Origin of the sequence: Pseudomonas fluorescens, from assembly GCF_003732425.1 — a bacterium.
Lineage (GTDB): Bacteria > Pseudomonadota > Gammaproteobacteria > Pseudomonadales > Pseudomonadaceae > Aquipseudomonas > Aquipseudomonas fluorescens_BE.
Genome location: NZ_MOBX01000014.1, coordinates 300,816 through 416,158 on the forward strand (window position 1 = coordinate 300,816; position 115,343 = coordinate 416,158).

Consider the following 115,343-nt stretch of genomic DNA (forward strand, 5'->3'; position numbering starts at 1 on the left):
AGGAGTGAGCCTGCTCGCGATGGCGGCCTGACAGCCGACCAAGTCCGGCAGGCAGCATGCGATCCCAATGTAGGAGTGAGCCTGCTAGCGATGTCGGCCTGACAGCCGACCAATGTCTGGCAGGCTGCATGCGATCCCAATGTAGGAGTGAGCCTGCTCGCGATAGCGGCCTGACAGCCGACCAATGTCTGGCAGGCTGCACACAATCCAAACTGTGGGAGCGAGCCTGCTCGCGAAAGCGGTGTGTCAGGCGCCATCAATGCTGAATGCGCTGACGCCTTCGCGAGCAGGCTCGCTCCCACAGGGGGTTAGCTGTGTGTTGAGGGTTGAGTGATTTCTACGTTATCCAGCACCCGATTCACCGCCAGTTCAGCCAGCATGATGATCTGCTGAATCGCCAGAATCGTCCGTCGCTGCGGCAGGTCGATGTAGGCGGCGATGTCGCTGGTCATGAGGCTGGCCTGGGCCAGTGATTCGCAGGCGTGGACCAGCAGGCTTTCGCTGTCCTGTTCCGGTGCGACCTGGAACATGGTGCTGGGTTTGTGGAAGCGCAGGGTCAGTGCGTTGGGTTTGAGGTAGTGATCGAGGGCGCGTTCGGCGGCTTCGTGGAATTTCTTTGAGCCGGGGAATTCGTAGGGGGTGGTGTCTTCCGTTTCAGGCGGATTCGGTGTTGGTTTGAACATAGGAAACATACTCGTGGCAAGTTGAGTTGAAGCTGCCACTTTTCGTTTTCCAGGCGAAAGGGGTGGCAACTGTGCGCGGACTGGAAAAACCGGTCAACTTAGCCAAAACCGGCAGGCCCTAGGGCCTCCCGCGCACAGCCGCCATAACATTGCGAGCTAAAAGCGCCGCAGTATGCCATGAGCTTTGGTAGTTGAAATCGGGTTTTCCAGACCCGGTCGCTGATGCGTCAGCGACAACCAAATCCTAGCCACCGCACTTCCGACGGACAACCTGCAAAACCTGTCGGAAAGATCCGCGAAATCCCCGTTCTGTAGGAGCTGCCGTAGGCTGCGATCTTTTGATTTTTAAACATCAAGATCAAAAGATCGCAGCCTGCGGCAGCTCCTACAGGTTTCGTGGTGTGTTGAAAATCAGTTGGCGACGCGCGCGCCGGCGAGGCTGCCGCTTAATTCGTAAACGGCCAATTCGGCTTGGTGGGCGGCGAGAATCTCTGGCAACGAGCCGCGCAAATACTCAACCCACGTTTTGATCTTCGCATCCAGATATTGCCGCGACGGGTAGATCGCATACAGGTTCAGCTCTTGCGAGCGGTAGTTCGGCATGACCCGCACCAGTGTGCCGTTGCGCAGACCTTCGATCGCTGCATACACCGGCAACACGCCCACGCCCATGCCGCTGGTGATCGCGGTTTTCATCGCGTCGGCGGAGTTCACCAGAAACGGCGAGCTGTTGATGGTGACCATTTCCTGGCCTTCCGGGCCGTCGAAGGCCCATTTTTCCAGGGGGATCACCGGGCTGACCAGGCGCAGGCAGGCGTGGTTGAGCAGGTCGCTGGGCTTTTGCGCGGCGCCGTTGGCTTTCACGTAGGCCGGGGAGGCGCAGACGATGCTGTAGGTGATGCCCAGCCGTTGCGAAACAAAACCCGAATCCGGCAGTTCGCTGGCGAGCACGATGGACACGTCGTAGCCCTCGTCGAGCAGGTCCGGCACGCGGTTGGCCAGGGTCAGGTCGAAGGTGACGTCCGGGTGGGTCTTGCGGTAGCGGGCAATGGCGTCGATGACGAAGTGCTGACCGATGCCGGTCATGGTGTGCACTTTCAATTGCCCGGCCGGGCGCGCGTGGGCGTCGCTGGCTTCGGCTTCGGCCTCTTCGACGTAGGCGAGGATCTGTTCGCAGCGCAGCAGGTAGCGCTTGCCCGCTTCGGTCAGGGCGATGCGCCGCGTGGTGCGGTTGAGCAAACGGGTTTGCAGGTGGGCTTCCAGGTTGGAGACCGCGCGCGAGACGTTGGCGGTGGTGGTGTCGAGTTGCACGGCGGCGGCGGTGAAGCTGCCGGCTTCGGCGACACAACTGAAGGCGCGCATGTTTTGCAAAGTGTCCATGGGGTGCTCTCAAGGGAGATGGCAAATTGTGACACGAAGTTTCGGGGGCTGAGACCCCAGACTTAAGGATTATCTCTTTAACCGTAACAAAGATTCACAGAAATCCCAGCTTATCGCCGTACAGGGCGTTCCCTAGAATTGCGCCGATCCCTGTAGGAGCTGCCGCAGGCTGCGATCTTTTGATTTTGTTTTAAGGGAATCAAGATCAAAAGATCGCAGCCTGCGGCAGCTCCAACACGGGTTCTCGATCTACCCCTCTCTCAGGAATTCGCAGCTGTGCCGCGTCGCATCAACAGAGCGCTTTTGCCGCTCAGTGTTCTGGCTTTTACCCTGGGTCTTGGCGGCTGCATCTCAACGGACGGAATTGCCCCACAGGGCACGGCAATCGAGGCCGACACGCTGGCCACCGATGACGCCATCGCCCACGCCGCCCGTGACGCCCACTGGCCCACCGCGCAATGGTGGCAAGCCTACGGCGACCCGCAACTCAATCGCTGGATCGACCTCGCCGTGCAAGGCAGCCCGAGCATGGCCATGGCGGCTGCGCGGGTGCGTCAGGCTAAAGCCCTGGCCGGCGTTGCCGAGGCCGCCGAGTCGTTGCAGATCAATGGCGAGTCGACCCTCAAACGGCACAACTGGCCGACCGATCAGTTCTACGGCCCAGGCGATCTGGCCAACACCACCACCTGGGATAACAATGCCGCGCTGGGTTTCAGCTACGCGCTCGATCTCTGGGGCCGTGAAAGCAATGCCAGTGAACGTGCGGTGGATCTGGCGCACATGAGCGCCGCCGAGGCGCGATTGGCGCAGCTTGAATTGCAGAACAACATCGTCCGCGCCTACATCGAACTGTCGCTGCATTACGCGCAGCGCGACATCGTTGCCGCGACGCTCAAACAGCAACAGCAGATTCTCGATCTGGCGCAGAAACGTTTGAACGGCGGAATCGGCACGCACTTCGAAGTCAGTCAGGCCGAAACGCCGCTGCCGGAAACCCATCGCCAGCTCGATGCGCTGGACGAAGAAATCGCCCTGAGTCGCAACCAGATTGCCGCGCTCGCAGGTAAAGGTCCGGGGGCGGGCGCGCAGTTGCAGCGCCCGACATTGTCCCTCGGTGCGGCGCTGAAACTGCCGTCGGCACTGCCCGCCGAATTGCTCGGCCAGCGTCCCGATGTGGTCGCCAGTCGCTGGCAAGTGGCGGCGCAGGCGCGCGGTATCGATGTCGCTCACGCCGGGTTTTACCCCAACGTCGATCTGGTCGGCAGCCTCGGCTACATGGCTACCGGCGGCGGCGCGCTGGAGTTTTTGACCGGCAAGAAACTCAACTACAACGTTGGGCCGGCGATCTCGCTGCCGATCTTCGACGGTGGCCGACTGCGCGCCGAACTGGGTGAAGCCTCCGCCGGTTACGACATCGCCGTGGCGCATTACAACCAGACGCTGGTCAATGCGCTGAAGAATATTTCCGATCAGTTGATCCGCCGCGAGTCGATGGACAAGCAGCAAGGCTTCGCCGCCGAATCGGTTGCGACGGCGCAGAAGACTTACGACATCGCGATGATCGCGTATCAGCGCGGCCTCACCGACTACCTCAACGTGCTCAATGCGCAGACGTTGCTGTTCAAACAGCAGCAGGTGCAGCAGCAGGTGCAGGCGGCGCGCCTCAGTGCTCACGCGGAGTTGGTGACTGCATTGGGCGGTGGCCTCGGCGCTGGCAACGACGTACCGACGGCCGAGAAAACCCAAGCGCCGAAAACCCCGGCTCTTTTGCGTTGAACACAGACCACACAGCTTGCACCTACCTGTGGCGAGGGAGCTTGCTCCCGCTTGAGTGCGCAGCGCTCACAAGATTTTTGGGGCCGCTTCGCTGCCCAGCGGGAGCAAGCTCCCTCGCCACAGGAATTGTGTGATCCACAGATTTTTTCTTCATTCATTGAGCAAGACCAAATGACTCCCTTGCCCGCACCAATACGCTGGCTCTACGCCCTGGAATGGCGCCGCGGTTTCTTTGACTGGGCGCGCAGCGATGGCGTGACCTGGGTCTACATCTTCAAGGTACTGCTCGCCGCGTTTCTTACGCTGTGGCTGGCCATGCGCCTGGAATTGCCGCAACCGCGCACGGCGATGATCACCGTGTTCATCGTCATGCAGCCGCAGAGCGGTCAGGTGTTTGCCAAGAGTTTCTATCGCTTCCTCGGCACCTTGGCCGGGTCGGCGATGATGGTCACGCTGATCGCGTTGTTCGCGCAGAACACCGAACTGTTCCTCGGTTCGCTGGCGATCTGGGTCGGCATCTGCTCGGCCGGCGCTGCGCGTTGCCGCAACTTCCGCGCCTACGGTTTTGTCCTCGCTGGGTACACCGCAGCGATGGTCGGCTTGCCGGCCTTGGCGCATCCGGACGGCGCGTTTATGGCGGCCGTTTGGCGGGTGCTGGAGATCTCGCTGGGGATTCTCTGCTCGACCCTGATCAGCGCCGCGATCCTGCCGCAAACCGCCAGCGCAGCCATGCGTAACGCCCTGTATCAGCGCTTTGGTGTGTTCGCGCTGTTCGTCACCGACGGCCTGCGCGGGCGCAGCAAAGCTGAAGCTTTCGAGGCGAGCAACGTGCGCTTTATCGCCGAAGCCGTGGGCCTCGAAGGGCTGCGCAGCGTGACCGTGTTCGAAGACCCGCACATGCGCCGGCGCAACGGTCGACTGAGCCGTTTGAACAGTGAATTCATGGGCATCACCACGCGCTTCAACGCGCTGCATCAGTTGCTCGAACGCCTGCGCGGCAATGGCGAAGAACATGTGGTTGCGGCGATCAAACCCGGTTTGCAGGATCTCGCCGAAGTGCTCGACGGTTTCAGCGGTCGCGCCCTGACCAGCCCCGACGCCGCCCGTTTGGCGACAGCGCTGGCGAGCTACAAGGAAGGCCTGCCGGCACGTGTGCGCAGCCTGCGCGGGATCTTCCAGGAGAGCGAACCGAGCGACGCCGAGCAACTGGATTTCCACACCGCGTACGAACTGCTTTATCGCTTCGTCGATGACCTGCACAGTTATGCCCAGACCCACGCCTCATTGGCCGATCACCGCCATGAACGCGAGCGCTGGGACGAACCGTTCACCCCGCAAACCAACTGGTGGGCTGCTGCGGCTTCGGGGATTCGCGCCTCGTTCATTCTGGTCGTGCTGGGCAGTTATTGGGTCGCCACTGCTTGGCCAAGTGGCGCGACCATGACCCTGATCGCTGCCGCCACCGTGGGCCTCTCGGCGGCCACGCCGAACCCGAAACGCATGGCATTCCAAATGGCGTGCGGTACGTTTCTCGGCGCGCTGATCGGCTTCGTCGAGATGTTTTTCATCTTCCCGTGGATCGATGGTTTTCCGCTGCTGTGCGTGACGCTCGCGCCAGTCATCGTGCTCGGTTCGTTCCTCACGTCGCGGCCGCAATACGCCGGTGTCGGCCTCGGTTTGCTGATCTTCTTCAGTACGGGTTCGGTGCCGGACAACCTGACCATTTACAACCCGTACACCTTCATCAACGACTACATCGCCATGGTCATGGGCATGCTGGTCTGCGCGGCGGCGGGGGCGATTATTCTGCCGCCGAACAGTCGCTGGTTGTGGAAACGCCTGGAGCAGGATCTGCGCGGCCAAGTGGTCTACGCGATCAGTGGAAAACTCAAACGCCTGGCCTCGAGTTTCGAGAGCCGCACCCGCGATTTGCTGCATCAGGCTTACGGTCTCGCGGCCGGGCAGCCGAAGGTGCAGAAGAATCTGCTGCGCTGGATGTTCGTGGTCCTCGAAGTCGGCCACGCGATCATCGAGTTGCGCAAGGAACAGGCGATTTTGCCGGTACATCCGGCCTATGCCGAATCGCAACCGTGGCGCCAGGCGATCCGCGTCATGGGCCGCGCGCTGGTGCGTCTGTTTTTGCAGCCGAACTCCAGCAATCTCGAACGGGCGCTGGTGGCGGTCGATCATGCGATCAGTCGCGTGGCGGCCACCGACGAACCGTTCGCGCCGCACTTCGACACCTCGGCTTTACGTCGAGTGAAGAGCTATTTGCACTTTATCCGCACTTCGCTGCTCGACCCGCAATCACCACTCGCTGCCTACGCCATCGCCAAGCCCGAAGGACTTGCCCATGCCTCGTGAAATCGCCTTCCACGGCGTGTACATGCCGACCATGACCTTGATGTTTTTCATCGCTGCGGCACTGGCCTGGGCGGTGGATCGGTTCTTGTCCGGGTTCGATCTGTACCGCTTCTTCTGGCACCCGGCGCTGCTGCGTCTGAGTCTGTTTACCTGTCTGTTCGGCGCCATGGCGCTGACTGTCTACCGTTGAGAACGTCCCGATGAAAAAGTTTTTCAGCCTGCTCGCGACCCTGCTGGTGCTGGCTCTTGCACTGTGGATCGGCCGCACGTTGTGGGAGCACTACATGAACACGCCGTGGACCCGCGATGGTCGCGTGCGTGCCGACATTATCAACGTTGCCGCCGACGTCACCGGTGAAGTCATCGATGTGCCGGTGCGTGACAACCAGTTAGTGAAGAAAGGCGATTTGCTCATGCAGATCGACCCGGAGCACTACCGTATCGCGGTGAAACAGGCGCAGTCGCTGGTCGCCTCGCGCAAGTCGACGTGGGAGATGCGCAAGGTCAACGCCCACCGCCGCGCCGATCTCGACAACCTGGTGATCTCCAAGGAAAACCGCGACGACGCCAGCAACATCGCCGACGCCGCCCTCGCTGATTACCAGCACGCGCAGGCGCAACTGGAAGCCGCCGAACTCAACCTAAAACGCACCGAAGTACGCGCGGCGGTCGACGGTTACGTGACCAACCTCAACGTGCATCGCGGTGACTACGCGCGCATCGGCGAGGCGAAAATGGCCGTGGTCGACATGAATTCGTTCTGGGTTTACGGCTTCTTCGAAGAGACCAAATTGCCCCGCGTGAAAGTCGGTGATAAGGCCGACATGCAGTTGATGAGCGGCGAAGTGCTCAAGGGCCATGTGGAAAGCATTTCTCGCGGCATCTACGACCGCGACAACCCGGAAAGCCGCGAGCTGATCGCCGATGTGAACCCGACGTTCAACTGGGTGCGGTTGGCCCAGCGGGTGCCGGTGCGGATTCACATTGATGAAGTGCCGGAGGGTGTTCTGTTGGCGGCGGGGATTACGTGCACGGTGGTGGTGAAGCAGGACACGGGAGAGTAAACCTGTGGCGAGGGAGCTTGCTCCCGCTCGGCTGCGTAGCAGTCGTAAAATCTGACTGCGCGTTTGCCTGACAGGGTTGTGGGGTCAGCTATTGGGGATGCTGCGCAGCCCAGCGGGAGCGAGCTCCCTCGCCACAAAGGGATCGCATCAGCCTTGGCAGAACGTCTCTTGCAAATGCCGCCAGACCACTCGCCCGGACTCGGTTTTTTCAAACACCACCGTCGCTCGCCGATCCGAGTGCAAGCCGCTCGCATCGGTCTGCTGTTCGCGATAACTCACCGTCGCACCGCGTTCATGCAATGCAAGCCCACGCAGTTCGCTGAGCTCGATCCTGAACCCGTGTTTCCTTCCTCCAGCCATTCGAAACAACTCACCCAGCGCTTCGAAATCCAGCACCCGGCCCAGCGGCGAGACCATGGAAAACATGGGTGAAAAACGCGTCAGTAATCGCTCCAGCGCGGCGTGATCCTGCTCCACGGCAAACCATTGTTCGATGGCCTCATGGGCCTGGATCACTTCGGCAAAATAGTCTTGGTAGTCGCTCATGTGGGTTTTTCCTCAAGGGGTGACGGGCTCAGCAGGGCGAGCACCGTTGTCGAATCGAAACGCAGCACGCTGACCATCGGCAACAGCGTGAGCAGCGCGGCAGCGGTAAAACAGGCTTGGAAACCGACATCGCCCAAGGCGTCTAGCAGTGAACCGAGCAGCGCCGCCGCGAGGCAGAAGCCGAGTTGGCGATTGATGTTCCACAGGGCACTGGAGTGGCCCATTTTTTCTGGCGCAATGCCAACGAAGGCCAAGGTCTGCGCGGTGACGCTGCACAGGCTGCCGCCCAAACCCATCAGGGCATAGGCGATGATCAGCGGCGTGTTGGCGGGTTGTTCGATGCGCATCAGCAAAACGATGCCCAGGCATTGCAGGAGCATGCCGGCGCTGAGCAATGGCTTGGGGCCGATGCGGTTGAAGCTGCGCTTGCCAAGCATGATCGCCACCCCCGAGCCGACGGCCCACGGCAGCATCAGCGCGCCGGTTTGTGCCGCACCGACGCCGAGGTTGTGCAGGTACAACACGGCAATCATTTGGGTGCCGGTGAACACCCCCGGCACGCACAGGTAGATCAACATCGCCAGACGCAGCGACGGGTTCTTGATCAGTTGCAGGTCGAGGATCGCGCCGGGTTTGCGCCAGCCATCGCGCAGGTAAATGCACAGGGTCAGAAGGCTCAACAACAGGGCAAAGATGCCGAGGGTTCGGGTGTCGGCGTCGCTCAACAGACTGATGGCAATCAACAATAAACTGAGCGCCGAGGCTGCCAGCAGCAGGCCGCGCGCGTCGAGTGCCGGGCGTTCAGTCAACGGTTGATCGGCTTTCAGCCAGAGCAGGCCAAGCCCAAGTGCGAGCAGCGTTAGCGGCAGATTCAGGTAGAAAATCCAGCGCCACGACAGCGCCTGAACAATCAACCCACCGGCCGCCGGCGACAGTGCCGGCACCAGCAGCGCCACCAGCAACACCACCCCGGTGAAGTGCGCACGTTGCGTCGCCGGGAACTGTCGATACGCCAGGGCCTGGCCCACCGGAAGCAGCAGTCCGCCACCGAGGCCTTGCAGCAGTCGCCAGGCAATCAGGCTTTCAATCGATCCCGCCTGCGCCACCAGTGCCGAGCCCACACCGAACAGCAGCAGCGAGGCGAGGATCAAGCGCCGCTCGCCGATCCGGGTCGCCAGCCACACGCTCAGTGGAATGATCAGCGTGAGTCCGAGCATGTAGGCGTTGCTGATCCACGCCAGTTGCGTGACCGAGGCGTGCAATTGTTGCGCGATGTCGGGGTAGGCAATGCTGGCGACGAACATGTTCAGCAGGTCGAGCGCAAAGCCCAACAAATACACCAGCGCGACTTTCGAGCGATAAGCCATGGCAGCTTCCCTGTAATGAGACGTGCAGGGTAGGGCGCTTTTGGTCATAGGAAAACGCTGGTTTGCCTGCTAGTTTGTCAAAATTATTTTGACAAGTGGTGCCGTGGATATGGTCAGTCTGGATCGGTTTGACACCTTCAAAGCCGTGGTCGAGGCGGGATCACTCACGGCTGCTGCCGACACATTGGGGCAAACCCGCGCCGTGGTCAGTTTCAACCTCAAGCGCCTGGAGGAAGAGCTGGGCGTGACCTTGCTCACGCGCAACACCCGGCAACTGGCGCTGACCGATGCCGGTGAGCGCTTTTATCGCCGCTGTTTGCGTACGCTGGATGAGGCGCGGCTGGCGATCGAAGAGGCGCGCTCGGAGCACGCACAGCTCAAGGGCACATTGCGCATCACCACGACTGTCGAGTTCGCCCTGGCCCAAGTGGTGCCGGCGCTGGAAGTGTTTCGTCAGCAGCAACCGCAACTGAATATTCATTTGTCCACATCATCGACCCATGCCGATCTGATTTCCGAACGGTTTGACCTGGCGATTCGTCTGGGGCGCATGCACGACTCCAATCTGCGTGCGGTGCAGTTATCGACGTTCGAGGTGTTTGCGGTGGCGGCGCCGGGGTTGGTCGAGCGCTTTGCGCCGGTGGCCACGCTGGCAACGCTGGAGTCGATGCCGACGTTAGGGCATGGGCGAGTGCCGGAAATGACCGTGAGCGATCCGGCCGGTGTGGAGCATTTCTATCAGCCTAAACCGGGGAACACCGCGATTGTTGCGGATAACTCGGCGACGCTCAGGGCCTTTGCATTGACCGGGCAAGGTGTGGCGATACTGCCGCAATGGTTGATTCAGGACGATCTCGATGCCGGGCGGTTGCAGCGTTTGCTGGTGGATTACCGGTTTGCGCAGCAGGGGGTGTATGCGCTGTACCCGGACACCCGGCATTTGCCGCTGAAAGTGCGGGCGTTCATTGATTTCATGAAAGGCTGGGGATGAGTGTTGGCTGATCTGGCCTCTTCGCGAGCAGGCTCGCTCCCAAAGGGGACCTTCGGCATGACAGATATCCAATGTGGGAGCGAGCCTGCTCGCGAAAGCGTCAACCCGGTCTCAGAGCTTTGCGCGCAAGCCGAACCGCTTCATCAATGTCGACTCCAGCAACCCTTTAGGCAACAACGCCGCCAACAACGGCAACGCGCGGCTGCCATTACCAATGCGGATCAACCGTGGCGGTTTGCTCTGTTGCACAGCCTTCAACAGTTCAGCCGCAAACTCACTGGCCGGGGTCGGATTGTCCTGCGACGCCTTGGCCCGTGCGCGAATCCCCTCACGCAACGGAAACCACGGTGATTGCTCGTTGATCAACTGCTCGGCCTCATGCCCGGCGTTCTTGGCGAAACTCGACTGAATCGCCCCCGGTTGGACCTCCATGACGCGAATGCCGAACGGTGCCAGCTCCATGCGCAAGGCATCGCTCAACGCATGCACTGCCGCTTTCGAGGCGCAATACGCACCGGCAAACGGCGTGACCAAAACACCGGACACGCTGCCGATATTCACCACCAGCCCCTTGGCCCGGCGCAGCACCGGGAACAGCGCGCGAGTGACGCCGACAATCGAAAACACGTTGGTCTCGAACTGCCGTTGCATGGCCGCCACTCCGCCGTCGAGCAGCGGTCCCATGGCGCCATACCCGGCGTTGTTGATCAGCACGTCGAGGCCGCCGTGTTGCTGGTTGATCCGCTCGCCGAGTTGTTCCAGCGCCGCGTTGTCATTGACGTCGAGTTGCACGGCGGTGAACCCGGCTGTCGCCAGCAATGCGACATCTTCAGCCTTGCGCGCACTGGCCCAGACTTCGTAACCGGCGGCTTTGAACGCATCGGCGAGGGCGCGGCCGATGCCGCTGGAACAACCGGTAATCAACGCAACGGGCATGGCGCATTCCTTGTGCAGAAAAGTTAAGAGAGGAGATCAGTCGGAGAAACTGCCCTGCAAGCGCTCGGCGCGAAACTCCAGGGTTTGCGGGCGATAACCGGGGCGTAGCGGCGGCATTGGCAGGCAGTCTTCCCAGTCGCCGCCGGCCTGCAGTTCACCCGGGCCGCGATAGCGTGGCGCGGTGTATTGGTTGTCGGCCAGATTGACCGTGTCGCCCGGCGCGTAGGCGGCGATGCGCCAGCGCAGTTCGGTCAGGGGCACGTCGTTGCCGTTTTTCATTTTCAGTTGCAGCGGACGATCCGCCGGGCATTGTTCGGGAGCGTAGGCGATACGCATCTCAAGACGCGCCAGTTGCTTGATCTCGCGGTTGTCCAGCCACACCACCCACATGGCCACGAAACCCAGGCCAATCGCCGCCGCCACCGAGACCGGCAGGGCTTTGGCCGGATAGCGCAGCAGGAGGATCAGCCAGGTGATGACCAGCAGAATGCCGATGAACATGTTGGAACGCTCCAATAGGTCGTGAGCACCATCCTACCGAAGGCCCGCTGGAATGGACATTCACGCGTAATCTGAATGTACCGTTAGTCGGTACTGTAATTTCTGACAGTTGAAAGTCGTAAGCCCGGATGCTTTGATGCCTTGGATCAAGGATGACGTTAGTGCCCGGAGCACGCTGATGAATAGGTACGGCAGGACACCGACGCTTGCGGCAAGCGACCCGCGCGGATTGCGGGTTCGGACGGTGGGTTATTGGCGCGGCGACGACATTGGCCCCGCGCAAACCCGCATCGATCGCACTCTGCATGACGCTGCCGGAAGGGCGGTGGACCAGTGGGATCCGCGTTTGTGGGCACTGCAAACGACCGAGGCGCTGACGCCAGCCAACCTGAGCACCGTTTATTCGCTGGTCGGGCAAACGCTGCGCTCCGACAGTGTCGATGCCGGTACGCAGCTGGCATTGTACGGGCTCGGCGCGCAGAGGCTGTTCGATTGGGACAATCGAGAAACCCGGCGCGAGGTGCAATACGATCCGCTGCTACGGCCGATTGCCGTATTCGAAGAAGGTGCATCCGAGCCGAGGCGGTGCGTCGAGCGCTTCACTTACGGCCAGTCCGGTGCGGGTGACCCATCGCGTAATCAGATGGGGCAGTTGATTCGGCACGATGATCCGGCGGGTAGTGTGTTGTCGCAAAGCTTCGCAATCAGCGGGCAATGCATCGAAAACACCCGGCACTTTACCCCCGAACCCAACGTCGCCGATTGGCCGCCAAACGTTGATGAGCGCCAGCGCTTGCTGGAGCCCGGTGAGGGGGCAACGACCCGTTGGCGCTTCGGGCCGCTAGGCCAGGTACTCGAACAGGTCGACGCACGTGATAATCGTCATGGCAGCGAGTTGACGCTGGACGGTCGGTTGCGCGCCAGCCATCTGCAACTGAAACACCAGAGCAAAACGCAAACGCTGGTGAGCGACATTCGTTACAACGCTGATGGGCAAGTCACTCAGGAACTGGCGGGCAATGCTGTGCTGACGACCCTGACCTACCAGCCCGAGGATGGTCGACTGCAAACCCGCCATGCGAGGAAAGCCGGGGGCGAGGTGTTGCAACATCTGATCTACGACTATGACCCGATAGGCAACTTGCTGGGCATCGAGGACAAGGCACTGCCGATCCGGTATTTCGCCAACCAGCGTATCGATCCGGTCAGTCGTTTCAGCTACGACAGCCTCTACCAGTTGTGTGTGGCGACCGGTTGGGAAGCGGGCGCTGCTGCTCAAGGTCCGGCGTCCATCGGCCGTGACGATCCGGCGGCAGTGAGCAATTATCGGCAGACGTTTCACTACGATGAATCCGGCAATCTGCTGGTGCTGACGCATGTTGGCGCGCGCAATGGCCGCCAGCTCAAAGCTGCCCGATCAAGCAATCGCTGTTTGCCTTATCGTGATGGCGTTCCACCGACTGAAGAGGAGATTGCCGCCGCGTTCGATCCCCGTGGCAATTTGCGAGCGCTGGCGGCGGGGGGCTCATTGACGTGGAACCTGCGCAACCAGTTGCAATCGGTCACGCCGGTCGAACGTGCCAGCGGACACGATGACCTTGAACATTATGACTACGACGGTGCCGGTCAACGTGTGCGCAAGATGCGCTCGTTACAGACAAATGCGCGTGGTGTCGTTGCCCAGGTGCGTTATTTGCCCGGGCTGGAGCTACGCACCGATACGGCCACCGGTGAGCAACTGCAAGTGATCTCCGTCGAGGGCGTCATCAACCGTGTACGCGTGCTGCACTGGGAAAGTGCTCCGCCCACCGGTTCCAATGACCATTATCGCTACACGCTGACGGATCATTTGGGGTCGAGCTGTCTGGAGTTGGGCGAGGATGCTCGCCTCATCAGTCAAGAAACGTTTTTCCCCTTCGGTGAGACGGCGTGGAGCAAGGACACCGAGGCCAGTTACAAAACCCTGCGTTATTCGGGCAAGGAGCGCGATACCACAGGGCTCTATTATTATGGCTATCGCTATTACATGCCGTGGTTGCAGCGCTGGTTAAATCCTGACCCGAAAGGCTTTATCGACGGGCCAAACCTTTACCAGATGGTGGGTAACTCGCCCATGGGCCATGTCGACAGTGATGGTGGCGGGAGGACTGCCACCTCAGACTTGGCTGACAGTGTGCAAAAGCAGGAGTCATTGATGAAAACGATGACCTCGGCGGCGGGGGACGTCAGAAACTCACTGCTCAACCACACTCAGGCGCGAAACCGGCTTCAGGCCCTGGCCCGGCGAGTCGGGACGCAACTGGCCAGCAGCGCGTTCAGCGCAGGCGCTCAAGCCGTAGGTGGCACGATCGGCACTGCCGTGGGCGCCGCACTCGGACCGGCAGCAGGTTCAGTTGGCGGCATAGTTGGCACGAAGGCCGGCGCCAAGTTGGCGGATGCAGCCATCAACAAGGTGGTCGACATCTATCAGTTGAACCGACCTGTTGACTTCAAGGGCAGCGAATTGAATCCCAAGGCTTTGGTTGAAAGCGTTGAGCCGAAAAAGACGCTGAGTCTTGCCACAGTGAAACTGGAATTGGCAGCGCATGATCCGCGCACGGCCGACGGTCGATCACGACTGATTAAGATGGCGCGCGCCAAGGTCGAGGACAAAACGATTGAGGCTGTCTCCAAAAAACTGGGATCGGAAACTCGGGGACTGATCCAGACGGGACGGGAATTCGTCCATGCAGCCCAAGGCTTGAATGCTGAGGCGTTAAGCAACACGTACGAGCATCTTTCGGCTGGCATCGACATGGTCGAGTTCAGGACGCAGGCCATCGTTATCGAGCTGGCAACCGCCGGCAGCGCAGCCCCGGGACTTTTCGAAGCGGTCTCCAATTTGTCGATGCAAACGTCCAGTACGGTCCGGACGCTGGAGCGAACCCAGGACTTTATCGGACTTGTCGCACCTGCTCCCTACGCAGGAAGACACCAATCGTTGGGGGGGCACTCCCGGCCAACACTGACTCGGCAACATTCTTTCAGTTGAAAAAAAGCCCCCGCCCAACCCGCTGCGGATAGGGGACGCAGCGGGCTGGACGAGGGCTTCTTGTTTTATCGATCAGTTATTGCGCGATGGTTTTCACCGACACGCCACGCTCGATCGGGGTGGAACGCCCGTAGATATCTTCGAAACGCTCGATATCGTCCTCACCCAAGTACGAACCCGATTGCACTTCGATGATTTCCAACGGGATCTTGCCCGGGTTGCGCAGGCGATGCACCGAGGCGATCGGGATGTAGGTGGACTGGTTCTCGCAGAGCAGGAACACGTTTTCATCGCAGGTCACTTCGGCGGTGCCGCTGACCACGATCCAGTGTTCGGCGCGGTGGTGGTGCATCTGCAGCGACAGGCACGCACCCGGTTTCACCGAGATATGCTTGACCTGGAAGCGTCCGCCCATGTCCACCGAGTCGTAGGAACCCCACGGACGATAGACTTCGCAGTGGTTCTGGGTTTCGCTGCGGCCCTGCTCGTTGAGCGTGTTGACCATCTGCTTGACGCCCTGAACCTTGTCTTTGTGGGCGATCATCATGGCGTCTTTGGTTTCGACCACGACGATGTTTTCCAGGCCGATCACCGACACCAGTTTGCCGTTGCCGTGGATCATGCAGTTCTTGCTGTCCTGAATCACCACATCGCCCTTGGTGACGTTGCCGTTGGCGTCTTTCTCGTTGACTTCCCACAGCGACGACCAGCAACCGACGTCGCTCCAGCCAGCGGTCAGCGGCACGACGCAGGCACGCTGGGTTTTTTCCATGACGGAATAGTCGATGGAGTTGTCCGGGCAGCAGGCGAAGGTGGCTTCGTCGAAGGTAATGGTGTCGGCGTCCTGCTGGCTGCGCTCAAGGGTCAGCAGGCAGGTGTCGTAGATGTCCGGATCGTGCTTTTTCAGTTCTTCGAGGAAGCGGCTGGCGCGGAACAGGAACATGCCGCTGTTCCAGTAGTAACCGCCGGACTCGACGTACTCGGTGGCACGTTTGACGTCAGGTTTTTCAACGAAGTGCGACACGCGGCTCACGCCTTCGGGCAGCAGCGAGTCGCCGGTGGATTTGATGTAGCCATAACCGGTTTCCGGTTTGGTCGCCGGCACGCCGAACAGCACCATTTCGCCGTTTTCGGCAGCAACGGTAGCCAGGGCCAGAGCGCGTTGCAGGGCTTTCTGGTCTTCCAGCACGTGGTCGGCCGGCAGCACCAGCATCAACTCGTCACGACCTTCATTGACCAGCATCATCGCGGTCAGCGCTACGGCCGGGGCAGTGTTGCGTCCGAACGGTTCCATGAGGATGCGCTGGCATTCCAGCTTACGATTGGCCAACTGCTCGTTGACGATGAAGCGGTGATCCTTGTTGCAGACCACGATCGGGGTGTCCATGCCTTCGAACACCAGGCGCTCGAGGGTCTGCTGGAACAGGGTGTGTTCGCCGGTCAGGGCGAGGAACTGTTTAGGGAACTGCTTACGCGAAAGCGGCCAGAGACGCGAACCGCTACCACCTGACAAGATCACCGGAATCATATTGTTTACTCCATAAAATCGATTGGTTAGAGGCACGAACGCTGTGTCGTTTCACTCTTGTTTTTGTCTCGTACCGAGAGGCTGCCGCATTCCCGCGTAGGAGCTGCCGAAGGCTGCGATCTGTTGATCTTGATCTTTGAAAACAAAGTCAAAAGATCGCAGCGTGCCGCAGCTCCTACAGGGATCAGCGTCTCATCGGGATATGTGTTAGCGCGTCGAAACCGGGCGTTTCACCCAGACTGGCGACAGGCTGCTGCCGCTGCCGGTGACGTACAGCACCGCTGCTTCACCGCGCTCCAGGGCGACCGGCTTGACGTCGCCGACTTTCTTGTCGCCTTCGTACAGCGCCAGGCTGACTTTCACCGGGTTGATTTCACGTTCGCCACGGCCCTTGGCGGCCACGTTTGGCACCACGTCGGTCTTGCCGTCAGCAGTCTTCAGGGTCAGCGGTTTGTCGCTGAGGTTCTGCACGCGTACCAGGGATTTCTGCTTGTTCTTGAACGGCGGCTCTTCGATCAGTTGCGGCGCGCCGGAAGCGTTGTTGACCAGGGTGTAGTAGTGGTCGCCGGCCAGTTTCACCGGCAGGGTCTGGCTGCCGACCTTGGCGCTGTAATCGCCACCCGGCATGAAGCTGAAGTCGCTGCTGGCCAGTGGCGCAACGTCGCTCAGGTTGGTGCTGCCGACAGTCGCGCTGACTTCAGCGTTGCTGGCGTTGTAGACCCGCACAAAGCTCGAGCCTTTCGGTGCGGTCGGGCCGTACAGGGCGGCGTCGCCACCGGCAAAGGCAGGGACGGAAAGCACGCTGAGGCCAGCAACCAGTGCGAAGCTTTTAGCGAGACGACGAGGAGTAGTAGTGAAAGTCATGGTGTACCTCTCTTTCAGTTTTGCGCCCGATCGGGCGTCTCGGATTTAGTGTTGATGGCTACGTTTTGTTGGCGAGCACCGGCTTGTTTAAGCTCTGCGACCCACTGCGGGTCGGCGTCGCCGATTTCGTTGTTCACAGGCAGATAACGTTCAGGAAACTCCCAGATCAGCACCTGTGGCGGGCTGTTCTTGAAGTCATCACTTTTCAGGTAGCTGAGCATCGGCAGGATCGGGCCGTGGCCGTCTTCGGCGTAGCTCACCACGTCGCTGTGCAGCGCTTGTTTCAGCGCACCGACGAAGTTCCAGTTAGGGTTGGCGCTGTAGCTGGTACCGACCAATGCCACCGGCACTTCATTGCTGGCGAACAGCGCGTCGTCACCGGCAGGCTGCTCGCCGGCCGCGACGGTGTTGCGCTTCTGCAGCGGCTCTTGCGCCGGCATCAGGTTTTCGAACAGCGGATCGAGCGGCAGGAACAGACGCAGATCGCCCTTGTGCGTGACCTTCTCGGCTGGCGTGGTGACGAAGCGCTGCGGCTCGCCGCTGAGCGGGAACTTGTCAGCAATGGTTTTCGCCAGGGTGTTGGCGGCGATTTCGGCGCCTTCCGGGGTCCAGTGGGTGTCGGTGCGCAGGAACACTTGCTGACCGTTCTGCTTGGCCTGTTGCAATGGCTTGAGCAGGTCAGGGGCGAGGATCTTGTCGGCCGCCACACGGTGGTGGAAATCCTCATAGAGGTTTTCGTGGATGCTCGCCGGTTTCACTTCACCCAGATGTTCCGGGTACAGACGAACCTTGGCCGGCACGATCGCCATCACCAGTTTCACGCCTTTCTCTTTCAGGGTCTGGCGCACGCCTTCGACCAGCGCGTAGTTGCCTTGCAGGTTCAGCTCTTCGTTGACGATCGGGTTGAATTCTTCATCGCTGTACAACCACTGATCGCGACCGAGTACGACGCCCGGACGACCTTCGTTGAACAGTTTGAAATCCAGCGCGGCCCAGAGGTTGGTGCCTAGACGCTTGATCGGGAATTCATCGTCGTAGTGGGTTTCCACCGCTTTGGTCCAGCGGCCGTTGAGCACCGTCGCGTCGGCGTTAGTGCTGAAGCCGAAGAAGCTGCGGACCGACCACAGACCGAGGACCAACAGGGTCACCAGGAACAGGGCGATGTAGAAGATGCGTAATGAGCGGGTCATGTCAGATCCCTCAGAACTGGAAGTAAAGGAACGGCGAGAAGCTTTGCGCCGAGAGTTTGAGAATCGAGGCGATGAACAGCAGCAGGATCAGGCCGCGCATCACGTAGCGTGACCAGTCCGCCGTCCAGTAAGCCGGTTGCACCTGGGCTTCGACGCCGACGGTGTAGCCCGGCTCGTGGATGCTTGCCGGGTTTTCGCCAGGAGCGGCTTTGATCATCCCCGGGGTCGCGGTGGCAGGGCCGTTGGCCTCGACGTTGACTTCAGGTTTGCTCTTGGCTGGCGGCTGGTTGGTGTACAGATCGCGCAGACCGAAGAACGCCAATGTCACGTACGCCACAACAAGGGTCGCCACTTGCAGACCGGTGAGGCTGGCCTGATTGAGTTCCGACAGCGACCAGTCGCCGAAGCTGAACATCGCGCCGTACATGCGTCCGGCAACGTGCAGGTTCTCGGCACGGAAGATCACCCAGCCCATGACCACGAGCAGGAAGGTCAGCGCCCAGCGAATCGGGTTGAGGCTGCGCGGCGAGGTGTTCAGGCCCAGCGCTTTTTCGATCGCCAGCCACATGCCGTGCCAGGCGCCCCAGACGATGTAAGTGATGTTCGCGCCGTGCCACAGACCACCGAGCAGCATGGTCAGGAACAGGTTGCGATAGGTCATCAGCGTGCCTTTACGGTTACCGCCGAGGGTGATGTAGAGGTAGTCACGCAGCCAGGTCGACAGGCTGATGTGCCAGCGGCGCCAGAACTCGGTGATCGACTGGCTGATGTACGGCTGCTTGAAGTTTTCCATGAAACGGAAACCCATCATCAGGCCCAGACCAATCGCCATGTCGCTGTAACCGGAGAAGTCGAAATACAGCTGCGCGGTGTAAGCCAGTGCGCCGAGCCAGGCATCGCCGGTGGTCGGGTTTTGCAGGGCGAAGCAATGGTCGGCGACCACCGCGAGGGTGTCGGCAATGAAGACCTTTTTGATGAAACCCTGCATGAACCGCGTGCAGCCTTCGGAGAATTTGTCGAGGGTGTGCGTGCGGTTGTTGAACTGGTCGGCGAGGTCACGGAAACGCAAAACCGGGCCGGCAATCAAGTGCGGGAAGATCGCCACGAATGCCGCAAAGTCGATCAGGTTGCGTGTGGCCGGGGTATCGCCGCGATACACGTCGATGATGTAGCTGATCGACTCGAAGATGTAGAACGAGATACCGATCGGCAACAGCACGTGGGTCAGGATGAACGGCTCAAGACCGACCGATGTCATCATCGCGTTGATGCTGTCGACGCCGAAGTTGGCGTACTTGAAGTAGCCGAGGATGCACAGGTCCACCGCGACGCCAAGCAACAGCCAGCGCTGCGCCGGTTTGGTCCGCACACCGGCGGCACCGACTTTGAGGCCGATCCAGTAGTTCCACAGCGTGACGGCCGCGAACAGCGCGAGGAAGTCCACACGCCACCAGGCGTAGAACACGTAGCTGGCGATCAGCAGCAGCAGGTTGCGATAGCGTTGCCCGCTCAAGTAGTACAAGCCGAGAAAGATCGGCAAGAACAGAAACAGGAACACGTTGGATGAAAATACCATCCCGATCTCTCCATGTTTGAACCAACAGTCAAGGGCCAAAGCCCCCCCAAACCCCCCACGTAAAACCGGAGGGCTAACTCACAAAACTCAAACCTGACACCGAACCCTGTAGGAGCTGCCGAAGGCTGCGATCTGTTGATCTTGATCTTCAAAAGCCAGATCAAAAGATCGCAGCCTTCGGCAGCTCCTACATTGGGGGGTGTGCGATCTATGAACCCTTGTTGCCCTTTTCATGGGACGGGTCGTAGACCTTGGTCAGGTCGCCACCCAGGCGGAAGGTCTTGAACGGCTGCATGCCGTGCTTCTTCTCGATCACATCCGGCGGGCAGGTGTAGAGGGTGCAGAACGGTTCGAGCCAGGCGAATTTCATGTCCTCTTTGAGATCGGTCATGTCCTGCTCTTTACCGTTCTTCTTCTCGAATGCATCCGGGTCTTTCACCCCGGCCAGCACCCGATCACCCAGACGCTTCAGCGCGCCGTTGTTTTCCTGACGCAGATCGACACCGTTGACCTGGGCGAAACTGGCGATCATCGCCAGCGGCGGCAGGGCGTAGTTGTGATAGGCGAGGGCGCGTTGCTGGCGCTTGAGTTCGTTCGGCAGGAAGCCGTCGGCATCGACTTGATTGACGCCAACCTTGTATTCCTTCACCGCCCAGTCAAACAGGTCGCGGCGGTTTGTTGCGATCGAGGTCGCCATCACCGACCAGGCGGCCCAGTACGAGTGGTTGTTGGTTTTTTCCAGCGGCAGGTTGTCCCAGTCGCTGACGACCTGATCGGCCATTTTGCTGAACCACGCCTCGATCAACTGCGCTTCCTGCTGATGCTGAGCCAGTGGATGCGAGTCGGAGAATTTTAGGCGAATGTACGAAGAGGCCATGCTGCCCAGCGCCCATTTGCGCATCGACTTGCCGGTGTGGTTGAAGTCTTTCGACATCAACGCATCGGCCTTGGCCCACGCGGTCAGCCAGTTCAACGTGCAATCGAGCTGTTCCGGACGACCGTCGCGCATGAACTGCATCACCCGTTTGGCGGTGCCGCGTTCCAGGGTGGTGATGTCTTTGGTGGTGTCGCGAAAGGCTTTTTCCGACTGCACGTTCAGTGTCGCGCGGGCCTTGTCCGAACCTTCGTATTTGCTGCGAAATTGCAGCGGCCCGGTGTACGGCGTTGGCATTGCATCGCAGCCTTCGCTCTTGTCACCGGTCTTGAATTTATCCACCGGCGCAAAATAGCCCTGTGGCGGACGCAGTGGTGCGGCGGCCTGCGCGGTGCCGGCGAAGATCGCCAGCCCGAGCAGCGTCGGCGCTAAAAGGGTTTTCAGTTTCGAGTTTCGCATAGCAGACCTCATTGCCCGACCTGAGCGGTTTGTTGCCCAGCGCCCGGGAATACGTTGCGTTTGCAGATTTTCGCTTCGACTTTCTGCGGCGCGGTGCCCGCTTCCGGGCCCTGGACTTCGACTGCCAGCAGGTTTTGCGAGGCCCAGTCTTCGTCCGTGCGCAGCTCAAAGGCGAAACGACCGTCGGTGTCGGAGGTTTCCGGTTTCTCGATCTTGATGTCCTCGTGGCGACCGTTCATGTACCAGAGGGTGGCTTGCAGGGTTTTCACCGAAGGGTCGGCGAAGCGGATGTCGACCTGATGGCTGCTGTTCTGCAGGTTCAGGTTTTTGCTGTTGACCAGCAGTTCTTGTTTGCTGCCCGGCTTGAGCGTGGTGCTCGCGGACATTTGCGCGTCTTTGCCCTCGCAGCCGTTGTCGAGAAGAGACATCATCTGGCGATAGATGGTTTCCTGGTCGAGGCGGTACAGCGGCGAGAATTCCCAGATAAGAATCTTCGGCGGGGTCTTCTGGAATTCGTCGCTACCGAGGTACTGCAACATCGAACCTTCCAGGCCACCGCCGGGGAAGGCGACGTTGAGAATGTCGGCGCCGATGGCTTCTTCGAGGAAGCCGGCGAAGTTGTAGTTTTTGCCGCTGTGCGAGGTACCGACCAGGGTGATTTGCGGGTTGCCGGAATCACCGAACAGGTCGCCATCACCGGCTTCGCCTTTCGGCTCGGTGGTGAACTGGTCCATGTACTGGATCGCGTAACTGGTGCCGCACAGTTGCCCGGCCATGTTGTGCAGGGTGCCGGTCTTGCCCATGCGCCCGGAGCGTTTGGTCTCGAATTCACGCTTGGGAATGTCGGCGAAGGCCGGGATTTGCTTGACCTTCTCGGCGACGATTTTCGCCGTGCGCTGCGCGCCGTACGGGGTCCAGTGCTGGTCGCCGCGGAAGTAGAAGTCATGGGCGGGCAGGGTGTCCGGCAGCGATTCGTTGGTCAGCGGCGACAGGTCTGGCACCACGTAACCCATCTGCGCGAAACGGCCGAGCATGGTCTTGTAGTTGCCCAGCGCTTTCTCGTAATCGAACGCGGCTTTTTCCTGCGGGTTGAGCTTGTTGCGGTTCACCAGACCACGGGTCGGCTGGTAAACGATCACCAGCTCAACGCCCTTGGCCTTGAACGCATCGTGCAGTTGTTGCAGGCGTTTGTAGCCGGCCGGGGTGGTGTTGAATTCGGTGCGCAGGTCTTCCTGCGTCCGGAACAACCAGTCGCCTTGCGCCTGCACCAGGGTGGTGAAGTTCTGCTGATAACGCGTGGTGTAGTTCTTCGCGTCATGGGCTGCCGGGCACAAGTTGCAGCACGGTTCGGCGCTGAATTTTGGCGGCGTGGCAGCGGCGCCTTCATCAGCGCGGGCGCCTTGGCTGGCCGCGAGAATGCCCACGGTCAGGGCCGACAGGCTGAGTAATTTGATCAAGTGTGGGTGCATAAAATTATCCTCAGTCCTGCATTTCGGTCTGGCGTTCGACAGGGTCGATCAGCACGGCTTTCTGCTGGCGCACCAGCAGGTCGAGAATTTCATCCTGGCGCTCGCCGAGGATGCCGTTGAAGCTGATGCCGCTGGATTTGGTCGGCGCCAGCATCGACACGCGATACAACTCGACACTCAATGGTGAATCGATCGACAGCGGGCCGCTGCCGTTGGCCGCCAGTTCACCGCCAACGACGATCAGCGACACCTGGGCATCGAACGGGTCGAGCTTGATGTCCCGGTCGGTGTCGGTGAGGTCCTTGATGTGGCCGTAGACGCCGGTCAGACCGTTGGCCATGGCGACGTTTTCGTAGAGGCGGATGTTCACGCTGTTACGAATGCGGATGCCGTGGCGCTTGTTGCTGATGACCTTGTTGCCCCACAGCAGGTTGTCGGCGGACTCGTAGAGCGTGATGCCGTCAGTGTGGTTCTTGTAGATCTCGTTGTAGGCAATGATGTTGTTGACGCTGTTCCGGTCGATCACCAGACCCGAGAGGTGGTTGTCGAAGCTCTTGTTGTTGAAGATGAAGCTGTCGTTGACCTCACGGGAAATAATGATCCCGTGCTTCTTCTTCGTGCCGTACACGGTGTTCTCCGCGATGATCAGGCCGTGTGAGCGGTCGTGCGGGTCGATGCCGTAGACGATGTTGTCTTTGTAGGTGTTGCCCTTGACCACGAAGTCGCGGGTCTCGTAGCAGTAGAAGCCGTACCACATGTCGGAGAACTCGGAACCGACGATCCAGCCGGTCGGCTCAGGACGCTTGAGGACCTTGGCCATGTTCGGCGTGTACTGGGAAATACTCACCCCGTACGACTTACTGTTGGCGTAGCCGAAACTGGCCATCTTGCTGTTGACGATGTAGGTCTCGGTGCCACCCCAGGCGAGCAGGAACGGACGGAATTCCTTCGGCGAACGGAACGTCGCCGGGCCGTTGTCCTTCTCGCGCCAGCCAGTGATTTTGGTATCGCGCACGAACAGTTGGCCGTCGTTGACCATGAACGCACCGGCTTCTTGCGACAGGCGCAATTCCTGGGTCTGGCCGTCGATTTCGAGGATGCCTTTACGGCCAACCACGATCGGCAGCTTCGACAGGTACACACCCGGCGAGGTCTCGCTGAAATACTGCTTGGGCAGTTTCTGCGCCAGATCCTTGAGGTTCATGTAGCCGTCGTCGACGAAGATCGCCTGCGGGATGCCGTGCTGACGCACCACCCATTCGGCCATCTTGTTGTCGCCGCCGATGAAGTCTTTCAGGGCGTCTTCCTGCATCATCCGGCGCACGCTGATCTTGCCCGGTTTGCTGCGCACGATCTTCGCGGCAGCGGCTTCGGCGGTGTAGCCGGAAATGTCCGGCAGTTTTGGCGCGGCCAGATTCAGCGCCTCGGTCGGCGCGCTGCTGACGGTGTAGGTCTTGGCTTGTTGCAGCTCTTTGGCGGTGGTCACCGGCTTGCCCTGTTGGGGCACAGCCGGTTCCACGCTGGCGAAGGCGCCAGCGGAGGCCAGCAGCATGGCGCCGGCCAACAGGCTGAGCGAGCCTTTCCTTGCATGGTGCATGTCGGGCACTCCCTTGGCGGTTTGCATCAGAAGCGCCAGATCACGTCGATGAACGCGCGGTGCATGTACGAATCAACCTGGCTGCCGTAGGCATCGCCCGGTTTGAACACACCGCCACGGAAGCGCACGAGGGCCGACGGCTCGTCGATCGACTGGCTCAACGCCGCCGGCAACAGGCCTTGCTTGAAGTACTTGGTGACGACCAGGTCCATCTCCTGACCCAGGTCCTTGTTGCCGTCTTCAAGCGGCAGCGAAGTGCTGGAAAGAATCGCGCCGGTGGCGTCGTCGGTGTTGTTTTCCACGGCGTTGATGCCGTTGCTGCCCACCGGCTTGTTGCCGTCGACACGCCAGAACTTGTGGTAGATCAGGCTGGCGTCGTACTCGTCGTTGACCATCCACGAACCGAACAGGGTCGCGGTCTGCATGTTGTTCATTTCGCCACGGAAGGCTTCGCCGAAACGGTGCACCCGCGAGCGCGTACCGGTGTAGTTGGAGCGGTTGCTCTCCAGACCGTTCTGTTCGTAATCGGCGCTGGCGCGGGCATACGCGGCACCGACCTGCCACTGCGGATCGAGGCGCAGACGCACACCGATGTCGGTGGCCCAGCCATTCACATCATCGCTGCGCTTGGCTTGTGCCGGACGCGAACCATCGGCGTTCAGCGCGTTGACCGAGTCGCGGTCGCCGCTCATGCCGGTGATGCTGCCCCAGTAGTTGACGGTGTTGGTGTTGCGCCAGTTGTAGGCATCGCTGTCGGCGGTCAGGCCGAGCCAGCTGATGTCGCCGTTCTGGGTTTTATCCAGTGAGTCGCGCGGCACGCCCGGTTCGGCGTAATCGAGTTTGCCGTCATCGTGGGTGTGATGACCGCGAATGCCGACCCAGTTGCCCGGCGTCCACTGGTAAGCGGCGTCGGCGTAGGCGTGCAGGCGGTCCTTGTCTTTCGGCGCCAGCTCTTTCAGGTCGGTGCGGTATTCGCTGAAGCGTTCGGCAACACCGGCGTTGGCGCGCAACAGGGTGGTGTCGAAGGTCCAGTTCAATGCTTCGATGTTGGTGTCGCGCCACTGCCCGTCGTCATTGCGCAGGCGCTGGCGACCGAACTTGAGCATCTCGCCCGGGTACGGCGTAAGGCCGCTGTAGCCGACCCAGAACTCGCGCATCGCCAGGTAGTTCTTCTTGGTTTTGCGATCACTGTTGTCGGTGGCTTGTTCACCGTCGGATTGTTGCAGGGTGTCGGTCTCGATGATGTCGGTCGAGGTCACGGCCTGACCCATGGCGTAGGCGCTCCACGCGCCGCTTTCGCCGTAGATCCACGGACGCAGGTCGAGCCCGACGCCGTTGACGTCGCCGCCACTGGCGGTGCCGAGGTCACGGTCGTCTTCGGACTGGCCGGTGACTTTCACTTCGAGGCCAAAGTTCTTGGTTTCAGTCATCGCGGCCAGTGTCGGGCAAGACCAGATCAGCGCGAACGAAAGGCCAATGCCGGCCTTCACGAATGGATTCAACTTCATAATTTTTCCTCGCCGTCTTCTTCTTGCAGGGCGTGCAGTTGCAGCGTGTTCGGGTTCAGAGCGCCACGGCTGGCTTGCTCTTGTTGCAGCAGACGTTGCGCTTCGGCCAGACGCTCGGGCGGCAGTTGCGCGGCGAGGGTGGTCGCCAGCTCATCGGCTTGCGGGGTGTTTTGCGCCTTGGCCAATTGGCTGAACACATAGGCGTTGAGCGGGTCGGGCCTGGTGCCCTTGCCTTGGGAGAACAGTTGGGCGATAGCGAAGTCGGCGCTGTTCTGGCCATTGCGCGCAGCGGTCAACAAGTGGTCGAGAGCCTTCTGCGGATAGACCTTGCCCAGGTAGCCACGGCGATAGATCTGGCCGAGGTAGTAGTCAGCGGCGACTTCGCGGCCAACGGCTTTCTGGAAATGTTCTTCGGCGACTTTGGCGTCGGCCGGGACCAGTTTGCCTTCGTAGTAGAGCTTGCCCAGCAACAGCTCGGCGCGTGGCTGGTCGGCGGCACGGCCGTTGTCGAGGTACTTCATCATCTGATCGACGTCGCCCAGTTCCGGGTAGTCGTAGAGCAGTTGTGCGAGGGTCACCCACGACGCCGGATAGCCCGGAGCAATCGGCTCGAGCAGCGACTGCGCGGTTTTCTCGTCGGTCTTGCCGAGGGTCGAATCGGCCAGCACGCGGGCCACGGAATCGACGCGTTGTGCTGTGACGGTGCCACGGCTGTAACCGGCCTGCATTTGCTTGATCAGCTCGGCTTGTTGCTCAGGCTGGGCACGTTTCTGATAGACCGTGGCCAGTTCGACGTAGCAGATGTCGGTGGTGTTGAGCGCGGCTTTGCAGATTTTTTCCACGTCATCCAGATGCTGGTCGTAGGTGCCTTGGGTGCGATACAGCAGCACCTGCGCCAGACCCGCTTCCGGGTAACCGGACTTGCGCCACTGATCGATCTGCTGCTGCGCGTTGATGTTGGGGAAGCTGTGCGGGTATTGCAGGTACAGCATCGCCAGCGGGATCAACGTATTGCCTTCGCCATTGGCGGCGGCTTTTTTCAGCAGGCTTTCGGCTTCGTGGTGCTCGGCTTCGGTAGAACCCGGTTTGGCCACCAGCAAGCGACCGAGACGGGCCTGCGCACGCGGCGAAACACTGGCGGCGGCGCGGTAAGTCGCTTCGGCCTGTTTCATTTGCTCAGGGTCACGGCTGTCGACCTGGATATCGGCGAGGCCGACTTGCGCTTCGCTGTAACCCAGGTCCGCCAGTTGCTGATAGTTCTGCGCGGCGGTGGCAGTGTCGCCACGCTTGAGCGCTTCGTTGGCCAGGCGCTGATCGGGCAGGCCGGCGCAACCGGCCAGACTGACTGCCAATGCCAAGGCACACACCGTCCCCATGTAGGAGTGAGCCTGCTTGCGATTCAGGCAACTCGGTACATCAGACAAACCGCGGCGCTCCCATCGCGAGCAGGCTCGCTCCCACAGGGTCGGCGGTGTGTTGAAGATATGAGTAGTCACAGGCATGTCCTCGACTTAAAGACCGGCAGCCATGGCTTTGTCGATCAGCCAGTTCAGGTTCGGGCCACGGTCGCTGTTCACTTCCACCGGGCGGCCGGCGAGGCTGCTGTCGAGCGGCTCGTCAGGCTGGATCTGTACGCGGATATCGGAGGACAGGTCGGCGCTTTTCAGGCTGGTGCTGCTGACGATCTTGCCGGTGCGGGTCTTGTCTTCGCCGGCGATCTGGAAACTCACCGGGGTGCCTGGACGCACGTCGCCGAACTGGCGATAGGAGAAGCGCGCATCGACGGTGGCCTGGGTGTTGCGCGGCACCAGTTGGAAGATCACGTCGCCCTTGCTCGCGTACTGACCGTCGGCCACCAGTTGCTGGGCCACGGTGCAATCGCACGGCGAGGTCAGGGTACCGGTCATTTGCTTGCCGAACAGTTCTTCAACCTTGGCCGGGGACAATTGATCTTCTTCCAAATGGCCCTTGAGCACGTCGAGCATGCTGGTGCTGAAGGTCGCCAGTGGCGCGCCTTTGGCCGCCACGCCGTCGGACTTGATCAGGCTTTGCACGGTGCCGTCGCGCGGCATGGTGATGTTCATCCCCGGCACGCTGACCAGACCGGCCTGCGCGTGGCTGACGAAGTACATGCCGTATACCGATTTGAAAATGAAACCCGCTGCGACCAGACCAACCGCGAAGATACCGGCGCTGAACGTCACCGCCTTCAAACGACCGAACGGGGTCATGCCGCTGCCGCCGTCCTTGACCTTGCGCGCCTTGGTGAAGTTGTCACGCTGCAGGGTTGCCAGCACTTCACCCATGCTGACGATGTCGCCGGCCAGGTGCGAAGTGATCAAGTGGCGCAGGGTGGAAATATCCTGCGGCTCGAGGTTCTGGAACTGGCAGCCGGCACGGCCGGTCTGGCGGTCGAAGGAACGCACTTGCAGTTCAACGTCCATGGCCAGGCCGAGGTTGTCGATGACAAATTGCAGGCGGGCCTTGTACACCTCACCGATAGTCAGCGGCATTTGCCCGGCGTTGAACGCCAGACCACCGGCGGACAGGTCGAGGACCCGCGCTTCCATTGGCGTCCGGTCGGGGCCGAAGAAGCGCAGTTTGGCCGGGATTTTCACTCGGGCGTGTTGGCGCTGGGCTTCGGATTCATGCACTACGTTGGCGTTGACGGCGGTATTCATGGGGGCGATTTCCTTGTTAATTCAATAGGGGCAGGTCAGACCATCATCAGCAGCACGGCGACGAAAATGCTGCCGGCGGAGAAGGTCATGGTCCGAGACGACCAGGTGTTGAACCAACGTTGAAAGCTGGCGAGATCACGGGTCAGGGAAGTGGGTTGGCGAGTCCAGGATTGCTGGTCGAGGCGGAAGAACACGTAGATCTTCACCAGCGCGCCGACGATCTGGTTGTAATAGAGGATCGCGGGGTAAGCCGGGCCGATCCGGTGACCGGAACACGACAACAGCAACGTCAGGATCAAGCGGGTGATGCCGATCCACAGCAGGTAAACCAGGATGAACGCGGTGCCGTACTTGAAGCTGGCGATCATCGCCACGGTCAGGCCGAGCAGCGAGGTCCACATCGATACGCGTTGGTCGAACAGCACCACCGAGGTGAAGGCGCCGAGACGTTTCACACCCAGGCCCAGCGCTCGTGAGTTCTGTCGCAGGTTGTTGCCGTACCAGCGGAACATCAGTTTGCGGCTGGCCTTGATGAAGCTCTTTTCCGGCGGGTGCTCAACGGTGTTGATCGCCGCGTCAGGCACGTAGAAGGTGTCGTAACCGAGGCGCATCAGGCTGAACCAGCTCGACTTGTCGTCGCCGGTCAAAAACTTGAAGCGGCCCAGACGCCAGTGTTGCAGCGAGTCGCTTTCAACGTCGGCGATGAACTCCGGGTTGGTGACCACCGTGGCGCGAAACACCGACATGCGCCCGGTCATGGTCAGCACGCGTTTCGACAGGGCCATCGAGCACATGTTGATGTGGCGCTGGGCGAAACGCAGCTTGTGCCATTCGCTCATGATGTAGCCGCCGCGCACTTCGCAGAACTCGTTGGTGGTCAGGCCGCCGACGTTGCCGAACAGCTGGAACCACGGCACGGTCTTGCGTACGGTGCCTTCGCCGAGCACGGTGTCACCGTCGATCACGGCCACCACAGCACGGTCGTCCGGCAAGTGACGGGAGATTGCGCGGAAACCATAAGCCAGGCCATCACGTTTACCGGTGCCGGGAATGCGCACGAAGTCGAGCTTCACGCGGTCGGGCGGATTCATCCGCGCCCACAGTGCCTTGACCAGCAGCTCATCGGACATTTCCACGATCGAGCAGACCACGGTGGTCGGCAGTTCGCAGTCGATGGCTTCGCGGATCACCGAGCTGTAGACCTGCGCAGTAGTCAGCGCGTCGATACGGAAACTGGTGACCATCAGGAACACATGCGACGGGTCCGCCGCCTTACCCAGCTTGCGCACTTTGCGGCGCAGGTGCGGGTAAACGATGTAGAGAAAAATCATGCCGCGCACAAAGTGCGTTGCACCCATCGAGTAGCGCCAGATACCCACGGCGCCAATCAGGAAAATGAAGTCCTTCGACTCGGAGTCGAATGTGGACGTGGGCAGCATCAAGGCCAGGCCCATCAACAAACTGAGGTAAAACAGCCAACCGGCGGCCTGAAGTAGGCCGTGCTTTAGCCTGTGCATAATCTGCATCCGTCTCTATCTCGGGCGAGCCCGATGGGGTTAAGGCAGGCTTACAAAGAACTGCGATGTCACGCGCAATTCGGGCGAACCCTGTAGGAGCTGCCGAAGGCTGCGATCTGTTGATCTTTGCCGGTTCACTCGGGACTTAAGCGTTTGGGGCAAAGATCGCAGCCTTCGGCAGCTCCTACATTCGGGTTCACACATTGGTTGCGCGCCGCCTATGGGTTACGCGGCGGCGCGCAACGTCTGCTTTACCAGCAGATACCTTCGGTGCGAGTACCGGCGTCGGTGGCTTTGGCCATGAAGCCCACCAGGTCGATGACCTGTTTGCCGTGCGGCGCTTGCTGTGCCAGCGGGCGGAACTTCTCGTCGCGGTTGCCGAGGATGATCACGTCGGAGTTATCGATCACCGAATCGAAGTCCGCGTTGAGCAGGGACGATACGTGCGGGATCTTCGACTCGATGTAGTCCTTGTTCGCGCCGTGAACACGGGCGTACTCGACGTTGCTGTCGTAGATGCTCAGGTCGTAACCCTTGCCGATCAGCATCTCGGCCAGTTCCACCAGCGGGCTTTCGCGCAGGTCGTCGGTGCCGGCCTTGAAGCTCAGGCCGAGCAGGGCGACTTTGCGTTTGTCGTGGCTTTCAACGATGTCGAAAGCGTTCTGCACTTGCGATTCGTTGCTGCGCATCAGCGAGTTGAGCAGCGGCGCTTCGACGTCCAGGGAACCGGCGCGGTAGGTCAGGGCGCGCACGTCTTTTGGCAGGCACGAACCGCCGAAGGCGAAGCCCGGGCGCATGTAGTACTGGGACAGGTTCAGGGTCTTGTCCTGGCAGACCACTTCCATCACTTCACGGCCATCGACGCCGACCGCTTTGGCGATGTTGCCGATCTCGTTAGCGAAGGTCACTTTGGTGGCGTGCCAGACGTTGCAGGTGTACTTGATCATCTCGGCAACGGCGATGTCCTTGCGGATGATCGGTGCGTCGAGTTCTTCGTACAGCGATTGCAGAACGTCGCCGGAGGCCTTGTCGAACTCGCCGATGACAGTCATCGGTGGCAGGTCGTAGTCGGCGATGGCGGTGGATTCGCGCAGGAACTCAGGGTTGACCGCAACGCCGAAGTCGACGCCGGCCTTCTTGCCCGAGCAGTCTTCGAGAATCGGGATTACCACGTTGGCCACAGTGCCCGGCAGTACGGTGCTGCGCACGACGATGGTGTGGCGGGTGGTTTTTTCACGCAGGACAAAACCGATCTCGCGGCACACCGCTTCGATGTAGTTCAGTTCGAGGTCGCCGTTCTTTTTGCTCGGCGTACCGACGCAAATCATCGACAGGTCGGTGTCGCGAATCGCCTCGGCGAAGTTGGTCGTGCCACGCAGACGACCGGTCTGGATACCCTGTTGCAGAAGTTCGCCCAGGCCCGGTTCAACAATCGGCGACTTGCCGGCGTTGATCATGTCGATCTTGTCTTTGGCAACATCGACGCCAACTACGTCATGGCCCCGTGCAGACAGGCAACCGGCACATACTGCGCCAACGTAACCCAAACCAAATATGCTGATGCGCATCGCAATTACCTCTGTATATATCAGGCCTTAGAGGGCCGGAGTTAATGGTGTTCAGCGTTCATTAGTGCACTCGAAAGTGCGGCATACAGGCGCCACAATGCCGTGTGCAGGCATACTAAGTTTCGAGTGTCTAAATAAGTGCACTCAAGATGTGCGCAACCAGGCCTTGTTGTTATGACTTGCCCTGTTATGCAGCCGATCTTCTTTGGAGAAGACTCTTGTGCAATCGTCTTACGCGCTCGATGTCAGGAGGAAAGTCCAGTAAATCAAGCGGTTGGGTGCTCAGGTGAGCACGTTTATAAGGGCGCGGTCATGGCCTTGTAGGGGATATAAATGCTGCGTATCTCCTGTCCATCGTCTGTTTTGAGACTAGTTAGTCATCTAGGCAAGTTGCTGTGACAACTTGGTTACATGGCTATCTGCTCCGCGTAAGTTATCTCGTACAAACTCGGCGAGAATCGTTACCGGTGGTATGAGCTATGCATTCGGACGAAGTTCCTGTCCGCTCATCGCGAAAGCTGAAATTTTTTGAAATATTGTCAAAGATGGCACTAGTCTCAATTTGATAGCACTTTCGTTTTCGACCTTTATTAACAGGCGAAAAATCACGTTAGATAGTTTTGTGCCACTACGGTGAAAAAAATCAGGTGCCACTACTGAAAAAAGTGATCAGTGTCGAGTGAAACTAATATTAGAAAAGGTAGGGGTATTATTCTGGCGCCATAAAAATGGCGAAAACAGGCGGGGGATTTTTGACATCGTGCGAGCTGCACGACTCTTTATAGAAAGAGTCGTGCATTAGGCATGCTTTATTCGGGGGCGTGGTCGCGCAAAAACACCAGATTGTCCGGTTTCGACTGCTCAGCGCTGTAGCGATAACCCTGCACATCGAACTGTTTGAGCTGGGCCGGATCGTTGATCTTTTCCTGGATCACGAAACGGCTCATCAGGCCTCGGGCCTTTTTCGCGTAGAAGCTGATGATCTTGTATTGGCCGTTCTTCTGATCCTTGAACTCGGTGTTGATGATCCGCGCGTTCAGGGCTGTGCGTTTGACCGCCGAGAAGTATTCGTTTGAGGCGAGGTTGAGCAGCACGTCATCGCCCTGATCGGCCAGCGCCTCATTCAGCCACTCGCTGATGCGCGTGCCCCAGAAGGCGTACAGGTCTTTGCCACGGGCGTTGGCCAGTTTGGTGCCCATTTCCAGACGGTACGGTTGCATCAGGTCGAGCGGGCGCAGCAAGCCGTAGAGGCCAGAGAGCATGCGCAGGTGTTTTTGCGCGTAATCGAAATCGGCTTCGCTGAAGGACTGCGCGTCCAGACCGGTGTAGACGTCACCCTTGAACGCGAGCAGTGCCTGTTTAGCGTTCTCTGGCGTGAACGCGGGTGTCCAGCTGCCGAACCGCGCGGCGTTGAGCCCGCCGATTTTGTCGGACACGTGCATCAGTTCGCTGATCTGCGCCGGGGTCAGGTCGCGCAATTGCTGGATCAGCTCCTGGGAATGGTCGAGGTATTGCGGCTGGGTGAAGCGCTGGGTCGCCGGCGGTGTTTCGTAATCGAGGGTCTTGGCGGGGGAAATCACCATCAGCATGAAGTCGTCTCCTTTAATCGTGGGGGCGATTCTAGGGGGTTGTCCGAGTTGACTCCAGCTATCAAGCCCATAGGTGATCGACGGCAAAAGCATCTTGCCCATACCCCTGTGGCGAGGGAGCTTGCTCCCGCTCGAGTGCGCAGCACTCGCAAACCCGGCAAACGCATTTTTCCTGGACGACTGCGATTGCTGCATTTGAGGCTGCTGCGCAACCCAGCGGGAGCAAGCTCCCTCGCCACAGAATGCGCCATCCTTCAGGAGGTTTGGGTGGCTTATCAGCTATAGTGCCGCGCGGGTTTTGTTATGGAGACATCCCTTTTGCGCATTGTTCTTTTATTCACCGCGTGGCTGTTGAGCTTCGGTGCCGTGGCGGCGCCGGGCGATGTGGCGACGCTGGATCGCAGCACCTGGCCGGAGCAGCTCAGCAACCCGACCCTGTTTGACGTGGCGTCGCGGGCGGAAATCCTGATGTTTGCCCGTGGCCTGCTGGGCACCGAGTCGATGGACGAGGCTGCTCTGGGTCAGCGTCTGGGTCTGCGCACGGTCAACATCGATGCGGTCAACATTCTGCGTCAACACCTCTGGCAGCGCCTGTTGGCCAATTACAACTACGCCCAGCAAAGCTGCGATCAGGACGCCTCGTTCTGCTTCCTTGTCGAAGACTTGCCGACGCTGCGCGAGCAAGCCGCCAAGTTCGTGGTCAGCGACGACAGCTATTACACCAAGTGGGCCGAGCCGAGCCGGATCTTCCATCTGCAGTATCTCGACGAGTTGCTGCGCAAGGCCGCTCTGTCGCCACAGACCAGCAACGAATTCGATCGTTTCGGTGACTACGAGCGTAATGGCGACGAGATGCACGATCGCCTGTTTCTGCTGACCTTCGACAGCGCCGCCAACCTGCAACCGGACAACACCGATTGGCTCACCGAGTACCTGCGCAAATCTAATCTGAGCGGCACGTTCTTCGTGTTGGGCAAGGATATTCAGGCGCGGCTGGCCGATCGTTCGGTGAGCAGCCTGCAAGCGGGATTCTCCAGACAGTGCGTGGGCGTTCAAGGTTGGGAGTTCCGCTCCCACAGTCACTGGCAGGACTGGCAGGATTCGGTGCGGCGCAGCGCTGATCTGGTGAAGAACAAGTTGCCGGAAAACTACGTGCCGCTGTTCCGTCCGCCGGAAGGCCAGCGGCGTAGCGATGCGCAAGGTTTCTTCAACAACCAGGGCCTGCAAGTGGCGCTGTGGGACATCGACGCCCAGGACGGCGCTGGCAAACTCAAGGGCGCGCCGAGTGCGCAGCGGGTGCTGACCCTGATGCTGTTGTGGCGCCACGGGGTGATCAATTTCAACATGAAACAGGACGCGGTGAAGACCGCGTTGCCGTGGTTGATCACGCAAACCGCGCAGAGCGGCATCGGTTGGGAAGACTGTCAGGACGCGTTTCGTTGAGAAACGGCAAAAGCCCGGAAACATTGGGCTTGGGGCGATTTTCTTGAGGAATTCGATGCAGGCGGACTTCCGACTTTAGCGGGGTCTGGGCAGTCCGCCAAGGGCTTTTCGTCACTCTGCAAAATAAACTTAAAAAAACCGTCAAAGTGCTTTTTTATGTCATCGGTTTTGGAGTATTACGAAGACAGACCGCCGAAACCTGCAACACAGGTGGCGTCTTCCAAGACCCGTTTGTTTGCAGTCACTTGACTCTCCGCAGGTGAGATTCGGCAGTCACTTCGAGGCGCAGCACCGCCCAGGTATTGCGTCCAATGGCTCTGACAAAGGTGACCGAGTATGGATGATCACGGACGTAGCCCTTCCTCCAACCAGCCAATCCTTTATGTACTCGATACCAACGTATTGATTCACGATCCAAACGCCCTGCTGAATTTCGAAGAACACCACGTCGCGATCCCGATGACCGTGCTGGAAGAGCTGGACAAGCTCAAGAGCGGGCATCACAGCGTTGCCGCCGAATGCCGTCAGGCCATCCGGCTGATCGACAAGACCTTGGGCGACGCTTCCCCGGAAGACGTTGAACTGGGTGTGCCGATCCAGCGCGGCAAGGGCGGGCCAAAGGGCTTGCTGTCAATTCTGATGAGCAAACAGGCCGAATCGAACCTGATTCTGCCCGAGCATCTGAACGACAACAAAATCATCAACCAACTGATTGACCTGCACACCCGCGACCCGAAAAAGCCTGTGGTGCTGGTCACCAAAGACATCAACATGCGCCTCAAGGCGCGCGCCTGCGGCATCGATGCCGAGGACTACAGCACCGACCAACTGGTCGATGACGTGTCCCTGCTGCCCAACGGCTATCACAACATGACCGGCTCATTCTGGGACCGCGTGAGCAAGGTCGACACCCGTCAGGATCACGGCCGCACCTGGCATCAAGTGCAACTGATCGACAACCTGCCGGCAGTACACATCAACGAGTTCATCATTGACGAACAGGGCTTTGTCGGCTGGATCAAGGAGATCGACGAGGCCAAGCTGCTGATCCTCGACCTGCATCAGGAACCGCTGCTGCACCAAGAGGCCTGGGGGCTCAAACCACGCGACATCTATCAGAGTCTGGCGCTGTACGCGTTGCTGGATCCGGACATTCATCTGGTCAACCTGTCCGGTGCGGCAGGCTCCGGTAAAACCATTCTGGCACTGGCTGCTGCGATTGAGCAGACCATGGTCAGCAAGCGTTATCGCCGCATCATTGCCACTCGCAGCGTGCAGGGTCTGGATCAGGAAATCGGTTTCCTGCCCGGCACCGAAGCGGAAAAAATGGAGCCTTGGCTGGGCGCCATCACCGACAACCTCGAAGCCTTGCACATGGATGACGAAAACACCCATGGCAGCGTCGACTACATCCTCAGCAAAGTGCCGTTGCAGTTCAAATCGCTCAACTACATTCGCGGTCGCAGCTTCCAGCAGAGCCTGATCCTGATCGACGAATGCCAGAACCTTACGCCGCACCAGATGAAAACCATCATCACCCGTGCCGGCGCCGGTTCCAAAGTGGTGTGCCTGGGCAACCTCGCACAGATCGACACCCCTTACCTGTCCGCGACCAGCTCCGGGCTGACGTACCTGACCGAACGCTTCAAGGATTTCCCCAACGGTGTACACATCACCCTGCAAGGGGTGCCACGCTCGATCCTGGCCGAATACGCCGAATCGCATTTGTAACCCTTCACCCAAAACCGGGCGGCCCAAAAGCCGCCCGGTTTTTATGTCCTGCACAAATCTAAATGTGGGAGCGAGCCTGCTCGCGAAGGCGGTATGTCAGTCGACATCTATAGTGAATCTGAATCCGCTTTCGCGAGCAGGCTCGCTCCCACAGGGGGCAACGGTGATTTCATAATCAGTGATGCGGATATCTGACCCGCAGGTTTACAATCCACGCTCCTGATCAGGAGTAATCCCGTGCTGACTCATCTCGATTCCCAAGGTCGCGCCAACATGGTCGACGTCACCGAAAAAGCCGTGACGTTCCGTGAAGCGACGGCCCAAGCGCTGGTGCGCATGCTCCCCGAAACGCTGCAGATGATCGTCAGCGGCGGCCATCCCAAGGGCGACGTGTTCGCCGTGGCGCGCATCGCCGGTATTCAAGCGGCGAAGAAAACCAGCGATCTGATTCCCCTGTGCCATCCGCTGATGCTCACCGGCGTCAAAGTCGAACTCAGTGCCGACGGTGAAGACACTGTACGCATCGTCGCCCGTTGCAAACTGTCCGGGCAGACCGGCGTCGAGATGGAAGCGCTGACCGCCGCCAGCGTCGCCGCCCTGACCATCTACGACATGTGCAAAGCCGTGGATCGCGGCATGACCATCGAAAGCGTTCGGCTGCTGGAGAAGGTCGGCGGCAAGAGCGGGCACTTCCAGGCGGAGCAGCCATGAACCTGACCGTGAAGTTTTTTGCCCGTTACCGTGAAGCGCTGGGCGTGGATTCGGTAAAGGTTGAAGGTGATTTCGCCACCGTCGATGACGTGCGCGCACTGCTCGCGCAGCGTGACGGCGCCGAGGTGCTGAGCGAGCAGAACCTGATGTGCGCACGCAACGAAGATCTCTGCCAGCTCGACGAGCCGGTGACCGATGGCGACGAAGTGGCGTTTTTCCCTACCGTGACCGGAGGCTGAGTCATGGCGATTCGCGTGCAGGCCACGCCGTTCGATCCGGGCGCTGAAGTCAACGCGATGCACGCGGCCAATGTCGGCGTCGGCGCGGTGGTGAGTTTTGTCGGTTACGTGCGTGATTTCAACGACGGGCTGGATGTGGCGGGGATGTTCCTTGAGCACTATCCGGGCATGACCGAAAAAGCCCTCGGCAAGATCGCCAGCGAAGCCGAACAGCGCTGGCCGTTGCTGAAGCTGGAAGTGTTGCACCGCATCGGCGCGCTGGAACCGGGCGAGCCGATCGTGTTTGTCGGTGCCGCCAGCGCCCATCGCCAGGCTGCATTCGATGCCTGCGCCTTCGTCATGGATTACCTGAAAACCCGCGCACCGTTCTGGAAGAAAGAAAACACCAGTGACGGCCCGCGTTGGGTTGAAGGGCGTGACAGCGATCATGCGGCTGCCGATCGCTGGAAAAAGTAAGTCTTGTAGCGCCCTTCAGTAAGCCTTCGCGAGCAGGCTCGCTCCCACATTGGATCTTCATGAGCGCAGATATTGTGTTCGCTACAGATCCCCTGTGGGAGCGAGCCTGCTCGCGAAGGCGTCATCTGCATCACCAAAATCCTCTCTCTTTGCCCGATTGACGAAATGTACATATAAGTCCAACATGGATTTATAAGTACAAAAAAGCTTCAGTCTTGCCGCTCGTAGCTTCCCGCTCCCAGCTGCTCTTCTTCATCTTGCCAAACCAACAACAACCCGCGAGAGAATGAACATGAAGAAACTCCCCCTCATCACCGGTCTTGCCCTCAGCCTGTTGGCCTCTGCCAGCGTGTTCGCCGCCGAGCAAACCCTGCGCATCGGCATTGAAGCCGCTTACCCGCCATTCGCTTCGAAAACCGACAAGGGCGAAATCGTCGGTTTCGACTACGACATCGGCAATGCCCTGTGTGCGCAGATGAAGGTCAAGTGCGTGTGGGTCGAGGGTGAGTTCGACGGTCTGATTCCTTCGCTCAAGGTGAAGAAAATCGACATGGCCCTGTCGTCCATGACCATCAACGAAGACCGCAAGAAATCGGTGGATTTCACCCACAAGTACTACTTCACTTCGTCGCGACTGGTGATGAAAGAAGGCGCCACGGTCGACGATCAATACGCCAGCCTCAAGGGCAAGAATGTCGGCGTGCAGCGTGCGACCACGACCGATCGTTATGCCACCGAGGTGTTTGAACCGAAGGGCATCAACGTCAAGCGCTACAGCAACAACGAAGAAATCTACATGGACCTGGCGGCCGGTCGCCTCGATGCGATTTTTGCCGACACCATTCCGCTGAATGATTTTCTGTCGATGCCGCGTGGCAAGGGTTATGCGTTTGTCGGGCCTGAGTTGAAGGATCCGAAGTACGTTGGCGAAGGTGCAGGGATTGCGGTGCGCAAGGGCAATACTGAACTGGTCAGCCAGTTGAATGGCGCCATCGATGGGATTCGCGCGAGTGGCGAGTACCAGAAGATTTCCGAGAAGTACTTCAAGTCCGACATTTACGGCGATTGATAAAAAAGATCGCAGCCTTCGGCAGCTCCTACATGGAAATGCGTGCTCCTGTAGGAGCTGCCGCAGGCTGCGATCTTTTGCTCCTCAGCCCTTCATTTCCTTCAGATGTTTGTACACCGTCGCCCGCCCCATGTTCAGCACATTGGCCACATAGTTCGAGGCGCTCTTGCCCTTGAACGCGCCTTCGGCGTGCAGCGCCAGCACCAGTTCGCGCTTGTGATCGCGGGTCAGCAGATTCAGGCTCAGTTGCCGCTCGCGCAGCCAGGCGTGGAGGAAGGTGTTGATGCGCTCCTGCCAGTCATCGCGAAACAGTGAATCCGGTTGCGGGATCAGTTTGCTCGGCGAGAGGAACAGGTCCAGCGCGGCCTTGGCATTCTCGAACAGCGAAATATTCAGGTTGATGCACAACACTGCCAGCGGCCGGCCTTCGCTGTCGCGCAGCACGGTGCTCAGGCTGCGAATCTTCTGGCCATCCCAGTTGAGCTTTTCGTACGGGCCGATATTGCGGTCGCTGACATCCTCGCTGAGCATGTCTTCCAGTGACGAGTCGTCGCCGATCTCGCGTTTGGACAGGTTGTTGGCGATGTAGTCGACCTTTTGCGTGCGCAGGTCGTGCAGCACCACTTCGGCGTGGGGAAAGAACAGCGTGGCGATGGCGTCGGCGACGGCGCGGAAGTTATCCAGCGCCGGGTCGAATTCAGGGGCAGTCATGACAGTGGAGCTCCAGGCAGCGTCAACGCCCCCGTGATCAGGAGGCGTTGCGAGTGTGCCGCAATCCGTTGGGCGCGTCATCCGCAGGGACGCTCAGGCGAGGCGGGCAGGGGCGAGCATGGCGCTGTCCAGCCCGAACCGCTGCAAGTGCTCGGGCAATGGCTCACCGCGTACCAACGCCGCGCTGGCCTGGCCCATCGCCGGCGAGGTCTGAATGCCGTAGCCACCCTGCGCCGCCACCCAGAACAGCCCCGGCACCTGTTGATCGAAACCGCTGAGCAAATCACCGTCGGCGACGAAACTGCGCAGCCCGGCCCAAGTGCGCGTCGGCCGGCGGATGGTCAGCGTCGTCGCCTCTTCGATCTGGTAGATGCCCATGGCGATGTCCAGCTCTTCGGGCTGCACATCGTGAGGCTCGACCGGGTCGGCATTGGCCGGCGAGCCGAGGAACATGCCAGCGTCGGGTTTCATGTAGAAGGATTCGTCGAGGCTGACCAGCATCGGCCAGTGATGAATATCCACGCCTTCCGGCCCTGCGAAAATGAACGCGGCGCGGCGTTTCGGTTGCAGGCCCAGCGGTTGGGCGCCGGCCAGTGCGCCGATCTTGTCGGCCCAGGCGCCGGCGGCGTTGATGATCACCGGTGCGCTGAACGTCTGGCCGTTGGTCTGAACGCTCCAGAGGCCTTCGGCATCGTGACTGAGGCCAAGCACTTCGCAATCAGTATGCACTTCGCCGTGGTTCCGGCGGATCCCGCGCAGGTAGCCCTGGTGCAAGGCGTCGGTGTCGATGTCGCTGGCGCTCGGGTCGTAGATCGCGCCATGGACTTTTTCCCGGCGCAGGATCGGCAGTCGCGCACAGGCCTCGTCGGCGCTGAGCAGTTGCATCTCCGGCACGGTGGCTTTGGCGCTGAGGTATTGGTTGTTCAGTTCGGCGGTATCACCGGTGAAGTCCACGGTCATTTCGCCACGCGGGGTGAGCAGTGGGTGTTCACAGAAACCGGCCGGCGGGTTGTCGAAAAATGCCCGGCTGGCCTGGGTCAGCGCGCGTACTTGCGGTGTGCCATACGCAGCGGTGAACAGCGCGGCAGAGCGCCCGGTGGAGTGATAAGCCGGGTGGGATTCACGTTCCAGCACGATCACTTTACCGTGCGGCGACAGCCAGAAACCGGTGGAAGCGCCGGCAATCCCGCCGCCGATGATGATGAAATCTGCCTGGCTCATGAGGTTCTCCAGTGATGACGCAATATCAAGGCGTTCGCTATCCCCTGTAGGAGTGAGCCTGCTCGCGATAGCGGTATATCAGTCGACATCTTCGGTGTATGTCAGACCGTATTCGCGAGCAGGCTCGCTCCCACAGGGGATTTTTGGTGTTAGTGGGTTAGGTGGTAAACCGCATTGGCCAGGGCAATGTCTTCCAGGCCCAAGCCGATTGAACGGAAGAACACGTGACGGTCGTAACCCGGGCGCTGCACTTTCTCACTGAGCAAATCCGCCAGATCACCCACAATCGAGTCCTGGCTCCAGCCATGCTGCTCGGCCGCAATCAGCATCTCCCCCGCCGAACCCGGCGTGGTCAGACGATAGTCGCAGAACACCTGCATGTCGTTGAGGCTCGACGGCGGCACTTCGTGGGCGCGTGGGGCGTTGGTGCTGATCGAGGTGATCAGGGCTGGTTTGCTCAATGCGGCGGGATCGATGACCGGGCCGGCGGACGAGGTGCACAGCATGATCACGTCGGCCTCAGCGATGGCGGCTTCGCGGGTTTCGGCAATGTTCAGATCGGCTGCGATGGCTTTCAATGCTGCCTGTGTTTCAGCATCTTCGAGCAGGGACGGCGAATACAGGCTGATGCTCTGCCAGTCACGCAGCGATTGCACGTAGTGCAGATGCGCCTGCGCAACCTTGCCGCTGCCGATGATTGCCAGTCGCTTGGCATTCACCGGCGCGAGGGCGTCGACCGCCACGGCCGTGGTCGCGGCGGTGCGTGCGGTGGTCAGCTCACCGGCATCGCAGAGCAGCAGCGGCTGGCCGGTTTTCATCGACATCAACAATGTCCAGGCCGTCACCAATGCACCTTGCTCACGGACGATGTACGGCGAAGTCTTCACGCCGTACACGCCATCCTCGGCCAACACGCCCAGATAATTGATGAAGTCGCCGGCACCCTGAGGGAACTCCACCAGTTGCTGCGCCGGTTGTACGGCGTTACCCGCCGCAAGGTCGCGAAACAGCTTGCGCAGGATTTGCGGTACGTCAATGCGCGCCAGCAGCTCACGGGCCTGGGTTTGGTCGATCACGTAGGGCGTACTGGACATGTCAGGCTCCGCAGTCTAGATATAAACTAATTTGTCTATTATGGACTTTTAGTGTTCTATCGCAAGCACCTGATGAAATCCAGGCGAAAAAAAAGCGCAGTCCGTTGCCGGCTGCGCTTTTTTTTCAGGCGTCGCTTACTGCGGACGCTTGCGCTCAACCGCGCGCAACAGATGCGTCGGTGGCGTTTCACAGCTGATCTTGCGACCGAGCTTTTCTTCGATGGACGGCAACTGGTAGGAGTCGTCCTCACCGGCGAAGCTGATCGACACACCGTCAGCGCCGGCACGACCGGTACGGCCGATGCGGTGCACGTAATCGTCAGGGACTTCCGGCAGGGTGAAGTTGATCACATGGCTGATGCCGTCGATGTGGATGCCGCGACCGGCCACATCAGTGGCGACCAGCACGCGAATCTTGCCTTCGCGGAAACCTTCCAGGGTCTTGATGCGTTTGTGCTGCGGCACATCGCCGGACAGTTGCGCGGCGTTGATGCCGTCGCGCACCAGGCGTTCTTCGATGCGGCGCACTTCGTCCTTGCGGTTGGCAAACACGATCACGCGTTCCCAGCCGTTATCGTTGACCAGGTTGTAGAGCAGTTTGTACTTATCGGCACCGGCCACCGCATAGATGTGCTGCTCGACGTTTTCGTTGGCCACGTTGGTGATTTCGATTTCGACGATCGCAGGGTCGGTGGTCCACTGCTTGGCGAGGTTCATCACGTCTTCAGTGAAGGTCGCGGAGAACAGCAGAGTCTGGCGCTCGGACTTCGGTGGCGTCTGGCGAATGATCTGGCGCACTTGCGGGATGAAGCCCATGTCGAGCATGCGGTCGGCTTCGTCCAGCACCATCACTTCGACCATGTCCAGGTGCACGTCGCCGCGCTGGTTGAAGTCGAGCAAGCGGCCCGGGGTGGCGACGAGAATGTCGCAGTGGCGCGCTTCGAGGTGCTTGAGTTGCTTGTCGAAGTCCATGCCACCGACGAACGTCATGACGTTGAGGCCGGTGTACTTGGTCAGGTCGGCGGCGTCTTTGGCGATCTGCACCACCAGCTCACGGGTCGGCGCGATGATCAGCGCACGGGGTTCGCCCATGTAGCGTTCTTTCGGCGGCGGCGTTTGCAGCAGCTGGGTGATGATCGAGATCAGGAACGCGGCGGTCTTGCCGGTGCCGGTCTGCGCACGACCGATGGCGTCTTTGCCGGCGAGGGTGTAGCCCAGCACCTGCGCCTGGATCGGCGTGCAATAAGGAAAGCCCAGATCCTGAATGGCGTGCATCAGTTCGGGAGACAGCTTGAAATCATGGAAGCGGGTTTTGCCTTCCTGTGGCTCGACGGCGAAATCTTCGAGTTTCCACGGAATGACCGGTGCCTTGGGCTTCGGTTCGCGGCGCGGTCTGGCCGGTTTCGGCGCTTCGCTGCGGGCAGGCTCGGCAGCGATGGGCGCGGCCGTTGCAGGTTGCGGTGCTTGCTTCGGTGCCGCTATGGGAGCGGGGCGGTCGGCCTGTGGCGCATCGTTGCGATGACCGCGGGCGTGCGACGGCGCACTGGGAACTGGCGCGAGCTGCTCAGCCTCGCTTTTACCGAACATTTTCTTGAGTGCTTTGAGCACGGTCATCTCATCAATTGATTAAGGAATGTACGCCGGCCAGTGTAATGCAAGAAACGGGCGCGGCGTAGTAGGAGGGATCAAAGGGCGTTTTTAAACTTGATGTTTAGCGCAGGCGTTCGCTCAACCAGACGCCGATGTCGCGAATTTCTTCGGGTAACACTTCGTGCTCCATTGGGTATTCCTGCCATGTCACGGTGACACCATGGTGCTTCAGATACTCATAAGCGCTGCGGCCCATGGAGTTTTGCACCACGTTGTCGAACTGCCCGTGCAGGCACATCACCGGAATTCGCTGCTGACTGGCGGACAATTGCAGTTCATCACTGAACGTCGGCGCATACGTCGACAACGCCAACACGCCACCCAACGGCCCCTGCCATTTCAAAAATGCAGTGTGCAAGACCACCGCGCCACCCTGGGAAAACCCGGCGAGGAAAATCCGCGAGGCGTCTATTCCGCTGGCCCGCTCGTTTTCGATCAATTCAATGATGCGATCCGCCGACGCTTCCAACTGGTCACGGTCAATCGCCCGCGCCGGACTCATGGCTTTAATGTCGTACCAGCTCGGCATGGCATATCCGCCATTTATCGTCACCGGACGCGTCGGCGCCTGCGGCAGCACGAAGCGCGTGCTCAGCAGGCTTTCCTGCAATGCCTCGGCCACCGGCAGGAAGTCGTAACGGTCGGCGCCGAGGCCGTGCAGCCAGATCACGCAGGCGTCTGCGTGCTTAACAGGCTGAAGAATCAAGGGCTCGGTCATGTTTGCTCCAAATATGTGCGGACGCTCTCATTAAGTGCGTGATTCGAGTGCGCGTCCGGTTGATCCGTTAAGAAGATGTCGCAAGGTTACAAGTTTTGCTATTGACCTGTCGCCGAATCGATTCGGCGAGCAGTGTGGTACGGGCTTTGCTATGGCTTGATCCGTGCAACCGATCTTGCGTGGGCGGTAACACTATCAGTGTACGACCCGCGACGGGATTGCAAAGAATCCGGTGATGGATGTTCGCCAATGGCCGCTACGGGCTTAGCGAACGTGAAAGGGCTACAGCCCGTTCGGCCGATTGGTGAGAAGTGAGTTGTCCATGATGTGGATTTTCTCCTACTAGACTCATAGCGAAGGTCTTACGTCGGTTGACCCCAAAAAAAGCCAACACGGGTCAACAACGCCTCAAAAGGGTGCGACTGGACTCAAGCTCCGACACAACAAGAGCAAAACTGGAGGTTTGAATGAAGATGTTGAAATCCACTCTGGCGATCGTGACTGCAGCAACAGTTCTCGGCGTCAGCGGGTTCGCTCAGGCGGGTGCAACCCTGGATGCCGTGCAGAAGAAAGGTTTCGTGCAGTGTGGCGTGAGCGACGGTCTGCCGGGCTTCTCGGTACCGGACGCAACCGGCAAGATCCTCGGGATCGACGCTGACGTCTGCCGCGCAGTGGCCGCTGCCGTATTCGGCGACGCGACCAAAGTCAAATTCAGTCAGTTGAACGCCAAGGAGCGCTTCACCGCGCTGCAATCGGGCGAGATCGACATCCTGTCGCGTAACACCACCATGACCAGTTCGCGTGACGCGGGCATGGGCCTGAAATTCCCGGGCTTCATTACCTACTACGACGGCATCGGCTTCCTGGTGAACAACAAGCTGGGCGTGAAGAGTGCCAAAGAGCTGGACGGTGCAACCATCTGCATCCAGGCCGGTACCACCACCGAGCTGAACGTTTCCGACTACTTCCGTGGCAACGGTCTGAAATACACCCCGATCACCTTCGACACCTCCGATGAAAGCGCCAAGTCGCTGGAATCCGGTCGTTGCGACGTGCTGACCTCCGACAAGTCCCAACTGTTTGCCCAGCGCTCCAAGCTGGCGTCGCCGAAGGACTACGTGGTTCTACCGGAAACCATTTCCAAAGAACCGCTGGGCCCGGTCGTGCGTAACGGCGACGACGAGTGGCTGGCAATCGTACGCTGGGTTGGCTACGCGCTGCTCAACGCTGAAGAGGCCGGTATCACTTCGAAGAACGTCGAAGCGGAAGCCAAGTCGACCAAGAACCCGGACGTTGCCCGTATGCTCGGCGCTGACGGCGAATACGGCAAAGATCTGAAACTGCCGAAAGACTGGGTTGTGCAGATCGTCAAACAAGTCGGCAACTACGGCGAAATCTTCGAGAAAAACCTCGGCAAGAGCACTCCGCTGGAAATCGACCGCGGCTTGAACGCCCTGTGGAACAACGGCGGCATTCAGTACGCACCACCAGTGCGCTAATGGTTCTATCACCCGGCGGGCCAACCGCCGGGTGATGTTCTTGTTCCATTTTTTCCGGGGCACTTCATGCAAAATTCAATCGGCGCACCAAAGCAGAGGCTCAGCCTCAGCGATCCACGAGTGCGTGCGTGGCTATTCCAGATCATCACCGTTGTGGCGGTGGTCTCGCTGGGCTGGTACTTGTTCGACAACACGCAAACCAACCTTCAGCACCGGGGCATTACCTCCGGTTTCGGCTTTCTGGAGCGCAGTGCCGGGTTCGGCATCGCTCAACACCTGATCGACTACACCGAAGCGGACAGCTATGCCCGCGTCTTTGTCATCGGTCTGCTCAACACCCTGTTGGTAACCGTCATCGGCGTGATTCTGGCGACGATCCTCGGTTTCATCATCGGTGTGGCACGGCTGTCGCAGAACTGGATCATCAGCAAACTGGCGACCGTGTATGTGGAAGTGTTCCGCAACATTCCGCCGCTGCTGCAAATCCTGTTCTGGTACTTCGCGGTGTTCCTGACCATGCCGGGACCGCGCAACAGCCATAACTTCGGCGACACCTTCTTCGTCAGCAGCCGTGGCCTGAACATGCCGGCCGCGCTGGCGGCTGACGGTTTCTGGGCATTCGTGATCAGCATCGTGGTGGCCATTGTCGGCATCGTGCTGATGTGCCGCTGGGCCAACAAGCGCTTTGAAGAAACCGGCGTGCCGTTCCACAAGTTCTGGGTCGGCCTGGCGATTCTGCTGGTGATCCCGACCTTGTGCGCCCTGATCTTCGGCGCACCGCTGCACTGGGAAATGCCTGAACTCAAAGGCTTCAACTTCGTCGGCGGCTGGGTGTTGATCCCGGAACTGCTCGCCTTGACCCTGGCTCTGACCGTATACACCGCGGCGTTCATCGCCGAGATCGTGCGTTCCGGGATCAAGTCGGTCAGCCATGGCCAGACCGAAGCGGCGCGTTCGCTCGGCCTGCGCAACGGCCCGACCCTGCGCAAGGTGATCATTCCGCAAGCCCTGCGCGTGATCATTCCGCCGCTGACCAGCCAATACCTCAACCTGGCGAAGAACTCGTCGCTGGCGGCCGGTATCGGTTACCCGGAAATGGTGTCGCTGTTTGCCGGCACGGTGCTCAACCAGACCGGTCAGGCGATCGAGGTGATTGCCATCACCATGAGCGTGTACCTGGCGATCAGTATCAGCATTTCCCTGCTGATGAACTGGTACAACAAGCGCATTGCGCTGATCGAGCGGTAAGGAAAAGCGCATGAGTACTCATACTTTCAAACCTGACATGCCCCCACCGAACAGCAGCATCGGCGTGGTGGCGTGGATGCGCGCGAACATGTTCTCCAGCTGGCTCAACACCCTGCTGACCCTGTTTGCGTTCTACCTGATCTACCTCGTCGTGCCACCGATCCTCAGTTGGGCCATCCTCGATGCCAACTGGGTCGGCACCACCCGCGCCGACTGCACCAAGGACGGCGCCTGCTGGGTGTTCATTCAGCAGCGTTTCGGCCAGTTCATGTACGGCTACTACCCGCCGGAACTGCGCTGGCGCGTGGACCTGACCGTGTGGCTGGCGGTGATCGGCGTGGCACCCCTGTTCATCTCGCGCTTCCCGCGTAAAGCGGTGTACGGGCTGAGCTTCCTGGTGCTGTACCCGATCATTGCCTACATCCTGCTGCATGGCGGTTTTGGTCTGAGCAATGTGGCGACCAGCCAGTGGGGCGGCCTGATGCTGACCTTGGTCATCGCTACCGTCGGTATCGCCGGGGCCTTGCCACTGGGGATTGTGCTGGCGCTGGGTCGTCGTTCGAACATGCCGGCAATTCGTGTGGTCTGCGTGACCTTCATCGAATTCTGGCGTGGCGTGCCGTTGATCACCGTGCTGTTCATGTCCTCGGTGATGCTGCCGCTGTTCCTGCCCGAAGGCATGAACTTCGACAAACTGCTGCGGGCATTGATCGGCGTGATCCTGTTCCAGTCGGCCTATGTGGCTGAGGTGGTGCGCGGCGGTTTGCAAGCGATCCCTAAAGGTCAGTATGAAGCGGCTGCAGCGATGGGCCTCGGTTACTGGCGTTCGATGGGCCTGGTGATCCTGCCGCAAGCCCTGAAGCTGGTGATCCCCGGCATCGTCAACACCTTCATTGCGCTGTTCAAGGACACCAGTCTGGTGATCATCATCGGCCTCTTTGACCTGCTCAACAGCGTCAAACAAGCCGCTGCCGATCCGAAATGGCTGGGCATGGCCACCGAAGGCTACGTGTTCGCCGCCCTGGTGTTCTGGATTTTCTGTTTTGGTATGTCGCGCTATTCCATGCATCTGGAACGCAAGCTCGACACTGGCCACAAGCGTTAGGAGTTCTGTAAATGAGTGAAGCAATCAAAAAGCCTGTAGGTCCTGAAGGCATTATTCAAATGCAGGGCGTCAACAAGTGGTACGGCCAGTTCCACGTGCTCAAAGACATCAACCTCAACGTCAAGCAGGGCGAGCGTATCGTCCTGTGCGGCCCGTCGGGTTCCGGCAAATCGACGACGATTCGTTGCCTCAATCGTCTGGAAGAGCACCAGCAGGGCCGCATCGTCGTCGACGGCGTGGAACTGACCAACGACCTCAAGCAGATCGAAGCGATCCGCCGCGAAGTCGGCATGGTGTTCCAGCACTTCAACCTGTTCCCGCACCTGACCATTTTGCAGAACTGCACCCTGGCGCCGATGTGGGTACGCAAGATGCCCAAGCGCAAGGCCGAGGAAATCGCCATGCATTACCTGGAACGCGTACGCATTCCGGAGCAGGCGCATAAATTCCCGGGGCAACTGTCCGGTGGTCAGCAACAGCGCGTGGCGATCGCTCGTGCTCTGTGCATGAAACCGAAAATCATGCTGTTCGATGAGCCGACTTCAGCACTCGATCCGGAAATGGTGAAGGAAGTACTCGACACCATGATTGGTCTGGCTGAAGACGGCATGACCATGCTTTGCGTGACCCACGAAATGGGCTTTGCCCGCACCGTGGCCAACCGCGTGATCTTCATGGACAAAGGTGAAATCGTTGAGCAGGCGGCGCCGAATGACTTCTTCGATAATCCGCAGAATGACCGGACGAAGTTGTTCTTGAGTCAGATTTTGCATTGATGGTTTGTGGGTAAAAACGAACCCGGCCTTGTGCCGGGTTTGTTTTTTGTGGGTCAGGATGCGCTAAGGGGCTCTTTTTCTTTGTGCTCGGTGAAAGTGAATGCTCCCCTTAAATCAGCACCTTCGGCCAGGACTCTCGCATCAGCGAGCAAATGCGGGTAGCGATCCAGAAGACGCATAAGCAGCACTAACGCTTTTGGCGCAGGTGATTCACCGCGTTCGTACCGGGAGAATGCATTATGGCCACCGCCTGAAAGCAAGAGGACCGCGTCTTTTTGCGTCAAGTGAAGTTTGCGCCGGATCTTTTTCATCTCGTTTCCGATCATTTTTCTTCCGGCAATAACGAGTTCGTCGCATGCGTGCGAATAACGCAGCCCGCACTCGTCATCCAATTCGACTTCACCGCATTTCTGGCACTCCCAGCCTGACAGATCATCGACCCGACGCTCCATTCCCTCGACGCTCACGGTCTCGGCCCGGCCCCGGAAATGCAACATGCCTTCCGGGGCACCGCAACTGAAGCACTGTTGGGTATTCATGAATTGCTCTCCTTGAAGGAGATCACTGGTGGGCGCCTGTCGTAGTGATATGACACCTTTATGTAAATCTCCAAATCATGTGATTTGATGTGATAGACGTCTTGCCAGATTCGGTGATCGCCATATGTCGTCATCGACTTGTACAACATGTTGCGTTGCAGTTTGAAAATGACTTCCTGCATCTCTTTGAGTGTCAATTCGAGTGCAGTGCCAGTCCTTCGCGCTGTGTGCGTGAATGCTCTCCAGCCAAGCCGCCTGACATCCGCCTTTACCACCGCCAAGTCGTAATGGGGTGTGTTCTTCTCCATAAGAAATCAAAACCCTGTCCCTGAAATTACCCTTAAAGGGTAATTTTGACCAATCGAAAATCCCGCTCCATGCGTCTCCGATTGACCCTAGGTGGTTGCCGTCCTATACGGGTCTGACTAACATGTCAGAAAATTCATCCTATGATTGGATGAAAGGGCGAATTCCATGTCAGACATTTCTCCACTCATTAAGCGATCCCTGGTCGATCAGGCCCTGGATCAACTCCGCCAGCGCATCAACAGCGGTGCTTGGCAGGTCGGCGAGCGTTTGCCGACCGAACCGGAGCTGTGCGCGGAGCTGGGCATCAGCCGCAATACCGTGCGCGAAGCCATGCGCGTGCTGGCGTTTTCCGGATTGATCGAGATTCGCCAGGGCGATGGCAGTTACTTGCGCGCGGTGGTTGATCCGCTCGATACGCTGAAGGCGTTATCGCGCTGCTCGCTCGATCAGGCACGGGAAACCCGGCACATCCTCGAAGTCGAGGCCATCGGCCTGGCAGCGTTGCGCCGCACCGACGAAGACCTCGTCGCATTGCGTGAAGCGCTTGGCACCAGCGGCAGTCACTACCACGGTGATCTGGACACCTACATCGCCTGCGATCTGGTGTTCCACCGTCGTCTGGTCGATGCCGCGCACAACCCGACCCTCAGCGAGCTGTATCGCTATTTCTCCAGCATCGTCGGCGCGCAATTGCGCCAGACCCTGAACATCGTCCCGCGCCGCCAGGAAGTGTTCGACCTGCACATCGAGCTGCTCGATGCGGTCGAGAAACGCGACCCGGAACGGGCCAAAGCTTTATCGAGACAGTTGATCAATGAACCTTGAAACCGAGAAATCCATGTCACGCAGTGAGATATCCACAACCCCGAAGCGCACGGCAGAACTCGAAGAACTGCTGATCGACGCCGAGGCCGATGATGAGCAAGTGCAGCAGAGCCATCCGCTGGTGCGCCGGCCATGGCTGTTGCTGCTGGGCTTGATTCTGGTGGCGCTGAACCTGCGTCCGGCGCTGTCGAGCATGGCGCCGCTGCTCAGCGACGTTTCGAAAAGCCTCGGACTGTCGGCAGCTCAGGCCGGTTTGCTGACCACGTTGCCGGTACTTTGCTTGGGCTTGTTCGCCCCATTGGCACCGATTCTGGCGCGGCGTTTCGGTGCCGAGCGGGTGGTGTTGGGGATTCTACTGACGCTGGCCGGCGGGATCATTTTGCGCAGCAACTTCGGTGAGATCGGCCTGTTTGCTGGCAGCGTATTGGGCGGTGCGAGCATTGGTATTATCGGGGTACTGCTGCCGGGCATCGTCAAGCGCGACTTCGCCAAACACGCCGGCACCATGACCGGCGTCTACACCATGGCGCTGTGTCTGGGTGCGGCGATGGCGGCGGGCTCCAGCGTGCCATTGAGTGAACATTTCGGTAACAGTTGGGCGATGGGCCTGGGTTTCTGGGTAATTCCGGCGCTGGTTGCGGCGGTGTTTTGGCTGCCGCAAGTCGGGCAGAAGCAGGGTGCACACAACGTTGCTTATCGTGTGCGCGGGCTGCTGCGTGATCCGCTGGCCTGGCAGGTGACCTTGTACATGGGCCTGCAATCGTCGCTGGCCTACATCGTGTTCGGCTGGTTGCCGTCGATCCTGATTGGTCGTGGTCTGACGCCGACCCAGGCCGGTCTGGTGTTGTCCGGTTCGGTGATCATCCAGCTCGCCAGTTCGTTGGCCGCACCGTGGCTGGCGACTCGCGGCAAGGATCAGCGTCTGGCCATCGTCGTGGTCATGGCGCTGACCCTTGGCGGTCTGTTTGGCTGCCTGTATGCGCCGATCGAAGGCCTGTGGGGCTGGGCGATTCTGCTGGGACTGGGGCAGGGCGGTACGTTCAGTCTGGCGTTGACGTTGATCGTGCTGCGCTCGCGGGATTCGCACGTCGCGGCGAACCTGTCGAGTATGTCTCAGGGATTCGGTTACACCCTCGCGTCGATGGGGCCGTTCGCGGTTGGCGTGGTGCATGACTGGACCGGCGGCTGGAATGCGGTGGGCTGGATCTTCGGCATTATTGGCACAGGCGCGATCATTGCCGGGCTCGGCGCCGGGCGTGCGCTGTACGTGCAAGTGCAAAGCGAAAAAATCTGACGCGGTTCAAACTGTAGGAGTGAGCCTGCTCGCGATAGCTTTATACCAGTCAACGTTGCGCTGACTGACACACCGCTATCGCGAGCATGCTCACTCCTACATGGGTTTTGTGTACAGCGGGTATTCGGTTTACGAATGCCGATAGTGTTTCTGCGCATTGCAGATTATCGTGCTGGCACTCTGTACCTATTTTGGAGTTTGCCCATGAGCGAAGCCCACGCCGCGTTGATCACCCGCTTCTACCAAGCCTTCCAGCGCCTCGATGCCGAATCCATGGCCGCCTGTTACACCGACGACGTCGTGTTCAGCGATCCGGCTTTCGGTGAACTGCGCGGGCGTGATGCCGGCGACATGTGGCGCATGCTCACCACCCGCGCCAAAGACTTCTCGCTGACCTTCGACAACGTCCGCGCCGACGAGCGCAGCGGCGGCGCGCATTGGGTTGCGACCTACCTGTTCAGCCAGACCGGCAACATCGTCATCAACGATATCCAGGCCCGCTTCGTGTTCCGTGACGGCAAGATCTGCGAGCACCACGACCACTTCGATCTGTGGCGCTGGTCGCGTCAGGCACTGGGTTTCAAAGGCCTGCTATTGGGCTGGACACCGCTGGTGCGCAACGCCGTACGCGCCCAGGCGCTGAAGGGACTGAAGGCATTTCAGGCCGGTCGCTGATAAGATCGCAGCCTGTTTCCTACACGTCTTGATCCCGAAGTGACCAGCCTTAGCGAAAAATCTGTCGATGTTGCCGAACCGGTGAGCAAGTCCTGGTTCGTCTACCTCGTTCGCGCGGCCAATGGCTCGTTGTACTGCGGAATCAGCGACGACCCGGTGCGCCGCTTCGCCAAGCATCAAAGCGGCAAAGGCGCGCGGTTCTTCCTCTCCAGCCCGGCGATGGCGCTGGTTTATACCGAGCTGTGCCGCGACAAGAGCGATGCGTTGCGGCAGGAACGGCTGATCAAAAAGCTCAGGAAGAGCGCCAAGGAATGCCTGGTCGCGTCTTATCAATCTGACTGATCAGTTCCCATCAGGCAGATCTGTAGGCTGCTAAGCAAATGCACGCTAAGCTGCGGGCTCACTATCTGAGCGGCGGAGCCGAGCATGTCCGAGTTGATTCTGCATCATTACCCGACCTCCCCATTTGCCGAAAAGGCCCGCCTGCTGCTGGGGTTCAAAGGCTTGTCGTGGCGCTCGGTGCATATCTCGCCGGTGATGCCGAAACCGGATCTGACCGCCCTGACCGGTGGCTATCGCAAGACCCCGGTGCTGCAGATTGGTGCTGACATCTATTGCGACACATCGTTAATCGCACGCCGCCTGGAGCAGGAAAAGGCGTTGCCGGCGTTCTTTCCCGAGGGCCAGGAATTCACTGCCGCCAGTTTTGCCACATGGGCTGACTCGGTGGTGTTTCAACATGCGGTGAGCCTGGTGTTTCAGCCGGAATCGGTGGCGGTTCGTTTCGCCAAGTTGCCGCCGGAAGCGATCAAAGCTTTTATTGCCGACCGCGCCGGTCTTTTCAGTGGTGGCAGCGCCACGCGTTTGTCTGCCGAACAAGCCAAGCATCAGTGGCCGACGATCATGGCGCGTCTGGAGCAGCAGTTGCAGCGCGAGCAAGGCGACTTCTTGTTCGGCGAACCGTCGATTGCCGACTTCGCATTGGCGCATCCCATGTGGTTCCTCAAGGCCACGCATGTCACGGCTCCATTGGTGGATGAGTATCCGGCTGTTGCGGCCTGGTTGGGCCGAGTGCTGGGCTTTGGCCATGGCGCAGCCAGTGCGATGACGTCGGAAGAGGCGCTTGAGGTTGCACGCAACGCGACACCGGCTGCATTGCCGGATGAGCAGTTTGTTGATCCGAATGGCTTCAAGGCCGGGCAGCAGGTGGCGATCGCTGCGACCGATTACGGGGTTGATCCGGTGGTGGGTGAGTTGCTGTTTGCCGGTAGTGAAGAACTGATCATTCGTCGCGAAGATGAGCGTGGCGGCGTGGTGCATGTGCACTTCCCGCGCTTCGGCTTCCGCATCGAAGCCCGCTAACGGATTGCACACAACACCCTGTGGCGAGGGAGCTTGCTCCCGCTGGGATGCGAAGCGGCCCCCGTTTTTCCAAGGCGAGAGCATGTTCGCAGGTTTGCGACTGCTGCGCAGTCGAGCGGGAGCAAGCTCCCTCGCCACAGGTGTGTGCGTTACTTCAGGGCGGCGAGGATTTCGTCCGGGTCAAACCCGCGAATCAACGTGCCATTCACGTCGATCATCGGAATCCCGCGCCCGCCCAATGCTTCGTACGCCTTGCGCGCCTCGGCATCCTTCTCGATATCGAACTCCTTGAATGGAATCCCCTTGCTGTCGAGAAAACGCTTGGTCTGCTTGCAGTAGCCGCACCAGTCGGTGGCGTAGAGCACGACATTGGCCTGCGCCCGCGTCTGCTCCGAAACCATCTGCGACGGGTTGAACACCCGCTCGATCTTGCCCCAGTTCTGATAGACCACGACCACCAGCAGAACCAGCGCGACCTTCTTCAGCACATTGCCGAACATCAGTTACGGCGCTTCAACTGATCGGTGAGTGATGTCGGCAGGCCTTTGATTACCAAGGTGCCAGCCTCTTCGTCGTATTCGATCTTCGAGCCCAGCAGGTGTGCTTCAAAGCTGATCGACAGGCCTTCGGCGCGGCCGGTGAAGCGGCGGAACTGGTTGAGGGTGCGTTTGTCCGCCGGAATCTCTGGGGACAGACCGTAATCCTTGTTGCGGATGTGATCGTAGAAGGCTTTCGGGCGCTCTTCGTCGATCAGCTCCGAGAGCTCTTCCAGGCCCATCGGTTCGCCGAGTTTGGCCTGGCTGCTGGCGTAATCGACCAGGGTCTTGGTCTTTTCGCGGGCGGAGTCTTCCGGCAGGTCTTCGCTCTCGACGAAGTCGCTGAAGGCCTTGAGCAGCGTACGGGTCTCGCCCGGGCCGTCGACGCCTTCCTGGCAGCCGATAAAGTCGCGGAAGTATTCCGAGACCTTTTTGCCATTCTTGCCCTTGATGAACGAGATGTACTGCTTGGACTGCTTGTTGTTCTGCCACTCGGAGACGTTGATCCGCGCCGCCAGGTGCAATTGCCCAAGGTCGAGGTGGCGCGACGGGGTCACGTCCAGCTCGTCGGTCACCGCCACGCCTTCGCTGTGGTGCAGCAGGGCGATGGCCAGGTAATCGGTCATGCCTTGTTGATAGTGGGCGAACAGCACGTGGCCGCCGACCGACAGGTTCGATTCTTCCATCAGCTTCTGCAGGTGCTCGACCGCGACTTTGCTGAACGCGGTGAAGTCCTTGCCGCCTTCCATGTATTCCTTCAGCCAGCCGCTGAACGGGAACGCGCCGGACTCCGGATGGAACAGGCCCCAGGCTTTGCCCTGTTTGGCGTTATAGCTCTCGTTGAGGTCGGCGAGCATGTTTTCGATGGCTGCAGACTCGGCCAGTTCAGTGTCACGGGCGTGCAGAACTGCGGGCGTGCCGTCGGGTTTTTTGTCGATCAGGTGGACGATGCAATGACGGATCGGCATGGGCTTCTCGGCTGTTGGAAGGGAGGAGGGCAGGCTCCCCCGAAAAAGCGCTAAGTGTACCCGAATCTCCGGTCGAGACTCTCCGTAGGAGCTGCCGAAGGCTGCGATCTTTTGATCTTGTTTTCTTGAAAAGCCAGATCAATAGATCGCAGCCTTCGGCAGCTCCTACAGGGGGTTGAAGGGCAAAACCGGGGCGTGCGCTGACGCTTATGCAGTTTTTTCGCGGTTTAGAGCAATAAAGCTGACCAAATGGGTAGCTAGAGGCGGATATTTCCCCGTCTCTGTGCTAGTTTTGCCCGGTCTTACGCGAAGTCACTGCGTTAAGCGTGCATTCAGCATTTGTCAGGTCGAACCAAACCCTGATTTCGGTATCTATAACCCGACTCGTCGTGGTTATCGCCGAGGGTGCCAGATCCAGAAGATCGGGCTCGATGGCTGACACTGCACTCTGCAATCCATATGAATTTGATAGGGAAGGAACACTACATGGCTCTTACTAAAGACCAACTGATCGCCGACATCGCTGAAGCTATCGACGCGCCGAAAACCACCGCGCGTAACGCTCTGGACCAACTGGGCCAAATCGTTGCCGATCAGCTGGAAAACGGCGGCGAAATCACCTTGCCAGGTATCGGCAAGCTGAAAGTGACCGAGCGTCCTGCCCGCACTGGCCGTAACCCTTCGACTGGCGCTGCCATCGAAATCCCTGCAAAGAAAGTGATCAAGCTGGTTGTGGCCAAAGGCCTGACCGACGCTGTGAACAAGTAAGACGCAGCGATAAAAAACCGTGCACCGGAGTGATCCGGGCACGGTTTTTTTGTGCCTGTGATTTGGCGAGGAATTGACCCCGCCTTGTAGGCGCTGTCGAGTGAAACGAGGCTGCGATCTTTTGATCTTGTTCTTCAGGATCAAGATCAAAAGATCGCAGCGTGCCGCAGCTCCTACAGCGGGGCAGTGATCAGTGTTAGCGAACCCAGCGCTCGCGGCGCCAGATCTGCTGCTCGGACTTGGTCTGGAACGTCCACGCCACAAAGCGGCTCTGCTTCTGCCCCTGCGACATCTCCACCACTTGGCTTTCCAGCACTCCGGCCTTTTTCAGCGCCGTTTCGATGGCCGGCAGGTTCGACGCTTTCGACACCAACGTGCTGAACCACAGCACTTTATGCTGGAAGTTCGCGCTCTCGGCGATCAGTTGCGTCACAAAGCGCGCTTCGCCACCTTCACACCACAGCTCCGCCGACTGGCCACCGAAGTTCAGCACCGGCAGTTTGCGTTTCGGATCAGCCTTGCCCAGTGCGCGCCATTTGCGCTCGCTGCCCTTGGTCGCTTCTTCCATCGAAGCGTGGAACGGCGGGTTGCACATGGTCAGGTCAAAGCGCTCACCCGGCTCCAGCAAGCCGATCAGGATGTGCTTGCGGTTTTCCTGTTGGCGCAGCTGGATGACCTTGCTCAGATCGTTGGACTGAACGATGGCTCTGGCGGCCGCCACGGCGGTCGGGTCGATTTCCGAGCCGAGGAAGTGCCAGCGATATTCGCTGTTGCCGATCAGCGGGTACACGCAGTTGGCGCCCATGCCGATGTCCAGTACGTTGACGATCGCGCCGCGCGGGACTTTACCGTCGTTCATGCTCGCCAGCAGATCCGCGAGGAAGTGCACGTAATCGGCACGGCCCGGCACCGGTGGGCAGAGGTAGTCCGCCGGGATGTCCCAATGCTGGATGCCATAAAATGCCTTGAGCAGCGCCCGGTTGAACACGCGTACCGCATCGGGGCTGGCGAAGTCGATGCTTTCCTTGCCGTACGGGTTGGTGATCACGAACTTCGCCAGTTCCGGCGTGGTCTTGATCAACGCCGGGAAGTCGTAGCGACCCTGATGGCGATTGCGCGGGTGCAGGCTGGCCTTTTCACGCGGCTCAACGGCTTTGGCCGGGGGCGCGGTGTCAGGCTTCTTGCGCGCAGGTTTGGGTGTGCGGGGGGCGTTCATGGGCGTGGTCGATTCGGGTATGGCTGAAAGTGGCGGGTATTGTCCCACATTGATGAGCCATGCGCCGAACCCATGTAGGAGCTGCCGAAGGCTACGATCTTTTGATGTTGATTTTTAGAAGCGAGATCAAAAGATCGTCCGATCGCGGCCCGAGCCTTCGGCAGCTCCTACAGGGGAAATGTGGTGTGGTCATAAAAAAGGGAGGCCACCTGGGCCTCCCTTTTTCATTGCGATTTGCCGTTACAGGCTGGCAATCCGCGCGTGCTGCTCGGCCAGTTTGCCCAAGGCTTGTTCAGCCTCGGCCAGTTTGGCGCGTTCCTTCTCGATGACTTCGGCCGGGGCCTTGTCAACGAAACCGGCGTTGGACAGTTTGCCGCCAACCCGCTGGACTTCGCCCTGCAGACGCAGGATTTCCTTGTCCAGACGCGCCAGTTCAGCGCCCTTGTCGATCAGACCGGCCATTGGCACCAGCACTTCCATCTCGCCAACCAGTGCGGTAGCGGACAGCGGGGCTTCTTCGCCAGCCTTCAGAACGGTGATCGATTCCAGACGCGCCAGCTTCTTCAGCAGCGCTTCGTTCTCGGTCAGACGGCGCTGGTCTTCAGCGCTGACGTTCTTCAGGTAGATCGGCAGTGGCTTGCCCGGGCCGATGTTCATTTCGCCACGGATGTTACGCGTGCCGAGCATCAGTTCCTTGAGCCATTCGATGTCGTCTTCGGCTGCCGGATCGATGCGCTCTTCGTTGGCCACTGGCCACGCTTGCAGCATGATCGTCTTGCCCTGAATGCCGGCCAGCGGCGCGATGCGCTGCCAGATTTCTTCAGTGATGAACGGCATGAACGGATGCGCCAGACGCAACGCCACTTCCAGTACACGCACCAGCGTACGGCGAGTGCCGCGCTGACGTTCAACCGGCGCGTTCTCGTCCCACAGCACCGGCTTGGACAGTTCCAGGTACCAGTCGCAGTACTGGTTCCAGATGAACTCGTACAGCGCTTGCGCGGCGAGGTCGAAACGGAACTGATCCAGCTGACGGGTCACTTCGGCTTCAGTGCGTTGCAGCTGCGAGATGATCCAGCGATCCGCCAGCGACAGCTCGTAGGCTTCGCCGTTCTGGCCGCAGTCTTCGCCCTTGTCCAGCACATAACGCGCGGCGTTCCAGATCTTGTTGCAGAAGTTGCGATAGCCTTCGACGCGGCCCATGTCGAACTTGATGTCGCGACCGGTCGAGGCCAGCGAGCAGAAGGTGAAGCGCAGGGCGTCGGTGCCGTAGCTGGCGATACCGTCGGCGAACTCGTCGCGGGTCTGCTTCTCGATCTTCTTCGCCAGTTTCGGCTGCATCATGCCGGAGGTGCGTTTCTGCACCAGTTCTTCCAGCTCGATACCGTCGATGATGTCCAGCGGGTCAAGGACGTTGCCCTTGGACTTGGACATCTTCTGGCCCTGGCCATCACGCACCAGACCGTGCACATAAACGGTCTTGAACGGAACCTGCGGCGTGCCGTCCTCGTTCTTGATCAGGTGCATCGTCAGCATGATCATCCGGGCGACCCAGAAGAAGATGATGTCGAAGCCGGTGACCAGCACGTCGGTGGAGTGGAATTTCTTCAGGAATTCGGTCTGTTCAGGCCAGCCCAGGGTGGAGAAGGTCCACAGGCCGGAACTGAACCAGGTGTCGAGTACGTCGTTGTCCTGTTGCAGCGCAATGTCCGGGCCGAGGTTGTGCTTGGCACGCACTTCGGCTTCGTCGCGGCCTACATAGACCTTGCCCGACTCGTCGTACCAGGCCGGAATCCGGTGGCCCCACCACAGCTGGCGGCTGATGCACCAGTCCTGGATGTCGCGCATCCACGAGAAGTACATGTTTTCGTACTGCTTCGGCACGAACTGGATACGGCCGTCTTCAACGGCGGCAATCGCAGGCTCGGCCAAGGGCTTGGTCGATACGTACCACTGGTCGGTCAGCCACGGCTCGATGATGGTGCCGGAGCGGTCGCCTTTCGGCACTTTCAGCGCGTGATCGTTGACGCTGACCAGGAGGCCGGCGGCGTCGAACGCAGCCACGATCTGCTTGCGCGCTTCGAAACGCTCGAGACCGGCGTATTCGGCCGGAATCTTGCCGTCGATGCTGTCATTCAGCGTGCCGTCGAGGTTGAACACCTGGGCCGCTGGCAGCACGTTGGCGTTCTTGTCGAAGATGTTCAGCAGCGGCAGGTTGTGGCGCTTGCCGACTTCGTAGTCGTTGAAATCGTGGGCCGGGGTGATTTTCACGCAACCGGTGCCGAATTCAGGATCGCAGTAATCGTCGGCGATGATCGGGATGCGGCGGCCAACCAGTGGCAGCTCGACGAATTTGCCGATCAGGGCTTTGTAGCGCTCGTCGTTCGGGTTAACCGCGACGGCGGAGTCGCCGAGCATGGTTTCCGGACGGGTGGTCGCGACGATCAGGAAATCGTTACCTTCAGCGGTTTTCACGCCATCGGCCAGCGGATACTTGAGGTTCCACAGGAAACCTTTCTCGTCGTGGTTTTCCACTTCGAGGTCGGAAATCGCCGTGTGCAGCTTGGTGTCCCAGTTGACCAGGCGCTTGCCGCGGTAGATCAGACCGTCTTCGTGCAGGCGCACGAACGCTTCTTTAACCGCTTCCGAGAGGCCGTCGTCCATGGTGAAGCGCTCGCGGCTCCAGTCGACGGACGAACCGAGGCGACGGATCTGACGGCTGATGTTGCCGCCGGACTGATCCTTCCATTCCCAGACTTTCTCGAGGAATTTTTCGCGGCCCAGATCGTGGCGATTCTGGCCGGTGGCTTCCAGTTGACGCTCCACCAGCATCTGCGTGGCGATACCGGCGTGGTCGGTGCCCGGCTGCCACAGGGTATTGCGACCCTGCATGCGGCGGAAACGGATCAGGGCGTCCATGATCGCGTTGTTGAAACCGTGACCCATGTGCAGGCTGCCGGTGACGTTCGGCGGCGGGATCATGATGGTGTAGGAGTCGCCCGCGCCTTGCGGGGCGAAGTAGTTCTCGGACTCCCAGGTGTTGTACCAGGAAGTTTCAATGGCGTGCGGCTGGTAGGTCTTATCCATGCGCGGCGGGACCCTATTGGCATTTATTCAGGAAAAGCCGGGAAGTATAGCGGGGCATGGGGCCGAGGGCGAGCGGGGCGGGCCGGATGGAGACCTAAATGTGATCGCGAACTCTGTGGTGAGGGAGCTTGCTCCCGCTCGGCTGCGCAGCAGTCGTAAACCCTGCCACCCAGGCTTCGCGGACAAAACACTGTTGAATGGTTTTGGGGGCGCTTCGCACCCCAGCGGGAGCAAGCTCCCTCGCCACAAAAAATACCGAAGGCCGGGTTATTCGTACTGGCTCAGCAACCGTTCCATGCGCGCGTCGAGGCGGCGTTTGATTTCGGTTTCGATGTGCGGCGCGAAGTCGTCGATCACATCTTGCATGATCAATTGCGCGGCGGCGCGCAGTTCGCTGTCCAGGTGGAGCAGGGCGTCCGGGCCTTTGGCAGCGGGCGCAGCAGGTTGTGCGGCGGGTGCAACGGGGGCGGGAGGCGGTTCGACGGCAGGCGGTTCGTTGCCGACCGCTTCGAACAACATAGGAATCTGTTCCTGTTCACCTTCGTCGACCGTGTCGGTCAACAGTGGTGGTTGCAGGTTGTCATCGCCGAGCAACTGGCGGATCGATTCAAGATCATCCAACAGGTGTGCGGACTTTTGTTGCGGTTTCGGAGTGTCCATTGGAATGCTCAGAGTCGCTGTAAACGGTGATCTTGCAGAGGATAGCCCTGTTCGCGGTAGAAACGGAAACTCTCCCGCGCGGCTGCTCGAATCGTCGGATCTTCAACCACCACTTCCGCCACTCGGGCGAATTTGTTGGCGAAGGCGGGGACTTTCAGGTCGAGGTTGACCAGCAAATCCTGATGCTGACCGCAGTCATCACCCACGCCCAAAACGATCAAGCCGTCCGGTTCGCTGTCGGCCGGGCCATGCGGCACGAAACTTTCGCCTTTAAATGCCCACAGCCGCGCATCGAGCGCGTCACGCTGAGCCGCGTCGCTGCAATGCAGATAGATGCGGTGCCCCATGCGCCAGGCTTTCTCGGTGAGCTTGCAGGCAAAGTCCAGGCGAGCCGAAGGATCGGCGCTGGGCAGGATATAGAAGTCGACTTTGGTCATTGCGGTTCCAGAGCAGCAAGCGGCGTCACCCGAAAGTGACGCCGCCCGTCAGCGGGTTCAGGCTTTGGCGCGATCCAGCAGGTACTGGGTCAGCAGAGGTACCGGACGGCCAGTGGCGCCCTTGTCCTTGCCGCCGCTGGTCCATGCGGTGCCCGCGATGTCCAGGTGCGCCCAGTTGAGGTTCTTGGTGAAGCGCGACAGGAAGCACGCAGCGGTGATGGTGCCGGCTTTTGGCCCGCCAATGTTGGCGATGTCGGCGAACGGGCTGTCCAGTTGCTCCTGGTACTCGTCGAACAGCGGCAGTTGCCAGGCGCGGTCGTCAGCGGCTTTGCCAGCAGTGAGCAGTTGGCCGATCAGCTCGTCGTTGTTGCCCAGCAGGCCCGAAGTGTGCGCACCCAAGGCAACGACGCACGCGCCGGTCAGGGTAGCGATGTCGATCACTGCTTGTGGCTTGAAGCGCTCGGAGTAGGTCAGTGCATCGCACAGCACCAGACGGCCTTCGGCGTCGGTGTTGAGGATTTCTACAGTCTGACCGCTCATGGTGGTGACGATGTCGCCCGGACGCGTGGCATTGCCGCTCGGCATGTTTTCCGCGCAAGCAAGGATGCACACCAGGTTGATCGGCAGTTTCAGCTCAAGCACGGCACGCAGGGTACCGAACACGGAGGCAGCGCCGCCCATGTCGTACTTCATTTCGTCCATGCCGGCGCCCGGTTTCAGGCTGATGCCGCCGGTGTCGAAGGTGATGCCTTTACCGACCAGGGCATACGGCTTCTCGGATTTCTTGCCGCCGTTGTATTGCATGACGATCAGGCGTGGCGGCTGGGCGCTGCCCTGGCCAACGGCGTAGAACGAGCCCATGCCCAGCGACTTGATCTTCTTCTCGTCGAGCACTTCGACTTTCAGGTCCTTGAACTCTTTGCCCAGGTTCTTCGCTTGTTCGCCAAGGAAGGTCGGGTGGCAGATGTTCGGCGGCAGGTTGCCCAGATCGCGGGTGAAGGCCATGCCGTTGGCGATTGCAGTGGCGTGATTCACGGCGCGCTGTACTTCAGCTTGCGCAGCCTTGATGGTCAGCAGGGTGACTTTCTTCAGGGCGCGCGGTTCGGCTTTCTGGCTCTTGAACTGGTCGAACGTGTATTCGCCGTCCACCAGGGTTTCTGCCAGTAAACGGGTCTTGCCGTAGCTGTCGCGGCCTTTGACGATGACTTCATCCAGCGCCAGCACGGCGTCGCTGCCGCCCAGGCCTTTGAGTGTGTTGAGGATGCCGGCAACGATTTTGCGGAACGGACGGTCGCCCAGTTCTTCATCCTTGCCCACGCCGACCAGCAGCACGCGTTCGGCTTTGAGGTTTGGCAGGCTGTGCAGCAACAGACTCTGGCCAACCTTGCCGGCCAGATCGCCACGCTTGAGCACGGCGCTGATCGCGCCACCGCTCAGTTCGTCGACCTGTCTGGCGGCGGCGCCGAGTTTGCGGCCTTCGCCGACGGCAACCACCAGGGTGGCGGTTTTCAACGTTTCTGGGCTAACGCTTTTTACAACCAGTTCCATGTCCGGATCCCTGAATGAATGGTCAACACGCAGGCGTTCGACGGTGTCCGCTGTCGCCTGCTTATAGATAGAAGAGGCGCAGGCCAAAGCCTGCGACAAGGGCCGCAGTTTGAACCTCGCTCCCCGCGCCTGACAACCCTAGGGGGCGTTCTCAATTAGTTTCCACGCCGCGTTGTCGCCTTAAAGCCAGCCAGGCAAGGCGCAGGCCGCTGGGAATGGTTGTTCCCTTTCCAAGGCCTGCAACGCAGACTGGCCGGCTTTAAGGCACAACCCGAAGGGCCGGGCCTGCTGTTGTGCAGGGCTGCGTTGCTCGAAGCTTATTTGGAATGACCAAACCACGCTTCTCGCGCCTTGCCCTGCACAACAGCAGACCCGGCGCGGTGTGAAAACTAATTGAGAACGCCCCCTAGGTTGTACGATCTGCAAAGGATTACAGACATGGATGAGTGTGCGCAGTGACAGGCGCCCTCAATCACAGGATAATGCCGCATCTTTTTTCGACGGCTCTGCGTTGCGGGCCGGTCGATGTGTTTGCTTGTTTGGCCGCCTTAGCCTGACAACCCTGGAGTGTCTGGTTTGATCGTCTTCCGTTATCTGTCCCGCGAAGTCCTGTTGACCCTCAGTGCCGTGAGTGCCGTGCTGTTGGTCATCATCATGAGCGGTCGCTTCATCAAATACCTCGCTCAGGCCGCTGCCGGCCAGCTCGATCCGGGTTCGCTGTTCCTGATCATGGGCTATCGCCTGCCGGGTTTCCTGCAGCTGATTCTGCCGCTGGGCCTGTTCCTCGGGATCCTGCTGGCGTACGGTCGCCTGTACCTGGAAAGCGAGATGACTGTGCTTTCGGCCACCGGCATGAGCCAGCAGAAGCTGTTTCGCATGACCTTGTTTCCAGCGACCCTGGTTGCGCTGGTCGTAGCGTGGCTGAGCCTGGGCCTGGCCCCGCAAGGCGCCAACCAGTTCCAGTTGCTGCTGAACAAGCAGGACGCCCTGACTGAATTCGACACCCTCGAGCCAGGTCGCTTCCAGGCCCTGCGTGACGGCACTCGGGTCACCTACACCGAAACCTTGAGCGACGATCGCGTCAATCTCGGCAGCGTGTTCATTTCGCAGAAAAACCTCGGTGCCGATCAAAAGGATCGCGGGATTTCCGTGCTGGTGGCTGAAAAGGGCCGTCAGGAAGTACGCCCCGACGGCAATCGTTACCTGATTCTCGACAACGGTTACCGCTACGACGGCAGCCCGGGTCAGGCCGATTACCGCGCCATTCACTACGAAACCTACGGTGTGCTGTTGCCCAAACCGGACGTCAGCGAAGAAGTCACCGACCGTGACGCCATGCCGACTTCGTCCCTGCTGGGCAGCGATGACATCCGCTCCAAAACCGAGCTGCAATGGCGTATGTCCCTGCCGCTGCTGGTGTTTATCGTGACCCTGATGGCGGTGCCGCTGTCGCGAGTCAATCCGCGCCAAGGGCGTTTCCTCAAGCTGCTGCCGGCGATTCTTCTTTATATGGCTTACCTGACCATCCTGATTGCCGCCCGCGGCGCCCTTGAAAAAGGCAAGATCCCGCCGGCCCTCGGCCTGTGGTGGGTACACGCGATCTTCCTGTTCATCGGTCTCGGCCTGCTCTATTGGGAGCCGCTGCGCCTGAAGCTGGCCAGCCGTCGCGCTGCAGCGCTGGAGGTGGCCCGTGGTTAAACTCGACCGCTACATCGGCAGCAGCGTGTTCATGGCGATCATCGCCGTGCTGGCAATCATTCTCGGCCTGGCAACCTTGTTTGCCTTCATCGATGAGATGGGTGATGTCAGCGACACCTACACCCTCGTTGATGTGTTGAGCTTCGTGTTGCTGACCGCGCCACGCCGTCTCTACGAAATGCTGCCGATGGCCGCATTGATCGGCTGTCTGATCGGTCTCGGCAGTCTGGCCAGCAGCAGTGAGCTGACGGTCATGCGTGCCGCTGGCGTGTCCATCGGCCGGATCGTCTGGGCCGTGATGAAGCCGATGCTGGTGCTGATGCTAGCCGGCGTGTTGATCGGCGAATACGTCGCTCCGGCAACTGAAAGTATGGCGCAGGCCAATCGCTCGCTGGCGCAAGGCAGCGGCGACGCACAAAGCGCCAAGCACGGTATGTGGCACCGCCAGGGTGAAGAGTTCATTCACATCAACGCCGTGCAACCGAACGGCCTGTTGTATGGCGTGACGCGCTATCACTTCGATAAAGAGCGCCACCTGCTGAGTTCGAGCTTCGCCAAGAAAGCCGAGTTTGACGGCAATCACTGGCAGCTCACCGATGTCGCGACCACCGTGTTCCATGAGCGCAGCACGGAAGTGGTGAACACCCCGACCGAGCGTTGGGACGTGTCCCTGAGCCCGCAATTGCTGAGCACCGTGGTCATGGCTCCGGAATCGCTGTCGATCAGCGGTCTGTGGGGTTACATCCACTATCTGGCCGAGCAGGGCCTGAGCAATGGCCGTTACTGGCTGGCATTTTGGGTCAAGGTGTTGCAGCCACTGGTGACCGCAGCGCTGGTGCTGATGGCGATCTCTTTCATCTTCGGGCCGTTGCGCTCGGTGACCCTCGGTCAGCGGGTGTTTACCGGCGTACTGGTGGGCTTCACCTTCCGTATCGTCCAGGATTTGCTTGGCCCTTCGAGCCTGGTGTTCGGCTTCTCACCGTTGTTTGCGGTGCTGGTGCCGGCCGGGGTCTGTGCGTTGGCGGGTGTCTGGCTGCTTAGACGAGCCGGTTGATGAACAAGCTTTCATCGACTGTTTAACCTTGAAAACGCCTCGGTCGACAGATCGGGGCGTTTTTGCATGCAATCCGGGTGACAGGCGAACGTGACGCTTGCGCCGTGTATCAGGTACAATTCCCGGCTATTTTTCGGCGGGCTATGCCTGCAGCCTTTTTGAGTGTTGATCCGTGAGTGATTTGAGTCATATCCGCAATTTCTCCATCATCGCCCACATTGACCATGGCAAGTCGACGCTGGCCGATCGCTTCATCCAGATGTGCGGCGGCCTGGCCGAGCGTGAAATGGAAGCCCAGGTACTGGATTCCATGGATCTGGAGCGTGAACGCGGGATCACCATCAAGGCCCACAGCGTCACCCTCTATTACAAAGCCAAAGATGGCGTTACCTACCAGCTGAACTTCATTGACACCCCGGGCCACGTTGACTTCACCTACGAAGTCAGCCGTTCCCTGGCCGCGTGTGAAGGCGCCTTGCTGGTGGTCGACGCGGGTCAGGGCGTTGAAGCCCAGTCCGTGGCCAACTGCTACACCGCGATCGAGCAGGGCCTTGAGGTCATGCCGGTGCTGAACAAGATCGACCTGCCGCAGGCCGAGCCAGACCGCGTCAAGGACGAGATCGAGAAGATCATCGGCATCGACGCCACCGACGCCGTCACCTGCAGCGCCAAGACCGGCCTGGGCGTCGACGAAGTGCTCGAGCGTCTGGTCGCGACCATTCCTGCGCCAACCGGCAACATCGAAGATCCGCTGCAAGCGTTGATCATCGACTCCTGGTTCGACAACTACCTGGGCGTTGTTTCCCTGGTGCGCGTGCGCCATGGCCGCGTGAAGAAGGGCGACAAGATCCTCGTCAAGTCCACCGGCAAGGTGCACCTGGTCGACAGCGTCGGCGTGTTCAATCCGAAGCACACGGCCACCGTTGACCTCAAGGCCGGCGAAGTGGGCTTCATCATCGCCAGCATCAAGGACATCCACGGTGCACCGGTCGGTGACACCCTGACCCTGAGCTCGACCCCGGATGTCCCGGTACTGCCCGGCTTCAAACGCATCCAGCCACAGGTTTACGCCGGTCTGTTCCCGGTCAGCTCCGACGACTTCGAAGATTTCCGCGAAGCGCTGCAGAAACTGACCCTGAACGACTCGTCGCTGCAATACACCCCGGAAAGCTCTGACGCACTGGGCTTCGGCTTCCGTTGCGGCTTCCTCGGCATGCTGCACATGGAAATCATCCAGGAGCGCCTTGAGCGCGAATACGACCTGGACCTGATCACCACGGCGCCGACGGTAATTTTCGAGCTGGTGCTGAAAACCGGTGAAACGATTTACGTCGACAACCCATCGAAGCTTCCAGATGTCTCGGCCATCGAGGACATGCGCGAGCCGATCGTGCGCGCCAATATCCTCGTGCCGCAGGAGCATCTGGGCAACGTCATCACCCTGTGCATCGAGAAGCGCGGCGTTCAAGTCGACATGCTGTTCCTCGGTAATCAGGTGCAAGTCACCTACGACCTGCCGATGAACGAAGTGGTGCTGGACTTCTTCGACCGTCTCAAATCCACCAGCCGCGGCTATGCTTCGCTGGATTACCATTTCGATCGTTACCAATCGGCTAATCTGGTGAAACTGGACGTGCTGATCAACGGCGACAAGGTCGATGCCCTCGCATTGATCGTGCACCGCGACAATTCGCACTTCAAAGGTCGCCAGTTGACCGAGAAGATGAAAGAGCTGATTCCTCGTCAGATGTTCGACGTGGCGATTCAGGCCGCCATCGGTGGTCAGATCGTTGCCCGGACAACCGTCAAGGCACTCAGAAAGAACGTATTGGCCAAATGCTACGGCGGTGACGTAAGCCGTAAGAAGAAACTGCTTGAGAAGCAAAAGGCCGGTAAGAAACGCATGAAGCAGGTCGGCAACGTGGAAATTCCACAAGAAGCCTTCCTTGCCGTGCTCAGGTTGGAATAGTCAGGTCCTATGTCACTAAATTTCCCGCTGTTGCTGGTCATCGCCGTGTTCGTCTGCGGCCTGTTGGCGTTGCTTGATCTGTTGATCCTGGCGCCGCGTCGCCGGGCGGCCATTGCCTCTTATCAAGGCAGTGTCAGCCAGCCCGATGTCGTGGTGGTCGAGAAACTGAACAAAGAGCCGCTGCTGGTTGAATACGGAAAATCGTTCTTCCCGGTGTTGTTCATTGTGCTGGTGCTGCGTTCATTCCTCGTGGAACCGTTCCAGATCCCGTCGGGTTCGATGAAACCAACCCTGGACGTCGGCGACTTCATTCTGGTGAGCAAGTTTTCTTACGGGATCCGCCTGCCGGTGATCGACAAGAAAATCATCGAAGTCGGTGACCCGCAGCGTGGCGATGTGATGGTGTTCCGCTACCCAAGCGATCCGAACGTCAACTACATCAAGCGTGTAGTGGGTCTGCCGGGCGACACGGTGCGTTACACCGCTGACAAGCGTCTGTTTGTGAATGGCGAATCGATTGCCGAGCAGATGGTCGGCGCCGAGCCGGGCACGCTGGGCAGCGCCGAGTTGTACAAAGAGAAACTGGGCGCCGCCGAGCATCTGATCCGCAAGGAAATGAGCCGCTACCGCGCCACGCCGGACCGCTCATGGACAGTGCCCGCCGGGCACTACTTCATGATGGGCGACAACCGCGACAACTCGAATGACAGTCGCTACTGGGATGATCCGAACATTCCCAAGGATCTGCTGGGCATGGTTCCCGACCAGAATATCGTCGGCAAGGCCTTCGCGGTCTGGATGAGCTGGCCGGAGCCGAAACTCAGTCACCTGCCGAATTTCTCGCGGGTTGGCCTGATCAAGTAATCACACACGGCGCTGTTGACCACAGCGCCGAATGCATTTCTGGAGCCGGCACAATCGGCTTCGCAATCGCCAGGATTTAATTTTTGAACACAGCGTTAATTGTCCCAGGCCTGCGCCGCATCCCGGCGATGGCAGTGGAATCCAGCCACGAACTCAGCGTGGGTAAACCGTGAGCGTTTCTCTAAGCCGTCTCGAGCGCCAGCTCGGTTACACCTTCAAGGATCAGGAGCTGATGCTGCTGGCCCTTACGCACCGCAGTTTTGCCGGGCGCAACAACGAACGCCTGGAATTTCTCGGTGATGCCATCCTCAACTTCGTCGCCGGCGAGGCGCTCTTTGATCGCTTCCCGCTGGCCCGCGAAGGCCAGTTGTCGCGTCTGCGCGCACGCCTGGTAAAAGGTGAGACGCTGGCCGTACTGGCTCGCGGCTTTGACCTTGGCGATTACCTGCGACTGGGTTCCGGTGAGTTGAAAAGTGGCGGTTTCCGTCGCGAATCGATTCTGGCCGATGCCCTCGAAGCCTTGATCGGTGCGATCTATCTCGACGCCGGCATGGACATGGCGCGCGAGCGTGTGCTGGCCTGGCTGGCCGGTGAGTTCGAAGGCCTGACGCTGGTCGACACCAACAAGGATCCGAAGACCCGCCTGCAGGAACACCTGCAATCGCGTGGTTGCGAACTGCCACGCTACGAAGTGGTGGATATCCAGGGCGAGCCGCACTGCCGAACCTTCTTCGTCGAGTGCGAAGTTGTCTTACTGAATGAAAAAAGCCGAGGTCAGGGTGTGAGCCGTCGTATTGCCGAACAGGTAGCGGCCGCCGCAGCACTGATTGCCCTGGGCGTGGAGAATGGCAATGACTGATACAAACGCAACTCGCTGTGGCTATGTTGCCATCGTCGGCCGTCCCAACGTCGGCAAGTCGACGCTGCTGAACCACATCCTTGGCCAGAAGCTTGCGATCACCTCGCGCAAGCCGCAAACCACTCGCCACAACATGCTCGGCATCAAAACCGAAGGTGACGTGCAGGCGATCTACGTCGATACCCCCGGGATGCACAAGGGTGGCGAAAAGGCTCTCAACCGTTACATGAACAAAACCGCTTCGGCGGCGTTGAAAGACGTTGATGTGGTGATCTTCGTGGTCGACCGCACCAAGTGGACCGACGAAGACCAGATGGTTCTCGAGCGCGTTCAGTACGTCACCGGCCCGTTGATCGTCGCGCTGAACAAGACCGATCGCATCGAAGACAAAGCCGAGCTGATGCCGCACCTGAGCTGGTTGCAGGAGCAGTTGCCGAACGCGCAGATCATCCCGATCTCCGCACAGCACGGGCACAACCTCGAAGCGCTGGAAAAGGTCATTGCCGAACACCTGCCGGAGAACGATCACTTCTTCCCGGAAGACCAGATCACCGACCGCAGCAGCCGTTTCCTTGCCGCCGAACTGGTACGCGAGAAAATCATGCGCCAGATGGGCGCCGAGCTGCCGTACCAGATCACCGTGGAAATCGAAGAGTTCAAGCAGCAGGGCAAGACCTTGCACATTCATGCTTTGATTCTCGTTGAGCGCGACGGCCAGAAGAAGATCATCATTGGCGACAAGGGCGAGCGCATCAAACGCATCGGCACCGAAGCGCGCAAGGACATGGAGCTGCTGTTCGACTCCAAGATCATGCTCAACCTGTGGGTCAAGGTGAAGGGCGGCTGGTCCGACGACGAGCGTGCGCTGCGTTCGCTGGGTTACGGCGACCTGTAACCACCAGTTTCACTGTGCGAGCGGGCTTCTGTGGCGAGGGAGCTTGCTCCCGCTCGGCTGCGAAGCCGTCGTAAAATCGGCCGCCTCGGTGTGCCTGACACACCAAATCGCTGATCTTGGGGCTGCTTCGCAACCCAGCGGGAGCAAGCTCCCTCGCCACAATTGATGATCTTCAGAGATCTTTCGGCTTATGTCGCAAACCCCACCTCCCGCCCAACCCGCCTACGTCCTGCACAGTCGCGCCTACCGCGAAACCAGCGCCTTGGTGGATTTCCTCACGCCGCAAGGGCGGTTGCGGGCGGTGTTGCGCAGTGCGCGGGGCAAGGCCGGGACATTGGCGCGGCCGTTCGTGTCGCTGGAAGTCGAATTCCGTGGCAAGGGTGAGCTGAAGAACGTCGGGCGCATGGAGAGTTCTGGTACTTCGGCGTGGCTTAATGGTGAGGCGCTGTTCAGCGGTCTCTATCTCAATGAGTTGCTGATTCGCCTGTTGCCCGCCGAAGACCCGCATCCGGATGTATTCGATCATTACGCCGCGACCTTGCTGGCATTGGCGGAAGGGCGGCCATTGGAGCCGTTGCTGCGCTCCTTCGAGTGGCGGCTTTTGGACGATCTCGGTTACGGTTTTTCCCTGAACACCGATATCCACGGCGAGCGCATTGCGCCGGATGGCCTCTATCGTCTGCAAGTGGATGCGGGGCTTGAGCGGGTCTTCCTGCTGCAACCCGGCCTGTTCAACGGCGTCGAATTACTGGCCATGGCCGAAGCCGACTGGACCGCCCCCGGTGCTTTGTCCGCCGCCAAGCGTCTGATGCGTCAGGCTCTGGCCGTTCACTTGGGTGGTCGCCCCCTCGTCAGCCGCGAGCTATTTCGTAAGCCCTGATATGCTGTGCGCCGAATCTCTCAATTCAGGAGCGCGCATCCGTGACCACCAGCAATCGCATTCTTCTTGGCGTGAATATCGACCACGTCGCCACCCTGCGTCAGGCCCGTGGCACGCGCTACCCGGATCCGGTCAAGGCGGCGCTGGACGCGGAAGAGGCGGGTGCCGATGGCATTACTGTGCACCTGCGTGAAGACCGCCGGCACATTCAGGAGCGCGACGTACTGCTGCTCAAGGACGTGCTGCAAACCCGCATGAACTTCGAAATGGGCGTCACCGAGGAAATGATGGCGTTTGCCGAACGCATCCGCCCGGCGCACATCTGCCTGGTCCCGGAAACCCGTCAGGAACTGACTACCGAGGGCGGTCTGGACGTAGCGGGGCAGGAGGAGCGGATCAAGGCTGCTGTTGAGCGTCTGTCGAAGATCGGCAGTGAAGTGTCGCTGTTTATCGATGCCGATGAACGTCAGATCGCTGCGTCGAAGCGCGTCGGTGCGCCGGCCATCGAGCTGCACACCGGGCGTTATGCCGATGCAGAAACCCCGACCGAAGTGGCAGAAGAATTGAAGCGTGTGGCGGACGGCGTGGCCTTTGGTCTGGCCCAAGGCTTGATCGTCAACGCGGGTCACGGCTTGCATTACCACAACGTTGAAGCCGTAGCGGCGATCAAAGGCATCAACGAACTGAACATCGGCCATGCGCTGGTGGCGCATGCGTTGTTCGTCGGCTTCAAGTCCGCTGTTTCCGAAATGAAAGCGTTGATTCTGGCTGCTGCTCTCAAGGGCTAAGATCAAAAGATCGCCGCCTTCGGCAGCTCCTACAGGGTTATGTGTACACCTGTAGGAGCTGCCGAAGGCGGCGATCTTTTGCTTTAAAGAGGGGCAGGCTCTTGCGCCGGTTTTGACTTGTCGATGCCGGGCACATGCAGATTGCCCTCTGCCACTTGATCGCCTTCAAGCTGCGGCTGGGTCACCCAGGTCAGAATGTCGTAGTAGCGACGGATGTTCGCCACGAAATGCACCGGCTCACCGCCACGGGCGTAGCCATAGCGGGTCTTGCTGTACCACTGCTTCTGCGACAAGCGCGGCAGGATCTTTTTCACGTCCAGCCATTTGTCCGGGTTCAACCCTTCCTTGGCCGTGAGCTTGCGCGCGTCATCGAGATGACCGCTGCCCACGTTATAGGCTGCCAAAGCAAACCAGGTGCGGTCTGGCTCCTTGATCGAATCGTCGAGCTGGTCCTTCATGTAAGCCAGGTACTTGGCGCCGCCCATGATGCTCTGCTTCGGATCGAGGCGGTTGGACACGCCCATCGCCTGTGCTGTGTTCTGGGTCAGCATCATCAGCCCGCGCACGCCGGTTTTCGAGGTGACCGTCGGTTGCCACAGCGATTCCTGATAACCAATGGCCGCCAACAGGCGCCAGTCGACTTTCTCTTTCTTCGCGTAATTCTTGAAGTGCTGTTCGTATTTCGGCAGACGCTGCTGCAAGTGCTGGGCGAAGGTCGTGGCGCCCATGTAGCCGAGGACGTCGACGTGGCCGTAGTAACGATCCTTCAAGCGTTGCAGGGTGCCGTTCTTCTGCACCTTGTCCAGATACGCGTTGATCTCGTTGAGCAGGCTGTTGTCTTCGCCCGGGCCGACCGCCCAGCTCTGACTGCGCGCATCGCCGAGGTCAAAAGCCACGCGGATGTTGGTGAAGTACACCTGGTTCATCGCCACTTCGTTGGAGTCGACCAGGGTCAGGTCGATCTGGCCTTCATCGACCATGCGCAGCAGGTCGACCACTTCAACCGCGTCGGACTCTTCGTATTCGATGCCGGGGAATTTCTTTTTCAGCTCCGCCAGTTGTTCGGCGTGGGTGCTGCCTTTAAGCACCATGATCTTCTTGCCGACCAGATCACCGGGATCGGTCGGCCGCGACTGGCCGTTGCGATAAATGATCTGCGGGGTGACTTCGAGGTAGGAGTGCGAGAAACGCACCTGCTTTTTGCGCTGCTCGCTGCTGACCAGACCGGCGGCAGCCAGCACCGGGCCATTCGGTTTGCCAATCTGGTCGAACAAGTCGTCGAGGTTGTCGGCGGTCTCGATCTTCAGTTCAACACCCAAATCGTCGGCGAAACGCTTCACCAGCTCGTATTCGAAGCCGGTTTCACCGCTGCGATCCTGAAAGTAGGTGGCGGGGCTGTTACGGGTAATCACCCGCAGCACACCATCCTCCTTTACGCGCTCGAGTGTGTTGGGTTTATCAACACAGCCACCGAGCATCAGGAAGAGTCCGGTTGCGATCAGCCATTTGGCGTACCGCGGACGCAAAGCCGTTGGGAAAAACATCTGCGCAGTATACGCAAACGGCCGCGGGCGCCATATCTCGACAGTGAGGGGGTTGTCTGCTAGAGATCACAAAACTGCACGAAACCCCGCAGGATCAAGGCTTGACGGCATTTTGTTACAGTAAAAATAAGCCTGCATCAGACCCCCGTTAAATCTGACTTCAAAGGCAGAAACACAGATTGATATTCGAGTGCAACCGTGCGTAGCGTTTCGGGTGATGTTGAGGGCGGTTTAGGCTAGAATGCACGGCCTCAAAGCACACCCCTTCCCGAGGCTGTCCCGAAGATGTTGATCCTGCGCGGCGCTCCTGCCCTTTCTGCCTTTCGCCACAGCAAACTCCTTGAGCAACTGAGCCAGAAGGTTCCAGCTGTCAGTGGCCTGTATGCTGAATTCGCTCACTTCGCCGAAGTCACCGGCGTCCTGACCGGCGACGAACAGCAGGTGCTTGCGCGCCTTCTGAAGTACGGCCCAAGCGTTCCGGTACAAGAGCCGACCGGTCGTCTGTTTCTGGTGTTGCCGCGTTTCGGCACCATCTCGCCATGGTCGAGCAAGGCCAGCGACATCGCCCGCAACTGCGGTCTGAGCAAGATTCAGCGCCTGGAGCGCGGTATCGCGTTCTACGTCGCCGGTCAGTTCAGCGACACCGAAGCCCAGCAGATTGCCGACGTACTGCATGACCGCATGACGCAAATCGTTCTGGCCAATCAGGAACAGGCTGCCGGCCTGTTCAGCCACGCCGAGCCGAAGCCGCTGACCGCGATCGACATCCTCGGTGGCGGTCGCGCCGCGCTGGAAAAGGCCAACACCGAGCTGGGCCTGGCCCTGGCCGAAGACGAGATAGACTACCTGGTCAACGCCTTTAACGGTCTCAAGCGCAACCCGCATGACATCGAACTGATGATGTTCGCCCAGGCCAACTCCGAGCATTGCCGCCACAAGATCTTCAACGCCAGTTGGGATATTGATGGTGAGAACCAGGAAAAAAGCCTGTTCGGCATGATCAAGAACACCTACGTGATGCACAGCGAAGGCGTTCTGTCGGCTTATAAGGACAACGCCTCGGTGATCGTCGGCAACGTTGCCGGCCGTTTCTTCCCGAACCCTGAAACCCGCCAGTACGGCGCGGTGCAGGAGCCGGTGCACATCCTGATGAAGGTAGAAACCCACAACCACCCGACGGCGATTGCCCCGTTCCCGGGCGCATCGACCGGTTCCGGTGGCGAGATCCGTGACGAAGGTGCAACCGGCCGTGGCGCCAAGCCAAAGGCTGGTCTGACCGGTTTCACCGTATCGAACCTACAGATCCCGGGCTTCGAACAACCGTGGGAAGTGCCGTACGGCAAGCCTGAGCGCATCGTTACCGCGCTGGACATCATGATCGAAGGCCCGCTCGGCGGCGCTGCGTTCAACAACGAATTCGGTCGTCCGGCCCTGACCGGCTACTTCCGTACCTTCGAACAATCGATCACCACTCCGCACGGTGACGAAGTTCGCGGTTACCACAAGCCGATCATGCTGGCCGGCGGCATGGGCAACATCCGCGAAGAACACGTCAAGAAAGGCGAAATCGTCGTTGGCTCCAAACTGATCGTGCTCGGCGGCCCGGCGATGCTGATCGGTCTGGGCGGCGGCGCCGCTTCCTCGATGGCCACCGGCACCAGCTCGGCGGATCTCGACTTCGCTTCCGTGCAGCGTGAAAACCCTGAAATGGAGCGTCGCTGCCAGGAAGTCATCGACCGTTGCTGGCAGCTGGGCGACAAGAACCCGATCAGCTTCATCCACGACGTCGGCGCGGGCGGTCTGTCCAACGCCTTCCCGGAACTGGTCAACGACGGCGACCGCGGTGGCCGTTTCGAACTGCGCAACATTCCCAACGACGAGCCGGGCATGGCCCCGCACGAAATCTGGTCCAACGAATCCCAGGAGCGTTACGTTCTGGCGGTCGGCCCGGAAGACTTCGAGCGCTTCCAGGCGATCTGCGAACGCGAGCGCTGCCCGTTTGCCGTAGTGGGTGAAGCCACTGCCGAGCCGCAACTGACCGTGACCGACAGCCATTTCGGCAACAACCCGGTGGACATGCCACTGGAAGTGTTGCTGGGCAAAGCGCCGCGCATGCACCGTTCGGTGGTTCGCGAAGCCGAGCTGGGCGATGACTTCGATCCGTCTAACCTCGACATCACCGAGTCCATCGAGCGCGTTCTGCATCACCCGGCCGTGGCGAGCAAGAGCTTCCTGATCACCATCGGCGACCGCACCATCACCGGCCTCGTGGCCCGTGACCAAATGGTCGGCCCATGGCAGGTTCCGGTGGCCGACGTTGCTGTCACCGCCACCAGTTTCGACGTCTACACCGGTGAAGCGATGGCGATGGGCGAGCGCACTCCGCTGGCACTGCTGGACGCTCCGGCGTCGGGCCGCATGGCCATCGGCGAAACCCTGACCAACATTGCCGCTTCGCGCATCAACAAGCTCTCCGACATCAAACTGTCGGCGAACTGGATGTCCGCTGCCGGCCACCCGGGCGAAGACGCGCGTCTGTACGACACCGTGAAAGCGGTCGGCATGGAACTGTGCCCTGAGCTGGGCATCACCATTCCGGTGGGCAAGGACTCGATGTCCATGGCCACTCGCTGGAACGACAACGGCGAAGAAAAAACCGTGACCTCGCCGATGTCGCTGATCGTGACCGGTTTCGCGCCAGTGGCTGACATCCGTCAGACCCTGACCCCGGAACTGCGCATGGACAAGGGCACCACCGACCTGATCCTGATCGACCTCGGTCGCGGTCAGAACCGTATGGGCGCCTCGATCCTCGCTCAGGTGCACGGCAAACTCGGCAAACACGCACCGGACGTCGATGACGCCGAAGACCTGAAAGCCTTCTTCGCGGTGATCCAGGGCCTCAACGCCGACGGTCACCTGCTGGCTTACCACGACCGTTCCGACGGTGGTCTGCTGACCTCCGTGGTGGAAATGGCCTTCGCCGGCCACTGCGGCCTGAGCCTGAACCTCGACAGCGTTGCCGAGTCCTCGGCAGAAATCGCTGCGATCCTGTTCAACGAAGAGCTGGGAGCGGTGATCCAGGTTCGTCAGGACGCCACGCCAGACATCCTCGCGCAGTTCAGCGCAGCCGGTCTGGGCGACTGCGTGTCGGTGATCGGTCAGCCGATCAACAACGGCCAGATCAACATCACCTTCAACGGTGACACCGTGTTCGAAGGCCAGCGTCGTCTGCTCCAACGTCAGTGGGCCGAGACCAGCTATCAGATCCAGCGTCTGCGTGACAACGCTGACTGCGCCGAACAAGAGTTCGATGTGCTGCTGGAAGAAGACAACCCGGGCCTGAGCGTCAAGCTCAGCTACGACGTCAACCAGGACATCGCCGCGCCTTACATCAAGAAAGGTATTCGCCCACAGGTTGCCGTGCTGCGTGAGCAGGGCGTCAACGGTCAGGTGGAAATGGCCGCTGCGTTCGACCGCGCCGGTTTCAACGCGATCGACGTGCACATGAGCGACATTCTCGCCGGCCGTGTCGACCTGAACGAGTTCAAAGGTCTGGTGGCGTGCGGTGGTTTCTCCTACGGCGACGTACTTGGCGCCGGTGAAGGCTGGGCCAAATCGGCACTGTTCAACAGCCGCGCCCGTGATGCGTTCCAGGGTTTCTTCGAACGTAACGACAGCTTCACCCTCGGCGTGTGCAACGGTTGCCAGATGATGTCCAACCTGCACGAGCTGATCCCGGGCAGCGAGTTCTGGCCGCACTTCGTGCGCAACCGCTCCGAGCAGTTCGAAGCGCGTGTGGCGATGGTTCAGGTTCAGGAGTCGAACTCGATCTTCCTGCAGGGCATGGCCGGTTCGCGTATGCCGATCGCCATTGCTCACGGTGAAGGTCATGCCGAGTTCTCCAGCGAAGAAGCACTGCTGGAAGCCGATCTGTCCGGTTGTGTGGCGATGCGTTTCGTCGACAACCATGGCAAGGTCACCGAGCGTTACCCGGCCAACCCGAACGGTTCGCCGCGCGGGATTACCGGTCTCACCAGCCGTGATGGCCGTGTGACGATCATGATGCCGCACCCGGAGCGTGTGTTCCGCGCGGTGCAGAACTCGTGGCGTTCGGAAGACTGGAACGAGGACGCTCCTTGGATGCGCATGTTCCGTAATGCTCGCGTCTGGGTGAACTAAGGCCTGTGTACAAGCTGGCGTTTTTTGTTCCTGACAGTCATGTCGAGGTGGTCAAGGGGGCTGTGTTCGCTGCCGGTGGTGGGCGGATCGGTGACTATGACCACTGTGCGTGGCAGGTGCTTGGGTCTGGCCAGTTTCGACCTTTGGACGGGAGTCAGCCGTTCATTGGTGAAGCGGGGCAGGTTGAGCGGGTTGAGGAATGGAAAGTTGAGCTTGTGGTGGCGGATGAGTTGATCGTTGCTGTAGTGGCGGCGCTTAAGTTGAGCCATCCCTACGAGACACCGGCTTATGAGGTGTGGCGGCTGGAAGATTTCTGATCTTTCTTGCTGCTTAAACAGGAAACCTGCAGATGAGTGATTGTCTGCGGGTTTTTTGTTGCCTGCGATTTTCCGGGTAATAGGGTTCCAATGTGGGAGCGCGCCTGCTCGCGAAGGCGTCGGATCAGGCAATGATGTTCTGACTGATCGGGTACATATCCGTTGCTGCGGTAACGGCTGCTTAGGGTTCCGCCCTTACGGCGGGTCACCTTTTCCAAACGCCGAAAAGGTAACCCAAAAGGCTTGCCCCAACGTTCGGCCCACTCGCTAAAGCTCGGGGTTCCTTCGCTCCGGGACTCATCCGGGCGCATCGCCTACGGTTTGCTTCGCTGCACCTCCTCTCGATGCATTTGGCTGCGCCAAACGGTCGCTGCGCTCCCACCCCCGGATGAATCCCTCCACTCAGCCTGCCGACGGGGCCGGTGGATCAAGATCAAGAGCTGCAGCCGAGCTAACGCTCATCCTGTTGAGTGGGGCGGCTTTGCCGCTTGGGTTGGACTTACATTCACGCTCTGGGGGGGGGCGCCTGACAGTCGACCAATCTCCGAGGGTGTATTCGTTCCCCTGTAGGAGCTGCCGAAGGCTGCGATCTTTTGATTTTGATGTTGATGTTGAAACGTCAAAGTCAAAAGATCGCAGCCTTCGGCAGCTCCTACAGGGGGATGTTTTGTGTTTAAGAGTGTGTGGAATTACCAGAACCTTCCCACAAGGTTTTCAGGTTGTCCGTCGGACGTGTGGTCTCTAGGCTTTGGTTGTCACTGAATGTTCAGTGATCGGGTGTGAGAACCCGCAGAGCTTGAAACTAGCACCAGTACGACCATAATTGCCGCCGGCTCATTTGCCGTCGCAATGCTCTATGGCGGCTGTGTGCGGGCGGACTTCGGTCCGGCCGGTTTTCTGCTCACCGGTTTCTCACTCCGCACATAGCTGCCACCCTTTGCCACGTGAGAAATGGCTAAGGGTGGCTCCAAATATGAGTAGAGCTTTTATGAAAGACAAAATTGTCCCCGACCCACCTGAAACCCAAACCCCACTCGAAGAAGCCCTCCGCGCCGAAGACCAGGCCCGAAACCGCGAAGCCATCAAGCGCGCCCTCGACTTCTACCTGTGCCCCGAGCCTGCAAAGCCCCGCCGACCAAGCACCATGTTTATGGTCTGCCCCCAGGTCGATACCGAAAGCCTGCTCGCCCACGCTTGCGAATCGTTAGCCTCGGCAAGTATCGCCGCCAGCAACTTCGCCAATGAGCTAAGCGGTTCGCAGCGCAGTACGGCGTTAGGTATCCAGCAAATCGTCATGTTCGCCGAACTGGCGGTAAACCGGGCGCTGGACCGCGTCGATCCACAATCCTGACGACCGCGTTATCGTTGATCGCCAGCAGGCTGGCTCCCACAGTTTGAAAAACATTCCCCTGTGGGAGCTGGCTTGCCAGTGATGAGCTCGATCCAGACAACCCATGTCTGGCAGAACGCACACAGTCCACACTGTGGGAGCTAGCCTGCTAGCGATGAGGCCAGTCCAAACACCAGACTTCTAAACCTTGGCACTGACCTCACTGCGATTGACCAGCGCCTCAAGTGCGCCCCTCAAACTCGCAGCCTTGTCACCCACCAGCAAATGCCAAACGCCACCGTCCAACTGGCTGACACCCTGGCAGCCCAATTCCTTCAACTGCGCCTCGGACAGTGCTTTGCCATCCGCCAGCAGCAAGCGAATCCGGCTCATGGCAATGCAATCCAGTTGCAGCACATTGTCGCCACCGCCTAGTGCATTCAGCCATTTCTGTGCCTCGGCGCCTGCGACCATCACTGCTTTTGGCTCTTCGACAACTGCAACAGATTCGGCAATAACAGCACGTCCCAACGCCGGCATCGCCAAGCGAATTTCATCCGCAATGCTGTCAGCCAGCGGCCCGACCACCACCTGCAAACTCCCACCTTTACCCGGACGCACAACCGCCATCGCACCCAGCGCTTTCAGATCGGCATCCGAGGCCTTGTTGCGATCAACCATTTCCAGGCGCAATCGCGTGGTGCAAGCGCCAACAGTCAGCAGATTTTCAGCACCGCCCAGTGCCTTGATGTAGGCACTGGCGCGCTCGTTCTCAGTCAACACGGCTTTTTCACTGACAGCGACGTCCTCACGCCCCGGCGTCTTCAGATTGAAACGACGAATGCAGAAATCAAACACTGCGTAATACACCACGGCATAGGCCAGCCCGACCGGAACCACCAGCCAGCCATTGGTCGAGCGGCCCCAACCCAGCACCATGTCGATGAAGCCGCCAGAGAAGGTGAACCCCAAGTGAATGTTCAACGCATTGGTAATCGCCATCGACAACCCGGTCAGTAGCGCATGCAGCAGATACAGCAACGGCGCCAAAAACATAAAGGCGAACTCAATCGGCTCGGTCACCCCAGTCAAAAACGAAGTCAAAGCCATCGACAGAAAAATCCCGCCCATGACCTTGCGCCGCTCTGGCAGGGCGTTGCGGTACATCGCCAGGCACGCTGCCGGCAGGCCGAAGATCATCATCGGGAACATGCCGGTCATGAACTGGCCGCCCTTCGGATCGCCGGCGAAGTAACGCGACAGGTCGCCCGTCACCAAGGCCCCGGTAGTCGGATCGGTGAAGTTGCCGAACACAAACCACGCCATGTTGTTGAGGATGTGGTGCAGGCCGGTGACGATCAGCAGGCGGTTGAACACGCCAAACACGAACGCGCCGATACTGCCGCTTTCCATCATCAGCGCGCCGAAGGCGTTGATGCCATGCTGGATCGGCGGCCAGATATAGCCGAACACCACGCCCAGACCAACCGCCGCGAACCCGGTGACAATCGGCACAAACCGTCGGCCACCAAAGAACGCCAGGTACTCCGGCAGCTTGATGTCCTTGAAGCGGTTGTACAGCGCGCCAGCCATCAGGCCGCTGACGATCCCGGCGAGCATGCCCATGTTGATGCTCGCATCGAGCACTTTGAGGGTGGAGATCATCACCAGATAACCGATCACCCCGGCCAGACCCGCAGTGCCGTTGTTGTCCTTGGCGAAGCCAACGGCGATGCCGATGGCGAAGATCATCGCCAGGTTGGCGAAGATCACCTGACCGGCGTCGTGGATGATCGCGATGTTCAGCAGGTCGGTGTCACCCAGACGCAGCAGCAAACCGGCAATCGGCAGGATCGCGATCGGCAGCATCAGCGCACGGCCGAGGCGTTGCAGGCCTTCGATGAAGAGTTGGTACATGGTGGTTCTCCCTGCTCTTTTTATAGAGAGCTTTTTTGTTAGCGCAGAGGCCAATGTTGATGACAGGCGTGACGCACCGCGGCGGCGCTGCTCAGCTTGAGCAAGTCACGAGCGAGGCGTTGGCATTCGGCTTCGTGCAACTGGCGCACGCGGTCCTTGATTTCACCGATCTGCACCGGGCTGACCGACAGTTCGCTCACCCCCAGGCCGATCAACACGGGCGTGGCCAGCGGATCGGAGGCGAGGGCGCCGCAGACACCGACCCAACGTTTGTGCACCGCCGCGCCTTCGCAGGTCATGGCGATCAGCCGTAGCAGCGCGGGGTGCAAGGCATCGACGCGGGCGGCAAGACCTGCGTGATCGCGGTCCATGGCCAGGGTGTACTGCGATAGATCGTTAGTGCCGATCGAGAGGAAGTCGGCATGTTCGGCGAGTTGTTCGGCTTGCAGCGCGGCGGCGGGGACTTCGATCATCACGCCGATTTCCGGGCGTTGGGTGATGTTCAGCTCCAGGCACAACGCATCGACGCGTTGGCGGATGTGCAGCAACTCATCCACTTCGGTGACCATCGGCAACAGGATCCGGCAGCGGCGCAGCGGGCTGACTTGCAGCAGCGCGCGCAGTTGCTGGTCGAGGATTTCCGGGCGGGCCTGAGCCAGACGAATGCCACGCAGACCGAGCACCGGATTGGCTTCGACCGGCAGCGGCAGGTAGTCGAGTTGCTTGTCGCCGCCGACGTCAATGGTGCGGATGATCACCGAGTGCTCGCCCATCGCATCCAGCACGCCTTGATAGGCTGCACGCTGTTCTTCGACATCCGGCGCGGTCTGGCGATCGACGAATAAAAACTCAGTGCGCAGCAGGCCGACGCCGTCGGCGCCATTGGCAAAGGCATCTGCCGCTTCACCGCTGGAGGCGACATTGGCGACGACTTCGATGGTCACGCCGTTGCGGGTTTCTGCTGGCAAGTGAGCCTTGGCTTGTTGGGCGTCGCGGCGTTGTCGGCGGTCGATCTGCGCTTGCTGAACCTCAGCCAGACGTTCGGCATTTGGCGCCAGTTCGAGGCGTCCACCGTCGGCATCGAGCACCACTGATTGGCCTGGCGGTTGATCAAGCAATGCCGAGCCCAAAGCCACCAGACACGGCAGACCTTTGCCGCGCGCGAGAATCGCCACGTGGGAAGTCGCGCCACCCTCGGCCATGCATAACCCGGCAACACCTTGGGCGCTAAGTTGCAGCAGATCCGAAGGTGTCAGTTCGTGAGCTGCGACGATGGCACCGGCCGGCACGTCGTAATGCCAGGCTTCGCCTAGCAATGCCCGCAACACCCGTTGTTTGAGGTCGCGCAGATCGTTGGCGCGTTCGGCCAGCAGTGCGCTGCCGGTGTGTTGCAGTACTTCGCACTGCACGTCGATCGACTGACTCCAGGCGTGAGTGGCTGCAGTGCCTTGTTCGATGGACTGTTGTGCGGCATCAAGCAGCGCCGGGTCTTCGAGCAGAGCCAGATGTGCGGCGAAGATCGCTTCTTCGTCGACATTCTTGTGTTTTTTCGCTTGCGCGAGGGTGCCGTTGATTTCGCTGCGCACCTGATTCAGCGCCGCGTCGAGCACCTGCTGTTGCTGCAGCGGATCATGATTGCCCGCATCCGCCGGCAAACTGATCGCGTTCAGGCGAAACAACGGCCCGCCAACCAGTCCCGGCGCAGCACATACACCGTGCAACACGCCAGCCTCGGGCGGACGCTTAAGAGTGGCAACACTGACCGGCGCCGCCGCGTGATGATCATCCGGCAGCGCCGTGGCCAACGCGCTGAGCAACGCTTGCAACGCCGCTTCGGCATCCGGTCCCTGACAACTGACCTGCACTTCGTCCTGTTCGCCAACCGCCAGGCCCATCAAACCGATCAGGCTGTTGCACGGCGCCGATTTACCGGCGAAGTGCAGTTGTGAGTGGCTTTTGAAACCTTGCGCAGTCTGCCGAATCAGCGCGGCAGGGCGTGCATGCAAACCGCCGCGATGGGCCACCAGGACATGGCCATGAACCTCAGGCCCGTCTACGACTGCTGCGCTCGCCGCCGCACCGTTGCGCGCAACAATATGCAGCAGCGGTTCGCCGACTTTCACGGCTTTCAACGTGATCGGCCGCACCTGAAAATCCTGGCTGTTAGTCAGGATCAACAGGCTGACAAGGCTTTTGCATTGCTGGCCGACCTTGTCCAGGTCGTAGCGCAACAACGGCTGGCCCTTGGTCACGCGGCCACCTTCTTTGACCAGCATCGAGAAGCCTTCGCCGTTCAACTCAACGGTGTCGAGGCCCAGGTGCAAAAGGATTTCTGCGCCGTTTTCAGCGCGTACGGTGAGCGCGTGGCCGGTGCGGGCGACGTGAATGATCACCCCGGCGCACGGCGAATACAGTGTGTCGTTGATTGGGTCGATGGCAATACCGTCGCCCATCGCGCCGCTGGCGAACACCGCGTCCGGGACTTTGGCGAGCGTGAGCACCGGGCCGCTGAGCGGGGCGCTGAGGGTCAGCTCTTTATTGTTGTTGTGCATGGCTCGGTCTCATCGGTTAGATCTCGGTTCGATGTCCCCTGTAGGAGCTGCCGCAGGCTGCGATCTTTTGATCTTGTTTTTCTGTGAATCAAAATCAAAAGATCGCAGCCTTCGGCAGCTCCTACAGGTTTTCTTCAATTAATGCGTGCGGGTCACTTTGCTCAGATGGCGTGGCTGATCCGGGTCCATGCCACGGGCCACGGCCAGACCTGCGGCCATCACGTAGAAGCTCTGGATCGCCAGAATCGGATCAAGGGCCGGGTGCTCGGCGCGGGTCAGGGTCAGGTCGCGCTCGCTGACATCGTCCGGCGCAGCGAGCAATACGCGAGCACCGCGTTGGCGCATTTCCGCCGCGAGACTCAACAGGCCGGCCTGCTCGGCGCCGCGTGGTGCGAAGACCAGCAACGGATAATGTTCATCGATCAGTGCCATCGGGCCGTGACGGACTTCGGCGCTGCTGAACGCTTCGGCCTGAATCGCCGAGGTTTCCTTGAATTTCAGCGCCGCCTCTTGAGCAATGGCAAAACCGGCACCACGGCCGATGACCATCAAACGCTCGCAATCGCGCAGCGCTTCGATGGCCACGCTCCAGTCCTGTTTCGCTGCTTCGCGCAGGCCTTCGGGCAGGGCGTTGCCGGCTTCGAGCAGTTCGCTGTCCTCTTTCCAGTGCGCAATCAACCGGGCGCTGGCGCTGAGGGTGGCGATAAAACTCTTGGTCGCGGCGACGCTGCTTTCCGTCCCGGCGAGCAGTGGCACGCTGAACTCACACGCGGCTTCCAATGGCGAATCGGCGGCGTTGACCATCGTCACACTGAGCGCGCCTCGCTTGCGCAACAGGCGCAGGCTGTTGACCAGGTCCGGGCTCTGCCCCGATTGCGAAAACGCGAACGCGACCTGACCGCTGACCTTCAACGGCGCTTGCTGCATGGTCACCACCGACATCGGCAACGACGCCACGGGTACGCCCAGTTGCTGCATGGTCAGGTAGGCGAAGTAGCTCGCCGCGTGGTCGGAACTGCCGCGGGCAACGGTCATCGCCACTTGCGGTGGCTGACGGCGCAGGCGCCCGGCGATCTCGATCATTGCCGGGTCGAGTTGTTGCAGTTGGGCTTGCACGGCCTCGAACGAGGACAGCGCCTCCTCAAGCATTTTTGAAGTCAATGTCTTCTCCTTCGACCATGACGGCGGTCAGTGTGAGTGAGCGATCCAGCCGCACGCAGTCGGCCCAGGCCCCGGGTGCAAGGCGCCCGCGTTCAGTAATGCCGAGATAGTCGGCGGGGAATTGCGAAAGACGTTGCGAGGCCTCGCTGATCGGCAAGCCGATCTTCACCAGGTTGCGCAGGGCCTGATCCATGGTCAGCGTGCTGCCGGCCAACGTGCCGTCGGGCAGGCGCACGCCGCCCAGGCATTTGGTCACGGTGTGGCTGCCGAGCTTGTATTCACCGTCGGGCATGCCGGCGGCGGCGGTGGAGTCGGTGACGCAATACAGGCACGGGATCGAACGCAGGGCCACGCGGATCGCGCCGGGATGCACGTGCAGCAAATCCGGGATCAGCTCGGCAAATTTGGCGTGGGCCAGTGCGGCGCCGACGATGCCCGGCTCGCGGTGATGCAGCGGGCTCATGGCGTTATAGAGATGGGTGAAACTGGTCGCGCCGGCATCGAGGGCGGCAACGCCTTCCTCGTAACTGCCGAGGGTGTGGCCGATCTGCATGCGGATGCCACGGCTGCTCAGCTCACGGATCAAACCGTTGTGGCCGGCGATTTCCGGGGCAATGGTGATCACCCGGATCGGCGCCAGTGCCAGATATTCTTCGACTTCGGCCATCAATGCGGTGTGGGCGAAGTTCGGTTGCGCGCCGAGTTTTCCCGGATTGATGTACGGGCCTTCGAGGTGTACGCCGAGGACCCGCGCGGCACCTTTCGGACGCTGTTCGCAGAACTCTCCGACTTCCTTCAGCACGCTGGAGATCTCGGCGCTCGGCGCGGTCATGGTGGTGGCCAGCAGCGAGGTGGTGCCGAAACGCACGTGGGTTTTGGTGATGGTCTCGAAGGCACTGGCGCCTTCCATGATGTCTTTGCCACCGCCGCCGTGGACGTGCAGATCGATGAAGCCCGGCAGCAGATACGGCAGGTCATTGTCGGCCGGATCGCAGGGTACGCCTTCGATCGACACGACTTTGCCGTGTTCGTGGATCAGCCGGCCGCGAATCCAGCCGCTGGCGGTAAGGATGTTGTCTTCGGACATTTTGGTTCTCGCTTGTGACTGCGCTTATCGACGCAGCTCTTTATCTACGAAGCTCTGCAACAAAGTCGTAGTAGTCGTTGCGGCAATAGGTGTCGGTGACTTCGATCGGCGTGTTGTCTTCGAGGTAGCCGACCCGGGTCATCAGCAGCATCGCGGTGCCGGGGGCGATGCCGACCAGCGCGGCGAATTCGTCTGAGGCGTTGATCGCCTGGATGTGCTGCAGGGCGCGGACAATCGGTTTGCCGATGCCGTCGAGGTATTCGTAGAGCGAATCGCCGACCAGTTGCGGCTTGGGCATGATCGAGGCGGGCAGGGTGCTCATTTCGATGGCCATGACCGTGTCATCGGCTTTGCGCAGACGCTTCATGCGCGCGACCTTGTCGTTCGGCGACAGGCTCAGGCGGATCAGTTCTTCGTGGGTCGGCAGGGTTATTTCGCGCTCCAGCCATTGCGAGCTGGGCACGAAGCCCTTGAGGCGCAGCATCTCGCTGAAACCCGAAAGGCGTGACAGCGGTTGTTCGAGGCGTGGGGTGATGAAAGTGCCGGAACCTTGCAAGCGACGGATCAGGCCTTGATCGAGCAGGACTTCCAGTGCCTTGCGCGCAGTCACCCGGGAGATGCCCAGTTGCTCGCTGAGGTTGCGTTCCGAGGGCATTGCCTGCTCGGACTTCCACTGCCCGGCATGAATCGCGGCTTCCAGATTGCGCGCCAGCTGCAAGTACAGCGGCGTCGGCTGGGAGTCGTCCGGGCGTAGGGTATGGAGGTCGTTCATGTAGGGCATTTCCGTCGCGAGTATAGGATTGTTGTGGCTCGCTTGTGGGGCGGAAATTAATACCACTTGAATACCATGTCAACGCAGTGAAATGGCTGTAAGTCCAGTGAAATGGCGGGTTATGACGGGGTGGGTTTCAAGTGGTATTAGTGTTGGCCTGTAAAAAGCAAAAGATCGCAGCCTGCGGCAGCGCCTACAGTTGAGAGTGGTATCACCTCTGTAGGCGCTGCCGCAGGCTGCGATCTTTTGATTTATTTTTTTGCAGGTGACCAGTGGTCAGGGACTAAGGGCGGATCTCGACCATCGTGCCGTCCGGCACCAGGTTCCACACTTCGCGCATGTCGACGTTACGCATGGCGACGCAGCCGTCAGTCCAGTCCAGGGTATGGAACAGGTCTTCCGGGGTTTCTTCCGAATCCGGCGTGCCGTGGATCATGATCATCCCGCCGGGCTCGACGCCTTCACGGCGGGCGCGGGCCGAATCGCTGATATTCGGGTAGGAAATGTGCATCGACAGATTGAATTTGTCGCTGGTCTTGCGCCAGTCGATCCAATAGAAGCCTTCCGGCGTGCGCTTGTCGCCCTCTATCAGTTTCGGGCCTTTCTTCGCGCCTTTGCCCAAGGAAATGCGATAGGTCTTAAACGGCTTGCCGTCGGCGATCAACTGTAGTTGATGAGCCGCTTTGAGCACCAGGACTTTCTCGATGAGCGGGGTATTCGACGGCGTCACGGTGGTCACGAATGACGCTTGGGAGACGGTAACGAACGACAGGCAAAACAGGGCAAGCAACCAGCGCATTGAAACGATTCCCCAGGAAGTGACGCAAATAACCAACATTTTATATGTATGTGTACATGTAGGAGCTGCCGAAGGCTGCGATCTTTTTGTCGGCCATCACGCCAATGTCTTGATTAAATAATGACCGGCTGCGCCAACGGCGGAATCGATTCCGACCGAACCGGATACGCCTCGATACGTCGATCAGCGAAGAAGCATTCTAAGGTACGCCCCACCGTGCGGAAAGCCAGCTCGTCCCAGGGAATGTCGGCTTCGTCGAATAGTTGCACTTCAAGACTTTCGGGGCCGGCGGCAAAGTCCAGGTCGACCAGTTCGGCGCGGAAGAACACGTGCACCTGACTGATGTGTGGCACGTCGATCAGCGTATAGATGCTCAGGTTGCGCACCCGGGCGCAGGCTTCTTCGGCGGTTTCGCGGATGGCGGCTTGCTCGATGGTCTCGCCGTTCTCCATGAAGCCGGCGGGCAAGGTCCAGTAGCCGAGGCGTGGCTCAATGGCGCGGCGGCAGAGCAACACTTTGGTGCCCCAGGTCGGCACGCAGCCGGCGACAATATTGGGGTTCTGATAGTGAATGGTCTGACAGCTTTCACAGACAAATCGCAGCCGCGAATCGCCTTCGGGAATGCGCTGGGTGACCGGGTTACCGCAGTGGCTGCAAAATTTCATGCTGGGCTTCCTGAATGCTGCGCCTATCTTGGCGTGCAGCGGTGTCGGTCGGCAAGTTGTCGTTTCGCGACACGACGGGTTTCGGGGGCTTGGGCGCTCGCAACGATTGGTGCATGATGCAGAGTAAGGCACAGATCGAGAACACTCATGCTGGACGAGCTACTGCATAGGGTTAGCAACCACACACCGCGCACGCTGGAGACCGATACACGTTTCCCCGAGGCCGCCGTTCTGGTGCCGATCACCCGCAGTGACGAACCGGAACTGGTACTGACTCTGCGCGCCAGCGGGCTCTCGACCCACGGCGGCGAAGTCGCTTTCCCCGGTGGCCGTCGCGACCCGGAAGACCCGGACCTGATCTTCACCGCGCTGCGCGAAGCCGAAGAAGAGATCGGCCTGCCGCCGGGACTGGTCGAAATCATCGGCCCGCTCAGTCCGCTGATCTCCCTGCACGGCATTAAGGTCACGCCATATGTCGGCGTCATCCCCGACTTTGTCGAGTATCTGGCCAACGATGCCGAGATTGCCGCGGTGTTCACTGTACCGCTGGAGTTCTTCCGCAAAGACCCTCGTGAACACACGCACCGCATCGACTATCAGGGCCGCAGTTGGTACGTGCCGAGTTATCGATTTGGCGAGTTCAAGATCTGGGGGCTGACAGCAATCATGATCGTCGAGTTGATCAATCTGCTCTATGACGCCAAGATCAGCCTGCACCAACCGCCGAAAACCTTTCTCAATACTTGAAAGCATCAATACCTGAGCCAGCGGCAGAATGGCCATTCACCGTGAGCCCTGAGGAAAACAAGATGAAATACCGCCTGGGCGACGCCCGTGTCGAAACCCACCCGCAGAGCTGGGTCGCGCCCAATGCCGTGCTGGTGGGCAAGGTCAAACTGGAAGAGGGCGCCAACGTCTGGTTCAACGCCGTGCTGCGTGGCGACAACGAACTGATCCTGATCGGCAAGAACAGCAACGTCCAGGACGGCACGGTGATGCACACCGACATGGGTTTTCCGCTGACCATCGGTACCGGCGTGACCATCGGCCACAACGCCATGCTCCACGGCTGCACGGTCGGCGACTACAGCCTGATCGGCATCAACGCGGTGATTCTCAACGGCGCGAAGATCGGCAAGAACTGCATCATTGGCGCCAACTCGCTGATTGGCGAAGGCAAGGAAATTCCCGACGGTTCGCTGGTGATGGGCTCGCCTGGCAAAGTCGTGCGCGAGTTGACCGAGGCGCAGAAGAAGATGCTTGAAGCCAGTGCCGCCCACTATGTGCATAACGCCCAGCGTTATGCCCGCGATCTGGTTGAGCAGGAAGAATGAACACACCCGAAAGACCCGTTGCCTCGCCGTGCGTGAATATTTGTGCGCTGGATGAGGATGACATTTGTACGGGCTGCCAGCGTACGGTCGCGGAGATCACCCGCTGGGGCCGGATGACCAATGACGAGCGCCGCGTGGTGCTGGGTTTGTGTCATGAGCGGGCGAAGGCGAGTGGCTTGGTATGGATGATCCCCGGGAAATCAGGCGCCTGAAGCGCCGCTTTCGCGAGCAGGCTCGCTCCCACCTTTGAAATGCATTCCTCTGTGGGCGCGAGCCTGCTCGCGAAGGGGCCGGCAAAGACGCCCACTCTATTGGCGCAACACCAGCCCTGAAGTAATCTGTGCGCCAAATTGACAGGTCCCCCCCCATGATTTTCCTCATCGCCTACATCAGCAGCGTCGTGCTGATCAACTTCGCCTTTTCCACCGCGCCACACCTGGACATCATCTGGTCGGCCTGGGGCGGCTTGGTGTTCGTGTTGCGCGACATGGTGCAAACCCGCTTCGGCCACGGCGCGCTCGTGGCGATGCTGGCGGCGCTGGTGCTGTCTTATGTCACCTCCGATCCGTCGATCGCGTTGGCCAGTGCCACGGCGTTCGCGGTGTCCGAGATCATCGACTGGCTGGTGTTCAGCATCACCAAACGACCGTTGCGCGACCGCTTGTGGATCAGTTCGGCGCTGAGCATTCCCCTCGATACCTTCATCTTCTTCGGCATGATCGACCTGTTGACGCCGCCGGTGATCATCACCGCGCTGGCCTCGAAGTTTGCCGGCGTCACTGCCGTCTGGCTGATCATGGCCTGGCGTGAGCGCAAACAGGCCGTCGCCAGCTGAAGCCAAAGCCTCAGGTTCATGTAAAATGCCGCGCTTTCTCCCCATGGAAAGCGCGTCTGGCGTTGCTTTCCTCGATGATCCGCTTCTTTGAGGACCTGAGATGACCCGTATCGGAACTCCATTGTCGCCGACCGCGACCCGCGTATTGCTGTGTGGCTGTGGTGAGTTGGGCAAGGAAGTGGTGATCGAGCTGCAACGCCTGGGCGTTGAAGTGATTGCCGTCGACCGTTACGCCAACGCGCCGGCCATGCAGGTTGCCCATCGCAGCCACGTGATCAACATGCTCGATGGCGCCGCCCTGCGCGCGGTGATCGAAGCCGAGAAGCCGCACTTCATCGTGCCGGAAATCGAAGCCATCGCCACCGCTACCCTGGTCGAATTGGAAGCCGAAGGCTTCACTGTGATCCCGACCGCGCGCGCTGCGCAACTGACCATGAACCGCGAAGGCATCCGTCGTCTGGCCGCTGAAGAACTGGACCTGCCGACCTCGCCGTACCACTTTGCCGACACCTTCGAGGACTACAGCAAAGCTGTTCAGGACCTCGGCTTCCCATGCGTCGTTAAACCCGTCATGAGTTCGTCGGGCAAAGGCCAGAGCCTGCTGCGCAGCGCCGATGACGTGCAGAAAGCCTGGGATTACGCGCAAGAGGGCGGTCGTGCCGGTAAAGGCCGGGTGATCATCGAAGGCTTCATCGATTTCGACTACGAAATCACCCTGCTGACCGTGCGCCACATCGGCGGCACCACGTTCTGCGCGCCGGTCGGACACCGTCAGGAAAAGGGCGACTACCAGGAATCCTGGCAGCCGCAGGCGATGAGCCCGATTGCCCTGGCTGAATCCGAGCGTGTTGCCAAAGCAGTAACCGAAGCGCTGGGTGGCCGTGGTCTGTTCGGCGTTGAGCTGTTCATCAAGGGCGATCAGGTGTGGTTCAGCGAAGTCTCGCCGCGTCCGCATGACACCGGTCTGGTGACGCTGATTTCCCAGGATCTGTCGCAGTTCGCCTTGCACGCTCGGGCGATTCTGGGTCTGCCAGTGCCGCTGATTCGCCAGTTCGGGCCTTCGGCTTCGGCAGTGATTCTGGTGGAAGGGCAGTCGACTCAGACCGCATTCGCCAATCTCGGCGCTGCGTTGAGCGAGCCGGATACCGCTTTGCGTCTGTTCGGTAAGCCAGAAGTGAATGGCCAGCGCCGCATGGGCGTGGCGCTGGCGCGGGATGAGTCGATCGAGGCTGCTCGTGCCAAGGCGACCCGTTCGGCTCAGGCTGTTGTGGTCGAGCTCTAAACCGAGTCGCGTCCATCGCGAGCAGGCTCACTCCTACAATTGGAATGCGTTCCCCTGTAGGAGTGAGCCTGCTCACGATAGCGATCTATCAGGCAACCCGATTCAGATCGTTATCCCGCGTTTCCTTCAGGCACAGCACTGCAATCAAACTCAGCACCGCTGCCGCCGACACATACCCGCCGACATAACCCAAACCACCCATCGCCACCAGTTTCTGTGCAAAGAACGGCGCCGCCGAGGCTCCGACGATCCCGCCCAGGTTATACGCCGCCGAAGCGCCGGTATAACGCACGTGGGTCGGAAACAGCTCAGGCAACAGCGCGCCCATCGGTGCAAACGTCACGCCCATCAAGAACAGCTCAATGCATAGAAACAGCGCTACGCCCCAGGTCGAGCCTTGAGTCAGCAACGGCTCCATCAGAAATCCAGACAAAATTGCCAGCACGCCACCCATGATCAGCACCGGTTTGCGCCCGTAACGGTCACTGGCCCAGGCTGACAAAGGCGTCGCAGCGGCCATGAACAGCACGGCAAAGCACAGCAGCCCTAGAAACGTTTCGCGGCTATAGCCAAGTGTGGAAACCCCGTAACTCAGGGAAAACACCGTCGAGATATAGAACAGCGCATAACAGACCACCATCGCCGCCGCGCCCAACAGCGTCGGCGCCCAGTACTGACTGAACAGCTCGACCAGCGGCACTTTCACCCGTTCCTGACGGGCGATGGCGTTGGCGAATACCGGGGTTTCATGGAGTTTCAGGCGCACATACAGGCCGACCATCACCAGCGCCGCGCTGAGCAGAAACGGAATCCGCCAGCCCCAGCTGCGGAACTGCTCGTCGGTGAGCGTCATGGCCAGGGTCAGGAACAAACCGTTCGCTGCCAGAAAACCAATCGAAGGGCCGAGCTGCGGGAACATGCCGAACCACGCACGTTTGCCTTTCGGCGCGTTTTCCGTGGCGAGCAACGCCGCACCGCCCCATTCGCCGCCCAGTCCCAGGCCCTGACCGAAACGCAGCACACACAGCAGAATCGGCGCCCAGGCGCCGATACTGTCGTAGCCCGGCAGCACGCCGATCAGCGTCGTGCACACACCCATCAACAGCAAGGAGGCGACCAGCGTCGATTTGCGCCCGATGCGGTCGCCGAAGTGGCCGAACAACGCCGAACCCAGCGGCCGGGCCAGAAAGGCGATACCAAAAGTAAGAAACGCCGAAAGCATCTGCGCGGTGCCGGAGGTCTGCGGAAAGAACACCGGCCCGATCACCAGTGCAGCGGCCGTGGCGTAGACATAGAAATCGTAGAACTCGATCGCGGTGCCGATAAAACTCGCCGTGGCCACGCGGGTGGCGGAGTTGGTCGGCTGGGCAGGCGCGGTGGCGCTGTAAGCGGTACTGGTCGTCATGCGGTGATCCCTGACAGTCATGAGCTCCATTGGAGCGAATTATTATGGTCGAGCACCCAGGGATGTGGGATGAGGCGCGGTCGCTGTTTCAGGTAGGAACAGTCGCCGGAGTACAGCGAAAATGGCCGAAACCGGTCTAGTGCGGGGTAAGCACGCGGTTTGGCGGGAGCTTGGGTAAGCGGCTTGATTATAGGAAGCGGGCTAACGATCAAACAAGAGGGATAAAAAATCAGCTTAATCTGAAGTCTGGTGATTCTGTGGCGAGGGAGCTTGCTCCCGCTCGGGCGCGAAGCGGCCGCATAAGTGGGCAGGTCAATCAATAGCGAGGGCTGCTGCGCAACCCAGCGGGAGCAGGCTCCCTCGCCACAAAAGCTTTAAACCTTGGCCGGCACCAGGCTCGTATGCCAGATCAACACCTTGCTCACCCGGTTCTCCTCGGTCTCGAGAATTTCCAGGCGATAGCGGCCAATCTTCAAGCAAACCGCACTCTCGGGAATCGTCTCCAGCGCCTCAGTCACCAGACCATTCAGCGTTTTCGGCCCATCGCTCGGCAAATGCCAGCCCAGGCATTTGTTCAGCTCACGGATCGACGCCGTGCCATCGATCACCATCCGCCCATCCGCTTGCGGATGAATATGCGGATTATCCAGGCTGTGCTCGCTCTCAAACTCGCCGACGATTTCTTCGAGAATGTCTTCCAGCGTCACGATGCCGAGCACTTCGCCGTACTCATCCACGACCATGCCCAGGCGCCGCTGCTGCTTGTGGAAATTCAGCAGTTGCAGTTGCAGCGGTGTGCTTTCCGGGACGAAGTACGGCTCGTAACTGGCCGCCAGTAACGCTTCGCGGGTCAGATCACCGTTGTTCAGCAGGTGACGGATCTGCCGGGTGTTGAGCACCGCTTCAACCTGATTGATGTCGCTATGGAACACCGGCAGGCGTGTGCGCTTGTTATGCCGCAGTTGTTCGATGATTTCTTCGATCGAGTCGTCGAGGTTGATGCCGTCGACGTCACTGCGCGGCACCAGAATGTCGTTGACCGTGATGTTGTCCAGCGCATGAATACCCGAAACAGGGTGCGCCCGGACCGGATGCTCTTGATCGTCATACCGGTCGGCAGGCGAGTCATCTTCGCTTTGCTGCACGACCTGAACCTTGCGCGCAAACGGGCTCATCAGCAAACCGCTGATGCGGCTGAACAGCCAGGCCAGCGGATAAACAATCTTCAGCGGCACCGCCAGCAGGGTATTGCCGAACGCCAGCACCGCATCGGGGTAACGCTGAGCGACGGTGCGCGGGAAGTAATCGGCAAATACCAGCAGGATCGCGCCGGCACCGAGGCACGCGGCCCAAGGGCCGTTTTCTTCGCAGAGGAAAATCGCCAGCAACGTCGCGATGACGACCGCGAGCGCGCGGCACAGGGTGTTGCAAAGGATCAGGCTGTCGAGCGGGAAGCTCAGCTTCGCCAGCGGCTTATCGCTGGCGCGCGAGGCGGTGCGTTGCGCGAGCAAGTGCTGCTGCGCTATTTCGACGGCGGTAAACAGTCCTGACCACAAAATCAGCAGGACAAATACCGCGAGCATCGGCCCCAGGGGCAAACCGTCCATTTATGCCGCCCGTCAGATGTGCAGGATGTATTCACGAACCAGTTTGCTGCCGAAGTACGCCAACATCAGCAGGCAGAAACCGGCGAGGGTCCAGCGAATCGCCTTGTGACCGCGCCAGCCGAGGCGATTGCGGCCCCACAACAGCACGCTGAAGACGATCCAGGCCAGGCACGCCAGCAGAGTCTTGTGCACCAGATGCTGGGCGAACAGGTTCTCGACGAACAGCCAGCCGGAAATCAGCGACAGCGACAACAGCGTCCAGCCGGCCCAGAGGAAGCCGAACAACAGGCTTTCCATGGTTTGCAGCGGCGGGAAGTTTTTGATCAGCCCGGACGGGTGCTTGTGCTTGAGCTGGTGGTCTTGCACCAGCAGCAGCAAGGCCTGGAACACGGCGATGGTGAACATGCCGTAGGCGAGGATCGACAACAGAATGTGCGCGAGGATGCCCGGCTCTTCGTCGATGATCTGCACCGTGCCGGTCGGCGCGAACTGCGCCAGCAGCACCGTGATGGCGCCCAGCGGGAATAGCAGCACCAGCAGGTTTTCCACCGGGATTCGCGAGCAGGCAATCAGGGTCAGCGCGATCACTGCCGCCGCGATCAGGCTGGAGGCGCTGAAGAAATCCAGGCCCAGGCCGATCGGGGTCAGCAGATGCGTGAGCAGGCTGGCGGCGTGAGCTACCACTGCGAAAACGCCGAGGCCAACCAGCAGGCGCTTGTTTGCCTTGGCGCCGGTAGCCAAGCGGGTGCTCTGATAAAGGGTCGCAGCGGCATACAGAAGGGCGGCGGCGAGGGTGGTCAATAAACTGGGTGACAAGGGGAGCATAAATCCTGTTAGGCAGGCCCGAAAGGGGCTGAGTTTGGCATAGAACCGCCATGGCACGAAAGACTCAGGAAGCTGACAGCGAGGTGTCCGCCGGCCGCAGTCTTCGCTATAATCCGCGACCTGCCCACGCCGCAGGCTCGCCGAGCACATGTTGATTCCGGTCTGGGCCGCCATTATCCCGGTCTACACAGGGCCTGAAAGGATCGCGCAATGTTTGAAAACTTAACCGACCGTCTCTCGCAGACGCTGCGCCATGTCACCGGCAAGGCGAAGCTGACCGAGGACAATATCAAAGACACCCTGCGTGAAGTGCGCATGGCGTTGCTCGAAGCCGACGTCGCCCTGCCGGTGGTCAAGGACTTCGTCAATTCGGTCAAGGAGCGCGCTGTCGGCACCGAGGTGTCGCGCAGCCTGACGCCAGGCCAGGCGTTCGTGAAGATTGTCCAGGCCGAGCTCGAAAGCCTGATGGGCGCGGCCAACGAAGATTTGAACCTGAGCGCTGTGCCGCCAGCCGTCATTCTGATGGCCGGTTTGCAAGGTGCGGGTAAAACCACCACCGCTGGCAAACTGGCGCGCTTCCTTAAAGAGCGCAAGAAGAAGTCGGTCATGGTCGTGTCGGCGGACGTTTACCGTCCTGCGGCGATCAAGCAGCTGGAAACCCTGGCCAACGACATCGGCGTGACGTTCTTCCCGTCCGACCTGAGCCAGAAGCCGGTCGACATCGCCACCGCAGCTATTAAAGAAGCAAAACTGAAATTCATCGACGTGGTCATCGTCGACACCGCCGGTCGTCTGCACATCGACGAAGAGATGATGGGCGAGATCAAGGCATTGCACGCTGCGATCAACCCGGTCGAAACCCTGTTCGTGGTCGACGCCATGACCGGTCAGGATGCGGCCAACACGGCCAAGGCCTTCGGTGATGCCCTGCCACTGACCGGTGTGATCCTGACCAAGGTCGACGGCGACGCCCGTGGCGGTGCTGCACTGTCGGTACGCGCCATCACCGGCAAGCCGATCAAGTTCATCGGTATGGGCGAGAAGAGCGAAGCGCTCGACCCGTTCCACCCTGAGCGTATCGCTTCGCGCATCCTTGGCATGGGCGATGTGCTCAGTCTGATCGAACAGGCTGAAGCGACCCTCGACAAGGACAAGGCCGACAAACTGGCCAAGAAGCTGAAAAAGGGCAAGGGCTTCGATCTCGAAGACTTCCGTGATCAGCTGCAACAGATGAAGAACATGGGCGGCCTCGGCGGGCTCATGGACAAACTGCCGAGCATCGGCGGCGTCAACCTGTCGCAAATGGGGAATGCCCAGAACGCTGCAGAGAAGCAGTTCAAGCAAATGGAAGCCATCATCAACTCCATGACCCCGGCCGAGCGCCGCGACCCTGAGCTGATCAGCGGTTCGCGCAAACGTCGCATCGCCATGGGTTCCGGCACTCAGGTGCAGGACATCGGCCGCTTGATCAAGCAGCACAAGCAGATGCAGAAGATGATGAAGAAATTCACCGCCAAAGGCGGAATGGCGAAAATGATGCGCGGCATGGGCGGTATGTTGCCCGGCGGCGGCATGCCGAAAATGTAAAGTATCCGCGCCGGTCGTCGCACCGGCGCAGACCCTGCAAGGACGCAGGATCAACAGCAAACCCGCACTCGGCGGGAGCTGACTGGCCGTTTTCATCGACGGCTCTATATGCAAATCCGCACGGCATGCCATAGGCGCCGGAAAAAGTCATTTGCAAAAGTCCGGATATTCCTTAGAATATGCGGCCTTTCGGGCACCCATGCCCGCTGTGCATTTAGATTTGCAGCACCGACTACAGGAACGATGTTCACATGCTAACAATCCGTCTTGCCCTTGGCGGCTCCAAAAAGCGCCCGTTTTACCACCTGACCGTAACCGACTCGCGTAACCCGCGTGACGGCTCCCACAAAGAACAGGTTGGTTTCTTCAACCCTGTTGCCCGTGGTCAGGAAACCCGTCTGTCCGTGAACCAAGAGCGCGTAGCCTACTGGCTGAGCGTTGGTGCACAACCTTCTGAGCGCGTTGCTCAGTTGTTGAAGGAATCTGCCAAGGCTGCGGCCTGAGCAATATGAACGCGACGCCTGCTGTTGCTGATGATTTGATCGTTATTGGCAAAATTTATTCTGTTCATGGCGTTCGCGGCGAAGTGAAGGTTTATTCCTTTACTGATCCGACTGAAAACCTGTTGCAGTACAAAACCTGGACGCTCAAGCGCGAAGGCAATGTGAAACAGGTCGAGCTGGTCAGTGGACGCGGGAGCGACAAGTTCCTGGTCGCAAAGCTCAAGGGTCTCGATGATCGTGAAGAAGCTCGTCTTCTGGCCGGTTATGAGATCTGTGTGCCGCGCAATCTGTTCGCTGAATTGACCGAAGGCGAGTACTACTGGTACCAGCTGGAAGGTCTGAAGGTTATTGATCAACTCGGGCAATTGCTCGGGAAAATCGATCATCTTCTGGAAACCGGCGCCAATGATGTAATGGTCGTCAAGCCTTGCGCTGGCAGCCTGGATGATCGCGAACGCCTGTTGCCCTATACGGAGCAATGCGTGTTGGCCGTCGACCTGGCCGCGGGCGAGATGAAGGTGGATTGGGACGCGGACTTCTAAACGTGGCTAATTTGCGTGTAGAAGTGATCAGTTTGTTTCCCGAGATGTTTTCCGCCATCGGCGACTACGGCATCACCAGTCGTGCGGTCAAACAGGGGCTCTTGCAGCTGACCTGTTGGAATCCGCGAGATTACACGACGGATCGGCATCACACTGTAGACGATCGCCCGTTTGGCGGTGGTCCGGGCATGGTGATGAAGATCAAGCCCCTGGAAGATGCTCTGGTTCAGGCCAAGGCAGCAGCCGGGGAGGCGGCGAAGGTGATTTACCTGTCCCCCCAAGGCCGTCAACTGACTCAGTCGGCGGTACGCGAGCTGGCACAATCGGATGCATTGATCCTGATTGCCGGCCGCTATGAAGGCATTGACGAGCGCTTTATTGAGGCTCATGTCGATGAAGAGTGGTCGATTGGCGACTATGTACTGTCTGGCGGCGAGCTGCCGGCCATGGTCCTGATCGATGCGGTTACACGACTGCTGCCTGGAGCTTTAGGGCATGCGGATTCCGCTGAGGAAGATTCCTTTACGGATGGTCTGCTGGATTGCCCGCACTACACCCGACCTGAGGTGTATGCGGATCAGCGTGTTCCCGACGTGTTGCTGAGTGGCAATCACGCGCATATCCGGCGTTGGCGTTTACAGCAGTCCCTTGGTAGGACCTTTGAACGACGCGCCGATCTTCTGGAAAGCCGCTCGCTTTCTGGAGAAGAGAAGAAGCTGCTCGAGGAATACATCCGCGAGCGGGACGATAGTTAACAACGTATCGATGGTAGATCGAACGATTTACCTTAGGAGCACAGCATGACCAACAAAATCATCCTTGCACTCGAAGCAGAGCAGATGACCAAAGAAATCCCTACCTTCGCCCCAGGCGACACTATTGTCGTTCAGGTGAAAGTGAAGGAAGGCGATCGTTCCCGTCTGCAAGCGTTCGAAGGCGTTGTAATCGCCAAGCGTAACCGCGGCGTGAACAGTGCGTTCACCGTTCGTAAAATCTCCAACGGTGTTGGTGTAGAACGTACTTTCCAGACCTACTCCCCGCAGATCGACAGCATGGCTGTTAAACGTCGCGGTGACGTACGTAAAGCCAAGCTGTACTACCTGCGCGACCTGTCGGGTAAAGCAGCTCGCATCAAGGAAAAACTGGCTTAAGTCCAGCTTCCGATGCAGAAAAAAGCAGCCTACGGGCTGCTTTTTTGTTGCCCAGAATTCCTGTAGGAGCTGCCGAAGGCTCGAGCTTCGATCAGACGATCTCTTGATCTTGCTATACCCGGTACCCGCACACACGAGCAGTAATAACCATGACCACCCGCGACCAGGAAATCCAGCGCCGTACCGAACTCTCGGTAACCCGCGTGACCAAGGCTGTCTTCCCGCCAACCACCAACCACCACAACACCCTGTTCGGCGGCACCGCGCTGGCATGGATGGACGAAGTGTCGTTCATCACCGCCACACGCTTCTGCCGCTTGCCATTGGTGACCGTGTCTACCGATCGCATCGACTTCAATCACGCGATCCCGGCCGGCTCCATCGTTGAACTGGTCGGGAAGGTGATCAAGGTCGGCAACACCAGCCTCAAGGTCGAGGTTGAAGTGTTTGTCGAGAGCATGAGTTGTGATGGCCGCGAGAAGGCGATCCACGGGCAATTCAGTTTTGTGGCGATCGATGATGACAAGCGGCCGGTGCCGGTGCTGCCCGGGTTTGCAGCCTGATCTGATCCCGCATCGCGCCCTTCGCGAGCAGGCTCGCTCCCACAGGTTTTGTGCCGGACACAGATTTTGTGTTCACCCCGATCACTGTGGGAGCGAGCCTGCTCGCCAAGGCGTCAGCTCAGGCGGCTAAGGCCTCAGGCTGAATCAACGCCAACAACGTCCACCCCGCCCCAGGCTTCACCGTAGTCTCAGGCGTCACCACATGCACCCACCCGCTGTCATCACGCATGAACAGCAAGGTCGCACGCTGACCATGCAGCGCGCGGTAATCCTCCCAGCCAAAACCAGCCGTCAGCGTCGTGCTGTACAGCTCGGCACCCTGGCCCATCTGGCTGGCCAGTTTCGCGTAGGTAAACGCCTCGCTGCCCAACTGATTGCCACGATGCTCCAGGCTCGCGCGGTGCTTGTCGCTGCGCCGGCTTTCATGACCGCTGGCCAAACCAAACAGGCGCTGATGGCCGAAATCATGGCGAAAGCGCATCGCCGCCAAGGTATTGAGTTCGCCCGACGGCGACAGCGCGAGCAAATGCCCCAACCCGACCAGATCCAGATGTGCGTCAGCATGCTGCGAGGCCGGATTACCGAAATAGGTCGGCAAACCTTCCATGCGTGCGGCGCGAATGTTTTCCCAACTCGAATCAGTCAGCAGCACCCGGCTACCCAGTTGCTGCAGCGATTTGCCCAGTTCCCGCGCCGGGCCGTTGGCGCCGACGATCAGGAATCCACTCGGCGCCGGCTCCGCGACTTTAAGCAGTCGTGCCAGCGGTCGTGCAGTGGCACTTTGCAGGACAACGGTGCCGATAATCACCGCAAACGTCAGCGGCACCAGCAGTAATGCCCCTTCATGCCCGGCCTCGTGCAGGCGAATCGCGAAAATCGCCGACACCGCCGCCGCGACAATCCCGCGCGGTGCAATCCAGCACAGCAACGCGCGCTCACGCCAACTCAGGCTGGAACCGGCCGTGCTGAGCAGCACGTTCAGCGGTCGAGCGATGAGTTGAATCACCAACAGCAGAATCAACACCAGCGGCCCCAGTCCGATCAACGCGTACAAATCCAGGCGCGCCGCCAACAGAATGAACAGTCCGGAAATCAGCAGCACGCTAAGATTTTCCTTGAAGTGCAGGATGTGCCGCACATCCACGCCTTTCATGTTCGCCAGCCACATGCCCATCAGCGTCACTGCCAGCAGGCCGGATTCATGCATCACTGCGTTGGCGGCAATGAAAATTCCCAGTACCGCCGCCAGCGAGGCGAGGTTATGCAGGTACTCCGGCAGCCATTGCCGGCGGATCACCGTGCCGAGCAGCCAGCCACCGACAATGCCGAACACCGCGCCGCAGAGAATCACGCCGCCAAAGGTGAACAAACTCTGCTTGAGACCATGCCCTTCGCCGCTGGCAATGATGAAGCTGTAGACCACCACAGCGAGCAGGGCGCCGATCGGGTCGATGACGATGCCTTCCCAGCGCAAAATGTTGGCGATCGAGGCTTTCGGTCGCACCACGCGCAGCATCGGTACGATCACGGTGGGGCCGGTGACCAGCGTCAGGCTGCCGAACAGGATGGCCAGCATCCAGTCGAAGCCGAGCAGGAAGTGCGTGGCGACCGCAATGACGATCCAGGTCGAGATCGCGCCAATGGTCACCAGACGATGGACGACGCTGCCGATCTCCTTCCACTCCGACAGGTGCAGGGTCAGGCTGCCCTCGAACAGAATCAGCGCTACCGCCAACGACACCAGCGGCATCAACAGCGGCCCGAACATCTCCTGTGGATCGAGCCAGCCCAGCACCGGGCCGACCAGAATCCCGGTCAGCAGCAGAAACAGAATCGCCGGCAGCTTCAGGCGCCAGGCCAGCCATTGGCAACCCAGCGCCGCGGCGCCAATCCCGCCAAATGCCAAGAGAATTTGCTGCTCGTTCATTGAAGCTCCCTGTTCCTTGAATTAGCGGGCTATGAAAGACTAGCGCCCATTCCTACAGTTCACTCTACATTTGCGCACAGTCCTTGAGGCTGTGTGACTTGAGCGCCCATGCCTGCCATCGACCATCCGCTGATTGATCAATTCCTCGACGCTTTATGGCTGGAAAAGGGCCTGTCCGATAACACCCGCGGCGCCTATCGCAGCGATCTGGCGCTGTTCAATGGCTGGTTGCAGGAGAAAAACCTCGAGCTGATCAATGCCGGTCGTGAACTGATCCTCGATCATTTGGCCTGGCGTCTGGAGCAGAACTATAAACCGCGCTCCACCGCCAGATTCCTCTCTGGAGTGCGTGGCTTTTATCGCTATCTGCTGCGGGAAAAACTGATCAGCGTCGACCCGACATTGCGCGTCGACATGCCGCAACTGGGTAGACCGTTGCCTAAATCCCTGTCGGAAGCCGACGTCGAGGCGCTGCTCAAGGCACCGGATCTGAGCGAAGCCATCGGCCAGCGTGACCGCGCCATGCTTGAGGTGCTGTACGCCTGCGGACTGCGGGTGACCGAGCTGGTGAGCCTGACGCTGGAACAGGTCAACCTGCGCCAGGGTGTGTTGCGGGTGATGGGCAAGGGCAGCAAGGAGCGGCTGGTGCCGATGGGCGAAGAGGCGATCGTCTGGGTCGAGCGTTATATGCGTGACGGTCGTAGCGAATTGCTCGGTGGCCGGCCTAGCGATGTGCTGTTCCCCAGTCAGCGCGGCGAGCAGATGACCCGCCAGACGTTTTGGCACCGGATCAAGCATCAGGCCAAGGTTGCCGGAATCGGCAAGTCGCTGTCGCCGCACACCTTGCGTCATGCGTTTGCTACGCACTTGCTTAACCATGGCGCGGATTTGCGCGTGGTGCAGATGTTGCTCGGGCACAGTGATTTGTCGACCACGCAGATCTACACCCATGTGGCGCGGGCGCGACTGCAGGACTTGCACGCCAAACATCACCCAAGAGGCTGATACAAACCCCGCTTTTTGTGGCGAGGGAGCTTGCTCCCGCTGGGGCGCGAAGCGGCCCCCGAAATCTGTCAGTCACATCGGTTGTGCGATATTTACGACTGCTGCGCAGCCGAGCGGTAGCAAGCTCCCTCGCCACAAGGTAATTCGAGTCACCCTGCGGTGAAAGTGTGGCGACAGGCGCATTCGGCCACCGTGGCCTTATGTGTTAGGCTTTGCCGGTTTGCACGATGGACGGTTATGACCCGGTGTTCCGGCACGGGCGTTCTGATCGTTCCATTTGTCCGCCTTCAGGAGTTCTCATGCGTCTGATCCAGATTTTCGCCGCCGCAGCCATTGCGTTGGCCAGCACCTTTGCCGTCGCCGATGACGCGGCCGACAAAGCCATTCGTCAAAGCCTGGAAAAACTCGAACTCGAGGTTCCGGTAGAAAGCATCAGCGCCAGCCCGTTGCCGGGTATGTACGAAGTCAAGCTCAAGGGCAGCCGCGTGCTTTACGCCAGCGCCGACGGCCAGTACATCGTTCAGGGTTACCTGTTCCAGCTCAAGGACGGCAAACCGGTCAACCTGACCGAGAAGACCGAACGCCTGGGCATCTCCAAACTGATCAATGCCATTCCGGTTGCCGAAACCGTGGTCTACCCGGCCGTGGGCGAGACCAAATCGCACATCACCGTGTTCACCGACACCACTTGCCCGTATTGCCACAAGCTGCACGCCGAAGTGCCTGAGCTGAACAAGCGCGGCATCGAAGTGCGCTACGTCGCGTTCCCGCGCCAGGGGCTGAACTCGCCGGGTGACGAGCAACTGCAAGCCGTGTGGTGCTCGAAAGACAAGAAAGCCGCCATGGACAAAATGGTCGACGGCAAGGAAATCAAGGCCGCCAAGTGCGATAACCCGGTTTCCAAACAGTTTGCCCTCGGTCAGTCGATTGGCGTGAACGGTACACCGGCCATCGTTTTGGCCGACGGACAAGTGATTCCGGGCTACCAGCCTGCGCCACAAGTCGCCAAACTGGCGCTGGGCGCGAAGTAATTCGCATCGTCACGGTCAGCCGTGACGATCATGGTCCGGCAGCCACATCGCCGGGCCATCAATAGAGAGCCGCGAGCACGCGGTTGTTTTCCGGCCGACCCCGCGTCGGCCGTTTTATGGGGAGTTCACAGTGAATCCGGTCAAAGTAGGCATCTGTGGGTTAGGGACCGTCGGTGGCGGTACCTTCAACGTACTTCAGCGCAACGCCGAGGAAATTGCTCGTCGTGCCGGGCGTGGAATCGAAGTGGCACAAATTGCCATGCGCACGCCAAAGCCTCAGTTCCAGACGACCGGTATTGCGATTACCAACGATGTCTTCGAAGTGGCCACGAACCCTGAGATCGACATCGTCATAGAGCTGATGGGCGGCTACACCGTTGCCCGCGAGCTGGTACTCAAGGCCATCGAGAATGGCAAGCATGTGGTCACCGCGAACAAGGCACTTATCGCCGTTCACGGTAATGAGATTTTCGCCAAGGCGCGCGAGAAAGGCGTGATCGTGGCGTTCGAAGCGGCCGTGGCCGGTGGCATTCCGGTGATCAAGGCGATCCGTGAAGGCCTGTCCGCCAACCGCATCAACTGGGTCGCCGGCATCATCAACGGCACCGGCAACTTCATCCTCACCGAAATGCGCGAGAAGGGCCGTACCTTCGAAGACGTGCTGGCCGAAGCCCAGGCACTGGGTTACGCCGAAGCCGATCCGACCTTCGACGTTGAAGGCATCGACGCCGCGCACAAGCTGACGATTCTGGCCTCCATCGCGTTCGGCATTCCGCTGCAATTCGACAAGGCTTACACCGAAGGCATCACCAAGCTGACCACCGCTGACGTGAACTACGCCGAAGCGCTGGGCTACCGCATCAAGCACCTCGGTGTAGCCCGCAGCACCGCTGCCGGCATCGAGTTGCGCGTACACCCGACGCTGATCCCGGCCGATCGTCTGATCGCCAACGTCAACGGCGTGATGAACGCGGTGATGGTCAACGGTGACGCCGCCGGTTCGACGCTGTTCTACGGCGCTGGCGCAGGCATGGAGCCGACCGCTTCGTCGGTGATCGCCGACCTGGTCGACGTGGTTCGCGCCATGACTTCCGACCCGGAAAACCGCGTGCCGCACCTGGCCTTCCAGCCGGATTCGCTGTCGGCCCATCCGATCCTGCCGATCGAAGCCTGCGAAAGCGCGTACTACCTGCGCATTCAGGCCAAGGACCATCCGGGCGTACTCGCTCAGGTGGCGAGCATCCTCTCGGAGCGCGGCATCAACATCGAGTCGATCATGCAGAAGGAAGTCGAGGAACACGACGGTCTGGTGCCGATGATCCTGCTGACCCACCGCGTGGTCGAGCAGCGTATCAACGATGCGATCGCCGCCCTTGAAGCGCTGGCCGGCGTGAATGGTCCGGTTGTACGGATCCGCGTCGAACACTTGAATTAACAGCAGCGGCAAGTTTCCAGCTTCAAGCTGCAAGTAAAAGCAGAGCCGCTTTTCACTTGTAGCTTGCAGCTCACAGCTTGTAGCTCAAACCGAAGGTTTGCCCTCATGCGTTATATCAGTACCCGCGGCCAGGCACCGGCCCTGAATTTCGAAGACGTCCTGCTGGCTGGTCTCGCCACCGACGGCGGTCTGTACGTCCCGGAAAACCTGCCACGTTTCACCCAGGAAGAGATCGCTTCGTGGGCCGGCCTGCCTTATCACGAGCTGGCTTTCCGCGTCATGCGCCCGTTCGTCACCGGCAGCATCCCGGACGCCGATTTCAAAAAGATCCTTGAAGAAACCTACGGCGTGTTCGCCCACAGCGCCGTTGCGCCGCTGCGTCAGTTGAACGGCAATGAATGGGTGCTGGAGCTGTTCCACGGCCCGACCCTGGCGTTCAAGGACTTCGCCCTGCAACTGCTCGGTCGTCTGCTCGACTACGTGCTGGAAAAGCGCGGCGAACGCGTAGTGATCGTCGGTGCCACCTCCGGTGATACCGGTTCGGCCGCCATCGAAGGCTGCAAGCACTGCGAAAACGTCGACATCTTCATTCTGCACCCGCACAACCGTGTGTCCGAAGTGCAACGCCGCCAGATGACCACGATTTTCGGCGAGAACATCCACAATATCGCCATCGAAGGCAACTTCGATGACTGCCAGGAAATGGTCAAGAACAGCTTCGCCGACCAGAGCTTCCTCAAAGGCACGCGCCTGGTCGCGGTTAACTCGATCAACTGGGCGCGGATCATGGCCCAGATCGTCTACTACTTCCACGCAGCCCTGCAGTTGGGTGGCCCGGCGCGCTCGGTGTCGTTCTCGGTGCCGACCGGTAACTTCGGCGACATCTTTGCCGGTTACCTGGCACGTAACATGGGCCTGCCGATCAACCAGTTGATCGTCGCCACCAACCGCAACGACATCCTGCACCGCTTCATGAGCGGCAATCAGTACGTCAAGGAAACCCTGCACGCCACGCTGTCGCCGTCGATGGACATCATGGTCTCGTCGAACTTCGAACGTCTGCTGTTCGACCTGCACGGTCGCAATGGCGCGGCCATCGCCGGTCTGATGGACACGTTCAAGCAAGGAGGCGGTTTCAGCGTCGAACAAGAGCGCTGGACCGAAGCCCGCAAACTGTTCGACTCGCTGGCTGTGGACGATGCGCAAACCTGCGAAACCATCGCCGAAGTCTACGAGCAAACCGGTGAAGTGCTGGATCCGCACACTGCCATCGGCGTCAAGGCCGCGCGCGAATGCCGTCGTAGCCTCGATATCCCGATGGTGATTCTCGGCACCGCACATCCGGTGAAATTCCCGGATGCGGTAGAGAAAGCCGGTGTAGGAAAAGCGCTCGAGCTACCTGCACATCTTTCTGATTTGTTTGAGCGAAACGAGCGTTGCACCGTTCTGCCAAACGAGCTGAAAGCCGTGCAAGCCTTTGTCAGCCAGCATGGCAACCGCGGCAAGCCGCTTTAAGCCAGTAAAAGCTGTCACATTTTGAAGCCCGTCTCCTGACGGGCTTTTTTGTTTCTGCTGCCACACTGCTCGGGTTTTCACCCACGAAGGACGGGTGAGTCGATCACGAAGGAAGTGGCAATGCTGTTTTATAGAGGTTTGAAACCGGCACTGGGTTGGTTGTTCTTGTTCGGGCTGCTCGGGTTAATGCGCTGCAGTGTGGCGGCGCAACTGGCGCTTAATGACGACATTGTGGCACTCAGCGTCGAGCCTGTTGAACTGGACGCACACGAACGCCAATGGATTCGCGATAACCCGCAGGTAACGGTCGCGTCGGTGCAATACCCGTTGTATTTGTTCCAGGATGAACATGGACAGTGGAGCGGATTGAACAATGATGTGCTCAAGCGAGTCAGTGCGATGACCGGGCTGAAGTTCATGCATCAGGAGTCGTTTTCCACCGATCACATGCTGGAGCGCCTTGAAAGTGGCCAGGCGGACATCAGTACGACCCTGGCGATGAGCGATGAGCGCAAGGCGTTTCTGGATTTCAGTCACGCCTTCGGCGGGGCAGGCTGGGTGTTTGTCGGGCGCGCCGGTGCGCCGTCGGTGGAGTCACTGGAACAACTGACCAGGCGGGTGTTGGTATTGCCAGACCGGCACGCACTGGAGGATGTCATTCGCCGCGATTACCCGTCGATCGAGATCCGTTCGGTCAAGACCTATGCCGAGGCGCGGGCATTGGTCGAGAGCGGCGAGGCCTACGCGACGATTGAAAATGAAATCGGTGCGCAACTCTACCCGCTGGGTCTGCTCAAGGTCGGTGGCCTGGTGGAAGGCAAATGGGAGGCTGATCATCTGGCCGTGCGCAAGGGCATGCCAGAGTTATTAAGTATTCTCAACAAGGCACTGGAAGCGTTTCCCGCAACCGAGTTACGCGCCATTCGCCTGAAATGGCTGGAAGGAATCTCGCTGAAGCCCGTCCCCACGCTCTGGCAACGGATGATTGAATGGGGCTGTTGGGCAACGGTGTTCCTGGGGGTGTTCGGCTTGTTGTCGCTGGTTTGGAACCGCCGCCTGACGGTGGTGATCAAGCAACGCCGTGCTGCCGAGAAAAGCCTCGGTGATCAATTGACGTTCCAGCACGCATTGATCGATTCCATGCCGGATCCGATGTTTGTCCGTGATCTTCAGGGTCGCTTGATCATGTGTAACCGTAGCTATGAAGAGGCGCTTTCGGTTCGCCAGGATCAGGTGCAGGGGCGGTTGTTGATGGAGGTCGATGCGCTGCCAGAAGCGACCGCGCAGATGCTTCACGACGAATTCATGGTGCAGTTGCGTACGCGTAAGTCACGATTCAGCAAGCGGCAATTGCTGTTCAAGAACGGGACGCGGGAAATTTATCAGTGGACGGTGCCGTTTTACAGCGCCGACGGCAAATTGCGCGGACTGCTGGGCGGCTGGACGGACATTACCCAGCGCCGCGCGGAAAGCGGGTGCCGATGTCTGCATTGAAGATGGGAAATGTCCTATAAGACGCGGCTACTTTTCTGATGGGAGCCTTCAGAGGGCTGCCCTACAGTGAGTGGCAACTGCGGTGAAAGTCCGCGATTGTCGCTCCAGAGGCCGCCTATGCGCTCGCTTAAAGTCCTGATTCTTGAACCCAATCCGTTCCAGCTGATGGCGTTGCACCAGATGCTCAATGCTATCGGTATTTATGATGTCCTGACCGCGCCATCGCTGGCATCGGCCTTGCGTTCCCTGGGGCATCGCGGCGCGGTCGATATCGCCATTTGCGATCCGCAGCTCAAGGGCGGTGATGGCCTGGCTCTGATTCGGCACCTGGCGGTGCAGCGCCACGCGCGTGCGCTGATCCTCCTGGGCGCGGTGGCGCCGAGCCTGTTGAACGACCTCCGGCCGGTGCTGTGCGAGCATCGGTTGCGACTGCTGGGTTGTCTGCAAACGCCGGTTTCGGCGGTGCTGATGCGAAGTTTGGTGGACAGCTACCTGATTGCTCCTTCGCTGCCTGCCGAGGCCTGATGCGGCCGGTTATTGTTCTGTCATCTTCGCCGTGCATGCTCTGACAGGCCGGTGACACGCCGATGCTGACGACCGGAATGCAGAACTTTCTTCTCGGGCCGGTGGTCATTTACAGTGGACACGCCCCAGACACAATGTTTTCGGACTATTGAGTGGAGATCGAGATGGAAAGTATCAGTCTATTGCTCGGTGAGGCTCTGAGCCCGTATCAGGTTTCGTTGTCTCCAAGCGGTGCCCACGGTGAATGCCTGGTGACCTTGAAAAACAGCAACGGCGCGATCGTGGTGGAGCGCCAATTCAATCAGGCGCAATTGACCGACAAGCGTCAGTTGACCGATGTCGTTGACGGCTTGCACCGCGATGTCCTTATTGCGGAAGGAAGGCTGGAACCCTGTGTGATCGCGGCATTGCGCAACGCTGCGCTGGACAAACGTGCGGCGCTGTAAAGATGAAATATTTTTTGTGGGAACCTTCCTGCGTCCTTGTCAGTCAGACCCCGTAACAGCAGGATCAAGCATTGTGCTCCGGTGCTTGTCGCTTGCTGCTACGGGTCTTTATGTAGGCCACGTTTAACCCCGAGTCGTCTCCCCACTTCTCGGGGTTTCTTTTGCCTGCGATTTGCCTACTGCGCGGCTTGATGGTCGAAGAACGTGCGGGCCTTTTCCAGATAATCCTCACGTCGGTCGGGATCCAGCCAGTCGGCGTAGAGCTGATTCAGGTGTTCATGGGGCAGGGTGCGTAGCAGATGGTTGATCTCGGTTATCGCCTGACGTCCCAGGGTGGTGTCGGAACATGCAACATAGCCTGACAGATATTTCCCGTTGCCCTGAATCGGATAGAACTCCAGCTCATCCTCATTGATCTGCGCCTGTTTCGCCTGATAGCGAATCTCCGGCCAGTAGCCCAGCACCACCTGCAAGCGACCCAGTCGCTGCATCGAGAGTAGATTGGTCAGCGCGTCGTTGCCGTAATGGGACGTCAATGCACCACTGGGCGCCTGATGCAGAATGTTGTCGATAAATTCACCATAACTGCGCTCAGCGACCACGCCGACTTTTCTGTCGGTGGCGGCCAGCAAGGCCGACAGATCGACTTCGCCCTTCACCAGATAGGGCTCAAGCACCGCGCGATCCTGCTGGCGAACCACCAGGCCATTGCTCACCGCGCGGATCGCCGGAATCGAATACGCCACCCACTGTGCGCGCTCCTTGTTCCACAGCAGCGCGGGATCACAGGCAAACGGGTGCTCGTGGAGCATCTGCAGACCGCGGGCGCGATTGACCCGCATCAGTGTGTGCTCATATTGCGGCATGCCGGCAATCAGCAGCGGCATCAGTTGATCGATCACGCCCTGGCCCTTTTTTGGGCCTTCGAAAATGGTCAGTGGCGGCAGGTCGCGCAGTAACCAGATCAGCATCGGTTTCGCCTGCGCGCTGTTCGACAGCATGAGCAAAAACAACAAGCCGAACAGCCGCCACGTCCACCAGTGGTGGGCGCGGTTGGCGTGCGATGTTTGTCGGCGTTTCAGCTCAAATGGCTCCGTCTTCGCGCAACTTGGCGATCTGTCGCTCGTCGTAGCCAAGATCGTGAAGTACCTGCGCATTGTGTTCACCCAGTTGCGGTCCGACCCATTCTGAACTGCCGGGTGTCTCAGAGAGTTTCGGCACGATGCCCGGCATCTTGAAATCTTTGCCGCCGGGCAGCTTGGCCTGCAGGAACATCTCTCGGGCCAGGTACTGCGGATCGCTGAACATGTCCTCGGCGCTGAAGATCCGACTGGCCGGCACTTCGGCCTGATTGAGCAGCTCGAGCACGGTTTGCAGCGGCAACGAATTGACCCAGCGATCGATCACCCCGTACAACTCGTCGCGGCGATTGTCGCGCCCGTCATTGCTGGCCAGCGTAGGGTCATTGGCCAGGTCATCACGGCCGATGATCAGCATGAAGCGTTTGAAGATCGCATCACCATTGGCGCCGATCTGCACGTGCTTGCCGTCGGCACTGGTGTGGATAGAGGAGGGCGTGATGCCGGGCATGATGTTGCCGCTGCGCTCGCGGATGAAACCGAACACGTCGAACTCCGGCACCATGCTTTCCATCATCGCGAAAATCGCTTCATACAGCGCTACATCGACAACTTGTCCGGTGCCGCCGTTGACTTCGCGATGACGCAGGGCCATCAGTGCGCCGATCACACCCCACAATGCGGCAATCGAATCGCCGATGGAAATCCCGGTGCGCACCGGTGGCCGATCCTCGAAACCGGTGATGTAACGCAGTCCGCCCATGGACTCGCCGACCGCGCCGAAACCAGGCTGATCCTTCATCGGCCCGGTCTGGCCGAAACCGGACAGGCGCACCATCACCAGTTTCGGGTTCAAGGCGTGCAGGGTTTCCCAGCTCAGGCCCAGTTTTTCCAGGACGCCGGGGCGGAAGTTCTCGATGAGGATGTCGGCTTCACTGAGCAGTTTTTTCAGGATCGCCAAGCCGTCAGGGTGTTTGAGGTTCAGCGTCAGCGACTTCTTGTTGCGTGCCTGAACGAACCACCACAACGACGTGCCTTCGTACAGTTTTCGCCATTTGCGCAGCGGATCGCCGCCGTCCGGTGACTCGATCTTGATCACTTCGGCGCCGAACTCGCCGCAAATGCGCGAGGCAAACGGCCCGGCAATCAATGTACCCAATTCAATGACTTTCACACCCGAGAGCGGTTTGTTGGCGAACGGCATACTGAATCCTGTAGGACAAGGCTGTGCGGATACAGCGTTTTAACATAGCCGGCTGTCAGACGGCGCAGCTTGATCGCCATCAATTCGATGATTGCCTACCGCATCGGTTAGACTTGCCGACTTTCCTCGTATCAAGAAGCCCGTTCATGGCCCAGCCGTCCACTACCTACAAATTTGAACTGAACCTCACCGACCTCGACCGCAGTGTCTACGAGAGCGTCAAGCAGACCATCGCCCGTCATCCTTCGGAAACCGAAGAGCGCATGACCGTGCGACTGCTGGCCTACGCGCTCTGGTACAACGAGCAGTTGTCGTTTGGTCGCGGTCTGTCAGACGTGGATGAACCTGCGCTGTGGGAAAAGAGCCTGGATGACCGTGTCCTGCACTGGATTGAAGTCGGCCAGCCAGACGCCGATCGTCTGACCTGGTGCTCGCGCCGCACCGAGCGCACCAGCCTGCTGGCCTACGGCAGCCTGCGTGTCTGGGAAACCAAGGTGATTCCGGCGATCAAGAACCTGAAAAACGTCAACATCGCTGCGGTCCCGCAAGAAGTACTGGAAACCCTGGCCAAGGACATGCCCCGCGTTATCAAGTGGGACGTGATGATCAGCGAAGGGACGATCTTCGTCACCGACGACCGTGGTCAGCACGAAGTCCAGTTGCAATGGCTGCAAGGTGAGCGCGGCTGATCCTGCGTCACCACCGCAATAATCCCACGTAATCAAGAGAAGTCTCCGTCACCCCATGCGTATCGAACCTCGTCAACTGCCTGCCACTCTGCCGTTTCTCGGTGACCTGCCACCTTTGCTGACCCGTTTGTACGCGGCGCGGGGCGTGCAGTCCGAGGCGGAACTGGACAAGAGCCTGGCGCGGTTGATCCCGTTCCAGCAGCTCAAGGGCATCGACGCAGCGGTAGACCTGCTGGTGACGGCGCTGGAGCAACGCCAGCGCATCCTCATCGTCGGCGACTTCGACGCGGACGGGGCGACGGCCAGTACCGTCGGCATGCTCGGTTTGCGTTTGTTGGGCGCGGCGCACGTCGATTATCTGGTGCCGAACCGCTTCGAATATGGCTACGGCCTGACCCCGGAAATCGTCGAAGTCGCGATGACCCGCGAACCGCATTTGCTGGTTACGGTCGACAACGGCATCTCCAGCGTCGAAGGCGTGGCGGCCGCCAAACGTCATGGGCTCAAAGTACTGATCACCGACCACCACTTGCCCGGCGATGAGCTGCCGTTGGCCGATGCGCTGGTCAACCCGAACCAGCCCGGTTGCGAATTCCCGAGCAAGGCACTGGCCGGCGTCGGCGTTATTTTTTATGTATTGATGGCATTGCGCGCGCGTTTGCGCAGTCTTGGCTGGTACGAGAACAAGCCGCAGCCGAACATTGGCGAACTGCTTGATCTGGTGGCGCTGGGCAGCGTCGCCGACGTGGTGCCGCTGGACGCCAACAACCGGATTCTGGTGCATCAGGGCCTCGAGCGGATTCGCGCCGGTCGCGCCCGGCCGGGGATCAAAGCGATCCTTGAAGTGGCCAAGCGCGACGCTGCACGCATTACCTCCACGGATCTGGGGTTTATCGTCGGCCCGCGCCTGAACGCCGCCGGGCGTCTAGATGACATGAGCCTGGGCATCGAATGCCTGCTCACCGCCGACGCCAACCTGGCCCGGGAAATGGCCGCGCAACTGGACGGCATGAACCAGGATCGAAAATCCATCGAGCAGGGCATGCAGCGTGAAGCGCTGGCGCAGCTCAAGGACTTGCCGGTGGAGTCGATGCCGTTTGGGCTGTGCCTGTTCGATCCGGAGTGGCATCAGGGCGTGATCGGCATTCTCGCGTCGCGGATGAAAGAGCGTTATTTCCGTCCGACCATTGCCTTTGCCGATGCGGGTGATGGTTTGCTCAAGGGCTCCGGGCGCTCGGTGCAAGGCTTCCACATTCGTGATGCCTTGAGCGTGGTGGCGGCGCAGCATCCAAACCTGATTGCCAAGTACGGTGGCCACGCGATGGCGGCGGGCCTGACCTTGCCGCAGGAGAACTTTGCGCTGTTCGCCGAAGCATTTGACGCTGAAGTGCGTAGGCAGCTTCGCGAGGAAGACCTGACCGGGCGCATGCTCTCGGACGGCACGCTGGCGGTTGAAGAATTCCACCTCGAACTGGCGCGCGCCCTGCGCCATGCCGGGCCCTGGGGGCAGCATTTCCCGGAACCGCTGTTTCATGGGGTGTTTCAGTTGGTCGAACAGCGGGTGGTCGGCGAGCGGCATCTGAAGGTGGTGCTGAAGAGCGAGTGTGGCTCGGTGAAGCTGGACGGTATCGCCTTTGGCATTGACCGTGATATCTGGCCGAATCCGACGATTCAGTGGGTTGAACTGGCTTACAAGCTCGACGTTAACGAGTTTCGCGGTAATGAGACCGTTCAGTTGATGATTGCCCACATCGAACCGCGCTAAGCCCTTCGCGAGCCTGCTCGCTCCCACAGGTACGGTGTTGTCCTTGTGGGAGCGAGCCTGCTCGCGAAGGCGGACTTTCACACACAGAATTACTCTGAACCCTCCCTCATCCCCGGTTGTCGACTAGGCTCTAAGCACTGCTTGATTGGCCTTGTGACGTCTTGTCGAATTTTTTGCCCGCGGGGGCGGGTGCTGCACCTTTTTCTGTCACTCGTCGACTATTCAAACAGAACCCTGGAGCCTGCCCACTGATTTGAGAGGTGCCCCATGAGTCTGCTGCTTGAACCCTTCACCCTGCGCCAACTGACGCTGCCCAACCGCATCGCCGTGTCACCGATGTGCCAATACTCCAGCGTCGACGGCCTCGCTAACGACTGGCATCTGGTACACCTCGGCAGCCGCGCGGTAGGTGGCGCGGGTCTGGTATTTACCGAAGCCACGGCGGTCACCGCCGATGGGCGGATCACCGCCGAAGACCTTGGCTTGTGGAACGACGAACAAATCGAACCGCTGCAACGCATCACTCGCTTCATCACCGCCCAGGGCGCCGTCGCCGGCATTCAACTGGCCCATGCCGGGCGCAAGGCCAGCACCCATCGGCCGTGGATCGGCAAGCACGGCAGCGTCAAACCCGATGATGGCGGCTGGACCCCGGTCGGGCCGTCGCCGATTGCTTTCGATCCGCAACACATGCAACCGAAACAGCTGGATGAAGGGCAGATCGCCGAGGTCATTCAGGCCTTCGTCGACGCCGCCAAACGCGCGCTGAAGTCGGGTTTCAGCGTGGTTGAAGTGCACGCGGCGCATGGTTATCTGCTGCATCAGTTTCTTTCGCCGTTGAGCAACCAGCGTCGTGATCAATACGGCGGTTCGTTTGAAAACCGCATTCGTCTGGTGCTGCAAGTCACCGAAGCGGTGAGGGCGGTCTGGCCTGAGGAATTGCCGGTGTTTGTCCGTGTGTCGGCAACTGACTGGGTGGAGGACGGCTGGAACCCGGATGAAACCGTGGAGCTGGCGCGACGCCTGCACACCCTTGGCGCGGATCTGATCGATGTGTCGTCGGGCGGGACGGCGGCCAACGCAGAAATCCCGGTCGGGCCGGGCTATCAAACCCGCTTCGCCGAACGCGTACGCAAAGAGTCAGGCATTGCCACCGGCACCGTGGGAATGATTACCGAGCCGGCGCAGGCCGAGCACATTCTGCGCACCTGTCAGGCTGACATCATCTTCCTCGCTCGGGAGCTACTGCGTGATCCGTACTGGCCGCTGCATGCCGACGATGATCTGGGGGGGCGCAAAGCGGTGTG

At 59.9% G+C, this 115,343-nt stretch carries 101 protein-coding genes (1 of these 101 only partly in view); 54 read left to right on the forward strand and 47 right to left on the reverse strand.

Going from position 1 to position 115,343, the window contains the following annotated elements; genetic code table 11:
• Positions 1-308: 308 nt before the first annotated feature.
• Positions 309-683: a DUF6124 family protein gene (locus tag BK670_RS18440; protein ID WP_123451819.1), complete on the reverse strand. Its 375-nt coding sequence runs from the start codon at positions 681-683 to the stop codon at positions 309-311.
• 411 nt (positions 684-1,094) lie between these two features.
• Positions 1,095-2,063, reverse strand: coding sequence for a LysR family transcriptional regulator (locus tag BK670_RS18445; RefSeq protein ID WP_123451821.1), 969 nt, complete (start codon positions 2,061-2,063; stop codon positions 1,095-1,097).
• A 276-nt stretch (positions 2,064-2,339) separates the two neighbouring features.
• Here BK670_RS18445 and BK670_RS18450 point away from each other — a divergent pair, with 276 nt between their 5' ends.
• The 4 genes from BK670_RS18450 (at position 2,340) to BK670_RS18465 (ending at position 7,267) form a co-directional block, all read left to right on the forward strand.
• A complete protein-coding gene (locus BK670_RS18450; RefSeq protein WP_123451823.1) occupies positions 2,340-3,839 on the forward strand; it encodes an efflux transporter outer membrane subunit in 1,500 nt (499 codons plus the stop codon).
• Between the two features lie 171 nt (positions 3,840-4,010).
• The gene (locus tag BK670_RS18455) at positions 4,011-6,203 is read left to right on the forward strand and encodes an FUSC family protein (RefSeq protein ID WP_123451826.1); all 2,193 of its coding nucleotides are present in this window, start codon (positions 4,011-4,013) and stop codon (positions 6,201-6,203) included.
• Complete coding sequence (locus BK670_RS18460) at positions 6,193-6,393, forward strand: DUF1656 domain-containing protein (RefSeq protein ID WP_007914106.1); 201 nt, start codon at positions 6,193-6,195, stop codon at positions 6,391-6,393. The genes BK670_RS18455 and BK670_RS18460 overlap by 11 nt, the downstream gene beginning before the upstream one ends.
• 10 nt (positions 6,394-6,403) lie before the next feature.
• Positions 6,404-7,267 (forward strand): efflux RND transporter periplasmic adaptor subunit, encoded by an 864-nt coding sequence (locus tag BK670_RS18465; protein ID WP_123451828.1) that lies wholly within the window; start codon positions 6,404-6,406, stop codon positions 7,265-7,267.
• Between the two features lie 147 nt (positions 7,268-7,414).
• Here the strand turns inward: BK670_RS18465 and BK670_RS18470 are convergent, their stop codons facing one another.
• A complete protein-coding gene (locus tag BK670_RS18470) occupies positions 7,415-7,813 on the reverse strand; it encodes a DUF4440 domain-containing protein (protein WP_123451830.1) in 399 nt (132 codons plus the stop codon).
• A complete protein-coding gene (locus tag BK670_RS18475; RefSeq protein WP_123451832.1) occupies positions 7,810-9,180 on the reverse strand; it encodes an MFS transporter in 1,371 nt (456 codons plus the stop codon). The genes BK670_RS18470 and BK670_RS18475 overlap by 4 nt, the downstream gene beginning before the upstream one ends.
• Positions 9,181-9,289: 109 nt before the next feature.
• Here BK670_RS18475 and BK670_RS18480 point away from each other — a divergent pair, with 109 nt between their 5' ends.
• Positions 9,290-10,171: a LysR family transcriptional regulator gene (locus BK670_RS18480; protein ID WP_095049817.1), complete on the forward strand. Its 882-nt coding sequence runs from the start codon at positions 9,290-9,292 to the stop codon at positions 10,169-10,171.
• Between the two features lie 111 nt (positions 10,172-10,282).
• On the opposite strand, the gene BK670_RS18485 is transcribed toward BK670_RS18480, so the two are convergent.
• Positions 10,283-11,107 (reverse strand): SDR family oxidoreductase, encoded by an 825-nt coding sequence (locus BK670_RS18485; RefSeq protein ID WP_123451834.1) that lies wholly within the window; start codon positions 11,105-11,107, stop codon positions 10,283-10,285.
• 36 nt (positions 11,108-11,143) lie between these two features.
• Complete coding sequence (locus tag BK670_RS18490) at positions 11,144-11,608, reverse strand: multidrug transporter (RefSeq protein ID WP_123451836.1); 465 nt, start codon at positions 11,606-11,608, stop codon at positions 11,144-11,146.
• A gap of 178 nt (positions 11,609-11,786) precedes the next feature.
• Between BK670_RS18490 and BK670_RS18495 the strand changes: the two genes are divergently transcribed.
• Positions 11,787-14,639, forward strand: a complete 2,853-nt coding sequence (locus tag BK670_RS18495; RefSeq protein ID WP_123451838.1) for an RHS repeat domain-containing protein — start codon at positions 11,787-11,789, stop codon at positions 14,637-14,639.
• A 76-nt stretch (positions 14,640-14,715) separates the two neighbouring features.
• On the opposite strand, the gene BK670_RS18500 is transcribed toward BK670_RS18495, so the two are convergent.
• From BK670_RS18500 to yaaA, 13 genes are all read right to left on the reverse strand, one after another.
• Positions 14,716-16,167 carry a mannose-1-phosphate guanylyltransferase/mannose-6-phosphate isomerase gene (locus BK670_RS18500; RefSeq protein ID WP_007914094.1) on the reverse strand — a complete coding sequence of 484 codons (1,452 nt, stop codon included), beginning with the start codon at positions 16,165-16,167 and terminating at the stop codon, positions 14,716-14,718.
• A 207-nt stretch (positions 16,168-16,374) separates the two neighbouring features.
• Positions 16,375-17,031: an alginate O-acetyltransferase AlgF gene (locus BK670_RS18505; protein WP_064393312.1), complete on the reverse strand. Its 657-nt coding sequence runs from the start codon at positions 17,029-17,031 to the stop codon at positions 16,375-16,377.
• 14 nt (positions 17,032-17,045) lie between these two features.
• Positions 17,046-18,221 (reverse strand): alginate O-acetyltransferase, encoded by a 1,176-nt coding sequence (locus BK670_RS18510; protein WP_123451840.1) that lies wholly within the window; start codon positions 18,219-18,221, stop codon positions 17,046-17,048.
• Positions 18,222-18,231: 10 nt separating this feature from the next.
• Positions 18,232-19,797 (reverse strand): MBOAT family O-acyltransferase, encoded by a 1,566-nt coding sequence (locus BK670_RS18515; RefSeq protein ID WP_095050984.1) that lies wholly within the window; start codon positions 19,795-19,797, stop codon positions 18,232-18,234.
• A 208-nt stretch (positions 19,798-20,005) separates the two neighbouring features.
• Entirely contained in the window at positions 20,006-21,130 is a 1,125-nt protein-coding gene (locus tag BK670_RS18520; protein WP_123451842.1) for a mannuronate-specific alginate lyase, read from the reverse strand.
• Positions 21,131-21,138: 8 nt separating this feature from the next.
• Positions 21,139-22,599, reverse strand: a complete 1,461-nt coding sequence (locus tag BK670_RS18525; protein WP_123451844.1) for an alginate O-acetyltransferase — start codon at positions 22,597-22,599, stop codon at positions 21,139-21,141.
• A 10-nt stretch (positions 22,600-22,609) separates the two neighbouring features.
• On the reverse strand, positions 22,610-24,196 hold the full coding sequence (gene algG / locus BK670_RS18530; protein WP_123452833.1) for a mannuronan 5-epimerase AlgG: 1,587 nt from the start codon (positions 24,194-24,196) through the stop codon (positions 22,610-22,612).
• Between the two features lie 26 nt (positions 24,197-24,222).
• Positions 24,223-25,704, reverse strand: a complete 1,482-nt coding sequence (locus BK670_RS18535; RefSeq protein ID WP_123451846.1) for an alginate export family protein — start codon at positions 25,702-25,704, stop codon at positions 24,223-24,225.
• Positions 25,701-27,200 (reverse strand): alginate biosynthesis TPR repeat lipoprotein AlgK, encoded by a 1,500-nt coding sequence (algK, locus tag BK670_RS18540; protein ID WP_404942483.1) that lies wholly within the window; start codon positions 27,198-27,200, stop codon positions 25,701-25,703. Before algK ends, BK670_RS18535 begins: the two co-directional genes overlap by 4 nt.
• A gap of 15 nt (positions 27,201-27,215) precedes the next feature.
• A complete protein-coding gene (locus BK670_RS18545) occupies positions 27,216-28,385 on the reverse strand; it encodes an alginate biosynthesis protein Alg44 (RefSeq protein WP_123451850.1) in 1,170 nt (389 codons plus the stop codon).
• Between the two features lie 35 nt (positions 28,386-28,420).
• Complete coding sequence (alg8, locus tag BK670_RS18550) at positions 28,421-29,902, reverse strand: mannuronan synthase (RefSeq protein ID WP_371857746.1); 1,482 nt, start codon at positions 29,900-29,902, stop codon at positions 28,421-28,423.
• Between the two features lie 251 nt (positions 29,903-30,153).
• Positions 30,154-31,470 (reverse strand): nucleotide sugar dehydrogenase, encoded by a 1,317-nt coding sequence (locus BK670_RS18555; protein ID WP_007914305.1) that lies wholly within the window; start codon positions 31,468-31,470, stop codon positions 30,154-30,156.
• An 809-nt stretch (positions 31,471-32,279) separates the two neighbouring features.
• Entirely contained in the window at positions 32,280-33,059 is a 780-nt protein-coding gene (gene yaaA, locus BK670_RS18560; RefSeq protein ID WP_034154566.1) for a peroxide stress protein YaaA, read from the reverse strand.
• A gap of 318 nt (positions 33,060-33,377) precedes the next feature.
• On the opposite strand from yaaA, the gene BK670_RS18565 reads away from it, so the two are divergent.
• The 6 genes from BK670_RS18565 to BK670_RS18590 all read left to right on the forward strand — a co-directional run bounded on the left by BK670_RS18565 (position 33,378) and on the right by BK670_RS18590 (position 38,708).
• Positions 33,378-34,502 (forward strand): polysaccharide deacetylase family protein, encoded by a 1,125-nt coding sequence (locus tag BK670_RS18565; protein WP_123451853.1) that lies wholly within the window; start codon positions 33,378-33,380, stop codon positions 34,500-34,502.
• Between the two features lie 336 nt (positions 34,503-34,838).
• Entirely contained in the window at positions 34,839-36,233 is a 1,395-nt protein-coding gene (locus BK670_RS18570) for a PhoH family protein (RefSeq protein WP_007914309.1), read from the forward strand.
• A gap of 237 nt (positions 36,234-36,470) precedes the next feature.
• The gene (gene moaC, locus BK670_RS18575) at positions 36,471-36,944 is read left to right on the forward strand and encodes a cyclic pyranopterin monophosphate synthase MoaC (RefSeq protein WP_016985015.1); all 474 of its coding nucleotides are present in this window, start codon (positions 36,471-36,473) and stop codon (positions 36,942-36,944) included.
• Positions 36,941-37,183 (forward strand): molybdopterin converting factor subunit 1, encoded by a 243-nt coding sequence (moaD, locus tag BK670_RS18580; protein ID WP_123451855.1) that lies wholly within the window; start codon positions 36,941-36,943, stop codon positions 37,181-37,183. Before moaC ends, moaD begins: the two co-directional genes overlap by 4 nt.
• A 3-nt stretch (positions 37,184-37,186) precedes the next feature.
• The gene (moaE, locus tag BK670_RS18585; RefSeq protein WP_007914312.1) at positions 37,187-37,639 is read left to right on the forward strand and encodes a molybdopterin synthase catalytic subunit MoaE; all 453 of its coding nucleotides are present in this window, start codon (positions 37,187-37,189) and stop codon (positions 37,637-37,639) included.
• Between the two features lie 292 nt (positions 37,640-37,931).
• Entirely contained in the window at positions 37,932-38,708 is a 777-nt protein-coding gene (locus BK670_RS18590) for an ABC transporter substrate-binding protein (RefSeq protein ID WP_093437010.1), read from the forward strand.
• Between the two features lie 84 nt (positions 38,709-38,792).
• Here the strand turns inward: BK670_RS18590 and BK670_RS18595 are convergent, their stop codons facing one another.
• The 5 genes from BK670_RS18595 to BK670_RS18615 all read right to left on the reverse strand — a co-directional run bounded on the left by BK670_RS18595 (position 38,793) and on the right by BK670_RS18615 (position 44,102).
• Entirely contained in the window at positions 38,793-39,419 is a 627-nt protein-coding gene (locus tag BK670_RS18595) for a helix-turn-helix transcriptional regulator (protein WP_123451857.1), read from the reverse strand.
• A 93-nt stretch (positions 39,420-39,512) separates the two neighbouring features.
• Positions 39,513-40,640, reverse strand: a complete 1,128-nt coding sequence (locus BK670_RS18600) for an NAD(P)/FAD-dependent oxidoreductase (protein ID WP_123451859.1) — start codon at positions 40,638-40,640, stop codon at positions 39,513-39,515.
• 149 nt (positions 40,641-40,789) lie between these two features.
• The gene (locus BK670_RS18605; protein WP_123451862.1) at positions 40,790-41,734 is read right to left on the reverse strand and encodes an ornithine cyclodeaminase family protein; all 945 of its coding nucleotides are present in this window, start codon (positions 41,732-41,734) and stop codon (positions 40,790-40,792) included.
• 135 nt (positions 41,735-41,869) lie between these two features.
• Positions 41,870-43,348, reverse strand: coding sequence for an ATP-dependent RNA helicase RhlB (gene rhlB, locus BK670_RS18610; RefSeq protein ID WP_123451864.1), 1,479 nt, complete (start codon positions 43,346-43,348; stop codon positions 41,870-41,872).
• Between the two features lie 97 nt (positions 43,349-43,445).
• Complete coding sequence (locus tag BK670_RS18615) at positions 43,446-44,102, reverse strand: alpha/beta hydrolase (RefSeq protein ID WP_123451866.1); 657 nt, start codon at positions 44,100-44,102, stop codon at positions 43,446-43,448.
• Between the two features lie 467 nt (positions 44,103-44,569).
• Here BK670_RS18615 and BK670_RS18620 point away from each other — a divergent pair, with 467 nt between their 5' ends.
• From BK670_RS18620 to BK670_RS18635, 4 genes are all read left to right on the forward strand, one after another.
• A complete protein-coding gene (locus BK670_RS18620) occupies positions 44,570-45,601 on the forward strand; it encodes an amino acid ABC transporter substrate-binding protein (RefSeq protein ID WP_095050968.1) in 1,032 nt (343 codons plus the stop codon).
• Between the two features lie 66 nt (positions 45,602-45,667).
• Positions 45,668-46,849, forward strand: coding sequence for an amino acid ABC transporter permease (locus BK670_RS18625; protein ID WP_095050967.1), 1,182 nt, complete (start codon positions 45,668-45,670; stop codon positions 46,847-46,849).
• A 10-nt stretch (positions 46,850-46,859) separates the two neighbouring features.
• On the forward strand, positions 46,860-47,954 hold the full coding sequence (locus tag BK670_RS18630) for an amino acid ABC transporter permease (protein WP_123451868.1): 1,095 nt from the start codon (positions 46,860-46,862) through the stop codon (positions 47,952-47,954).
• Positions 47,955-47,965: 11 nt separating this feature from the next.
• On the forward strand, positions 47,966-48,730 hold the full coding sequence (locus BK670_RS18635) for an amino acid ABC transporter ATP-binding protein (protein ID WP_003221897.1): 765 nt from the start codon (positions 47,966-47,968) through the stop codon (positions 48,728-48,730).
• 53 nt (positions 48,731-48,783) lie between these two features.
• Here BK670_RS18635 and BK670_RS18640 read toward each other — a convergent pair whose 3' ends face one another.
• Together BK670_RS18640 and BK670_RS18645 are read right to left on the reverse strand one after the other, a co-directional pair.
• Positions 48,784-49,269, reverse strand: a complete 486-nt coding sequence (locus BK670_RS18640) for a type II toxin-antitoxin system MqsA family antitoxin (RefSeq protein WP_123451870.1) — start codon at positions 49,267-49,269, stop codon at positions 48,784-48,786.
• Positions 49,266-49,577 carry a type II toxin-antitoxin system MqsR family toxin gene (locus BK670_RS18645; protein ID WP_123451872.1) on the reverse strand — a complete coding sequence of 104 codons (312 nt, stop codon included), beginning with the start codon at positions 49,575-49,577 and terminating at the stop codon, positions 49,266-49,268. Before BK670_RS18645 ends, BK670_RS18640 begins: the two co-directional genes overlap by 4 nt.
• Positions 49,578-49,743: 166 nt before the next feature.
• Here BK670_RS18645 and BK670_RS18650 point away from each other — a divergent pair, with 166 nt between their 5' ends.
• From BK670_RS18650 to BK670_RS18670, 5 genes are all read left to right on the forward strand, one after another.
• Positions 49,744-50,403 carry a FadR/GntR family transcriptional regulator gene (locus BK670_RS18650; RefSeq protein WP_123451874.1) on the forward strand — a complete coding sequence of 220 codons (660 nt, stop codon included), beginning with the start codon at positions 49,744-49,746 and terminating at the stop codon, positions 50,401-50,403.
• Positions 50,393-51,697: a CynX/NimT family MFS transporter gene (locus BK670_RS18655; protein WP_123451876.1), complete on the forward strand. Its 1,305-nt coding sequence runs from the start codon at positions 50,393-50,395 to the stop codon at positions 51,695-51,697. Before BK670_RS18650 ends, BK670_RS18655 begins: the two co-directional genes overlap by 11 nt.
• Before the next feature lie 204 nt (positions 51,698-51,901).
• Positions 51,902-52,372 (forward strand): nuclear transport factor 2 family protein, encoded by a 471-nt coding sequence (locus BK670_RS18660; protein ID WP_123451878.1) that lies wholly within the window; start codon positions 51,902-51,904, stop codon positions 52,370-52,372.
• A gap of 39 nt (positions 52,373-52,411) precedes the next feature.
• Entirely contained in the window at positions 52,412-52,714 is a 303-nt protein-coding gene (locus tag BK670_RS18665; RefSeq protein ID WP_008083651.1) for a GIY-YIG nuclease family protein, read from the forward strand.
• An 84-nt stretch (positions 52,715-52,798) separates the two neighbouring features.
• Positions 52,799-53,734 carry a glutathione S-transferase family protein gene (locus tag BK670_RS18670; protein WP_123451880.1) on the forward strand — a complete coding sequence of 312 codons (936 nt, stop codon included), beginning with the start codon at positions 52,799-52,801 and terminating at the stop codon, positions 53,732-53,734.
• A 149-nt stretch (positions 53,735-53,883) separates the two neighbouring features.
• Here BK670_RS18670 and BK670_RS18675 read toward each other — a convergent pair whose 3' ends face one another.
• Both BK670_RS18675 and yejK read right to left on the reverse strand, forming a co-directional pair.
• A complete protein-coding gene (locus BK670_RS18675; RefSeq protein ID WP_123451882.1) occupies positions 53,884-54,234 on the reverse strand; it encodes a glutaredoxin family protein in 351 nt (116 codons plus the stop codon).
• A complete protein-coding gene (yejK, locus tag BK670_RS18680) occupies positions 54,234-55,238 on the reverse strand; it encodes a nucleoid-associated protein YejK (protein WP_016984999.1) in 1,005 nt (334 codons plus the stop codon). Before yejK ends, BK670_RS18675 begins: the two co-directional genes overlap by 1 nt.
• A gap of 486 nt (positions 55,239-55,724) precedes the next feature.
• Here yejK and BK670_RS18685 point away from each other — a divergent pair, with 486 nt between their 5' ends.
• Entirely contained in the window at positions 55,725-56,006 is a 282-nt protein-coding gene (locus BK670_RS18685) for an HU family DNA-binding protein (RefSeq protein ID WP_003221909.1), read from the forward strand.
• A gap of 196 nt (positions 56,007-56,202) precedes the next feature.
• Here BK670_RS18685 and rlmF read toward each other — a convergent pair whose 3' ends face one another.
• From rlmF to BK670_RS18710, 5 genes are all read right to left on the reverse strand, one after another.
• On the reverse strand, positions 56,203-57,222 hold the full coding sequence (gene rlmF, locus BK670_RS18690; RefSeq protein WP_123451884.1) for a 23S rRNA (adenine(1618)-N(6))-methyltransferase RlmF: 1,020 nt from the start codon (positions 57,220-57,222) through the stop codon (positions 56,203-56,205).
• A 240-nt stretch (positions 57,223-57,462) separates the two neighbouring features.
• Positions 57,463-60,309: a valine--tRNA ligase gene (locus BK670_RS18695; protein ID WP_123451886.1), complete on the reverse strand. Its 2,847-nt coding sequence runs from the start codon at positions 60,307-60,309 to the stop codon at positions 57,463-57,465.
• Between the two features lie 267 nt (positions 60,310-60,576).
• Positions 60,577-60,969, reverse strand: a complete 393-nt coding sequence (locus BK670_RS18700) for a DNA polymerase III subunit chi (RefSeq protein ID WP_123451889.1) — start codon at positions 60,967-60,969, stop codon at positions 60,577-60,579.
• Positions 60,970-60,977: 8 nt separating this feature from the next.
• On the reverse strand, positions 60,978-61,406 hold the full coding sequence (locus BK670_RS18705; RefSeq protein ID WP_123451891.1) for a DNA polymerase III subunit chi: 429 nt from the start codon (positions 61,404-61,406) through the stop codon (positions 60,978-60,980).
• A 57-nt stretch (positions 61,407-61,463) separates the two neighbouring features.
• On the reverse strand, positions 61,464-62,954 hold the full coding sequence (locus tag BK670_RS18710) for a leucyl aminopeptidase (protein WP_123451893.1): 1,491 nt from the start codon (positions 62,952-62,954) through the stop codon (positions 61,464-61,466).
• A gap of 576 nt (positions 62,955-63,530) precedes the next feature.
• On the opposite strand from BK670_RS18710, the gene lptF reads away from it, so the two are divergent.
• The 8 genes from lptF to pdxJ all read left to right on the forward strand — a co-directional run bounded on the left by lptF (position 63,531) and on the right by pdxJ (position 71,961).
• Positions 63,531-64,652 (forward strand): LPS export ABC transporter permease LptF, encoded by a 1,122-nt coding sequence (gene lptF / locus BK670_RS18715; RefSeq protein WP_123451895.1) that lies wholly within the window; start codon positions 63,531-63,533, stop codon positions 64,650-64,652.
• Positions 64,645-65,706: an LPS export ABC transporter permease LptG gene (gene lptG / locus BK670_RS18720; protein WP_123451897.1), complete on the forward strand. Its 1,062-nt coding sequence runs from the start codon at positions 64,645-64,647 to the stop codon at positions 65,704-65,706. Before lptF ends, lptG begins: the two co-directional genes overlap by 8 nt.
• A gap of 172 nt (positions 65,707-65,878) precedes the next feature.
• The gene (gene lepA, locus BK670_RS18725) at positions 65,879-67,675 is read left to right on the forward strand and encodes a translation elongation factor 4 (RefSeq protein ID WP_025112166.1); all 1,797 of its coding nucleotides are present in this window, start codon (positions 65,879-65,881) and stop codon (positions 67,673-67,675) included.
• Between the two features lie 9 nt (positions 67,676-67,684).
• Entirely contained in the window at positions 67,685-68,539 is an 855-nt protein-coding gene (gene lepB / locus BK670_RS18730; protein ID WP_016986098.1) for a signal peptidase I, read from the forward strand.
• A gap of 169 nt (positions 68,540-68,708) precedes the next feature.
• On the forward strand, positions 68,709-69,398 hold the full coding sequence (gene rnc, locus BK670_RS18735) for a ribonuclease III (protein WP_093436904.1): 690 nt from the start codon (positions 68,709-68,711) through the stop codon (positions 69,396-69,398).
• Entirely contained in the window at positions 69,391-70,293 is a 903-nt protein-coding gene (gene era, locus BK670_RS18740) for a GTPase Era (RefSeq protein ID WP_123451899.1), read from the forward strand. The genes rnc and era overlap by 8 nt, the downstream gene beginning before the upstream one ends.
• Positions 70,294-70,483: 190 nt before the next feature.
• Positions 70,484-71,173 carry a DNA repair protein RecO gene (gene recO, locus BK670_RS18750; RefSeq protein ID WP_123451903.1) on the forward strand — a complete coding sequence of 230 codons (690 nt, stop codon included), beginning with the start codon at positions 70,484-70,486 and terminating at the stop codon, positions 71,171-71,173.
• A gap of 41 nt (positions 71,174-71,214) precedes the next feature.
• On the forward strand, positions 71,215-71,961 hold the full coding sequence (pdxJ, locus tag BK670_RS18755; RefSeq protein ID WP_047292711.1) for a pyridoxine 5'-phosphate synthase: 747 nt from the start codon (positions 71,215-71,217) through the stop codon (positions 71,959-71,961).
• An 83-nt stretch (positions 71,962-72,044) separates the two neighbouring features.
• Here the strand turns inward: pdxJ and mltF are convergent, their stop codons facing one another.
• On the reverse strand, positions 72,045-73,505 hold the full coding sequence (gene mltF / locus BK670_RS18760) for a membrane-bound lytic murein transglycosylase MltF (RefSeq protein WP_081498726.1): 1,461 nt from the start codon (positions 73,503-73,505) through the stop codon (positions 72,045-72,047).
• A gap of 285 nt (positions 73,506-73,790) precedes the next feature.
• On the opposite strand from mltF, the gene purL reads away from it, so the two are divergent.
• The 3 genes from purL (at position 73,791) to BK670_RS18775 (ending at position 79,355) form a co-directional block, all read left to right on the forward strand.
• Entirely contained in the window at positions 73,791-77,687 is a 3,897-nt protein-coding gene (purL, locus tag BK670_RS18765; RefSeq protein ID WP_123451905.1) for a phosphoribosylformylglycinamidine synthase, read from the forward strand.
• 5 nt (positions 77,688-77,692) lie between these two features.
• The gene (locus BK670_RS18770; RefSeq protein WP_095050948.1) at positions 77,693-78,004 is read left to right on the forward strand and encodes a YqfO family protein; all 312 of its coding nucleotides are present in this window, start codon (positions 77,693-77,695) and stop codon (positions 78,002-78,004) included.
• Between the two features lie 988 nt (positions 78,005-78,992).
• Entirely contained in the window at positions 78,993-79,355 is a 363-nt protein-coding gene (locus tag BK670_RS18775; protein WP_123451907.1) for a DUF6124 family protein, read from the forward strand.
• A 180-nt stretch (positions 79,356-79,535) separates the two neighbouring features.
• Here BK670_RS18775 and nagE read toward each other — a convergent pair whose 3' ends face one another.
• The 7 genes from nagE to BK670_RS18810 all read right to left on the reverse strand — a co-directional run bounded on the left by nagE (position 79,536) and on the right by BK670_RS18810 (position 88,287).
• Positions 79,536-81,251, reverse strand: a complete 1,716-nt coding sequence (gene nagE / locus BK670_RS18780; RefSeq protein ID WP_123451909.1) for an N-acetylglucosamine-specific PTS transporter subunit IIBC — start codon at positions 81,249-81,251, stop codon at positions 79,536-79,538.
• A gap of 38 nt (positions 81,252-81,289) precedes the next feature.
• Positions 81,290-83,803, reverse strand: coding sequence for a phosphoenolpyruvate--protein phosphotransferase (gene ptsP, locus BK670_RS18785; RefSeq protein WP_123451911.1), 2,514 nt, complete (start codon positions 83,801-83,803; stop codon positions 81,290-81,292).
• A 138-nt stretch (positions 83,804-83,941) separates the two neighbouring features.
• Positions 83,942-84,964, reverse strand: a complete 1,023-nt coding sequence (locus tag BK670_RS18790; protein WP_123451913.1) for an SIS domain-containing protein — start codon at positions 84,962-84,964, stop codon at positions 83,942-83,944.
• Complete coding sequence (gene nagA / locus BK670_RS18795; RefSeq protein WP_123451915.1) at positions 84,945-86,051, reverse strand: N-acetylglucosamine-6-phosphate deacetylase; 1,107 nt, start codon at positions 86,049-86,051, stop codon at positions 84,945-84,947. Before nagA ends, BK670_RS18790 begins: the two co-directional genes overlap by 20 nt.
• A 40-nt stretch (positions 86,052-86,091) precedes the next feature.
• Positions 86,092-86,823 carry a GntR family transcriptional regulator gene (locus tag BK670_RS18800; protein ID WP_093436861.1) on the reverse strand — a complete coding sequence of 244 codons (732 nt, stop codon included), beginning with the start codon at positions 86,821-86,823 and terminating at the stop codon, positions 86,092-86,094.
• Positions 86,824-87,106: 283 nt separating this feature from the next.
• Complete coding sequence (locus tag BK670_RS18805; protein ID WP_123451918.1) at positions 87,107-87,622, reverse strand: L,D-transpeptidase family protein; 516 nt, start codon at positions 87,620-87,622, stop codon at positions 87,107-87,109.
• A 113-nt stretch (positions 87,623-87,735) separates the two neighbouring features.
• Positions 87,736-88,287 carry an NUDIX hydrolase gene (locus tag BK670_RS18810; RefSeq protein WP_123451919.1) on the reverse strand — a complete coding sequence of 184 codons (552 nt, stop codon included), beginning with the start codon at positions 88,285-88,287 and terminating at the stop codon, positions 87,736-87,738.
• A 147-nt stretch (positions 88,288-88,434) separates the two neighbouring features.
• Between BK670_RS18810 and BK670_RS18815 the strand changes: the two genes are divergently transcribed.
• The 5 genes from BK670_RS18815 to purT all read left to right on the forward strand — a co-directional run bounded on the left by BK670_RS18815 (position 88,435) and on the right by purT (position 91,738).
• Positions 88,435-89,034 (forward strand): CoA pyrophosphatase, encoded by a 600-nt coding sequence (locus BK670_RS18815; protein WP_123451921.1) that lies wholly within the window; start codon positions 88,435-88,437, stop codon positions 89,032-89,034.
• 62 nt (positions 89,035-89,096) lie between these two features.
• On the forward strand, positions 89,097-89,621 hold the full coding sequence (locus BK670_RS18820) for a gamma carbonic anhydrase family protein (RefSeq protein ID WP_123451923.1): 525 nt from the start codon (positions 89,097-89,099) through the stop codon (positions 89,619-89,621).
• Positions 89,618-89,833 carry a DUF1289 domain-containing protein gene (locus BK670_RS18825; RefSeq protein ID WP_123451925.1) on the forward strand — a complete coding sequence of 72 codons (216 nt, stop codon included), beginning with the start codon at positions 89,618-89,620 and terminating at the stop codon, positions 89,831-89,833. Before BK670_RS18820 ends, BK670_RS18825 begins: the two co-directional genes overlap by 4 nt.
• A gap of 155 nt (positions 89,834-89,988) precedes the next feature.
• A complete protein-coding gene (locus BK670_RS18830; protein WP_123451927.1) occupies positions 89,989-90,456 on the forward strand; it encodes a VUT family protein in 468 nt (155 codons plus the stop codon).
• Between the two features lie 100 nt (positions 90,457-90,556).
• Positions 90,557-91,738, forward strand: a complete 1,182-nt coding sequence (gene purT, locus BK670_RS18835) for a formate-dependent phosphoribosylglycinamide formyltransferase (protein WP_123451929.1) — start codon at positions 90,557-90,559, stop codon at positions 91,736-91,738.
• Positions 91,739-91,826: 88 nt separating this feature from the next.
• Here purT and BK670_RS18840 read toward each other — a convergent pair whose 3' ends face one another.
• The 3 genes from BK670_RS18840 to BK670_RS18850 form a co-directional block, all read right to left on the reverse strand.
• Positions 91,827-93,143: an MFS transporter gene (locus BK670_RS18840; protein ID WP_123451931.1), complete on the reverse strand. Its 1,317-nt coding sequence runs from the start codon at positions 93,141-93,143 to the stop codon at positions 91,827-91,829.
• 374 nt (positions 93,144-93,517) lie between these two features.
• Positions 93,518-94,750 (reverse strand): transporter associated domain-containing protein, encoded by a 1,233-nt coding sequence (locus BK670_RS18845; protein WP_123451933.1) that lies wholly within the window; start codon positions 94,748-94,750, stop codon positions 93,518-93,520.
• Positions 94,751-94,762: 12 nt separating this feature from the next.
• On the reverse strand, positions 94,763-95,575 hold the full coding sequence (locus tag BK670_RS18850; RefSeq protein WP_008081632.1) for a cytochrome C assembly family protein: 813 nt from the start codon (positions 95,573-95,575) through the stop codon (positions 94,763-94,765).
• Between the two features lie 210 nt (positions 95,576-95,785).
• Between BK670_RS18850 and ffh the strand changes: the two genes are divergently transcribed.
• The 6 genes from ffh (at position 95,786) to BK670_RS18880 (ending at position 99,921) form a co-directional block, all read left to right on the forward strand.
• A complete protein-coding gene (gene ffh / locus BK670_RS18855; protein ID WP_008081630.1) occupies positions 95,786-97,162 on the forward strand; it encodes a signal recognition particle protein in 1,377 nt (458 codons plus the stop codon).
• Positions 97,163-97,413: 251 nt separating this feature from the next.
• A complete protein-coding gene (gene rpsP, locus BK670_RS18860) occupies positions 97,414-97,665 on the forward strand; it encodes a 30S ribosomal protein S16 (RefSeq protein WP_016986371.1) in 252 nt (83 codons plus the stop codon).
• Positions 97,666-97,670: 5 nt separating this feature from the next.
• Positions 97,671-98,207, forward strand: a complete 537-nt coding sequence (gene rimM / locus BK670_RS18865; RefSeq protein ID WP_095191188.1) for a ribosome maturation factor RimM — start codon at positions 97,671-97,673, stop codon at positions 98,205-98,207.
• Between the two features lie 2 nt (positions 98,208-98,209).
• A complete protein-coding gene (gene trmD / locus BK670_RS18870; RefSeq protein WP_008081628.1) occupies positions 98,210-98,962 on the forward strand; it encodes a tRNA (guanosine(37)-N1)-methyltransferase TrmD in 753 nt (250 codons plus the stop codon).
• 45 nt (positions 98,963-99,007) lie between these two features.
• The gene (rplS, locus tag BK670_RS18875; protein WP_003175895.1) at positions 99,008-99,358 is read left to right on the forward strand and encodes a 50S ribosomal protein L19; all 351 of its coding nucleotides are present in this window, start codon (positions 99,008-99,010) and stop codon (positions 99,356-99,358) included.
• Between the two features lie 149 nt (positions 99,359-99,507).
• A complete protein-coding gene (locus BK670_RS18880; protein ID WP_007908981.1) occupies positions 99,508-99,921 on the forward strand; it encodes an acyl-CoA thioesterase in 414 nt (137 codons plus the stop codon).
• A 118-nt stretch (positions 99,922-100,039) separates the two neighbouring features.
• On the opposite strand, the gene BK670_RS18885 is transcribed toward BK670_RS18880, so the two are convergent.
• The gene (locus BK670_RS18885; RefSeq protein ID WP_123451935.1) at positions 100,040-101,848 is read right to left on the reverse strand and encodes a cation:proton antiporter; all 1,809 of its coding nucleotides are present in this window, start codon (positions 101,846-101,848) and stop codon (positions 100,040-100,042) included.
• A gap of 108 nt (positions 101,849-101,956) precedes the next feature.
• Here BK670_RS18885 and xerD point away from each other — a divergent pair, with 108 nt between their 5' ends.
• From xerD to BK670_RS18920, 7 genes are all read left to right on the forward strand, one after another.
• Positions 101,957-102,853, forward strand: coding sequence for a site-specific tyrosine recombinase XerD (xerD, locus tag BK670_RS18890; protein ID WP_123451937.1), 897 nt, complete (start codon positions 101,957-101,959; stop codon positions 102,851-102,853).
• A gap of 299 nt (positions 102,854-103,152) precedes the next feature.
• A complete protein-coding gene (dsbC, locus tag BK670_RS18895; RefSeq protein WP_123451939.1) occupies positions 103,153-103,884 on the forward strand; it encodes a bifunctional protein-disulfide isomerase/oxidoreductase DsbC in 732 nt (243 codons plus the stop codon).
• A gap of 130 nt (positions 103,885-104,014) precedes the next feature.
• Positions 104,015-105,319, forward strand: coding sequence for a homoserine dehydrogenase (locus BK670_RS18900; RefSeq protein ID WP_007908972.1), 1,305 nt, complete (start codon positions 104,015-104,017; stop codon positions 105,317-105,319).
• Positions 105,320-105,424: 105 nt separating this feature from the next.
• Positions 105,425-106,834: a threonine synthase gene (gene thrC / locus BK670_RS18905; protein ID WP_122609599.1), complete on the forward strand. Its 1,410-nt coding sequence runs from the start codon at positions 105,425-105,427 to the stop codon at positions 106,832-106,834.
• Positions 106,835-106,954: 120 nt separating this feature from the next.
• Positions 106,955-108,328, forward strand: a complete 1,374-nt coding sequence (locus BK670_RS18910; protein WP_123451941.1) for a transporter substrate-binding domain-containing protein — start codon at positions 106,955-106,957, stop codon at positions 108,326-108,328.
• 117 nt (positions 108,329-108,445) lie between these two features.
• Complete coding sequence (locus BK670_RS18915; protein WP_123451943.1) at positions 108,446-108,853, forward strand: response regulator; 408 nt, start codon at positions 108,446-108,448, stop codon at positions 108,851-108,853.
• A 164-nt stretch (positions 108,854-109,017) separates the two neighbouring features.
• On the forward strand, positions 109,018-109,299 hold the full coding sequence (locus BK670_RS18920; RefSeq protein WP_123451945.1) for a DUF3509 domain-containing protein: 282 nt from the start codon (positions 109,018-109,020) through the stop codon (positions 109,297-109,299).
• 176 nt (positions 109,300-109,475) lie between these two features.
• Here the strand turns inward: BK670_RS18920 and BK670_RS18925 are convergent, their stop codons facing one another.
• Together BK670_RS18925 and BK670_RS18930 are read right to left on the reverse strand one after the other, a co-directional pair.
• Complete coding sequence (locus BK670_RS18925; RefSeq protein ID WP_185036797.1) at positions 109,476-110,456, reverse strand: TIGR02285 family protein; 981 nt, start codon at positions 110,454-110,456, stop codon at positions 109,476-109,478.
• Entirely contained in the window at positions 110,383-111,582 is a 1,200-nt protein-coding gene (locus BK670_RS18930) for a CaiB/BaiF CoA transferase family protein (protein ID WP_123451950.1), read from the reverse strand. The genes BK670_RS18925 and BK670_RS18930 overlap by 74 nt, the downstream gene beginning before the upstream one ends.
• A 146-nt stretch (positions 111,583-111,728) precedes the next feature.
• Here BK670_RS18930 and BK670_RS18935 point away from each other — a divergent pair, with 146 nt between their 5' ends.
• The 3 genes from BK670_RS18935 to BK670_RS18945 all read left to right on the forward strand — a co-directional run.
• Positions 111,729-112,271: a YaeQ family protein gene (locus BK670_RS18935; protein ID WP_007908961.1), complete on the forward strand. Its 543-nt coding sequence runs from the start codon at positions 111,729-111,731 to the stop codon at positions 112,269-112,271.
• A gap of 55 nt (positions 112,272-112,326) precedes the next feature.
• Complete coding sequence (gene recJ / locus BK670_RS18940) at positions 112,327-114,036, forward strand: single-stranded-DNA-specific exonuclease RecJ (RefSeq protein WP_123451952.1); 1,710 nt, start codon at positions 112,327-112,329, stop codon at positions 114,034-114,036.
• A gap of 267 nt (positions 114,037-114,303) precedes the next feature.
• Positions 114,304-115,343: the 5' portion of an NADH:flavin oxidoreductase/NADH oxidase gene (locus BK670_RS18945; protein ID WP_123451954.1), read on the forward strand. It continues 67 nt past the right edge of the window; the window shows 1,040 of its 1,107 coding nt (coding positions 1-1,040); it begins with the start codon at positions 114,304-114,306; the stop codon falls past the right edge of the window.

Excerpts from the sequence above, each read along its gene's own strand:
- BK670_RS18440 (WP_123451819.1), bottom strand. The coding sequence starts at position 683 with ATGTTCAAACCAACACCGAATCCGCCTGAAACGGAAGACACCACCCCC.
- BK670_RS18445 (WP_123451821.1), bottom strand. The coding sequence starts at position 2,063 with ATGGACACTTTGCAAAACATGCGCGCCTTCAGTTGTGTCGCCGAAGCC.
- BK670_RS18455 (WP_123451826.1), top strand. The coding sequence starts at position 4,011 with ATGACTCCCTTGCCCGCACCAATACGCTGGCTCTACGCCCTGGAATGG.
- BK670_RS18460 (WP_007914106.1), top strand. The coding sequence starts at position 6,193 with ATGCCTCGTGAAATCGCCTTCCACGGCGTGTACATGCCGACCATGACC.
- BK670_RS18465 (WP_123451828.1), top strand. The coding sequence starts at position 6,404 with ATGAAAAAGTTTTTCAGCCTGCTCGCGACCCTGCTGGTGCTGGCTCTT.
- BK670_RS18470 (WP_123451830.1), bottom strand. The coding sequence starts at position 7,813 with ATGAGCGACTACCAAGACTATTTTGCCGAAGTGATCCAGGCCCATGAG.
- BK670_RS18475 (WP_123451832.1), bottom strand. The coding sequence starts at position 9,180 with ATGGCTTATCGCTCGAAAGTCGCGCTGGTGTATTTGTTGGGCTTTGCG.
- BK670_RS18480 (WP_095049817.1), top strand. The coding sequence starts at position 9,290 with ATGGTCAGTCTGGATCGGTTTGACACCTTCAAAGCCGTGGTCGAGGCG.
- BK670_RS18485 (WP_123451834.1), bottom strand. The coding sequence starts at position 11,107 with ATGCCCGTTGCGTTGATTACCGGTTGTTCCAGCGGCATCGGCCGCGCC.
- BK670_RS18490 (WP_123451836.1), bottom strand. The coding sequence starts at position 11,608 with ATGTTCATCGGCATTCTGCTGGTCATCACCTGGCTGATCCTCCTGCTG.
- BK670_RS18495 (WP_123451838.1), top strand. The coding sequence starts at position 11,787 with ATGAATAGGTACGGCAGGACACCGACGCTTGCGGCAAGCGACCCGCGC.
- BK670_RS18500 (WP_007914094.1), bottom strand. The coding sequence starts at position 16,167 with ATGATTCCGGTGATCTTGTCAGGTGGTAGCGGTTCGCGTCTCTGGCCG.
- BK670_RS18505 (WP_064393312.1), bottom strand. The coding sequence starts at position 17,031 with ATGACTTTCACTACTACTCCTCGTCGTCTCGCTAAAAGCTTCGCACTG.
- BK670_RS18510 (WP_123451840.1), bottom strand. The coding sequence starts at position 18,221 with ATGACCCGCTCATTACGCATCTTCTACATCGCCCTGTTCCTGGTGACC.
- BK670_RS18515 (WP_095050984.1), bottom strand. The coding sequence starts at position 19,797 with ATGGTATTTTCATCCAACGTGTTCCTGTTTCTGTTCTTGCCGATCTTT.
- BK670_RS18520 (WP_123451842.1), bottom strand. The coding sequence starts at position 21,130 with ATGCGAAACTCGAAACTGAAAACCCTTTTAGCGCCGACGCTGCTCGGG.
- BK670_RS18525 (WP_123451844.1), bottom strand. The coding sequence starts at position 22,599 with ATGCACCCACACTTGATCAAATTACTCAGCCTGTCGGCCCTGACCGTG.
- algG (WP_123452833.1), bottom strand. The coding sequence starts at position 24,196 with ATGCACCATGCAAGGAAAGGCTCGCTCAGCCTGTTGGCCGGCGCCATG.
- BK670_RS18535 (WP_123451846.1), bottom strand. The coding sequence starts at position 25,704 with ATGAAGTTGAATCCATTCGTGAAGGCCGGCATTGGCCTTTCGTTCGCG.
- BK670_RS18545 (WP_123451850.1), bottom strand. The coding sequence starts at position 28,385 with ATGAATACCGCCGTCAACGCCAACGTAGTGCATGAATCCGAAGCCCAG.
- alg8 (WP_371857746.1), bottom strand. The coding sequence starts at position 29,902 with ATGCACAGGCTAAAGCACGGCCTACTTCAGGCCGCCGGTTGGCTGTTT.
- BK670_RS18555 (WP_007914305.1), bottom strand. The coding sequence starts at position 31,470 with ATGCGCATCAGCATATTTGGTTTGGGTTACGTTGGCGCAGTATGTGCC.
- yaaA (WP_034154566.1), bottom strand. The coding sequence starts at position 33,059 with ATGCTGATGGTGATTTCCCCCGCCAAGACCCTCGATTACGAAACACCG.
- BK670_RS18570 (WP_007914309.1), top strand. The coding sequence starts at position 34,839 with ATGGATGATCACGGACGTAGCCCTTCCTCCAACCAGCCAATCCTTTAT.
- moaD (WP_123451855.1), top strand. The coding sequence starts at position 36,941 with ATGAACCTGACCGTGAAGTTTTTTGCCCGTTACCGTGAAGCGCTGGGC.
- moaE (WP_007914312.1), top strand. The coding sequence starts at position 37,187 with ATGGCGATTCGCGTGCAGGCCACGCCGTTCGATCCGGGCGCTGAAGTC.
- BK670_RS18590 (WP_093437010.1), top strand. The coding sequence starts at position 37,932 with ATGAAGAAACTCCCCCTCATCACCGGTCTTGCCCTCAGCCTGTTGGCC.
- BK670_RS18595 (WP_123451857.1), bottom strand. The coding sequence starts at position 39,419 with ATGACTGCCCCTGAATTCGACCCGGCGCTGGATAACTTCCGCGCCGTC.
- BK670_RS18600 (WP_123451859.1), bottom strand. The coding sequence starts at position 40,640 with ATGAGCCAGGCAGATTTCATCATCATCGGCGGCGGGATTGCCGGCGCT.
- BK670_RS18605 (WP_123451862.1), bottom strand. The coding sequence starts at position 41,734 with ATGTCCAGTACGCCCTACGTGATCGACCAAACCCAGGCCCGTGAGCTG.
- rhlB (WP_123451864.1), bottom strand. The coding sequence starts at position 43,348 with ATGACCGTGCTCAAAGCACTCAAGAAAATGTTCGGTAAAAGCGAGGCT.
- BK670_RS18615 (WP_123451866.1), bottom strand. The coding sequence starts at position 44,102 with ATGACCGAGCCCTTGATTCTTCAGCCTGTTAAGCACGCAGACGCCTGC.
- BK670_RS18620 (WP_095050968.1), top strand. The coding sequence starts at position 44,570 with ATGAAGATGTTGAAATCCACTCTGGCGATCGTGACTGCAGCAACAGTT.
- BK670_RS18625 (WP_095050967.1), top strand. The coding sequence starts at position 45,668 with ATGCAAAATTCAATCGGCGCACCAAAGCAGAGGCTCAGCCTCAGCGAT.
- BK670_RS18630 (WP_123451868.1), top strand. The coding sequence starts at position 46,860 with ATGAGTACTCATACTTTCAAACCTGACATGCCCCCACCGAACAGCAGC.
- BK670_RS18635 (WP_003221897.1), top strand. The coding sequence starts at position 47,966 with ATGAGTGAAGCAATCAAAAAGCCTGTAGGTCCTGAAGGCATTATTCAA.
- BK670_RS18640 (WP_123451870.1), bottom strand. The coding sequence starts at position 49,269 with ATGAATACCCAACAGTGCTTCAGTTGCGGTGCCCCGGAAGGCATGTTG.
- BK670_RS18645 (WP_123451872.1), bottom strand. The coding sequence starts at position 49,577 with ATGGAGAAGAACACACCCCATTACGACTTGGCGGTGGTAAAGGCGGAT.
- BK670_RS18650 (WP_123451874.1), top strand. The coding sequence starts at position 49,744 with ATGTCAGACATTTCTCCACTCATTAAGCGATCCCTGGTCGATCAGGCC.
- BK670_RS18655 (WP_123451876.1), top strand. The coding sequence starts at position 50,393 with ATGAACCTTGAAACCGAGAAATCCATGTCACGCAGTGAGATATCCACA.
- BK670_RS18660 (WP_123451878.1), top strand. The coding sequence starts at position 51,902 with ATGAGCGAAGCCCACGCCGCGTTGATCACCCGCTTCTACCAAGCCTTC.
- BK670_RS18670 (WP_123451880.1), top strand. The coding sequence starts at position 52,799 with ATGTCCGAGTTGATTCTGCATCATTACCCGACCTCCCCATTTGCCGAA.
- BK670_RS18675 (WP_123451882.1), bottom strand. The coding sequence starts at position 54,234 with ATGTTCGGCAATGTGCTGAAGAAGGTCGCGCTGGTTCTGCTGGTGGTC.
- yejK (WP_016984999.1), bottom strand. The coding sequence starts at position 55,238 with ATGCCGATCCGTCATTGCATCGTCCACCTGATCGACAAAAAACCCGAC.
- BK670_RS18685 (WP_003221909.1), top strand. The coding sequence starts at position 55,725 with ATGGCTCTTACTAAAGACCAACTGATCGCCGACATCGCTGAAGCTATC.
- rlmF (WP_123451884.1), bottom strand. The coding sequence starts at position 57,222 with ATGAACGCCCCCCGCACACCCAAACCTGCGCGCAAGAAGCCTGACACC.
- BK670_RS18695 (WP_123451886.1), bottom strand. The coding sequence starts at position 60,309 with ATGGATAAGACCTACCAGCCGCACGCCATTGAAACTTCCTGGTACAAC.
- BK670_RS18700 (WP_123451889.1), bottom strand. The coding sequence starts at position 60,969 with ATGGACACTCCGAAACCGCAACAAAAGTCCGCACACCTGTTGGATGAT.
- BK670_RS18705 (WP_123451891.1), bottom strand. The coding sequence starts at position 61,406 with ATGACCAAAGTCGACTTCTATATCCTGCCCAGCGCCGATCCTTCGGCT.
- BK670_RS18710 (WP_123451893.1), bottom strand. The coding sequence starts at position 62,954 with ATGGAACTGGTTGTAAAAAGCGTTAGCCCAGAAACGTTGAAAACCGCC.
- lepB (WP_016986098.1), top strand. The coding sequence starts at position 67,685 with ATGTCACTAAATTTCCCGCTGTTGCTGGTCATCGCCGTGTTCGTCTGC.
- era (WP_123451899.1), top strand. The coding sequence starts at position 69,391 with ATGACTGATACAAACGCAACTCGCTGTGGCTATGTTGCCATCGTCGGC.
- recO (WP_123451903.1), top strand. The coding sequence starts at position 70,484 with ATGTCGCAAACCCCACCTCCCGCCCAACCCGCCTACGTCCTGCACAGT.
- mltF (WP_081498726.1), bottom strand. The coding sequence starts at position 73,505 with ATGTTTTTCCCAACGGCTTTGCGTCCGCGGTACGCCAAATGGCTGATC.
- purL (WP_123451905.1), top strand. The coding sequence starts at position 73,791 with ATGTTGATCCTGCGCGGCGCTCCTGCCCTTTCTGCCTTTCGCCACAGC.
- BK670_RS18775 (WP_123451907.1), top strand. The coding sequence starts at position 78,993 with ATGAAAGACAAAATTGTCCCCGACCCACCTGAAACCCAAACCCCACTC.
- nagE (WP_123451909.1), bottom strand. The coding sequence starts at position 81,251 with ATGTACCAACTCTTCATCGAAGGCCTGCAACGCCTCGGCCGTGCGCTG.
- ptsP (WP_123451911.1), bottom strand. The coding sequence starts at position 83,803 with ATGCACAACAACAATAAAGAGCTGACCCTCAGCGCCCCGCTCAGCGGC.
- nagA (WP_123451915.1), bottom strand. The coding sequence starts at position 86,051 with ATGTCCGAAGACAACATCCTTACCGCCAGCGGCTGGATTCGCGGCCGG.
- BK670_RS18800 (WP_093436861.1), bottom strand. The coding sequence starts at position 86,823 with ATGAACGACCTCCATACCCTACGCCCGGACGACTCCCAGCCGACGCCG.
- BK670_RS18805 (WP_123451918.1), bottom strand. The coding sequence starts at position 87,622 with ATGCGCTGGTTGCTTGCCCTGTTTTGCCTGTCGTTCGTTACCGTCTCC.
- BK670_RS18810 (WP_123451919.1), bottom strand. The coding sequence starts at position 88,287 with ATGAAATTTTGCAGCCACTGCGGTAACCCGGTCACCCAGCGCATTCCC.
- BK670_RS18815 (WP_123451921.1), top strand. The coding sequence starts at position 88,435 with ATGCTGGACGAGCTACTGCATAGGGTTAGCAACCACACACCGCGCACG.
- BK670_RS18820 (WP_123451923.1), top strand. The coding sequence starts at position 89,097 with ATGAAATACCGCCTGGGCGACGCCCGTGTCGAAACCCACCCGCAGAGC.
- BK670_RS18825 (WP_123451925.1), top strand. The coding sequence starts at position 89,618 with ATGAACACACCCGAAAGACCCGTTGCCTCGCCGTGCGTGAATATTTGT.
- BK670_RS18830 (WP_123451927.1), top strand. The coding sequence starts at position 89,989 with ATGATTTTCCTCATCGCCTACATCAGCAGCGTCGTGCTGATCAACTTC.
- purT (WP_123451929.1), top strand. The coding sequence starts at position 90,557 with ATGACCCGTATCGGAACTCCATTGTCGCCGACCGCGACCCGCGTATTG.
- BK670_RS18840 (WP_123451931.1), bottom strand. The coding sequence starts at position 93,143 with ATGACGACCAGTACCGCTTACAGCGCCACCGCGCCTGCCCAGCCGACC.
- BK670_RS18845 (WP_123451933.1), bottom strand. The coding sequence starts at position 94,750 with ATGGACGGTTTGCCCCTGGGGCCGATGCTCGCGGTATTTGTCCTGCTG.
- BK670_RS18850 (WP_008081632.1), bottom strand. The coding sequence starts at position 95,575 with ATGCTCCCCTTGTCACCCAGTTTATTGACCACCCTCGCCGCCGCCCTT.
- ffh (WP_008081630.1), top strand. The coding sequence starts at position 95,786 with ATGTTTGAAAACTTAACCGACCGTCTCTCGCAGACGCTGCGCCATGTC.
- rpsP (WP_016986371.1), top strand. The coding sequence starts at position 97,414 with ATGCTAACAATCCGTCTTGCCCTTGGCGGCTCCAAAAAGCGCCCGTTT.
- rimM (WP_095191188.1), top strand. The coding sequence starts at position 97,671 with ATGAACGCGACGCCTGCTGTTGCTGATGATTTGATCGTTATTGGCAAA.
- rplS (WP_003175895.1), top strand. The coding sequence starts at position 99,008 with ATGACCAACAAAATCATCCTTGCACTCGAAGCAGAGCAGATGACCAAA.
- BK670_RS18880 (WP_007908981.1), top strand. The coding sequence starts at position 99,508 with ATGACCACCCGCGACCAGGAAATCCAGCGCCGTACCGAACTCTCGGTA.
- BK670_RS18885 (WP_123451935.1), bottom strand. The coding sequence starts at position 101,848 with ATGAACGAGCAGCAAATTCTCTTGGCATTTGGCGGGATTGGCGCCGCG.
- xerD (WP_123451937.1), top strand. The coding sequence starts at position 101,957 with ATGCCTGCCATCGACCATCCGCTGATTGATCAATTCCTCGACGCTTTA.
- dsbC (WP_123451939.1), top strand. The coding sequence starts at position 103,153 with ATGCGTCTGATCCAGATTTTCGCCGCCGCAGCCATTGCGTTGGCCAGC.
- thrC (WP_122609599.1), top strand. The coding sequence starts at position 105,425 with ATGCGTTATATCAGTACCCGCGGCCAGGCACCGGCCCTGAATTTCGAA.
- BK670_RS18910 (WP_123451941.1), top strand. The coding sequence starts at position 106,955 with ATGCTGTTTTATAGAGGTTTGAAACCGGCACTGGGTTGGTTGTTCTTG.
- BK670_RS18915 (WP_123451943.1), top strand. The coding sequence starts at position 108,446 with ATGCGCTCGCTTAAAGTCCTGATTCTTGAACCCAATCCGTTCCAGCTG.
- BK670_RS18920 (WP_123451945.1), top strand. The coding sequence starts at position 109,018 with ATGGAAAGTATCAGTCTATTGCTCGGTGAGGCTCTGAGCCCGTATCAG.
- BK670_RS18925 (WP_185036797.1), bottom strand. The coding sequence starts at position 110,456 with ATGCGCAGGTACTTCACGATCTTGGCTACGACGAGCGACAGATCGCCA.
- BK670_RS18930 (WP_123451950.1), bottom strand. The coding sequence starts at position 111,582 with ATGCCGTTCGCCAACAAACCGCTCTCGGGTGTGAAAGTCATTGAATTG.
- BK670_RS18935 (WP_007908961.1), top strand. The coding sequence starts at position 111,729 with ATGGCCCAGCCGTCCACTACCTACAAATTTGAACTGAACCTCACCGAC.
- recJ (WP_123451952.1), top strand. The coding sequence starts at position 112,327 with ATGCGTATCGAACCTCGTCAACTGCCTGCCACTCTGCCGTTTCTCGGT.